Consider the following 90,407-nt stretch of genomic DNA (forward strand, 5'->3'; position numbering starts at 1 on the left):
CGATGCCACGCCACGAAGGTTACCTACGAGCAGGTTCTTAGTGACCCTTTCACCCCACCGCGAACGGCATACCGCCAGGTCAGCGCGCTACCGATACGAAAATCTCCCACCCTTGGGTGAACTCAGGCGCATCGATGGTACTGCTCTTCCACCACAGCCGGGTTGTACGTGGCCAACAGCTCCCGACCCAACCGGGCGATGTGGGAGGTCGACATCGCCGGCTCCTTAGCCTTAGCGGCCACGATCCCGGCCTCCATCATCCGCCGAAACTCCCCGGCATCGGGGTGGCGGCCGGTGTTGCGTGCCTTGACCGCCCTCTCAGCGGCCCGGCACACCGCCACCGCCTCCCCAATCGACAACAACCCCTCATCCAACCCCTGGCGGGTGGCAGGCAGCTCCTGAGCGAACAGCCGGCGGGCCAGCTCGGCGCGCCCGTTGGCCTCACCGGGGACCATCCCCACCGAGTGGATCAGCCAGTTCTGCACCGACCTCTGCCCACCCGCCTCCAACAGGGTCCCAGCCGCTTCCAACTGGGCCAGACGCAGCAGCATCGCGAGCTGGGCCTGCTCCATGTCCTCGCACACCTGCGAGCTCACATCCAGCACCTCACCAGCCGCACCGGTCGGAGGCACCTCGCCCATTTCCGAAGCGATGTTCTTCCGGGCAGCATCCATGGCGGAAACGGCGGGCGTATTGCCCGCCGTGTTCCCGCACTGCCCGAAAGAAGAAGTCATACCACTAAGGATATCAATAAGGGCGCAGAAAGGACCTATCCTGGGGGTGATAAAACCCTTACCCGGCCACCCCGACCCGCCTTTCTGTTTCCCAAGGAGAAGCCTTCCAGGGAAAAGGGGGCCGACCCCCTGTGCGCATTCTTGGGCAAAGCAGACATATGTACACCAGAATGGTGGTGATTTGCCCCTGTCTCCACTCTCGACGGCCGAGGGTGGAGACAGAGGCAAGATCATCGGGGTTTTCGCCTCCCGCATTGACCGGCCGCGACACCGCCAAGCGTCAACGCTCCGGCGCAGTGGCAGGCATCGGCCGCCAGGCCGACAGAATGAGTTTTTCGGGCGAAGCCCGAAATGGCTCGGACCTCAACCACCCGGCCCCTCTTTCCCATAGACGCCAACCCGCCGTCGCAGCGAAGCGTGTCAAGGTGGAGCGCCGTTGACGCGCGAAGCGCTCGATGGCGACGACCTTGACGCGCGTAGCGGAGACGGCCACAATCGAGCGGCGGGAAAGGAGGGCACCGTCAGCCAACAGAGAAAACCCAGGCAACAGAGAAATCATTTCCACCGAAAGGTGGCCGGACAATAGGGGATCCAGCCAAAAAGACACCCCACCCCCGGCCGCCTGCGGGGGCATCGTCATAGGGGACCTTCGCGCATCTGCGTACACCGGCCAAAGACCCGGGCCGACTCAACGTTCTAGCCTCGGTACATGACCCACGTACTGCACCTGACCGAACTCTCCCGCTGGCGGGGCGGCGGCGACGTCGAGGCCGAATCCCTGCGCACCCAGGGGTTCCTCCACGCCTCACCCGACGAACACACCATGCTGGCCGTCGCCAACGCGCTCTACGCCGAGACGTCCGAACCCCTGGTCGTGCTGGTGGTGGACACCGCAGCCGTCAGCACCGAGGTGCTCTGGGAGGCCGCCGACCCCGCTCCCCCACCCGGGGTCTCGGACGACGTGCTCTTCCCGCACGTGTACGGACCGGTCCCCCGCCAGGCGGTGGTGGGGGTACGCCATCCGCGCCGGGACCCGGCGGGCCGCTACACCGCCTTCGAGGAACGCCCCCGGACAGCTGAGTCCCTGGACCTCCTGCCCCACCCCGAGGGCGGCTGGTACCGGCAGACCTGGCGCTCCGGGGTGGAGGTCCAGCCTGACGGCTACGCGGGGCCGAGGCCGAGCGCCACCGGTATCCACTTCCTACTGTGCCCCGGCGAGGAGTCGCGCTGGCACCGGGTGCGCTCGGACGAGGTGTGGGTCTTCAACCGGGGCGGCCCGCTGCGGCTGGAGTTTGGCGGCACAGGCGGCAAACCGGAATCCGGCGACGGCCTGGTGCTGGGTCCGGGGATCGAGGACGGCGAACAGCTCCAGGTCCTGGTTCCGGCCAACACCTGGCAGCACGCCCGGCCGCTCGGCGGGGAATCCCTGGTCAGCTGCTTCGTCTCACCCGGCTTCGACTTCGCCGACTTCGAGGCCGCCCCGGGCTGACCGGGTGGAGCGGTGCGGAGCCGTACACCCGTCCACAGCCTGTGGAAAAGTCCGCATCCCGCACAACGGCGGGCCCCGGCTGGAGCGGTTCATCCGGCTCCAACCGGGGCCCATGCGCCGGAACTACCCGGGCAACGCTCAGGCGTGCCCGAGGCCGTCCTGGTCGGGTGCGGCGTCGCTGTGCTGGCCGACGCTGGTCGGGACCGTGTGCCGGGCCCGCCCCTTGTCGATCCCGAGGAAGCGGTTGAGGTGGCCCTTCTTGCCGACCACGAACCAGGCGACCGCCCCGAAGAGCGGGAACCAGAGGATGAAGAGGACCCACAGGAGCTTCCCGCCGCCCGACGTATCGCTGTTGACCAGCGCGGAGACCACTGCGGCGATCACCAGGACCAAGACAGCGAGGAGCACGAGCAGGAACAGCACACCGGTGATACCGCTCATCCACGCGAGGGCACGGTCGGCGCCGTCCGCCAGCGCCGCCAGCTTCGCCGACTCCGTCAGCTCCGACAGGTTGGTGATCATGACTCCCCCAAGCAATACGCGGTTGCCCTGACACACAGAGTAATAATCTGTGGTGCACGGGCACGTCCATTCCGTCGGTTTCGGGCGTTTCCCCGCACCCGTCAGCGCACTTCCGATTCCGTGGCTGGTACCGGGCAAGTACTGACTACTTTCGGGTAGCGCCCCCCACCAGGCTTTTCCACTGCTTTACTGGAACCATGGGCGAGCTTCGGCGATCTGGCAGGTTCACTCCCTCCCTCCGGCCCGGCATCGGCACCGGAAACGGTGGTGACACGGGCACCCGGGACCACCGGCTCGTGCGTCCCGCCAGAGCAACCACCCCGGCGACCAAGGACCTGAGCACAGAGGTCGGGTGAGCAGTGGTCAGGCAACCCCGATACCTCTGGCTCGCCGAGCAACTGCGCGAGCCGATCCTCAACGGTGAAATGACCCCCGGCACCCGGCTCCCGTCCCGCACCCGGTTGGCCCGCGCCTACCGAGTGAGCGAGCAGATCTCCCGGACCGCGCTCCGACTCCTGGTCACCGAAGGCCTCGTCGAGGCCAGGCCCGGCTCCGGGTACTTCGTGCGCCCCGTCCCCGAGGTCTTCCGGCTGGCCCGGACCGACGCGACCTCCGGATCCGGCCTGGGCAGGCTCTCCCGAGAGCGAGTCAGCACCGAACAGGAACGGAGCACGGCCCGGCTGAGCTCCCGGCTCCGCCTCCGTGACGGCGACCCCGTGTACCGGACCACCTATCGAGGACTGTCCACCGACCAGCCGGTCACCCTGCACCGGTCCTGGGAGCCAGCGGTCCTCACCGCAGGAACCCTGCGCACTCCCTTCGACGCGGTCGACACCGGCCCGCTGGACCGGCTCAGCTCTGCCGGCTTCCCGGTGGACCGGGTCGTGGAAGAGGTCGGGGTCCGTCCGCTGCGCGACGCCGAGGCCGCCCTCCTCGACTCCGCCCCCGGGGTCCCCGTCCTCGTCGTCGAACGCACCCACTACTGCGGCGACCGACCCGTCGAGACCTCCGACCTGATCGGCTCGGCGGAACAGTGTCGACTCCTCTACAAACTGACTCTGGCCCGACCTCGCGGACGGCACTGATCCGCCATCCCCTGGATCGCTCTGATCCGCAGGACACGACAAGGGGCGGCGGCCGGACCTCGTACTGGTCCGGCCGCCGCCCCCGAAGCTCCCGGCTCGGGGCCGGGCCCAGGCGTTCTACTGGGTGAACTCCTTGGCGACGACCTCGGCGATCTGCGCGGTGTTCAGCGCGGCGCCCTTGCGCAGGTTGTCCCCGCACAGGAAGAGGTCGAGCGACTTCGGGTCGTCGATGGACTGGCGGATGCGGCCGACCCAGGTCGGGTCGGTGCCCACGACGTCGTTCGGGGTCGGGAACTCGCCCTTGGCGGGGTCGTCCAGGACCTCGACGCCCTCGGCGGCGCCCAGCAGCTTGCGGGCGTCGTCGGCGGCGACCTCACTGTCGAAGGTCGCGTGCACGACCAGCGAGTGCGTGGTGATGACCGGGACGCGGACGCAGGTCGCGGAGACCTTCAGGTCCGGCAGGTCCAGAATCTTGCGGGACTCGTTGCGGACCTTCAGCTCTTCGGAGGACCAGCCGTCGTCCTTGAGCGAACCCGCCCACGGCACGACGTTGTAGGCCAGCGGCGCCGGGAACGGGCCGAGCTCGTCGACGGCCGCGCGCATGTCGCCCTCGTTGTCGCCGAGGGTGCGGTCCGCGGCGCCCTTGGCCATCTGGTCGCGCAAGACGTCGATGCCCTCCTGGCCGGCACCGGAAGCGGCCTGGTAGGAGGAGACGACCAGGTCCTTGACGCCGTAGGTCCGGTGCAGGGCACCGATCGCCACGATCATCGACAGGGTCGTGCAGTTCGGGTTGGCGATGATGCCGCGCGGACGGTTGCGCACCTGGTCCGCGTTGACCTCGGGAACCACGAGCGGGACGTCCGAGTCCAGGCGGAAGGCACCGGAGTTGTCGACGGCGACCGCGCCGCGGGCGGCGGCGACCGGCGCCCACTCCTTGGATACCTCGTCCGGAACGTCGAACATGGCGACGTCGACGCCGTCGAAGACCTCAGGGGCCAGAGCCTGGACGACGACGTCCTCGCCGCGCACGCTCAGAACCTTGCCGGCGCTGCGCGCCGAGGCGATCAGGCGGATCTCGCCCCACACGTTCTCACGCTGGGTGAGGATGTCGCGCATGACGGTGCCGACGGCGCCGGTAGCGCCGACGATGGCCAGGGTGGGAAGACGGTTGCTCATCGGCCGGTACCTCCGTAGACGACAGCCTCGACCTGGTCGGCGTCGAGCTGGAACTCACTGTGTGCGGCCTGCACGGCCGCGTCGACCTGGTCCTCCTCGACGATCACCGAGATGCGGATCTCCGAGGTGGAGATCATCTCGACGTTGGTGCCGGAGGTGGCGATCGCGTCGAAGAAGCGCGCGGTGACGCCCGGGTAGGAGCGCATGCCGGCGCCGATCAGCGAGACCTTGCCGATCTTGTCGTCGTAGCGCAGGGAGTCGTAGCCGACCTTCTCCTGGACCTTCTTCAGAGCCGACACGGCTTCCTTGCCGAAGTCCTTCGGGACGGTGAACGAGATGTCCGTGCGCGAGGTCGAGACCGCCGACACGTTCTGCACGATCATGTCGATGTTGATCTCTGCGTCCGCGAGCGCCTTGAAGATCGTCGCGGCTTCACCGACCTTGTCAGGGACGCCGACAACGGTGATCTTGGCTTCGCTCCGGTCGTGGGAGACCCCGGAGATGATCGGCTGTTCCATGCCTTCGCTTTCCTCGACTTCCGAAACGATCCACGTCCCGGGCTTCTGGCTGAACGACGAGCGGACGTGCAGGGGGATGTTGTACTGACGCGCGTATTCGACGCACCGCAGGTGCAGGATCTTCGTCCCGCTGGCGGCCATCTCCAGCATCTCCTCGTAGGAGACCTGGGGGATCCGCTGAGCGGAGGGAACGACGCGCGGGTCGGCGGTGAAAACGCCGTCGACGTCGCTGTAGATCTCGCAGGCGTCAGCGTTCAACGCACCGGCGAGAGCGACCGCGGTGGTGTCGGAACCGCCACGACCCAAGGACGTGATGTCCTTCGTGTCCTGGGAGACGCCCTGGAACCCGGCCACGATACAGATCGCGCCCTCGCCCACGGCCTCCTGGATACGTCCGGGAGTCACGTCGATGATCTTGGCGTTGCCGTGCAACGACGTGGTGATGACGCCGGCCTGGGAACCGGTGAAGGAGCGGGCCTCGTAGCCGAGGTTCTCGATGGCCATCGCCACGAGGGCCATCGACATACGCTCACCCGCGGTGACGAGCATGTCGAGCTCGCGCGCCGGCGGCATCGGGGTGACCTGTTCGGCCAGGTCCAGCAGTTCGTCGGTCGTGTCGCCCATAGCGGAGACGACGACCACGACGTCATGTCCCGCCTTTTTCTGAGCCACGATCCTTTGGGCTACTCGCTTGATGGCTTCCGCGTCAGCCACGGAAGACCCACCGTACTTCTGCACGATTAGGGCCACGATCGATGCTCCTGAGGAGTTGGGATCAAGACAATTAACAATGGAGTGTAGCCAGAGACACCGGCCGCACCCGCTCCGACCTGCGGAGGGAGGGCGTGGCGTCTTGACACACCAGCGCTCGGGCCTACCCGTTCGAACGGAGGTTACTCATGTTTCGCCCCGATTACGGCGAAGTGTGAGCTAGAACTCCAAGCTGCGGCGGCCCTCGAAAGCGCGGCCGAGAGTGACCTCGTCGGCGTACTCGAGGTCGCCGCCAACGGGCAGCCCGCTGGCCAGCCGGGTGACTTTCAGGCCCATGGGTTTGACCAGCCGCGCCAGGTAGGTCGCGGTGGCCTCCCCTTCCAAGTTGGGGTCGGTCGCCAGAATGAGCTCGGACACCTGGCCGTCCGCCAGGCGCGTCATGAGTTCCTTGACCCGCAGGTCGTCGGGGCCCACACCCTCGATGGGGCTGATGGCGCCGCCGAGCACGTGGTAGCGGCCCCGGAACTCACGGGTTCTTTCGATGGCGATGACGTCCTTGGACTCCTCGACCACGCAGATGACCGCGAGGTCTCGGCGGGTGTCACGGCAGATTCGGCACTCGGTCTCCTCGGCGACGTTGCCGCAGACGGAGCAGAACTGAACCCGCTCCTTGACCTCGACGAGTGCGTTGACCAGGCGTTTGACGTCCGCGTGTTCCGCGGACAGCAGGTGGAAGGCGATGCGTTGAGCGCTTTTCGGACCGACGCCGGGCAGCCGCCCGAGCTCGTCGATCAGATTCTGTACCGCGCCTTCGTACATGCCTACCCAAGTGGTCGGAACCGGGCTGAAGGCCCGGCGGGGCACTCCTGTCCCCGCACTCCACCGTATCGGTGGGTGGCGACCTCTTTCGACCGCGCCCCGGCGGCCGTCCTCAGTCGCGGAGTCTGCGCAGGTCACAAGGGACGGCATGTGCGGCGCGCGGCCCAGGCCGGTCACACGGGGTGCCCGTGCGGCACCGCTCCGGTGCCGCACGGGCACCGGAGCGGCGATACCGCGAACAGTGGCTGTCTGTCGCCGGACCCCGGAGCCTACGGACCGGACCGGAAACTAGAAACCGGGGAGGCCGGGGATCCCGCCACCGGGCATGCCACCGCCGAGTCCCTCGGCCAGCGGCCCCATCTTCTCTTGCTGCAAGCTCTCGACCTGGGCTTCGGCGTCACGAATGGCCGCCAGGACCAGGTCCGCGACGGTCTGGGCGGTCTCGTCGGCGTCGGTCACGTCAACGGCCTTCGGGTCGACGGTGATGTCCTCGACCTGGCCGCGCCCGCTCAGCTTGACCTTGACCAGGCCACCGCCGGAGCTGCCCTCGACCTCGGCCTCCTCCAGGGCCTTCTGAGCGTCGGCAAGCTGCTGCTGCATCTGCTGGGCCTGCTGGAGCAGGGCCTGCATGTCCATTCCGCCAGGGTTCACGGCCGTCTCCTCGCCGCACACTTGGTGCTGTTCATCGCTACGTGTCACTTGTCTGTGAGGGTAACCGGTAGGGCCAAGGCGGGCTGGCCGTGTCACACGTGCCGGACCGGCTCCGCGCCGCCCCCGCCCAGGTCCGCGCCTCCCGGTGCGGACGCCCCGTCCCTGAGTGCGGGCGCCCCGTCCGCGTTCTCGATGACCCGGTCGAGGGATTCCCTGGTGCGCTCCAGTTCGCAGATCGCCTCGGTCACCCGAGAGCGTTCGAGGCGTAGCCAGTCGACCAGGTCGGGTGCCGGATCACCGCGTTCCTGTGCGTACATGCAGGGCAGCAGTTCGCGGATGGCCGCGGTACCGAGGCCCGCGTCGAGAAGACAACGGATGCGGTCCACCCGTTCCACCGCGTCCTCGCCGTACTCCCGGTGCCCGCCAGCGGTACGGCCGGAGGTCAGCAGCCCCTGTGCCTCGTAGTAGCGGAGGGAGCGCGCACTCGCACCGCTCCGGGCGGACAGTTCACCGACCCGCACGACATCCACCTCCTGTGCTTCTCGTCACCAACTGTTGAAACTGACATTGATGTCAAATTCTACGCTTCCTCCATGAACACGACAGAGAACTCCTCGAACCCGCTCCTCGACAGTTACGACCTAGGCACACTGCACCTGCCGAACCGTGTCGTCATGGCCCCGATGACCCGTCTGCGCGCCGATCGGAACGGGGCACCCGGTGCTCTCATGGCCTCCTACTACTCCCAGCGGGCCGGGGCGGGACTCATCGTCTCCGAGGGGATCTCGCCCAGCGTTCCCGGCCAGCAGTACCGCACCGAGCCGGGCCTGTACTCGGCGGAACAGGTCGCGGGGTGGCGCCTCGTCACCGACGCCGTACACGCCTCGGGCGGCCGGATCTTCGCGCAGATCATGCACGCGGGGCGCGGCGGGCACCCGGACAACCGCCCCGACGGCGGCACCCCCGTCGCGCCGTCCGCCGTACCTCGGACCGACCCGGTGCACACCCTGGACGGCAAGGTCACACCGGTCGTGCCGCGCGCCCTGTCCACGCGGGAGATCACCGAGACCGTCGCCGACTACGCGGCCGCGGCCCGCGCCGCGGTACGGGCCGGGTTCGACGGGGTCGAGATCCACGGGGCCAACGGCTACCTTCCACACCAGTTCCTGGCGGACAACACCAACCTGCGCACCGACGCCTACGGAGGCGGTGTGACGGGGCGGGTCCGGTTCGCCGTCGAGGTGACCGAAGCGGTGGCGGACGCGGTGGGCGCCGAACGCGTGGGGCTGCGCATCTCACCAGGCAACCGCCAGTTCGAGATGGTCGAGCACGACCCTGTGCCCGTCTACCGGGAACTGCTGCGCCAGATCTCTCCGCTCGGCCTCTCCTACTTGCACGTCACCGAGGACCCCGTCCACCCCGCCCTCGCCGAAGCGCGCCGGGCCTGGGAGGGCACGCTCGTGGGCAATACCGGTGAGCACGCGGCGACCACACCGGAGAACGCCACCGCCCTCGTCGCCCAGGGCCGTGCCGACCTGGTGTCGGTGGGCCGCCCCTACATCGCCAATCCGGACGTGGTCGAACGGCTGGCCGCCGGGGTTCCGTGGGCCCCGATTCGGGAGAAGGACTTCCACTACACGTCCGGACCGCGCGGCTACGTGGACTACCCACCGCACAACGAGGACTTGGTGACCCCGTTGACCTGATTTCACCAGCAAAAAGTGCGAAGGGTAGCGCGAAAATCACCGTCGGTTGAAAGGATGTCCCGCGGGGCCACCGGCCCCGCGGTGTCCTTCGACACCGGTCTTGAACCGCGAGAACAACCAGGGGACTGAGGACGTGTTGACCGCCAGGGAGCGCAACTCGGCTCTGATCGAGGCGATAATCGCGGACGGCACGCTGACCGACGCCGCACTCGTCGACGCCTTCCGCTCCGTGCCCCGCCACCTGTTCATCCCGGAGAACGGGGCACAGACCGCACACGGCGCCGCCTTGAACGCCGCGGGCAACCCCGACCGGTGGCTGGCCGCCGTCTACGCGGACAACGCCATCGTCACCAGGGTCGAAGGGACCGAGGTACCGAGGCCGCGGCAGACCGAAGCCGCGACTTCGTGCAGTTCGGCGCCGACCGTGGTCGCGAGAATGCTGGAGCTGGCCGACCTCGCCGCAGGGCAGCGGGTTCTGGAGGTCGGCACCGGGACGGGGTGGAACACCGCACTGCTCACACAACTCCTGGGCGACGCGGCGGTGACCTCCGTCGAGGTCGACGGACGCCTGCTGGACTCGGCCCGAGATGCCCTCGACGCCGTCGGCCTGTCGCCCAGCCTCCACCTGGCCGACGGATACTGCGGCTACCCGGCCTCGGCCCCCTACGATCGGATCACCAGTGCGTGCGGGGTGCGCCGGGTGCCCGAGGCCTGGCTCGACCAACTCGCTGAGGGCGGGGTCGTGGTGTGCCCGTGGGGGCTGTTGGAGAGCTCCGGGGTACTGATGCGGCTCGAACTGGACCAAGAGGGTTCGGCACTCGGCCGGTTCCACGGTGGCGTGGGCTTCGTCCCCCTGCGCACCCCCGGTTCGACACCGCCGCCCGTGCGGGACGCGGGCCAGCAGCCGGACGAGTACCGGCTCACCCAGACCGACCCCGTCGCCCCGGTTCTCACCTTCGTCTCGGCCTTCGCACTGTCAGTTATGGTCCCGGACTGGCGGATGCGGCGGAGGTGGATCGGCACGGGTTCCGGGCTGTGGCTGTGCGACCACCGGACTGATTCTTGGGTGCGGATCTACCCCTACGGCACCTCGTGGATGATCGAGCAGGGCGGCCCCAGGAGCATCTGGGACGAGATCGAGGACGCCTTGGCGGAGTGGTCGGCACTCGGTGAGCCCGAGCCGGACCGGTTCGGCTTCGCCCTGGGCCCCGACGGCGGCCAGCGGGTGTGGCTGGACTCACCAGGCGGGCGGGCCTGGCCCGTCGGGCCCTCGGACTGAACCGGGCCCGCGCCCGGGCGCACCGGGGATCAAGACGAGACGTCTCGTCATCTTTCCCCGGATATCGTGGGGCCATGGCCGACAACACCGATGATCACGACCGGCGGACCCCCGACCCCCGTCGGCGCAGCCAACGCGCGCGCAACGCCATTCTCGACGCCGCCATCGAACTGCTGGGTGAGGTCGGGTACTCGAAACTGACTGTGGAGGCCATCGCCGCCCGTGCCAAGGTCGGCAAACAGACCATCTACCGCTGGTGGCCCTCCAAGGCCGCCGTGGTCTTCGACGTCTTCCACCGCCTCACCGGCGCCGAGGCCGGAACCCCGCTGCCCGACACCGGTGACCTGGCAGCCGACCTCAAAACCGTGTACCGCGCGACCGCCGACGAGTTCGCCGACCCCGCGATGGACCGGATCACCCGGGCCTTCACCGCGGAGATCCAGAACGACGAGGAGTTCGCCCAAGCCGTTGCGGAACAGCTCACCGAGCCCAACAACCAGGCGGTCCGCGCCCGGCTGCGCTCGGGCCAGGACGCCGGACAGATCGCCGAAGACGCCGACCTCGACCTCGCCGTGGACCTGATCAACGGCCCGATCAACCACCGCTGGCTCCTGCGCACCGGTCCGCTGACCCACGCATACGTGGACCAGCTCATCGACACGGTACTGCGAGCACTGCGCCCCTGACCCCGAGCCACGCGAAGGGGCACCCGGTCAGGACCCGGCAGCCTAGAGCTCCGAGGCGGTGCCGTGCTCGATCTCCTCGATGACCTTTCCGCCGAGCTCCGTCTCGATGAGCGAGGAACCACCCGTGGCCCTCGGGTTCGCACCTCCGGCGGAACCGCCGGACGGCGTGTGGCCACTGGGCGGGTTCCCGGCGGAGGGGGCAGTGCCTCCCTGGTCTGGAGCGCTGTGGGCCGGACCGCCCTGGCTCGGTCGGCCCTGCCCCGAACCGTTCTGGGCCGGTTGGCTCCGGGCGGCTCGGCCGAAGCCGCCGTCGTCGGGCGGCGGGGCTGACGCGCCGTCCTCGTAGGGGTCTGGCGGTGGTTCCTCGAGGCCGGCGACGATCCGGTCCGCCGGCGGTCCCGAGGGCTGAGCGGCCTGCGGGGGCCGTTCCGGTGCGTTCGGCTCGGGCGCGGCCCGGGGTGCCGGTTCCGCCTGCGGTGCGGGCGCGGCCTGCGGCGCGGGAGGCGGAGCGTCCCATCCCGCGGGCGCCCGCTCGGCCGGTCGCGCAGCGGGTTCGGACCGGCGCGGAGGGACCGGGGTGTTGCCGCCGGCGGGCGCCACCCGGACCTCCACACCGAGGACCTGCTGGATCGCCCCGGCGACCACCTGGTCACTGCCGCTGTTGGTGAAGCCCTTCGCCTCGTTGGGCTTGTTGAAGCGGAGCAGAACGCTGTTGCCCTCGACCCCGACCGGCTGAACGTCACTACCGGTCAGCACCATCCACGTGAACCGGCGCCGCCCCTTGACCGCCTCCAGGATCTGGTGCCAGGCACCCTGGATCCGGCCCAGGTCCAGACCTCCGCCATCCGCGGCGGCCGGAGCTGGCTCGGCGGACGGGGCAGCGGGCTCGGGTGTGCTCCCCGACGGCCCGTCCCAACCCGCGGGCCCGTCCCGCTGAGCTGTGGGGCGCGGAGCGGGTTCCGGTGCGCTGGGCCGCGCCGGAGCCGGAGAGGGCTGTGCCGCCGGTTCCGGTTGCGGAGCGGAAGGTGCAGCCGACACCGCCGGGGCGGGGTTCTGCTGCGGAGCCTGTGGTGCCACTGGCGCTGCCGGGGCGGCGGGGGGCGGGGATGCGGCCGGAGCCGGTGCCACGGCACCCGAGGCCAGCCTGCGCTCCATCTGCTCCAGGCGCGCCAGCAGCGCGGTGCCCTGGTCGCCGTCGGTGGCGGGCAGCAGGATCCGCGAACACATGAGTTCCAGCAGAAGCCGCGGCGCGGTCGCACCGCGCATCTCGGTCAGCCCCTGGTTCAAGATCTCCGCGGCGCGGGACAGTTCGGCCGGACCCAGCCGGGCGGCCTGGTCCTTCATCTGCTCGACGGATTCCGGTGAGACGTTCACCAGACCCTTGTCCAGGGCGTCCGGAACAGCGGCGAGCACGACGAGGTCGCGGAAGCGCTCGAGCAGGTCCGTGGTGAAGCGGCGCGGATCGTGCCCGCCCTCGACGATCCGGTCGACGAGGCCGAAGGCTGCGGCACCGTCGCGTGCGCCCATGGCGTCGACCATCTCGCCGAGCAGGCTCGAGTCGGTGTAGCCGAGCAGCGAGACGGCGCCCTCGCGGCTGATCCCGCCCTCGTCCGAACCAGCGATGAGCTGGTCCAGGACCGACAAGGTGTCACGGGCCGAACCCGCGCCGGCGCGCACGACCAGCGGCAGCACGGCGGGATCGTAGGTGACCCCCTCCTCCTTGAGGAGGTCCTCCATGAGCTCCTTGAGGGTGCTCGGCGGAATGAGCCGGAAGGGGTAGTGGTGGGTCCGCGAGCGGATCGTGCCGATGACCTTCTCGGGCTCGGTGGTCGCGAACACGAACTTCAGGTGCGGCGGGGGTTCCTCCACCAGTTTGAGGAGCGCGTTGAAACCCTCGCGGGTCACCATGTGCGCCTCGTCGATGACGTAGATCTTGTACCGCGAGTTGACCGGTGAGAAGAACGCGCGCTCGCGCAGGTCCCGGGCGTCGTCGACACCGCCGTGGGAGGCGGCGTCGATCTCGATCACGTCGATGCTGCCGCCGCCGTCGGGCGCGAGCGCCACACAGGAGTCGCATGCGCCGCAGGGATCCGGCGTGGGCCCCTCGGCACAGTTCAGGGAACGCGCGAGGATGCGCGCGCTGGTGGTCTTGCCACAGCCGCGCGGGCCGCTGAAGAGATAGGCGTGGTTGATGCGTCCGCTGCGCAACGCCTGGCGCAGCGGGTCGGTCACGTGTTCCTGACCGCGCACCTCACCGAACGTCGCGGGACGGTACTTGCGGTACAGCGCGATGCTCACGGTGTGATCACTCCCCTGGTCCCTGCCACGGTCCCATTGAACCCGTTGGCGGTGACAACTCGCGCCGGGATCGGGAAACCGGGAGGGGGCGGATCCGGGGCGAGGTACCCCCAGAAACAAGAAAGGACCCCCCGCGCACCCGCCAGAGCCCACTTATCCTTGCTGCCTTCCGGCCCTGGGGAGGTTCATAGGGTGACGCCGCACGAGGGGTCTGCCCCTGAGTGTATCCGAACCAGAGAGCCCCGCAACCTGTCTCCCCGGAACGGAAAGAAGCTGACCGGACCACGTCGCGACCCGTTCAAACCACTCCCCCAAAGCCTGTAGAGTTGCTCTCGGAGGATTCGCCTAGTGGCCTAGGGCGCACGCTTGGAAAGCGTGTTGGGGGCAACCCCTCAAGGGTTCGAATCCCTTATCCTCCGCGATGGCTCACCAGCCAGAACGAAGGCCCCGACCGGACACCGGTCGGGGTCTTCGTCGTTGGTGGCCTCTGCTCTGGTCTCGTTCGGTCGTTTCCGCGCTGCTTCATCCGACTGAACCCGTTGACGGGGTGGGGCGTCTACTGGATGTCCGGCCCCCACGTGAAAGACCACCCCCATGCCACCCAAGGAGAAACAGCGGATCCGCTACTGGTGGCTCGTCGCGCTCGGTCTCACGCCCGTCCTCCTCTTCGCCTGGTTCCGGGAGGACCTCCTCGTCGAAGAGGACACAGCCCCTTCCTTCGACGGGTGGATGGAGGATGTCGAGGATGCCTGGCCCACACCGCCCCTCCCCGACGGCATGGGCGACTTCGTCACCGAGGCGATGGGACTTTCCTGCGCCAGTGAAGACGCGTGCCACCTGTTGTGGGCGGACAAAGCGGAGCCGGAGTGGGCGGGACAGCCCTACACGGAGAAGGTCGCGCTGGTCGCCCACGTCGACGACGATGGCGGGTTCGCGCAGACGTGGGCCGAGTGGAGCGACCGGGACGGCCCCGGCGAGACCGCGGTCGGCGAGACCTTCCCGCTGGATCCGGACGCGGCGGTGCTGCCGGTCTCTCCGATCGGTTCCGCCTCTGACAAGGTCTGGCTCTTCCCTGAGGGCGCCGAGGAGATCGGGGAGATCCGGCACTCGGAGGCGGACGGCCTGGTCGAGGAGGACCTCGAGCGCATCGAGGGCGACCACTTCGATCGTGTCCGCACCGTCCCCGGCGATCAGTGGTGGGCGCGCGCGATGCCCGCGGGGGTAACACCCCTGATCAGGTACCGGCTCGGCTCGGAGACCGTGTACTCGGTCGGCGGGGAGGCGCGGGTGTGTGTGGACGAGCCGCGCCGCTCCTGCCACACGACGTTCCCGTCGGAGGAGGCCCTGGTCTCCCTGCGGACCATGTGGGACCACCAGAACGATTTCTCCTGGGGAGGGGACGACCGGTTCGAACTGGACGAATCCGTGGACATCGGCCCCGACCTCCACGGAGTTCTCGACGCACCGGTCGGCGAGGGGGCCGGGCACGCCGCACGGATCCGGTGGGAGGGTCCGCACACCGAGGACGAAGCTCCGCAGACCCTGTTGGAAACGTACGCCGTCTACTTCGACGACGGCACTCCGGCGCTCCTCAGCGCCTTGCGCAGGCCGGAGGCGGAAAGCCTGCCCGCCCCAGAGGAGGCCGAGGTTCCGGAGGGGATTACCGGGATAGCCCTCTTCCCCCACCCCGATGAGTCCGGGACCGCTGGGTCCGGGTCCACGGCATGGATACCGATCGCCCTCCACCCCTCGGGGGAGCAACACCTGGTCGCCCCCGCGTTGGCGGAGGCGGGCGGCGACTCAGGGCACACCGTGTACGACCCCTTGGACGACGACCTCCCCGTGGCGTACACCTCCCTGAACGAGGAGGGCCGCCCCCTGGAGTCGGGTTGGCTGAGCGACGGCGAGGTCCGGCCGTGACCGACGGGTCAGAGTGGTGTTCAGGGTCAGTGGCCGCCTTTTGAGTACTCTTCGCTGACACCCAGGAAAGGTGCGGTCTGATGAAGCTGGACGGAAACCTGCGCTACGTCGCCCTCGGGGACAGTCAGACCGAAGGCGTCGGCGATACTGACGGGGTCGGCGGGTACCGCGGGTGGGCGGACCGCTTCGCCGAGCGGCTGGCCGCCACGGGGGCCCGGGTCGACTATGCGAATCTGGCGGTACGCGGCCGCTTGGCCGGCCAGGTCCGCGAGCAGCAGCTCAAGCCGGCCCTGGAGCTGCGCCCGAACGTGGCGACGGTCTTCGCCGGGGTCAACGACCTCATCCGGCCCAAGTACGACGCCGACGCGGTGGTCGGAGAGCTGGAGACGATGTTCGCCGAGCTCACCGGGATCGGTGCGCGGGTGGCCACCCTGACCTTCCCGGACATCGCGCGGATCGCCCCGCTGGCCAAGCCGCTGGCACCGCGCGTGCTGGACTTCAACGAGCGGGTGCGCGAAGCGGCGGAGCGGCACGGAGTCGCGGTGGCCGACACCGCCGCGTACGAGATCGCCACCGACCCGCGCCTGTGGGGAACAGACCGGTTGCACTGCTCACCGGTGGGGCACGACCGGATCTCCGGCTCGGTGGCACACGCGCTCGGCATCCCCGGCAGCGACGAGTCCTGGGCCGCCCCGCTGCCACCTCTGCCCAGGCGGGGTGTGCTGCGGGCCACGGCTGAGGAGGTCCGGTGGCTGGGATCCTTCCTCGGCCCCTGGGTGGTCCGCCGGATCCGGGGCCGCTCCTCCGGTGACGGACGGACCGCCAAGCGGCCCGAATTGCGTCCCGTGGAGCTCTGACACCGGGCGGCCCGCCCCCCGGTCTCTCACCAGGGGCTCCCCTCAACCCATTATGCAACTTGTTGCATAATGGGGAGCGGTCGGCAGGACACCGGCCCAGAGGCACCCCGCGAGGAGACGTCATGAGCGAGTACCCCCACCTTCTTGAACCCTTGGACCTGGGCTTCACCACCCTGAAGAACCGCGTGATCATGGGCTCCATGCACGTCGGCCTGGAGGAGGCTCCACAAGGCTTCGAGAGGATGGCCGCCTTCTACGCCGAGCGCGCCCGCGGCGACGTCGGCCTCATTGTCACCGGCGGCATCGCCCCCAACCCCGAAGGCGCCACGTTCACCGGCAGCGCCAAGCTCACGGACGACGACGAGGTCGCCGAACACCGCCTCATCACCGAAGCCGTACACCGTGAGGGCGGCCGGATCGCCATGCAGATCCTGCACACCGGCCGTTACGCCTTCAGCGAGGAGTCCGTCTCCGCGAGCGCCATCCAAGCGCCGATCAGCCCCTTCGTCCCGCACGAGCTCACCGACGAGCAGATCGAGCGGACCATCGAGGACTTCGCGCGCTGCGCCGAACTCGCCCAGAAGGCCGGGTACGACGGCGTAGAGATCATGGGCTCCGAGGGCTACCTCATCAACCAGTTCATCGCCCCCGCCACCAACAAGCGCGAGGACCGCTGGGGCGGCCCGTTCGACAACCGCGTCCGGCTCCCCTTGGAGATCGTCCACCGCGTCCGCGAGCGCGTCGGCACCGACTTCATCCTCATCTACCGGCTCTCCATGCTCGACCTGGTACCGGACGGCTCCACCTACGACGAGGTCGTCGAGCTCGGTCAGCGGATCGAGACCGCCGGCGCCGACATCATCAACACCGGCATCGGCTGGCACGAGGCCCGCGTGCCCACCATCGCCACCTCCGTCCCGCGCGGCGCCTACACCTGGATCACCCAGCGCCTCAAGAAGGAGCTGACGGTCCCGCTGGTGGCGGTCAACCGGATCAACACCCCCGAGATCGCCGAACAGATCCTCGCCGAGGGCAAGGCCGACATGGTCTCGCTGGCCCGCCCCATGCTCGCCGACGCCGACTTCGTCGCCAAGGCCAAGGCGGGCAAGGCCGAGGAGATCAACACCTGCATCGGCTGCAACCAGGCCTGCCTGGACCACACGTTCAGCCTCAAGATCACGTCCTGCCTGGTCAACCCGCGCGCATGCCACGAGACCGAGCTGGTCCTCTCACCCACCCGCGTCCGCAAGAACGTGGCCGTGGTCGGCGCGGGCCCCGCCGGGCTCGCCTTCTCCGTCTCCGCGGCGGAGGTCGGCCACAACGTCACCCTGTTCGACTCCGCGGCCGAGGTCGGCGGCCAGCTCAACATGGCCCGCCGCGTCCCCGGCAAGGAGGAGTTCAACGAGACCCTCCGCTACTACCGCGTCCAGCTCGCCAAGCACGGCGTCGACGTGCGCCTGAACACCACCGTCGCCGCCACCGATCTCGCCGGCTTCGACGAGGTCGTCATCGCCACCGGCGTCAGCCCGCGCACCCCCGACATCCCGGGTGTCGGCCACCCGAGCGTGGTCAGCTACGTGGACGTGCTGCGCGGCGGCGCCGCGGTCGGTGAGAAGGTCGCGATCATCGGTGCGGGCGGCATCGGCTTCGACGTCGCCGAGTTCCTCACCGACGGCGGTGACGACGCCAGCCAGGACGCCGACACGTTCTTCCGGCTGTGGGGCGTGGACACCGACTACAACGAGCGCGGCGGCCTCGGCGCACCCGACCGCCCCGCCCCGCCGCGGGCGGTTCACCTGCTCCAGCGCAAGACCACCAAGGTCGGCAAGGGCCTGGGCAAGACCACCGGGTGGATCCACCGCCTCGAGCTGCGCCACCGCGGAGTCGACATGGTCGCGGGCGCCGACTACCGACGGATCGACGACGAGGGCCTGCACCTGACCGTGGACGGCGAGGAGCGCGTGCTCGACGTGGACACGGTGGTGGTGTGCGCCGGCCAGGACCCGCGCCGCGACCTGGCCGACGAGCTCACCGGCGCCGGGCGTACTGTGCACTTGATCGGCGGCGCCGACGTGGCCGCCGAGTTGGACGCCAAGCGCGCCATCAAGCAGGGTACGGAGCTCGCCGCCGCCCTGTAGCCCCGCACACTCTTTAGAATGCGCTCATGTCCCTGCCCCACGCGATCCTGACCGCCCTGCTGGAGAAGCCGTCCTCCGGGCTGGAGCTGACCCGGCGGTTCGACCGATCCATCGGGTACTTCTGGTCCGCCACCCACCAGCAGATCTATCGCGAACTGGGCAAGCTGGAGAAGGCGGGGCTCATCCGTGCGCTGCCGACCGGCTCCCCCACCCGGGGCCAGAAGAAGGAGTACGAGGTGCTGGCCTCGGGCCGGGAGGAGCTGGAGCGCTGGGTGGGCGACCCCGAGGACCCGCGCGACATCCGCGACCCCCTGCTGCTGCGCCTGCGCGCGACGGGCGTCGTAGGTGTCGGTGACGGCCTGGTCGACGAACTGCGCCGCCACCGCGAACTGCACGCCGCCCGGTTGGCCGAGTACCGCGAGTTCCAGCGGCGCGATGCGGCACGCGGATACGGGACCGAACGGGACCGGGTCCAGGGCCTGGTCCTCCAGGGCGGCATCGACATGGAGCTCTTCTGGGTGAACTGGCTGGACAAGGCGGTCGACGGCCTCACCGGGCCGGAGGGGTCCGAACCCGCTCGCTGAGTCCGCGCACGCGGGTTCCGCACGCGGTCGCACCCAGACCTCCGGGGTTCCGCGGCTCGGAACTCCAGGGGTCCGAGCGCACAAAAAACCGCCCCCGGCGACTGCCGGGGGCGGCTGGTGGCGGTGGAGGAGGGATTCGAACCCTCGAAGGGTTGCCCCTTACCCGCTTTCGAGGCGGGCGCCATCGGCCACTAGGCGACTCCACCGAGAGGAACTCTACCGGATACGGCGCAGTGCAAAAAACCGGATCAGTAGATCCGAGCACATTTCCGCGATGCCCTCACCGATCAGGTCGGGTGGAACAACTTCGGGACGGTGGTTCTGCCGGGGGTCCCTGACGAGGTCCCACATCGAACCCGCCGCTCCGGCCTTGGCATCGCGCGCCCCGTACACGAGGCGGTCCACTCGAGAGAGGACCGTGGCGCCCGCACACATCACGCAGGGCTCCAGCGTGACCACGAGGGTGCAGCCGGACAGGCGCCACTCCCCGTAGGCCTCAGCCGCCGCACGCAGGGCCAGCACCTCAGCGTGCCCGGTCGGGTCGCCGGCGGCCTCGCGCTCGTTGTGCCCGCGGCCGAGGACGGCGCCGTCCGGCCCGAGAACAACGGCGCCCACGGGTACGTCGCCGGCCTCCAGGGCGAGTTCCGCCTCGGCCAGGGCGGCACTCATCGCTTCGTCGACAGCCCTCCGGTCGAACTCGGGCAGGTCCGCCACCCGGTCACAGCCTCATGGCATCGAGGATGTCGGCGAAGCCGGAGCGTTCGGCCACCACCGCGAGGACGTCACTGGGCAGGACACCGCCGCCCGCCGACAGCGAGCGCAGTTCGTCCTCGGCCACCCCGAGGTCGGCCAAGAGGACACCGTCACCGTCCGGTCTGGGGTCGGGGCGGGATCCGGCGCTTTCGGTCGGCATAGGGGCACCGAGCCCGCCGGCCTCGGACAGCACGCCGGCCAACGGGTGGTCGTGTACGACCCGGCCGTCGGAGAGGTAGACGCGGGGATCCGAGTCGTACGTGTCCACCCGGACAAAGGCGAACCACTCGTCATCAGCCTCGACGAGCAGCAGGGTCAGGTCGCTGTCCCAGTCCGCCGAGAAGTCCAGCATGAGGTCGGTGATGTCGTCGATGACCTCCACGTCACCGAGATCGACCTCTGTTCCCCGCCACGTCTTCCCGTTGGGAGCGAAGACAGCTGCGAAGGTCGACACCGCTTGCCCTCCTGTTTCTCCTGGTGGTTTTCCAGGCGATCCCTACCCCATCGCGTCAAGTACACGCTGGAAGGACTGGGCGAATCCCAGCCGTTCGGACACACTCGCGAGCACCTCGTCCGGATAGAGGTCGAGGTCGCCCGCCAGAGCTCCCAGTTCCATCTCGTCCAGACCCAAGTCGGAGACGACCGACAGGTCACCCGCGGGCAGGACCTGGTCGAGATCGTCGTCGTCCGGCAGGTCGATATCCAGGTAGTCCAGAACGTCTCGAGCGACCTGCCAGTCGACGGAGGCGGTCACATCGGACAGGAAGAGGGTGACCTCCTCGCCGTATACCCGGACGATGATGAAGAAATCGTCGCCGACCGATACCAGGCCGAGGGAACCGCTGATGCTCGGCTGCTGGCGGAGGGCGTGGATCAGCCCCTTGAGGTCGTGTGTCAGCGCCACGGGGAGGAGGTCGACATCCCAGTACTCCTCTTCCCTGTACGCGACGGCAGCGAAGTCACCCGAGTCGTCGTCACCATGATCGAGCACTGTCATCGTCACCCCAACCCGGACGGTGTGTCGGTGCGGCCGAGTGGAGCCCGGCCCGCCCGTGCGAGTGCCATGGTAGCGATCACTCTCACCCTGCCTTCGCCGCTCGTCCGCCGTAGATCGGACCTAACGTTCTCATGAGAGGCCGGTCTCCCGCTCCCCCGTGGGCGATCCCGTGCCGCACAGTTCCGCACCCCGCGGCGCCGCGCCGCAGAAAGTGCCGGTGGAGCGACGCGGGAGGGCCCTGGTACGGGTGATACGCGCGGTTAGACTCGGGCAGGCCCTTCCCCTCATCAACAGTCCCGTTATCCCAGCTCACCCGGAGAACGTTTTGGAAACCCTGGTCGTCGACCACCCCTTGGTCGCGCACAAACTGACCACCCTGCGCGACGTGGGGACCGACTCACCGACCTTCCGACGGCTGACCGACGAGCTGGTCACCCTGCTCGCCTATGAGGCGACACGGGACGTTCGCGTGACAGAGGTCACTATCGAGACCCCGCTCGTAGAGACCACCGGAAGCCAGCTCACGCGTCCGACCCCGCTCGTCGTACCGATCCTGCGCGCCGGCCTCGGCATGCTCGACGGTATGACCCGCCTCCTCCCCACGGCCGAGGTCGGATTCCTCGGCATGGCACGCGACGAGACGACCCTCCAGCCCGCCACCTACGCGGACCGCCTCCCCCAGGACCTCTCCGGCCGCCAGTGCTACGTGCTGGACCCGATGCTGGCCACCGGCGGCACCCTGGCCGCGGCGCTGAAGCTGCTCGTCGAGCGCGGCGCCGACCACATCACCGCGATCTGCCTCCTTGCCGCGCCCGAAGGACTGACCGCCGTGGAGCGGATCCTGGCCGATTCCCTGCCCACCGACCACGGGGCCACGCTGAGCGTCGTCACCGCCGCGGTGGACGAACGCCTGAACGAGAGCGGCTTCATCCTCCCGGGGCTGGGTGACGCGGGCGACCGTCTGTACGGCTGCTCCTAGCCCACGCACCGCCCTCACACCGAGAGGTTGAGCGCCCACCCGGATCACCGGTTGGGCGCTTTTTCGGTTCTTTTGGGGACGGAGTGAATGAACGCCCGAAAATCGGGCATTGGTCCCCTAGCGACCACAGCTACCCGCCCGTAACCCCAGGTCGAGCCCGCTTGACCGACCTCCGAGGCGACACGGCATTGCATTAGCCGAATTCATTTCGAGATTGGAACGTAACAGATTAGAGTGATCATGGTTCCTGACCACCCGTAACCGGGCAGACCCGCCAGACCGAAACCACCCCACAAGGGGCTCAGCCCAGTGATAGCCGTACGTCGCCGCCGGTTTCCGGCGGGGCACTCCGGCAACCCTCGAGTAGCTACACAAAGCCCCCGGACGCACACAGAACGTACTGTTCCGCCCTCCGCTGCCCTAAGGAGTGAAATGCCCGAGAACCCCTCCCCCTCGACGACCCAGGCCCCCCGCGAGGCCCATTTCAGCCCAGTCGTGAATCGCCTGGCTTCGGAGTTCTCCGGCGTACACCACTCCTCCACCGTCTCCCGGTGCGTGGACGCCGCCAAGCACGGCGCCCAGGACGTGACGGGGCGGGCCACCCCGGAACTCGTGGAGCGCATCGCCCGCCAACACCTCCAAGTCCTGGCCCTGGCCTTCGCGGAACAGCGCTGACCCCACCAGCCCCCGTTTCGGACACGCACTTCCGCGCACTTCGGAAGGTGAAGAACCGGGAGTCCCGCCCCCACACTCGGGAAAGCCCGGATCTCCTCTGCAGGACCCAGCGGCCGGATCCCGCGCGGGTGCACCGCCTCGAAGCGGCACCCTCACCCTCCCGCACCACCCTGACCTGCACCTGAGCGGAAACACTTTCCGGACTACCATTCACGGGGTTAGCAACACCGCCGGAACCGGACACAGTCCGCAAGCGTCGAACGTCCGACATACCGCCACGCCGAGGGTGTGCCCCTGGCTTTACGGGCATGATGGTCGATGGAACAATCACTGCTGGGTTGGTGGGTCAGGTGGATTCCAAGGGGAGCCAGTCGTGGCGAAGTTGAAGAAATGGGTCGGCTACGCACTCATCGCTTTTGTGGCGTTTTATCTGCTCACGCAGCCGGAAAGCGCCGCCGGGGTCATCCAGAGCATCCTGGATCTGCTGGTGGATGGTGCGGAGTCGATGTCCCGATTCGTCAACGCGCTGCTGCCATAGGCGGATAGGTCGGGTGTCATGAGGCTCGTAGCTTCGAGTAACGCGGCTCCAGCGTCAGTCAACCGGTACCTCCTGCCGCACGAGCAGGACGTCGTGACCATCCGTCGGCATCCCGCGGTCCTCATCGGCCCGGTCGCCGCGGTGCTGGCCGCACTGGTCGTCGCCGGAATCCTGAGCAGGACGATCGGTACCGGCGCCAACGGCAACGCGACGCTGGCCGTCATCTGGTGGCTCTGGCTGCTCGTGCTGGTGTGGTTCGTCTGGCGGGTCGCGGAGTGGTCCGTCGACTATTTCGTGATCACCTCGGCACGGTTGTTGTTGACCACGGGATTGATCACCCGCCAGGTGAACATGATGCCGCTGGGCAAGGTCACCGACATGCGGTTCGAGCGCACTCTGCTCGGCCGCTTCCTCGGCTACGGGACCTTCGTCATGGAGTCCGCGGGTCAGGACCAAGCACTCAGCAAGATCAACTTCATTCCCTACCCCGAGCAGCTCTACCTCGAGGTCGTGGGACTGATCTTCAAGGAGTAGGCGTGCTGGCCGACCGGTCGACGCCGTTCCCAGAGCACCCGTCCAAGTGACGGGTGCTCCTTCGTTTTCCAGGGCCTGTGGTCGGCCGGGCTCCTTGATCTCCCAGGCCCACGGCGCACGGGTCGGACCCTCCGTGACCTGGACCGACCCTGGTTCCCACTCTGTTCACCTTCCGTTCACCTTGAAAGCGCGCCAGCCCCCGCAGCCCGGCAGAACACGGCCGACACGGCGAAAGTGAATTGACTCCAAGGTGAACGTGGGGTTAACTTAGTCCATCTGCTAAGAGAACGAGGAGGGCTCCATGGCACGAAGGACCGACCGCGCGCCGCACCTCACTCGCTCCACGACCACCCCTCGGCGCACTCGATCCGCTGCCGCGAGCCGCCGCCTGTCCGGCCTGGCTCCGGAGCCCACGCAGGTCCCCCTGCCTCGCGAGGACGCCGACGCGACACCCTCGGAGCACCCGATCATGCACTGGGTCCTGGTCACCGACGAGATGGGCCGCACCCGGCCCGAGGCGCGCTGGCTCTAGACAGCCCCGCCCAACACAGCCCCGAAGGGCCGTTCGCACCGTGCGGGCGGCCCTTCGCCGTGTCGACCCCCCGGCCCGCGAAAGTGGCCGCGGTGGTGGCGACCCAGAGCCCCGTCATCGCTATGTCGACAAATCGGCAAGGCAATAAATGTCAATCCGGCTGTCCTTATATGGGAAGCAATGCCGCGACTGAGAGTGATGCCGGTCTCATTCGGGCACCATTGACGTGGAAAACAACGAGACGTATCGTCTTGCCTATGAGGCTCTACTTTTTCCTGTAGTCCGCACCGGACGCCCACGTTCCGAGCACGCGCACGTGCTGCCCAGCCTAAACTCCGGCAGAGGCGCGCTACTCCGTCGGCGTCACCACACCGCGGTCTCATCAGGACAGCCTCGAGCACTCCCCTCGATTTCGGACACTGGCACGTCTCTGTGCGCACGCCCGAATCCTGCCCGGCTCTCCTGCGTCGGCCTGCGGCCCCGAACGAACACCCCGCAGACCAGGAGGCCGCCTTGCTCAGAGCACGACTTCGCCAACACTCCCAACTCGTCCTCACCGAGGTCAGCAAGCGGTGCGACGACCACACGGTCCTCGACCGCGTCGATCTCACCATCAGCCCCGGCGAACGGGTGGGCGTCATCGGGGACAACGGATCCGGTAAGAGCACACTCCTGCGCCTCTTCGCCGGGGAGGAGGTACCCGACAACGGCGATCTCACCGTCCGTACCCGTGACGGGGTCGGCTACCTGCCGCAGACCCTGGAACAGGTGTCCGGCGGAGTGCTGGCCAGCACGGTCGGCGACAGGTCGTGATGTCGACGTATCTCTTTGTCGACTTTTCGGATGGCCCATAAGTCGACTTATGTATTGACCGATATGATCGATGGTGCCTCTCACTGCCACACCCCGTATTCAAGACCCCGCGGCACGGGGAAAGGGGGCTGGTGGCTACCCGGGCGCCATGTCGACGAATCGACTGTAGTGGCCCTGGAAGGCGACGGTCACGTCGGCGGTCGGGCCGTTGCGGTGCTTGGCCACGATGATGTCCGCCTCGCCGGCGCGCGGCGACTCCTTGTCGTGGACGTCCTCCCGGTAGAGCAGGATGACCATATCCGCATCTTGTTCGATAGAGCCCGATTCGCGAAGATCCGACACTTGTGGGCGTTTATCGGTGCGCTGTTCGGGACCACGGTTCAGCTGGGACAGCGCCACCACGGGCACCTCCAGCTCCTTGGCGAGGAGCTTGAGCGAACGCGACATTTCGGAGACCTCCTGCTGACGGCTCTCCACCCGGCTGGGCGAGCTCATCAGCTGGAGGTAGTCGACGATCACGAGCTTGAGGTCGTGCTGCTGCTTGAGGCGGCGGCACTTGGCCCGGATCTCCATCATCGACATGTTCGGTGAGTCGTCGATGAACAACGGTGCACTGGCCACCTCGCCCATCCGTCTGGCCAGCCGCGCCCAGTCCTCGTCGGTCATCAGGCCGGAGCGCATGGTGTGCAGCGGAACGCGCGCCTCGGCCGAGAGCAGGCGCATGACGATCTCGTTGCGCCCCATCTCCAGGCTGAAGAAGACGGACGTCATCTCGTTCTTGATGGACGCCGCACGCGCGAAATCCAGGGCCAGCGTCGAGTTGTGGGTGGGCACCATCGATCGCGTGGCGAGGAAGAGGTGGTCCGGGTGATCGACCTGGACACATCGCACGGGCACACTGTCGATCAGGCGCGCATCGGTGATGAACCTCGACCCGATACGCGAGTGGGAGCGGCCCGCAGACCGTTCACGGTGCGCGGCCTTCTTGCGTTCGATTCCGAAGACCTCACAGTCGGAGCTGAAGGTCAGGGTGTAACAGACAGAGCTTGCCTCAGTCCGCCCTTTGACCCTCTTGGTCGACAGGCCGGTGCGGTACCCCAGGCTGTACGCGAGTTCCCGGAAGTCCATCGCCAAGCGCTCACTGGTCACGGCGAACTGCACCGAACCGCTCGCGCTGACGGTGCCGTCACTGTCCAAAAGTCCAGCGAGGAGAGCCTTTCGCTGCGCGATCGAAGAGCGCAGGTACTCGGCGGGGATGTGCTTGTTCCCCAGTACTCCCAGGGTCCGTAGCCGCGCCTGGGCGCTCCCGTGGTCAGCGGTGCACTGGCGGCACCGGGAGCTGGAGAAGCAGGGGCGGCCGCAGTCGGGGCAGCTGGTGTGCGGAACCGGCGCGGACATGAAGCGGGCTTTGCCTCCGCAGGATTGCCCGCAAGTACGCACATGCGGCAGTTTCGGGATGAAACCGGCCCCGCAGACGACACAGGTCTTCTCTACGGTCTCGACCTGCTCGGTCGGAAGGAAGACCCCGTGGGTCATCGTCGCCCGGCCGATCGGTTTGGTCACCAGCCCTTCCATCTCGATGTTGATGAGGACTTCCTGGTCGTCCGTGGTGATACGTGCTGCTTGCGAGGCACCGTCGCCCAGCCAAATGCCCAGGAAATAGGGCGGGAGGTGCAGGTCCCGCTCGGGGAGGTCCAGAGGTTCTGTGTTGTTCACCGAGTGGTTCAGCCTACGGTCAGCGGTCTCCAGGCGCACGGTACGAGCGATCTCCGCCGTGGTCCGAACGGCTGGCAGGACTTTGGGGGCTGTTCCCTTGGCCCGCGCCTCCTGCACCGCTCGACGAGAGGCCCGGGTGTGGGTCAACCACTGGTGTTGGGCGTCCGCCACCACCACGGTGCCGTCGTCGAAAGTGATCTCGTAGCAGGGACGATCGTGCATCACGTCCGTCGTGGCTACCACCCGGGCAGGGCTGCCGTCGGCTGCGACGAGTTCGTCGCCGACCTGTACCCCACCCATGGTGGTCCAGCCGTCCGGGGTTGGCAGGGGCGTGTCCAATGCCAGTGCCTTACCCACGGCCGGCCTAGCGGCGATGATCACCATCTGGCCGGGGTGGAGGCCGTTGGTCAGCGCGTCGAAATCGGCGAAGCCCGTCGGCACACCGGTCATGCTGCCGTCGTTGGCGCCGATGGCCTCGATCTCGTCCAGGGCACCGGGCATGATGTCACCGAGGACCACGTAGTCCTCGCCTGTGCGCTTCTCCGCGACCTTGTAGATCTCCGCCTGCGCGTGGTCGACGAGGTCGTCCACCTCGCCATCGCCCACGTAACCGACCTGGGCGATGCGGGTACCGACCTCGACCAGGCGGCGCAGGACGGCTCGGTCCGAGACGATCTTGGCGTAGTAGCCCGCGTTGGCCGCGGTGGGGATCGCCTCGGTGAGGGTGTGCAGGTACGGTGCCCCGCCGACCCGGGTGGCCTCGCCCCGCTTGGTCAGCTCCGCGTTGACGGAGATGGCGTCGACGGGCTCGCCCCTGGAGAAGAGGTCGACGACGCTCTCATAGATGATCTGGTGCGCCGGGCGGTAGAAGTCCGCGGAGCGGATGATCTCGACGACCTGGGTGATGGCGTCCTTGGAAAGCAGCATGCCGCCGAGGACGCTCTGTTCGGCCTGGATGTCATGGGGTGGGGTGCGCTCGTATCCGCCTTGTTCAGGTGGTTGCTCAGCGACACTCACGTATTACTCCCCACACCGGCCGCGTGTGCGACCCGGGCCGGGCCGCCCTCCCAGGATGCCCCATCCCGGACGCGGAGGGCGCCGTCCGACAGACCTGTGGACAAGTCCGTACCATCGCATCCGGGACCCCGCAGGGCATTGCACGCGCAGGTTGTGCACATCACCTGTGGATAACTTTCCCGACAGGTGACAATAACCCTCTTGAGCTGCGAAAACACCGGTGCATACCGGGGTGTGCAAGATGTCTCACAGAGAGGCTTTCCACAGGTTATCCACAGGCTTCTCAGCCCTTGTGGATAACCTCACTCCTCCCCTCGAACGCCTGTCCGGTAATGTGGCTCCGTCATGCCCACACTCCTCTCGGCGGCCCCCTTCCGGCACCGCCACGACCGCGAGATCTTCGCCCTCGCGATCCCCACGTTCTTCGCGCTGATCGCCGAACCGCTCTTCCTGCTCACCGACTCCGCGATCGTCGGCAGCCTCGGCACACAGGCACTCGGCGGGCTCGGGGTCGCCGGTCAGGTCCTCCTGACCCTGGCCGCGGTGTGCATCTTCCTCGCCTACGGGACCACCGCCGCCGTGGCCCGCAAGTTCGGCGCGGGCGACCTTCCCGGCGGCATGCGGGACGGTGTACACGGCCTCTGGCTCGCCCTCCTGCTCGGAGTGGCCGCGATCGGGATCGGCTGGCCGCTGGGCCCGTGGATGATCGACCTCCTGGGCGCCTCCCCCGAGGTCGCGCCCTACGCCCTCACCTACCTGCGGATCAGCCTGCTGAGCACACCGTTCCTCCTGGTCATCATGGCCGGGACCGGGGTGCTCCGCGGGCTCCAGGACGCCCGGACCCCGCTCGTGGTCGCGGTCGCTTCCTACATCGGCAACGCCGTGCTGTGCGCGGCCTTCGTGTTCGTCTTCGACTGGGGCATCGCCGGTTCGGCCTGGTCGACGGTGCTCGCCCAGGGCGCGGGGGCGTTCTGGTACCTGGCGACCATCGCCCGGTCGGCTCGGCGCGAAGGTGTGTCCCTCCTGCCGACCGCCGCCGGCCTCCGGACCTCCGCGTCGGCCGGGTTCGCCCTGTTCCTGCGCAGCGTGTCGATGCGGGTGGTCGCGCTGGTGACGACGGCGGTCGCGGCCAGGCTCGGCGATGACTCGATCGCCGCGCACCAGGTCAGTTACAACATCTGGGCACTGATGGTGTTCGCGATGGACGCCATCGCCATCGCCGGGCAGTCGATCGTCGGGCGCTACCTGGGCTCTGGCGACGTGCGCGGCACGAAGGACGCCACGCGGCGCATGGTCGAGTGGGGCGTGATGTCGGGGGTCGTGTTCACGGTCCTGGTTCTGCTCGTACTGCCCTGGGCGCACGTCCCGTTCACGTCCGACCCCCGCGTGGCCGCACTCATCATGGCCTCCCTCGTCGTGGTGGCGCTCATGCAGCCGCTCAGCGGGGTCACGATGGTGCTCGACGGCGTCCTCATGGGTGCCGGGGACCAGCGTTACCTCGCCTGGGCCTCGCTGTGGACGATGCTCGTCTTCCTGCCCTGCGCCCTCGTCATCCCCCAGCTGGCGTCCTCCGATCTGTGGGGGCTCGTGGGGCTGTGGATCGCCTTCTCCGTCTGGATCCTGGCCCGCGCCGTCACTCTCGGGCTGCGGGCGCGGGGCGATGCCTGGCTGGTCACTGGAGCGACCCGGCCCTAGGGCATACCGGGGCTGACGCACCGAAAGCCGCCCCTGCGGCGGGCAGCAGGGGCGGTTGTGCTCGCGGCTGTCAGGGGGACGTGTCGAGGTCCCCGACGGTGGGGCCGTGGTAGAAGGTCGCGACCCGCTCCGCCTCCGGGACGTCCGGGAAGTTCGGCAGCTGGTCCAAGCTCAGGTCCTCCCCCACGACCCGGCTGAGGTGGCTGAGCTGCTCCCGGAGCCGGCTCCCGACGTCGTCGCGCAGCTTCGGCAGCATCGCGTAGAGCTCGTCACCCGGGCATGCGGTGGCGTTGTAGTCGCGGTGGCCCACGATCGCGTCCTGCGGGTCCAGCTGGTAGACGAGGCACAGCCAGCTGCAGGTGTCCACCAGTGCCGAAACCAGGCTTCCGGGCGGGGCCGCCGACGAGTAGGTGCCCTCGTTCTCGATCCCGATGGTGTGCGAGTTGTGGTTCGCGGTGTGCGCTCCGAGCGCATGCCGGCCGTCCTGGATCGCCTTGAGGGACTGGTCACGCCCCTCCATGATGTGCCCGCCGCGGCTGATAGTCAGCTGCTGTCCGGTATCGTCCCACCCGTTGCTGTCCATGTGATAGCTCTGAATGGATCTCGACAGGCTGGCGGCGTGACTGGTCGACGTGTCGGACACGTTCCCGGTCGCGGTGTGATGGATGACGATGTGGGTCGGCGCTTCGGCCAGCACCTCGATCGATCCCCGGGGCGAGCGCGCACCCCAGTCCGACCGGGTGTAGACCTTGGGCATCGCGGCCGCGGAAGCCGGTCCCACCGCCGAAACCCCCATCGTGCTACCGAGAAGCACTCCCCCGGCGGCCAAGGCCGCTCCTCGCAGCATGGTCCTGCGGTCCACCGCCAGCGGGTGGTTGGTTTCGGGTCGTCTCTCAACGGCCATCGGTATGCTGTCCTCTCCGTGCGGAGCATCGCGGGACGCGACGCAACACAGAGAACACGATAGGTTACATAGAGTGTTCAACCGGTGCTTTTCACATTTTCTGCGTGTTCGGACCCGCGTTGCCCGGAACGCGGAGAACCCCGCCCCTGGCGAAGAGGGACGGGGTCCGAGACCGGAACGGTCAGGTCAAGGGATGATCCCTAGACGCCGACGATGTCCAACTTGATCGTCGCGGCGACCTCAGGGTGCAGGCGGACCTGGACCTTGTGGTCACCGACGGACTTGATCGGGTTCTTGATCTCGATCCGGCGCTTGTCCAGCTCGGGACCGCCGGTGGCCTTGACGGCCTCGACGATGTCCGCGGGCGTGACCGAACCGAACAGACGACCACCCTGACCAGCGCGCTGCTTGAGGCGCACGTTCAGCGCACTGACCCGGCCGGCGACCTGCTGGGCCTCGTCCAGGCTGCGGATGTCACGCGCCTTGCGGGCACGCTGGATCAGGTCGATCTGCTTCTGACCGCCACGGGTCCACCGGATGGCGAACCCACGCGGCAGCAGGTAGTTGCGGCCGTAACCGTTCTTCACCTCGACGACGTCGCCGGGGGCTCCGAGACCGTTGACCTCGTGGGTCAAAATCAGCTTCACGACAAAAACCTCCCTCGGATATCGACGCTAGCGAGCGGTGCTGGTGTAGGGCAGCAGGGCCACCTCGCGCGCGTTCTTGATCGCGGTCGCGACGTCGCGCTGGTGCTGGGTGCAGTTGCCGGTCACCCGACGGGCGCGGATCTTGCCGCGCTCGGAGATGAACTTACGGAGAAGCGTGGTGTCCTTGTAGTCGATGTAGGACTGCTTCTCCTGGCAGAAGAGGCAAACCTTCTTCTTGGGCTTGCGCGCTGCCGGCTTAGCCATCGTGGTGCTCCTTCGCAAGAGCCCCGGGGTCTTCCCGGGGATGGGCTGGGACATGTGAGTACTGGCTCGGCGCCCCTGGACGCCGGGCCGGGTGTTACGCGGGGTGGACGCCGGTTAGAACGGCGGCTCGTCGGAGAAGCCTCCGCCGCCGCCACCGAAACCGCCGCCACCGCCGTTGGTCGACCACGGGTCGTCGGCCGGGGGACCGCTGCGGCCGCCCTGGCCGCCCTGGCCGCCCTGGCCGCCCTGCGGGCCGCCGAAGCCGCCACCCTGGTTCCCGTAGCCGCCGCCCTGGGGCTGGCCGCCACCGAAACCGCCGCCCTGCTGACCGCCGAAGCCGCCACCCTGGCGCTGCGTCTTCGTCACCTTGGCGGTGGCGCTGCGCAGAGCCGGGCCGACCTCTTCGGCGTCGATCTCGTAGACGGTCCGCTTCTCACCCTCACGGGTCTCGAAGGACCGCTGCTTCAGGCGGCCTTGCACGATGACGCGCATGCCGCGCTGGAGGCTCTCGGCCACGTTCTCCGCGTACTGCCGCCAGACGGTGCAGGTGAGGAACATGGACTCGCCGTCCTTCCACTCACCTGCCTGGCGGTCGAAGGTGCGGGGCGTCGAGGCCACACGGAAGTTGGCGACCGCGGCTCCACTGGGCGTGAAGCGCAGCTCAGGGTCGTCGACGAGGTTGCCGACGAGCGTGATCTGGGTTTCGCCTGCCATGGATCGGCTCCGGTTCGAGATAGTTCGGATCAGGCGGTTTCGCCTGCTCCCCGCATCATCCACGCCCCTAGAGACAGAACAGTCCTGGGGCCGAAAACGGAAGGTGCGGGGTCAGGGGGTCAGGGCACCGGGGTGCCTAGTGAACCTCGGGACGCAGAACCTTGGTGCGGAGCACGGCCTCGGCGATGCCGAGCTGCCGGTCGAGCTCCTTGACCGTCTCGGGCTTGGCGGTCAGGTCGATGACCGCGTAGATGCCCTCGGAGTTCTTCTCGATGTCGTAGGCAAGACGACGCTTGCCCCAGATCTCCGTCTTCTCGACCGAGCCGCCGTCGTTGCGGACGACACCGAGGAAGTTCTCCAGCGACGGGGCGACCGTGCGCTCGTCGAGGTTCGGGTCGAGGATGACCATGATTTCGTAACGACGCATAGGCGTACGTTCCTCCTCTGGACTGTTGCGGCCATGGAATCTCCATGGCAGGAGGGCAGGAGCCCGGGGTTTCGCCGCCCCGGCCGGGCTGGGGCGCACCGCTCGGGCTCTGAGCCATACGGGAGCCAAGGTTACCAGCAGCGGAACACCGCCGAGGCGGTTTGTGGAGTACCCGACCAGCGTTCCCGCACAACGGAGCACGTCGCCCGGGAACGGGAACGCGTCGCCCGGGAACGGCGGAGGGCCGGCGCCGGAGGGTTCACCTCCGCGCACCGGCCCCCGCCACAGCTACCGACCGATCATTCCCTCGGCCTGATCAGACTGTTGTTGCGCTCGTTGTCCGGGCCCGGGAGCCAGGGCCCCTCGTCGTCTTCGTCATCGTCCTCTTCGCACTCCGGATGCCCGGGATCGATCTCACAGTCCACCTCTTCCTGACCGTCGTCCTCCTCACAGGTCGGGTCAAGCGGGTGACACTCTTCCGGGTCCGGCTCCAGCTCGCAGTCGGGTTCACGCGGGTCGCAGTCCGGCTGGGTCGGCTCCTCGCTGGGCTCCTCGGTCGGAACCTCCTCAGGCTCCTCGGTCGGGGTCGCCGTCGGCGTCGGCATGAAGCTCTCGTCCTGGCCCACCCACGCGGGTTCCGGGAACGACTGCGGATCCTCGCCCTCCATGGCGATCTCCATGAACTCCTTCCACACCTTGGCCGACGTGGTGCCACCGAAGATCTCGCCCGCGTTGGCGTCGAACTCCAGTGGATCACCGCTACGGCGGCTGATCCCCACTGAGGTGGACAGCTGTGGTGTGTATCCGACGAACCATGCCGAAACAGCGTCGGAGGAGGTACCGGTCTTACCGGCCACGTCCCGGCCGTCGTTGAGGGCCGCTTCGCTCGCTCCGCCCTCGACGACCGCCTGCTGCATGGCGTAGGTGGAGTCCGCGGCGACGTCGTTGGGGACGACCTCGGTACCGCTTTCCAGCTCGTCCTGGTCGTTCGGCGTACGGACGTTGCCCTCGCCGTCGACGACCTCGGTCACCATGTGCGCGGGGAAGTGGCGCCCCTCTGCGGCGAAGGTGGCGTAACTGCTGGCCATGTCCAGGGCGTTGACCTGGTGGGTGCCCAACGCGACAAGCGGCCCCAGAGTGGAGGTCTCCTGGCGGGCCGGGTCGACACCCATATCCACCGCGAGCTCGTCCACTCGGGACTCCCCGACCCGGATGGCCAGGTCCACGAAGCTCGTGTTCACCGAGTCCGCAGTGGAGTCGATCAGGTCGACCTCGCCGTAGTCGACGTCACCGGAGTTGTTCACCGGGCTCTGCAGCCCGGGGAACTCGCGCCCGTTGTCACCGTCGAGCACGGTGCGCAGCCCGATCTCGTCCATGAGCGCGCGGGCGAGGACGTAGGGCTTATAGGCCGAACCCGCCTGGGTCTGGTGGACCAGAGAGTTGTTCTCCACCTCGGCGACGTTCGGGCCTCCGTTGAACGCGACGATCTGGCCCGTGTCCGGGTCCACCGCAGTCAGGCCCTTCATCGTGTCCTCGGCCTCACCCGGGGGCAGGATGTCGAAGGCGTCGGTCGCGGCGTTCATCAGGTCCTCGTCGAGCGAGGTCTTGATGACGTACCCCTCGGTGGCCAGTGCGCCACCGTCGATCTCGTAGCGCTCAGTGACCTCTTCGAGCACGGCCTGCCGCACGTAGCCCAGCCTCGGGTCGCCCTCGGTCTCCTCGGGGTTGTACTCGACGGTCTCGGGGATCTCCAGCGCGTCGGCCTCGGCTTGGGGCAGGCCCCGTTCCCCGTCGGTCTCCTCGTGCATCTGCGCGAGCTGGCCCTGGAGGTAGGGCCAGCGCTCCTCGTTGAGGTACGTCTCGGTCCAGGAGCCTTCGGCGGGGTTCTCGAAGTTGCTGGGCATCTGGATGACCAGGCCGAGGTAGGCGCCCTCCGCGTGGTCCAGCTCGCTCACGCTCTTGTCGAAGTACTCCTGCGCCGCCATCTCGATACCCGAGGCACCGCGGCCGAAGTAGATCGTGTTGAGGTACATCGTGAGGATCTCGTCGTGGTCGAGCTGCTGGTCCAGCTTGATCGCGATGAAGATCTCGCGGATCTTGCGGGTCAGCGGCTCCTCGCCCTCGAGGTCGCTGTAGTAGTTGCGGGCCATCTGCTGGGTGATGGTGGAACCGCCGCCGGCGTCACCCCGGGAGAGGATCGCCCGGCCGATACCCATGAGGTTGATGCCGCGGTCCTCGTAGAAGGTGCGCTGCTCCGCACCGAGGACGCCGTCGACGACCTCCTCGGGGATGTCCTCCCGCTCGACAGAGACCCGCTGGACCTCACCGGTGGTGATCGCGAGGTCTTCCTCGCCCTCTTCGCCGGCCCACATGATCTGGGTCGCCGAAGCGGTCTGCTCCGCGTTCGTCGTCAGGTCGCCCTGGTCGGGCGCCATGGCGTACAGCACCGCGAAGGCGGCCACGCCGCCGATGAACATCAGCCCGCAGAACGCCAGTGCGGGCTTCCAGGCCTTGGACAGGAAGCGCTTGAACCAGGGGCGGTCGTCGGGCTCGTCCGCGCGGGGACGGCGGCGGCCACCGCCGCGGCCGCCGGAACCCCGGCCTCCGGCCCCGTGGGCGGCCGCACGACGGCCCTCGGCGCGGGCTCCGTGCTCTCGGTCGCGGGGGTCACGGGGGCCCGCCGCACGACGGCGTCCACCGGCGCGCGGGTCGTCCGGACGGCGCCGGGGGCGGTCACCGTCCTCCGGACGGCGCGGACGCTGCCCGTCTGGACGGGGTCGGGGTCGTCCCCCCTCCCCTGGCCGACGGCGCGGACGCTCCCCGTCTTCGGGGCGCCGCCGCTGCCCGCCCTCGGCGCGACGGCGTCCGCCCTCGGGGCGCGGACGCCCTTCGGAGCGCGCCGCCTCACCTTCGGGACGGGCTCTGCGGGATCGCGGAGGAGGCTGGTCATCGCCCCAGAAACCGCCCTCGGAATCAGGTCGGCGCCGTCCGCCCGCACGCTCTTCCCGGGGAGGGCCAGAGGCCCTACGCCCTCCGCCGTCGCCGCGCGGACCGTCGTCCGGGCCCTCAGCCCGGCGACGGCCGCCTTCGGCACTCCGTCGTCGTTCGGTACTCACGTGGTCCTCGATTGCCTCTCACGGCCGGTCGGCCTGACGATTCCTTGGTGGAAACGGGGGACGGTCCCCCTGGGGGATCGGTGATTCGCGACCTGTGGCGGGGGCACCGGCTCGATGCCGGGCCGGGCTGGCGTGTTTCCACCGCTGTTGCCTGTCGTTCAAGGCTTGATAAAGGGACGCCCAGCTGCGGGGGAAGGTTTTCAACAGGTCGCGAAGACGTTAGCCGCTACTTCCTCCTGATCGTTGGCCTGCGGGAGCACTGCCCCGTGCCGTCGGTGCTCTGTTCCGACGTGAACGCCGCCGCGGCGGTGGCTTCGTTCGGGGTCTCTACCGGCTGCGCACGCAAATCAAGGGTCACGTTAGAGCGAGCAAACAGTATAGCACAACCCACGCGCGAGGGTATCGCGCACTTCCGAACTTCTCGTCACCCTGTGCCAGGAGCTGCTTGTCCGCGCAGTCCAGGACACCCGTGTCCGGCGATTCGCGACTGTGTGAGCACGGTCACCGGCAAGGGGCCGGGGGCGTTTGCCCAGTTGGTGGACGCCCATGTGACATTGCGCGCCAGCGGGCCCGCGGAAGCCGCCGCATCACCCTCACACGCGGTCACTCTGCCCTCCCGCCTGACACCTGTGACATGCAGCCCCACGGCAGAGCAAGGATAGAGTCATAGCCGAACAAACCAGCCAGACATGCACAGTTCTCCCTCGTAGTCGACGGCCGTGAAGGGGAACAGAACCGTCGTGCGCGCTGCTGACCACATACGGGATACGAACGCAGGATGACGAGCCCCGGACCGCCGTCGGCGCGGGCCCGTCGCCGTGCGCTGTGGAATCCATGTTCGCGAAAAAGAAGGAGCAAGGACCAATGGGTTCGGTACGTGTAGCCGTCGTGGGTGTCGGCAACTGTGCGGCGTCGCTCGTCCAGGGTGTGCACTACTACAAGGACGCCAACCCGGAGTCCCGGGTCCCCGGCCTGATGCATGTCCAGTTCGGCCCGTACCACGTGAGCGACATCGAGTTCGTCGCCGCCTTCGACGTGGACGACAAGAAGGTCGGTCACGACCTGGCCGAGGCCATCGTCGCGAGTGAGAACAACACCGTCAAGATCTGCGACGTCCCGCCGACCGGCGTGACCGTCATGCGCGGCCCGACCTACGACGGCCTCGGCATGTACTACCGCGAGATGATCCAGGAGTCCCCCGAGGACGCGGTGGACGTCGTGGCGGCGCTGAAGGCCAGCAAGGCCGACGTCCTCGTCTCCTATCTCCCGGTGGGCTCCGAGGAGGCCGACAAGTTCTACGCGCAGTGCGCGATCGACGCGGGTGTGGCCTTCGTCAACGCCCTCCCCGTGTTCATCGCCTCCGACCCCGAGTGGGCCGAGAAGTTCACCAAGGCGGGCGTGCCGATCATCGGCGACGACATCAAGTCTCAGATCGGCGCCACCATCACCCACCGGGTGATGTCCAAGCTGTTCGAGGACCGGGGTGTGGTCGTGGACCGCACCTACCAGCTGAACTTCGGCGGCAACATGGACTTCAAGAACATGTTGGAGCGCGAACGCCTGGAGTCCAAGAAGGTCTCCAAGACCCAGTCGGTCACCTCGCAGATCCCGCACGAGCTCAACGCCGGTGCGGTGCACATCGGCCCCTCGGACCACGTGCCGTGGTTGGACGACCGCAAGTGGGCCTACATCCGACTCGAGGGCCGTGCCTTCGGCGACGTCCCGCTGAACCTGGAGTACAAGCTCGAGGTCTGGGACTCCCCGAACTCCGCGGGCATCATCATCGACGCGGTCCGCGCCGCGAAGATCGCCAAGGACCGCGGCATCGGCGGCCCGATCCTGGAGCCCTCCTCCTACTTCATGAAGTCGCCGCCCGAGCAGTACAGCGACGTCGACGCGCACGAGCGGGTCGAGCAGTTCATTACTGGCTAGCACAGGATTACCGGCTAGCACAGGATCTGCGGCCGACGCGACAGCCGCGTCGGCCCACCGGGTCACTCCGGGTCGCCCGGGGCCCTCGCGGCCCCGGGCACGTTCTACTCTGAGGGCGTGTCCTTCTTCGGTGATCTGCGCGTGGTCCTCAAGGGACCCCGGTTCCGTCGGCTGTTCGGCACCCGGTTGGTCTCGCAGTTCTCCGATGGGATCTACCAGGCCGGGCTGGCCGGTTTCGTCTTCTTCAACCCCGAACAGCACACGGGTGCCGGGGAGGTGGCCGCGGCCTTCGCGGTCCTGCTCCTCCCCTTCTCCCTGGTCGCTCCGTTCGCGGGTGTGCTCATCGACCGCTGGCCCCGTCGCCAGGTGCTCCTGCTGTCATCGCTGTTCAAGGCGGCACTCGCCACGGTGACGGCCCTCCTCGTCGCCAACGGCGAAGGGCCCGCGTTCTTCGTCGCTGCACTCCTCGTGCTGAGCGTCAACCGCTTCTTCCTGTCCGGGCTCTCCGCAGGCCTGCCCTACGTGGTGCCCAGGGACAAGCTGATGATGGCAAACGCGGTCACCCCGACCTGTGGAACGGTCGCGAGCTCGCTCGGGACCGGTGTGGGGCTCGGGATCGGCATGGTCGGCGGTGAGGAGGCTCTGGGCACCGGCATGATCCTCTTCGTGGCCGCGCTCGGTTTCGCGGGCGCCGCCCTGGTCTCCCTCACCCTGAGGTACCGCGAGCTCGGTCCGCACCTGGAGCAGGAGCCGGAGGAGGTTCGGGCGGCACTGCGCAACGTCGTCTGGGGCATGGTCACCGGGGTCCGGCACATCTGGGAGCGGGTGCCCGCGCGGGACGGGCTGCTGACCATCGGGGGCCACCGTGTCCTCTTCGGCATCTCCACGCTCCTGACGCTCTTGCTGTACAACAACACGTTCACGGGCGGCGGGGTCGCCGGGATCGCCGGCTTCTCGGTGGCGGCGGGGCTGCTCGCCCTCGGGTTCTTCCTCGGGGCCGTGGCCACCCCGTGGGCCACCGCCCGGATGAGTGCGAGCGCGTGGATCGCGGGCCTGCTCGCCGGCGCCGCCGTCGCCCTGGTGCTGTTCGGCCTGCCCTTCTCACCCGCGCTCTTCCCGGTGGCCGCCTTCGTCCTGGGCTTCGTGTCCCAGGCGGTGAAGGTCACTGTCGACACGTTGGTTCAGCGACATGTCGACGACGCGTTCCGGGGTCGGGTGTTCTCGGTCTACGACGTGCTCTTCAACGCCACGTTCGTGTTGGGCGCCGCGCTTACCGCAGGCCTGGTTCCGCAGTCCGGAGTGAGCGTGCCGGTGGTCTCCGCGATGGTTCTCGCCTTCTTGCTGATGAGCGCGGCCTGGACGATCCGCGCCCGGCGCCTCGCCCGCGAGGGTGTGGCGCACGAGACGGTCTGAGCGGCGGATCATCCGGGGTGTCGACATGTCGCTCCATCAATCAGTAACTAAAGCGTCACTTAATGTAGTCTCCCGGAAAGGATTCGTCACGAGCAGGGGATGGTGCCATGAGCGGCGGTTTCGGACTCGGTAACCCTTCGAGTGCCGTCAAGGCGACCGGGGTGGCAAGGCGGGTCGGGGCGGTGCGCCGCCAGCTTCCGACCCGCGGCGACCGGCTACTCGACCTCGGGTGCGGCGACGGCAGCCACACCGTCGAGCTGGCCGAAGGATACGTACGGGTGGACGCGGTCGACGTCGAACCCGCGCCGCTCGAGGCCCTGAGCGAGCGCGTCGCCGGGACCGCCTTGGAGAACCGCATCAGTGTGCACAAGATGGCCGCGGACTCGCTTGCCTTCGAAGGCAACACCTTCGACAGGGTCACCGCATTCGGGGTGGTCGAACACCTCGACGACCTGGAGGGTTCCCTCTCCGAGGTCCACCGGGTACTCAAGCCAGGCGGCGCGGTCTCGCTGACCACGTCCAACCGCTGGTTCCCCCTCGAGCCGCACGGTGTGCTCTGGGGGGAACGGCGCCGCTCAGCGCTGACCGCTCCGTTCCTGCCGTGGGTGCGGCCCCTGCACGACAGGCTCTCGGACGCCCGGTCCTTCACCAGCCAGGAGATGGGGCGGCTGCTCCGCGGATCCGGGCTGCGGGTGCGCGCGATCGACTACCTCATGCCCGCCTTCGGCGGGTGTCCATCGGCGCTGCGGGACGCCTCGGAGAGCCTGGAGGGCACACCCCTGCGGGTGTTCGGTGCGGCGATGGCCGTGACCGCGGTCAAACCGGGGCTCTGAGGCCCCGTGTCCGACTGGCTCCGGTAGCTCCCGCCCGCCCCGGCCAACTCCTGCCCTAGGCCTGCCTGCCGTCCTGTTCCAGGTGGTCGGCGGCCCAGGACTTCAGTTCCTCCGTGACCGCGTCCCTTTCCATGGGCCCGTTCTCCAGGCGCAGCTCCAGCAGGTACCGGTAGGCCTTGCCCACCAAGGGGCCGGGCTTGACACCCAGGATCTCCTGGATCTCGTTGCCGTTCAGGTCCGGGCGGATCCGGTCCAGTTCCTCCTGCTCGGCGAGCTTGCCGATGCGGCGCTCGATGTCGTCGTAGGAACGCGCGAGAGCGGCGGCCTTCCGCCGGTTCCGGGTGGTGCAGTCGGCCCTGGTCAGAATGTGCAGGCGCTCCAGCTGGTCCCCTGCGTCACGGGCGTACCGGCGCACCGCCGAGTCCGTCCACTCACCCTTGCCGTAGCCGTGGAAGCGCAGGTGCAGCGCGACCAAGAGGCTGACGTCGGAGATGACGTCCTTGGGGAAGCGCAGCGCGGTGAGCCTCTTACGGCTCATAGAGGCACCGACGACCTCGTGGTGGTGGAACGTCACCCGGTTGCCGCCCTCGAAGGCACGGGTCTTGGGTTTGCCGACGTCGTGCAGCAGTGCGGACAGGCGCAACACCAGATCGGGCTCGTGACCGCGTTCGCGCTCCAGGTCCATGGCCTGGTCGAGGACGGTGAGCGAGTGCTCGTAGACGTCCTTGTGCCGGTGGTGCTCGTCGATCTCCAACTGCATCTTGGGGATCTCGGGCAGGACGTGCTGGGCGATCCCCAGGTCCACCATCAGCTCGACGCCCCGGCGCGGGTCCGGGCTGAGCATGAGCTTGGTCAGCTCGTCGCGGACGCGCTCGGCGGAGACGATGGTGAGCCGGTCGGCCATGTCCCGGGCGGCCTCGGCCACCTCAGGGGCCAGGTCGAAGCCGAGTTGGGCGGCGAAGCGAACCGCGCGCATGATGCGCAGCGGGTCGTCGCTGAAGGAATCCTCGGGACGGCCCGGGGTCCGCAGCACTTTGTCCCGCAGGTCGGCAAGACCGCCGAAGGGGTCCACGAACTCCTGGCTGGGCAGGCGTACCGCCATCGCGTTGACGGTGAAGTCCCGGCGCAGCAGGTCGTCGTGGATGTCGGTGCCGTAGGCGACCTCGGGTTTACGCGACTTGGGCGAGTAGGCCTCGCTCCGGTAGGTGGTGATCTCCAGCTGCAGGCCGCGCTTGCGCAGGCCCACGGTGCCGAACTCGATACCGACGGTCCACACAGAGTCCGCCCAGCCGTCGACCAGCTCGAGGATCCGCTGGGGAACCGCGTCGGTCGTGAGGTCCACGTCGTTGGAAACGCGCCCGAGGAGCGCGTCGCGGACCGGTCCGCCCACGAGGGCGAGCTGCTGGTCGTGCGCGGAGAACCGGTCACCGAGCTCACCGGAAACCAGCTGGACGGTATCGAGCAACGCGGTGATCGCCGCCCGCTGCTCACCGGTCAGCGTGCCCTCGCGCGGGCCCGCCTCGGCGGACCGGGCCTGGGCGGTGTCGTTCTGACTCGGAAACTCTGTGTTCGGCACACCACGCAGGTTAGGCGGACGCACGGGGTAACCGCGAATCGTTTGTGCCCGCGGAGCACCTGTGGCGGCTCTGGCGCGCAGCCCCCGGCGGATGAAAGGCTGGGACCGCCACGCCGCCGAACTACGGTCCGCTCCATAACCGGGATTCGGGAAACGCGGTATCTTCGGGTTGAGTGGTGGCCTGCAACGGTCGAACCGGGGCCGCCAACCCCGCTTCCGCCGAACGCCGTGCGGGCATCCCGACCGTTCCCGCCCCACCTTCCACATCGCTGGCGGGACGGACACCTGGACCCGAATCAGGAAACCAAGCGTTGCGTCGAACTGCTTCCGCGGCCGCGGTCATGGCCATGACCGCCGCGCTGCTCCCGATACCGGCCACGCTCTCGCCCGCGTCGGCGGAACCCGAGAACGATGAGTCGGTGGAGCCGATCATCGTGGATCGGATCACTCCGGACTCCGCAGACGAGGACAGTACTCTGCGGGTCTCCGGCGAAGTGACCAACACCACCGAGTCCGCCGTCGAGGACGTGACCGTCCAGCTGCGGTACTCACGGCACCCGTTCACCTCGCGCGAGGAGCTCGACGAGTTCTCGTCCGGTGACGGCTGGCAGCCGGACGCTTCGGGGCCGGACGAGGAGTTCGAGGGCGAGCTGGATCCGGAAGGCACCCTCGAATACTCCTTGAGCACCCCGGTCGACGACCTGGGGCTGGACTCCCCCGGCGTGTACCCCATGGTTGTCGAGGCGCTCCACGGTGACGGCAACAGCCTCGGTGCGCAGTACACCTTCCTTCCCTACACGGAAGACGACGACATTCCCTCCCTGGACGTCGCCTGGGTGTGGCCGCTGATGGACGACCCCCAGCGCGCGGACGACGACACCTTCCTCAGCGACGAGCTGCACGACTCCGTCGGCGCCGAGGGCCGCCTGGGCCGCCTCCTCCAGGCCGGCGCGCAGGTCCCTCTTTCCTTCGAGGCGGGCGACGACGACCTCGTCGAACTGCTGGGACTGGAGGACGAAGAGGAAGCGGACCCGTTGTCGCCGACCGCCGGCGAGGACGTCACCGCGGAGGACACCGCCGACACGCTTCCCGCGGACGAGACCGCCGAAGCGGAGGACGAGGACGCCGATTCGGAGAGCGGCTCCGACGATCCTGAGGCCGATGACGAGGCCGACGAGGAGGCCGACGAGGAGGCCGAGGCGGAGGACGAGGACGTGGAGCTCCCGGTGCGCACCGAGGGCATCCCCGTGACCTGGTCCGTCGATCCCGGAACCCTCGACGATGTCCTCCGGATCGCCGCCACCGACCACGAGATCCTCGAGGAGGTGCTGGCTGACCCGGCCGAGAACCCGGTCCGGCACGACCGCGCCGCGGACGAGGCGGCCCAGGTCTGGCTGCGTGAGGCCCGGGAGGTCCTGGCCGCCGACAACGTGGTGGCCTCCCCCTACGCCAACTCCGACCTGGTCTCGCTGCTCCGCAACGGCATGGACGCGGACGCCGAGGCTTCCCTGCGGATCGGCGAGGAGGCGGTGCTGGAGTCCCTCGACCTCGAGGCCGACGAGACCTTCGCGGTGCCGCCCGAAGGCCTGATGGAGGAGAACGTCCAGGAACTGTTCGCCGAGCAGGGCGCCCACCGCTTCCTCCTCGACGAGGAGGCCGTACCGCCCGCCTCCTGGATCTCCACGACACCCACGGCCCAGGCCCCGCTCGCCCCCGGCGACGCGGAGGGGGACGAGGAGCCGTACGCGTTGGTCGCCGACTCCGGTCTGGCCGACGTGTTGTCGATGCCTTCCCACGGCCCCGGGGAGTCCGCCCTCGCCCTGCAGCGCTTCGCCGCGGAGACGGCCATGATCGCCGGGGAGAACGTCGGCGGTGACCGGACGGTCGTCGCTTACCCCGAGCCGGGGTGGGATCCGAGCCCCGAGTTCGCCGAGGGGGTTCTGGAAGCCACCGACGAGCTTCCCTGGCTGTCCGCCGAGCGCCTGGAGTCGGTGGAGCTGTCCGACTCCGACGAGCGGGAGGACACCCGCCAGGACCTGAACTACCCGGACCACGCCTACGGCGAGGAGCTCAGTTCCATCTACCTCGGCCAGATCGAGGACGTGAGCCGCGACGTGCGCCTCTTCAACAGCATCCTGGTCGGGGACAGCGACCCCTTCCGGCCCTCGATGGTGCGCCTCGAGTCCGTGTACTGGCGAGAGCGCGAGGCCATGGCCGGCGCCACCAGGGTCCTCGTGGGGCAGGCGGTCCAGGACCGCATGGAGGACGTGCGCGTCATCCCCGGCGAGCCGGTCACCATGGCGAGCAGCACGGGTATCACGGGTGTGCTCGTCGCCAACGACCTGGAGGACGAGGCGGTCTTCGTCCACCTGTCGGTGTTCTCCGAGAACGCCGAGCGGCTGGCCATCGGCAACTACACCTCCTCCTTCGAGATCGCCCCCGGCGCGAGGACCACGGTGTACGTACCGCTCTCCGCCCGGATCAACGGAAGCACCACCGTCCACGTCAGCCTGCAGAACGCCGACGGTGAGCCGATCAGCGCCCAAGACACCCGGATCCAAGTGAACGCCACAGGCCTGGGCACCCAGGCGCTGCTCATCAGCGGTATCGGACTGCTCATCCTCATCGCCGCGCTCGCGCCCCGCGCCTTCCGCAAGTGGGTCCGGCGCCAGTCCGCCAAGGCCAACGCCGCGGCGGCGGGCAAGGGGCCCGGGAAGCCCGGAACCGAGGAGGGCGAAGGCGGGGCGCCCCAGGAGTCGGAAGGGACCGAGAACCGGTCCGAGGCCGAAGAGCCCGCCGAAGCCGGAAAGTCCGAGACCGGGCCGACCGAAACCGGTGAGCCCGTCGAGACCGAAGAGCCCGCCCCAGGCGGATCGGCTGAGGCTGAGGCCGAAGTATCCGCTGAGGCCGGGGGCTCAGCCGAGCACGACGCCTCCGCCGGGGACGAAGCTCCCGCCGAGGACGGTGCGGCCTCCGAGGTCGACACGCAGGACACCCCCGACACCGACCTTCCGGACGGCGAGAGCCGCCCCGGCGACGGCGGCACCGGGAAGTGACCCCCACCGCTTGATCCGGGCGCCGTCCTGCGGCGCCCGGCACGAACCTCCCAGTCGGACGAAAGGAACCCTGATCCACGGTGGTCACCGACTCCCCGAACGGCGATGAGCGCTCCCCCCGCCACACGCCCAGGCACCGCAAGCAGTCACCCGAGGGGCCGCTGCCAGGTGAGGGCACGAGCCGCCCCTACGGTGGCCCGACCCCTTCCTTCGAGGAAGGCGAACTGCCCGACACCGGGGCAGCCCCCGGAGGCCCCGGCCTCGGCGGGATCGACGGCCCCGGGCACTCGGGAGGCTCACCCGACCTAGGAGGCGGGGAAGCCGATCCGGAACCCGCGAAGGAGGGTTCGGAAGGCATGTCGGGCGGCATGATGCGGTCCAGCATGGTCATGGCCGTAGGCACCATGGCCTCCCGCATCACCGGTTTCGCCCGCACCATGGTGCTGGCCGCCGCCATCGGCACCCACCTGCTCGGTGACGCCTATCACACGGCGCACACGATCCCCTTCATCCTGAACGACCTGCTGATCGGCGGCCTCATGGCCTCCGTGGTCATTCCGTTCTTGGTCAAGCGGCGCAAGCGAGACGCGGACGGCGGCAAGGCCACCGAGGACCGCCTGTTCACCTCTATGGTGCTGGCGCTGCTGCTGGTGACCGCGGCCGCGATCGCGGCCGCGGAAGTCCTGATCTGGCTGTACGGATCACGGTTCACACCGATCCAGTTCGAGACGTCGGTCTACCTGGCGCGCTTCCTGCTGTCGCAGATCTTCTTCGTCGGCCTGAGCGGACTGCTCAGCGCCATGCTCAACACGCGCGGCAAGTTCGGCGCCGCCGTCTGGGCCCCGGTGCTCAACAACTTCGTCATCATGGGCGTGGCCGCGATGTTCCTGGTCGTGGCGGGCCCGGGTCGCACCCCGGAGAACGTCACCACCTCCGAACTCACGCTCCTCGGCGCGGGCACCGCCGCGGGTATGGCGCTTCAGGCGTTCGTTCTGTTCATCGCCCTGACCCGGACCGGCTACCGCTGGCGGCCCCGCCTGGACCTGCGCGGGTCCGGCCTCGGCGTGGCCCTGCGCTCCGCGGGGTGGATGATGCTCTACACCCTGCTCACGCAGGCGGGCCTGTGGATCACCACCAACATCGCCAACGCCGCGAACGTCGCCAGTATCGAGCAGGGTCTGGATATCGGCGCCGGGATCAGCGCCTACAACCTGGCGTACCAGCTCTTCCAGCTTCCCTACGCGATCATCGCGGTCTCCCTGATCACCGTGCTGCTCCCGCGCATGAGCGCCCATGCGGAAGACCGCAACTGGGAGGCGGTCCGCTCCGACTTCTCCCGCACCATGCGCATCTCCGCGTTCGTGCTGGTCCCGACGGCCTTCGCGGTGGCGCTGTTCGCCGAGCCGCTGTCGATCCTGGCCTTCGCACGCGGATCGGTCTCCGTCGCCGACGCGGCCGCCATCGGCCAGATTCTCGCCGTGATGTCCCTCGGCCTGGTGCCGTTCACCGTGTTCCAGCTGATGCTGCGCGTGTTCTTCGCCCTCGGGGACACCAAGACCCCCGCGCTGATCGGCGTGGCCAACCTCGCTGTACACAGCGCTCTGGCCCTTGCCGCCTACCTGGTCCTGCCCCCGAACGTGGTGGTCGTCGGCGTCGCCGCCGGCTTCATGGTCTCTTTCCTCTCGGGTCTGACCATCGCCGGCCAGGTGCTCAGCCGACGAATCGGTGGACTTGACGGAAAGCACATCATTGGCACATTGTTGCGCCTGCACCTCGCGGCTGTTCCCAGCATCGCGGCCGGCTTCGGGGTGCTCTGGTTCTTCGACACCCAGGTCGGCCCCGGTCTGATGACCTATGTCGGTGCCCCCGTCGTCGGCTGCACCGTCGGCGCGCTGCTCTTCTTGGTGTCCGCCCGTGTTCTGCGCGTACCCGAGCTGACCGCGGCCGTGGAACTCATCCGCGGCCGTCTGCGTCGGTAGACGCAGTGAACCACTCCGGCCCAGCCCCGCCGGTGCCCAGTAGTCGTCCGACCGAGAAAAGGACCACCCGACGGTGTCCAGCGATCACCCCCGTCAACACACCGACGGTCCAGAACCGGGACCGCGGGACCCCCACGAGAGCAGGTCCGGTCGCCACTTGGTGACGCCGGAGGACGTGCTCGACACCTACGAGCTCTCCGAGCCCAAGGCCGAGCCCGAGACCGGGCTCAAGACGGACCGGGACCCCAGCGACATCGGTGACCTGGGCACCGCGGACCGCGCCGGTCTGGAGGACGGCGACGAGATCGGCGGTAGCTCGCACACCACGACGGGCAACCTCGCCAAGTCGACCGCGATCATGGCGGCCGGAACGATCGCCTCCCGAGTGACGGGCTTCGTCCGCACCATCGTGCTGGCGGCGGCGATCGGTACCCAGCTGCTGGGTGACGCCTACCAGACCGCCGGCATGGTGCCGTACATGATCTACGACCTGCTCATCGGCGGGTTGTTGGCCAGTGTGTTCGTGCCGTTCCTGGTCAAGAGGCGTAAGCTCGACCCCGACGGCGGGAACCGCACGGAGCAGCGGCTGGTCACGCTCCTGCTGCTGGCGCTGTTCGCCCTCACCGCGGTGTCCTGGCTGATCGCCGAGTGGTTCATCCGGATCTACGCGGGCGGGTTCACCGGGGCGCAGTACGACGTGTCGGTCACCCTGGCGCGCTACCTGGTACTGCAGATCTTCTTCATCGGCGCCAGTGGTCTGGCCGGCGCCATGCTGAACGCGCGCGGTAAGTTCGGTGCTCCGATGTGGGCACCGGTGCTGAACAACGTCGTCATCATCGGGATCTGCCTGTGGTTCCTGTCCATCGCCGGACCGGGCCGCACACCCGATACCGTGACTGAGGGCGAACTGGCCCTGCTGGGCCTGGGTACCGCGCTCGGCCAGGTCGTGCAGGCCGCCGTACTGGTCTGGGCCCTCGCCGCGGCGGGCTTCCGCTGGCGGCCCCGCTTGGACCTGCGCGGGTCCGGGCTGGGCGAGGCGGCCGGAGCGGCCTCGTGGATGATGCTCTACATCGTCGTCGCGCAGGTGGGCGCGCTCGTCTCCACCAACGTCGCCACCCGTGCCGGTGCGATGTCGGCGGAACTGGGATACGAGACCGGTTCGGGTATCGCGGCGTACAAGTTCGCCTCGATGCTCTTCCAGTTGCCGTACGCGATCATCGCGGTGTCGGTGATCACGGCCCTGCTGCCCCGGATGAGCGAGCACGTCGCGGCCGGGCGCAAGGACCAGGTACGGAGCGACTTCTCACGCGGCTTCCGGCTCTCCTCGGTGCTGATCGTGCCGATCTCGGTGGCGATGATCGTCTTCGCGATCCCCTTCTGCGTGATGATCTACGCGCAGGGCAGCACCAGTACCGAGGACGCCGCGGCCATCGGCCGCATCCTCATGGTCTTCTGCGTGATGTTGATCCCCTTCACGCTGTTCCAGTTGCAGATGCGGGTGTTCTACGCGCTCGGCGACACCCGGACCCCCGCGCTGGTGGCCATCCCCTCCGAGACCGCCCACGCGGTCACCGCGTTCAGCCTTCTGTACTTCATGGCGGACACGCCGCAGCACATCGTTCTGTGGCTGCCCGCTCCGTACGGCCTCTACTACATCGTCGGTTCCATCATCATGTGGTACCTCCTGAACAAGAGGCTCAACGGTCTGGACGGCCGCAGAACAGCGTCCACCCTCTTCAAGCTGCATGTGGCGACCATCCCTGCCGCGCTGTTCGGGCTACTGATGACCTTCGCCTTCAGCGGCCTTCCGGGTGAGCTGTGGCCTGGTGTTGCGTCGATGGTGGCCGGAGGACTGGTTGGTGCCGTACTGTTCGTGGTTGCCGCCAAGTTCCTCAATGTGACTGAAGTCACAGCATTCCTCGATTTGGTGAAATCCCGGTTGCGACGCCGCTGATCACCTGGAATGGATGACGTTGGGTAGTCACACGTGGATACGTCCCGGAAGGTCGATGAGTATCCGATGTCCTCCAAAGAGGCTGTTCACGCGTCCTAGCATGGACCGACACAGCTTTACCGCCAGAGCATCGTTTATCCGAGCTGCCCGAAGGGAGGCTGGGGACAGCAGACAGGGCCGACCCCCTCGCATGTGCACACAGCGGCACCACGCGACCCAGCGGCACTGGCGTCCGTCACTCCCATCATGAGCACCTTCCTGATCGAACCCGGGGCGAAGCTGGCCAACCGCTACCGACTCGACCACGCAGTGAGCGAGACCGGTGGCGCCACCCGGTGGAAGGCCACTGACGAGACGCTGGCGCGTCCCGTCGCGGTGTGGACCTTCGCCGAAGGCTTCCCGCGCACGTCCGAGGTCGTCCGGGCCGCACGGGCCACGAGCCGCATCCCGGACGCCCGAGTCACCCAGGTCTTCGACGCCGACGACAACTCACCGGTCCCGTACGTGGTCGAGGAGTGGGTGATCGGCTCCTCGCTCGCGGAACTCCTCGCTCAGGGCCCCATGGAGCCCGAGCGGGCGGCGGGCCTGGTCGCCGAAGCGGCCGAGGCCTTGACCGCCGCTCATGCGGGCGGCCTGTACCACCTGTGCCTGACCCCCGGAAAGCTCATGTGGAGCAGCGGCGGGGCGGTCAAGGTCGCCGGCATCGGCGTAGACGCGGCACTGCTGGGGAACAACGTCCCCCAGCCCGGCGCCGTCGACGCCCAAGGCCTGGGCAACCTGCTCTACGCGGCCCTCACCGGGTACTGGCCCGGCGGCCCGCAGAGCGGCCTGCCCGGTGCCCCGCAGGGCCCCATGGGCCCCTACCCGCCCGGTCAGATCCGCCAAGGGGTGAACGAACCCCTGGCCGCCATCACCACCCGCTCGGCCCTGCCGCAGCTGGTCGGCCAGATGGTGCCCGGACCGCCCATCACCAGTCCGGCCGAGTTCTGCGCCGCCATGGCCGAGGTCCCCAGGCTCATCCCGCTGCCGGTCTCACCCGCCGAGGCGCCGCCGCCCGAGCCCGGCACCTCCCGGCGCACGGGAGAGTTCGACGCCGCGGGCGACCCGCGGCGCTCCAGCCGGAACGGTGCGGCCCAGGCACGGAGCGGTGGCCGACCGGCACCCTCCCGCATGGACCAGCGGGCGGCCCGGAACAAGGGCGGTTCGGCCAAGCGGCTGCTGGTCGGTGTGCTCGCGGTGGCCCTGTTCTCCGCGGTTGTGGCCGGTGCGTGGATGTTCGGCTCCATGATGCGCCCCGGAGGGGACGAGGCCGCCGACCCGACGTCCAACGAGACCGAGGACGTCACGGATAGTGCCGATCCCGAGGTCCTGGCGATCACCGACTCCGACGGGTTCGACCCCCTCGGCGACCACTCCGAGCACGGACAGAACGCACCTCTGGCCCACGACGGCGATGTCGAGACCCGCTGGAACACCGAGGGCTACAAGGACCCGATGGGCACCGAGAAGTCCGGCGTCGGCCTGATCCTGGACCTCGGCGAGGCCCAGGAAGTGCACGAGGTCGACCTGGTCGTGCCTCAAAGGGACTACGGGATCCAGATCCGGGTCGGTGACAGCGACCAGGTCACCGACGACGCGAGTCTGGACGCCAACCTTCCCACTGCTTGGGAAGGCCAGGTCAACGGTACGGAGTCCATCTCCCTCGACGATGCGGCGACCGGCCAGTACGTCCTGGTCTGGTTCACCGACCTGCCCACGGACGACGGACGCTTTCGTGGGAGCATTAACGAGGTCGAGGTACGCGGGACCTAGTTCTAGTTGTGGGGTATGTGATCAGCGCTGATGGACACGGCCCAGGAGCTTCCTGACAAGGAGCTGTTGTCAAGGCACTCTCAGGGTGACGAACAGGCGTTCGCGGTACTGGTGCGCCGACACCGTGAGCGTATGTGGGCTGTCTCCATCCGGATGATGGGTGATCGCGAGGAGGCCTCCGACGCGCTCCAGGACGCCTTCATGTCCGCGTTCCGGGCGGCCGACCGGTTCCGCGGCGACTCCCAGGTGACCACCTGGCTGCACCGCATCGTCGTGAACGCCTGCCATGACCGACTGAGACGTCGCAAGGTGCGCCCGGCCACCCCCACCGAGGACGAGACCCTCGACGTCATGTCCAACGAGCGCATGAGCCGCTCCGGCGGCGGGCCGGACCACGCCTCCCAGACCGCTGCCCGGCTGGACGTGCGGTCCGCGATGGAGACGCTGCCCCTGGACCAGCGGATGGCCCTGACCCTGGTGGACATGCTCGGTTACCGGGTGGAAGAGGCAGCTGAGATCCTCGATGTCGCCTCCGGCACGGTCAAGAGCAGATGCGCACGGGGACGCGCGAAACTTCTCCCCTCTCTGGCTCATCTAAGGAACCCTCAGCCTCCCCGGGACGTCACATCTGGGAGAGGAGGTGCCAACCCATCGTGACGTCCCATCCAGACGTGGAGGCACTCGCCTTCTTCGCCGAGGATCTTCTCGAGCCCGACGAGGAACGCTCAATCGCCGACCACATCGACACCTGCGCGACCTGCGCCGCCACCATCGACGAGCTCTCCGGTGTGACCCGTGTGCTCGCCGAGGCACCGGCCCCCGCGCTGCCGCAGGACGTCGCCGACCTCCTCGACGGCCACATCAGCGAGGCCGCGCGAGAGCGTTCCGCCGCTTCCGGGCCTACCGGTGCCGAAAAAGCCGATACCGGGAACGCGGCCTATGGCGTACAGGAGGACGCACCCGCGGACGCCGACCCCGTCGGCACCCCCGCCACCGTCACCCCCATCACCGCCAAGAGGCGGGGCTTCGGTCTTCCCAAACTGATGGTTGCCGCCGCCGCGGCCGTCTTCGTGGTCGGCGGCGGTGCCGCCGTGTTCAACGGTCTGATGGCCGAGGAGGAGGAGGACACCGGGGCCGCCTCGCCCATGATCGAGGAGAACAGCGGTCCGGAGTCCGAACCGGACACCGCCCAGTCCTACACGGCCGAAGCGGTGGAGAGCGAGACGGTCTACACCGCCGACCAGCTCGGTGAGCAGGCCTCGGCCGTGCAGACCGAGGCAGAGGCCGAGGGCGCCGAGGGGTCCGACCCTAGCGTCGAACTCCAGGCGCAGGACCAGCTCCCGGACGGAGCTCAGGAATGCGTCACCCAATTCGAGGAGGCCAACGGCACCCGGGTCACCCTGGTCGACGACGCGCTCTTCGACGACGGAACCGGCCCCGAACGTGCGTGGATCCTCTTCACCCAGGACACCAACGGAACCAGCGTGGCCGTGGTCGACCCCGGCTGCGCGCAGGGTGGCGACACCGATGACAACGTCATCGCTGAGGGCACGCTCTAGGCACGGCCTTCCGGCTCGGTCCGTGCCTACCGTTCCGCTGTGGGGCAGATCAACAGTCGAGCGGGGCCACTGCCAGGCGGGTCAGCCTTGGCCGGGGCGGACCAGTCCGCTCTCGTAGGCGACCACCACGAGCCCCACGCGGTCCCGCACGCCCAGCTTGGTGAGCAGGCGGTGCACGTGTGTACGGGCCGTGGCGGGGCTCAGGTGCAATCGTGCCCCGACCTCCTGGTTGGACATTCCCCGCCCCACGAGTTCGAGGACCTCACGTTCCCTAGGGGTGAGTCCTTCCAAGCGCTCCGCGGCCTCCGGTGCGAGGTCGGTGCGGGCCAGCCGCTCGATCACGCGGCGGGTCACCCCGGGCGACAGCAGGGCCTCGCCCGCCGCGACGGTGCGGACCGCCTCCCGGAGTTCACCGGGTGCGGCGTCCTTGAGCAGGAAGCCCGCGGCACCCAACCGCAGCGCGGTGAACACGTTGTCGTCCTCTCCGAAGGTGGTGAGGACCACAACCCGGGTGTCGACATGTCGTCGCCCCGACGTGTCGACACGTCGACGTTCCAGTTCCCGCAACACGCCGAGCCCGTCCATGGTCGGCATCTGCAGGTCCAGCAGGACCACGTCCGGGCGGAAGCGGTCGGTTTCGACGAGTGCCCGGCGACCGTCGGCTGCCTCGGCCACCACCTCGATATCGCCGTCGCGTTCCAGGAGCGACCGCACCCCCGCACGCACCAGTGGTTGGTCGTCCACGAGCAGGACCCTCACCACGCGGTGCCCCCGATCGGCAGCCGTGCGCACACACGGAACCCGCCGCCCTCGGCCGAGCCCACCTCCAGTGTCCCCTCCAGCATCCGCGCCCTCTCCCGCATACCCGAGACCCCGCTCCCCTCTTCCCCGTCCGGCGCGGCACCCCGGCCGTCATCGGTGACCGTCACGTCGAGTCCACCGTCTCCGCGTTCCAGAACGACCATCGCTCCCCGGGCCCGCGCGTGGCGCAGCGTGTTCGTGAGCGCTTCCTGGACCACACGGAAGGCGGCCGCGTCGACCATCCCGGGAAGGTCTTCCCCGCCGTCGCCCACAACGTCGACCCGCAGTCCCGCTGCTCGGACGGAGGCAACCAGGTCCGCCAAGTGGGCGAGCCCGGCGACCCGGTCGACCTCAGGCCCGGGCTCGCGCAGCGCACGCACCGTGGACCGCAGATCCCGCAGGCCCTCCTTGGAGGCCAGGGTCACGTGTTCCAGCTCCGACCGGGCCGCCGTGAGATCCACCGACCCTTCTTCCAAGGCCTCAGCCGCCACCGCGGCGTGCAGCGACACCACGGACAGGTGGTGCCCGACGGCGTCGTGCAGATCGCGGGAAATCCTCCCCCGTTCCCGGGCCACGCGCTCAGCGGCCTCCGCCTCCCGCGCCTGGGCGTCCAGCGCGGCGATGCGCTCGCGCTGCCGGGCAGCTTCCCGGCGCTGGCGCGTACCGTCCCCGAGAGCGATCGCTGCCCCCATGATCGCCCCCGTGGACGCCAGCTCGTATCCCAAGAGGAAACCCAAGTCCTGCCCTTCGAGGGCTCGCGCAACGGTGGAGACCACCAGCAGCACCACCGCTGTCCCGGCAGCCCAGCCAGTGCGGCCCCGTTCGGCCGACGAGTACAGGGCGGCGGCGACGGGGACCGCCAGCCCGATGACGGGCAGATCCGCGGCGTGGTAAACGACAACGAGGACGCCGCTGGCCAGCAGCACTGCCAAGGGCCACCGGCGCCGGGCCAGCATAAGTAGGCCGAGGGCGGCCGCGAACCCGTAGGCCACGGCAGAGGGCAGGTCCCCTCCCCCGCCGAGATCCGCCGCGATCGCGATGGCGACCACGGCGAAGACCGCGAACCCCAACAGGGCGTCGACAATGACCGCTTGGCGGGCGGAGTGATCCGGCATACGGCGATTCTACGGAGCGCGGCCTCGGGGGACCCCGTACCGAAGGAGCGCTCCACTACGCGTTTCGCCGTACACGGAAGGAACCCGGTACGGACGCCCTGGAAGCACCGGCGTCCGTACCGTCCGGAGGATCCGAGCGGCGACCGCCGTACCGAGCCAACGGAGCAGACTCATGGACCAGAACCACTCAGAGCGTCCGGGACGCCCCGGTGACCCGGCCTCCACACCTACGTCCTCCGGTGCCCTGACAGGCGTCCCCTGGACGCTGGTACTGGGGCTCGGCGCCCTGGCCCTGATCCGGCCGCTGATGAGTGCCACCGGCATCTCAGCGGCGATCGGGGCACCTTGGGCACAGCTGGGAGTGACCCTGACCGTCTCGGTCGTCTGGATCGCGTCCGTCGTCGCCACGAGGGCTCCGCGGCCGGTCCTCACGCTCGTCCTCACAGGTGTGGCCTACGGGGTATTCGTGATCGTGTTGAGCGCCGTGCTGTCTCCGTTCGTCACCGGAGAGCTCCAGGGCCCGGTCGCCAACCCCTTCGGCCTGGTGTCCGTTCTCGCCACCAACGCCCTCTGGGGTGTCGTCGCCGGGGGTGTGGCCCTAGCGATCAGCGCCGGTCGCCGCGGGGGGACGTCCTCGAACTGAGGGCTATACCCCTCCCCCGTACGCTGGGGGGATGTCAGAGCGGGAATGCCTGGCGCCTACCATCGGTTGTGCTAACCATCTTTCCCTCAGGTCACACACCGTGGCCAGGGCAGCGACTGTGTGAAGGGCCTTGAGCGTGAGTGACGTCCGCAATGTCATCATCATCGGTTCCGGACCGGCGGGTTACACCGCTGCCGTGTACGCCGCGCGTGCGGAACTGCGCCCGCTCGTGTTCGAGGGGTCCATCACCGCGGGTGGTGCCCTCATGAACACCACCGACGTGGAGAACTTCCCGGGCTTCCCCGACGGCATCATGGGTCCGGACCTCATGGACCACATGCGCAAGCAGGCCGAGCGCTTCGGCGCAGAGCTGGTCCCCGAGGACGTCACCGACGTGGACCTGACCAAGCCAGTCAAGGAAGTCACCGCCGGCGGTGAGACCTTCCTCGCGCACACCATCATCCTGGCGACCGGCTCCGGCTACCGCGAGCTCGGCATCCCCGGTGAGAAGGAACTGTCGGGCCGCGGCACCTCCTGGTGCGCCACGTGCGACGGGTTCTTCTTCCGAGACCAGGACATCGCCGTGGCCGGCGGGGGCGACACCGCGATGGAGGAAGCCTTGTTCCTCACGCGCTTCGCCAAGTCCGTGACGGTCATCCACCGCAGGGACCAGCTTCGTGCGAGCCGCATCATGGCCGACCGCGCCCTGGCCAACGACAAGATCAAGTTCCTCTGGGACAGCGAGATCACCGAGGTTCTGGGCGAGGACCGGGTCAGCGGCCTCAAGCTGATCAACAACAAGACCAACGAGACCAGCACCCTGGACGTGACGGGCCTGTTCGTCGCGATCGGCCACGACCCGCGCGTGGAGCTGTTCCAGAAGCAGATCGAGCTCGACGAGGAGGGTTACGTGAAGGTGGACGCCCCGTCCACGCGGACCAACCTCGAGGGTGTCTTCGCCTCCGGTGACGTGGTGGACCACCAGTACCGTCAGGCGGTCACCGCCGCGGGCACCGGTTGCGCCGCCGCCCTGGACGCGGAGCGCCACCTGGCCGAACTCGGCCACTGAGCCTTCCCCCGCTGTCCCACCCGGTTTCGTCGAACCAAGGAGAACCAAGCAGTGTCCACCGTGAAGACCGCCACCGACGCCTCCTTCAAGGAGACCGTCCTCGCCAGTGACAAGCCCGTCCTGGTGGACTTCTGGGCCGACTGGTGCGGCCCCTGCAAGCAGATGGCCCCGGTCCTGGACAAGCTGGCCGAGGAGTACGGCGACAAGATCGATGTCGTCAAGCTCAACACCGACCAGAACCCCGAGACTCCCCGCGCCTACAACGTCATGTCGCTGCCGACGATGAACGTCTACAAGGACGGCGAGGTCGTCAAGCAGATCATCGGCGCCAAGCCGAAGCGTGTCCTCGAGAAGGACCTCGCCGAGTTCCTCTAACCAGGAGCGCACCGGAAACATCCAGAGGCCCTCAGGCGCAGCCTGGGGGCCTTTCTGTACCTCCGTGGACTCGGGCAAGCCTAGACCCCGCCGCGCGCCTCCAGGGGCACTGTGTCGCCACGGAAGCGCAAGGACGCGACGCGGCGGCCAGGCCGATGCTGACACAGATCCCCGCGGCCCGCATCGGACTGTTTCACGTGAAACAGGACCGAACCGATCGGAAGGGCGCCCCCGTACCAACTGGCAGCTGACATGACGATGGCGGTGTTTCACGTGAAACACCGCCATCATGCGCGAGGGATCAGTTCTCCTGGTCCATCTGACTGATGATCCGCTCCAGGTCCTCCATCGTCGCGAACTCCACGACGATCTTGCCCTTCTTCCGGCCGATGTCCACCTTCACCGTGGTGTCGAGCCGGTCCCCCATGCGGGTAGCCCACTCCTCGACCTGAGGGGGGTTGCTGATCCGTCCCGCCGATGAGCGACGGGGTTTCTCCTCCTCCGGGATCTCCTTGAGGGCGACGATCTCCTCCAGAGAGCGCACCGACAACCCTTCGTCATTGACCCGTTTGGCGAGGCGCTCCTGCGCCTCCTGGTCGTCGATCGCCAGGAGCGCACGCGCGTGACCCGCGCTCAGCACACCGGCCGCCACGCGGGTCTGCACCCGCCCGGGGAGGTTGAGCAGACGCAGGGTGTTGGCGATGTGCGAACGCGACTTGCCGACCTGCTGGGCGAGCTCGGCCTGAGTCGTACCGAAGTCGTCCAGCATCTGCTGGTACGCCGCCGCCTCTTCCAGCGGGTTGAGCTCCTGACGGTGCAGGTTCTCCAGAAGGGCTTCCCGGAGCAGCTCGTCGTCACTCGTCTTGCGGACGATCGCCGGGATGCGGTCGAGCCCCGCGAGCTTGCTCGCCCGGAAACGCCGCTCACCCATGATCAGCTCGTACCGCGGGGCTCCCCCCGCCTCGAGCTTGCGGACCACGACCGGCTGGAGCAGGCCGACCTCGACGATCGACTCCCTCAGCTCTTCCAGGGCCTCGTCGTCGAAATGCGTCCTGGGCTGACGGGGGTTGGGGGTGATCGAGGAGAGCTCGACCTCCTCCATATAGGTCCCGTCCGGCAGCTCCGTCGACTCCTGAACCTCGGGGGGCTCAGGGGCGGGCACCGCGGATTCCCGAACACTCTCCGACGGCGCGGGGGCCGTCGGCCCCTGCGGGATGAGCGCCCCCAGCCCCTTGCCCAGTCCGCGCCGCTGCTGGCTCACCGGCAACTCCCTCCACACTCTTTGCCTACTTCCGCCCGACCGCACCGGCCGGGCGGAGTGTTTCACGTGAAACAACTGCCGTTAACCGGCGTTGAGCCCTTCGGCCCGGAAGGCGATCTCCCGGGCGGCCTCCAAGTACGCCACCGCACCGGTGGACGCCGGGTCGTACGTCATGACGGACTGCCCATAGCTCGGCGCCTCGGAGACACGAACACTCCGCGGCACCAGTGACTCCAGGACGATCTCGCCGAAGTGCGAACGGACTTCGTCCGCCACCTGCTGGGCGAGCCTGGTCCTGCCGTCGTACATCGTCAGCACGATCGTGCTGATCGACAGTCCGGTGTTGAGGTGGGACTTGACCAGATCCACGTTGCGCAGCAACTGGCCAAGCCCTTCCAGCGCGTAGTACTCACACTGGATCGGAATCATGACCTCGTCACACGCCACCATCGCGTTGACCGTCAACAGGCCTAGCGAGGGAGGGCAGTCGATGAGGATGTAGTCGAGGTCCGACGTGTCGTAGGCATCGAAGGCCCGCTTGAGCCGTGCCTCCCGGGCGACCAAGGAAACCAGTTCGATTTCGGCGCCGGCCAGGTCGATGGTGGCCGGTGCGCACCACAGGTTCGGGATGTCCGGCACCGGCTGGGCCAGCTTCCGGATCTCCTCGTCCTCAACCAAGCAGTGGTAGATGGAACGGGTCTGCGTGTCTCGCTCCATACCGAGCGCGGTGGATGCGTTCCCCTGGGGGTCGAGATCGACCACGAGGACACGTTGTCCGTTCATGGCCAGGGCGGCGGCGATGTTCACCGTCGTGGTGGTCTTGCCGACCCCGCCCTTCTGGTTGGCCACACTGATCACCCGGCAGGACTTGGGGCGAGGCCAGGGGTCCTCGTGCCCACGAACCGCCATCGCGGCATGGGCCGCCCGGGCGATGGGGGTGTCTGGGGGGCCGTCGTGGGCCGCATCGCCGCCCCCTGCTTCTGGGGGATGGCCCACTGTGGATTCCTCTGCTGTTTCACGTGAAACATCGAGCAGGTCTCCGTAGCCACCCATCGGTGTTTCACGTGAAACACCGAAGTTGTCGTCTGGATTCTGGGGCACGAATGAGTTCACCTCTTCCGTCCGCGCTTCTTTTTGCCGCCGCGCGCCTTCTTCTGGGAACCACCGGACGCGAGCGGACCACCGTCGGATGTCACCGTGACGCGAACGACCGTGGTAGCGGGATCGACTTTACCGCGCCCAACCCTGATCAGATCGCAGACGCTAGGCCGCAGTTTCGAAACGTCTCTCTCGGCCTCCGCCAACTCGCTCTCAGCCTGCTCGCCCTTGAGCGCAAGCAAACTCCCGTTCTTGCGTAGGAGCGGCAAGGACCAGCCCGCGAGCCGGGACAGTGGAGCGACCGCGCGAGCGGTGACGAAATCAGTCTGCAGTTCGCCGTGCACCTCCTCGGCGCGCCCACGCCGCACTTCCACGTTGGGCAGACCGAGCTTCTCCACGGCCTCCTCGAGAAAGACCGTCCTCCTCAGCAGCGGCTCCAGGAGGGTCATCTTGATGTCGGGGCGCAGCAGGCCGAGCACCAAGCCGGGCAGTCCAGCACCCGACCCGACGTCGACCACATCGGCGCCTTCGGGGATCAATTCCTCGACGACAGCACAGTTGATGAGGTGCCGCTCCCACAGGCGGGGCACCTCACGCGGGCCGATCAGCCCCCGGCGCACCCCGTCATCCGCGAGGAGTTCAGCGTAGCGCTGCGCCCCGGGAAGAGCCTCGCCGAACACCGCCTCCGCCGGTGGGGGCGGGCTGGAGAGCGTAGCGGCGGGTTCCTCAGCGCCCGAGGTCATCGGTCACCACCTGTCGGAACTGGTCCATCGTCACTTCCATCAACCGTTGGGTCGCCATGTCGACCTGTCCACATTGCGGGGGCCGACCGACGCGGAAAGCGCGCGGCGGCTGACGGCCACCCGCGCGCACGAAGCAACCCCGCTCCCGCGCCCATGCTCGACGCGGGATTCCACACTCGCCCACCCGGAAGCACCGGGGCGGAACGATACGTGGACAGGGAAACACTCAGAGACGATCCTATGTGGGAGCCGCACCCGAGTTTCACGTGAAACACCTTCGAAAGCCACTCGCGCAGGCCGCTCCAGACGGGTACGCAAGCAACCGGCATCCCAGGGAGCCCCGACGAAGCCCTCAGGCACAGCGAAGGGGCGGTGTTTCACGTGAAACACCGCCCCCGTGGCTTCCGGTCTTCCGCTAGTCGGCCGGGTGGACCACCACGTACCGGTTGGGCTCCTCGCCCTCGGACTCGCTCCGGAGTCCGGCCGCGGCGACCGCGTCGTGCACGACCTTGCGCTCGAAGGGGGTCATCGGCTCCAGCGGATGGATCTCCCCCGACTTCTTGACCTTGTCGGCAGCCTCGGTGCCAGCCTGGAAAAGCACCTTCCGACGGCCCTCGCGGTATCCGCCGATGTCCAACATCAGTCGGCTGCGCTCTCCCGTGGCCCGGTGCACAGCCAGACGGGTCAGCTCCTGAAGGGCCTCCAGGACCTCGCCGTCCTCACCGATCAGCTCGTCGAGGGTAGCGCCGACGACGGAGACCATCGCGCGGTCACCTTCGACATCCATGTCGATGTCGCCGTCGAAGTCCGCGATGTCGAGGAGTCCCTCAACGTAGTCCGCGGCGATATCGCCCTCGTTCTCCAGGGCACCAATGTCGATTCCGGCTTCAGGCGACTCAGCCACAGCCACGCCACCGCTCTCTTCCTCGCTACTTCCCACGGCGATCCCGTCTCCTCAATCCGTCAGGCCCTGGTCGTCGTACGCCTCAGGGGCATTGTCGCCTGCGTACTCGAAAGTCGTGGCCGCCGACACGAAACAGGGAGTCCCTACTTGGACCCACCGGTGCGCTTGGAGCGCGACTGCTTCTTCGGCTGCTTGCGTTCGATCTTAGGCTCTTCCTTCGGCTCCGGAGAGGGTTCCGGGGCCTTCTTCCGGCCGAGCATTCCCTTGGCTGAACCCTTGGACGCGGTGCCCTTGCCCGACTCGTCCTCCTGACCGGGCAGCGGCTGGTTCTTGTACAGGAAGTGCTGCTGCACCATCGTCCACACGTTGGACGTGACCCAGTAGACGAGCACACCGATGGGCATCATGAGACCGAAGAGCCCGAAAGCGGGCGCCATGTACATCATGATCTTCTGAGTCTGCATCATCGGGTTGTCAGGCTGCTGCGCGATGCTGCGCTTGATGCTCTGACGCATGGTCAGGAAGGTCGTCAGACCCATGACCACACAGGCGATGGCAATGACGACCTTCGCCATGGTGGGGTTGGTGGAACCCAGAGCCTGCAGGTCCTCGGGGGACGTGTTGAACTGCGCGGCGATGGGGGCGGCGAAGATCAGCGCCTCGCGCGCGCTGTTGACCAGCTCTTCCGTGAAGCCGAACCGGACGTTGCCCTCGGCCACGTTGCGCAGCACGTTGAACAGGGCGAAGAAGACCGGCATCTGGAGCAGGAGCGGGAGGCAGCCCATGATGGGGTTGGTGCCGCTCTCCTGGTACAGCTTCATCGACTCCTTCTGGAGCCGCTCCTTGTCGTGCTTGTAGCGCTCCCGAAGCTTCGCGATCTTCGGTTGCACCTCCTGCATCTTGCGCTGCGTGTTCATCTGCTTGACGAACAGCGGCACCATCAGGAGGCGCATCACACAGGTAAGCAGCACGATGGACAGGCCCCAGGCCCACCCGCTGTCAGGGTTCAGGCCGATGAAGGTCAGACCCGAGTGGATCCAGACCAACACGTGGCCGATGATGTTGTAAAGCCAGTCCAGCACCGGCCAACTCCTCGTTCAGTGAAACTACTGGTCCCCGGTGGCGGTGCCGGTATCCCCGGTTCCGCCCCTGGATTCCTCGGACTCCTCGCTCCGGTCCCCCTTGGGCGACGGAACCGGATCAAGACCCCCTGGGTTGAAGGGGTGACAGCGGGCGATGCGCCTAACGGCCAACCACAACCCGCGCAGCCCCCCGTGAACGCGGAGCGCCTCGACGGCGTACGCACTGCACGACGGGTAGAAACGACAGACCGGGGGGAAGAGCGGGCTGATGAAACGCTGGTAACCGCGAATGGGCAGGATCAACAACCGCGCTAACGACGTCGGTCTGTGCTCGATCATGGCTTCGCCCACCGTTCTCCGCCCTCAGGGGGGCGACGGTCATCGTCCGCTTCGCTCTTCGCCGCCTCGACCGCTTCCGGGCGTGGTCCCCCACGGCCTCGTCGGCGTCGCGAAGCGCCGCGCGGTCGCTGTGCCGCGGCGATCGCACTGTCGAGTTGCACCGCCAAGTCCTCCTGCCGTTTGGTGGCGGCGGAGGGCTTGGCTCGTACTACCAGAAGGCTACCGTTTGGCAGTCCTGGCAACCGAGCCCGTACGGCGTGCCTCAGCCTGCGCTGCACGCGCTTGCGCACCACCGCTCCCCCGACCGCCTTACTCACGACAAAACCGACGCGCGGCGGTACCGTCGCGTCGGTGTCGGATGATGTTCCGGGAGCAAGGTAGACGACGCCCAGGGCGTCGCGCGAGGCGCGCCGTCCCGAACGCATGACCGTTCCGAACTCGGCGCTGCGGCGCATCCGGTTCTCCGGCGACAACATCGGCGTTCCTCCGGGAGAGGGGTGCGGCACGACCCTCGGCTACCGGATCCGTGCCCCACGACAAAGGGACCGGCCGGCGAGAAGGCCGGACCGGTCCCAGTGAAGACTTGAGGCTTGACGCAGCCTAGTGGCTCACGGTCAGCGCGGCGCGTCCCTTACGACGACGCGAGGCGATGGTGGCGCGACCGGCGCGCGTACGCATGCGCAGCCGGAAGCCGTGGACCTTCGCGCGACGCCGGTTGTTCGGCTGAAACGTACGCTTGCTCACTACTGGCTCCAGGGGCGTGTCAGGAAAGTACTACGACAGACCCCCAGGATATGCGGGGTCTCACTGTGCTGGTGCCGCGACCGCGCTGTCGTGCGAACACGAGCGCAGGCAGAATCCACGGCATAAGCATATAGAAGATACGACCTGACCCTGTCGGGGTCAAATCAGACCTGCTTACGGTTGCCCCGGCCGCGTGCTCGGGAGCCTGCGGATCCGGTGGCGACCGCCACTGCGCATAGTCTACCCCCGCCCCTGTGGAAAACGGGTTGTCCACAGGGGGTGGAGCCTCCACAGGACACACAGCCTGTGGATAACCTCGACCTGTGGATAACTTTCACCCGGCGCCCTCCATCGCCGCACCGAAGCCGGATCCAGGCGCTTTACACATGTGATGACCTGCAAATTGTGGATAACCCTGCACAACGCACAGCCAGCTGCCATCCTGTGGATAAACCTGTGTACAACGTGTGGACAACCTCCCCAAGCTGTGGATACCCAGGGGTAGTCAGAACTTTGGTCACTCTCCGGCCGTCGGGTTGTCCACAGGGCCCGGACGACCGAACCGACCGATCACGCCGCCACCCTCCTGCCCCGGCACACCGTAGAGGGGAGGACAATGGGATGGGTGGGCCCAGGGGTGCCCACGCGCACGAGTGACTCCGTACCCACCTCCCCGTCCCCTCACCGCCTCCAATCCGCACCGAACAGATCCGCACTGAAGGGACAGCAACCATGGCAGGTCACCTTGGCTGAAGCACAGGTCAACCTCGCAATGGTCTGGTCGAGCGTGTTGGACGGGATCGACAACGACTCCCTGCCCGCGCACCAGCGCGCCTGGCTACCGCAGACCCGTCCGCTGGGCCTGATCGAGGACACCGCGCTGATCGCGGCACCCAACGAGTTCACCAAGAAGGTCCTGGAGACGCGCCTCTACCCGGCGATCAGCAAGGCCCTCTCCATGCACCTCGGGCGGGACATCCGGGTCGCGGTGACCGTGGACCCCACCGCGGTACCGACACCGCCCCCGACCCCTGCTTCCTACAGCGCGGGCAGGGACCACAGCCCCCAAGGTGCACCCAGCCCCCTCAACCCGCCCCAGGAGCAGGCGCCGGGTCCGCAGCGTCCCGAACAGCCTTCTCCCGCCGAACCGGCCCTGCCGGAGTCCCCGGCGCAGGAGCCGCGCGGCCAGCACGCCCGCCCGGCCGCACCGCATCCCGCGGAAGCACTGGGCGCCCACCCGGGCGGGGCAGAGCCCCAGTCACAGCACCCTCAGCAGCAAGACCCATCGCGGCTACAGCAAGCACCGGTGCAGCCTGCGCAGGCACAGCAGCCTCCGGTGCAGCAGCAGGCCGACCTGCTCGATTCCACACCCCCTGCTGAAGGGCCACAGCCCGCGGAAGCGCAGCCTCCCCGCGCTCACCAGCCGCAGCGGCCCGATCAGCCGCACGCGGACCCGGACCCGAGTGGTTGGGCGCCGGCACCCGCACCGGCCCCGGCACCCCAGGGCGGCCCCGAAGGCCCCGCCCAGGCACCGGAGCAGGAAGCACCTTCCCCGTGGTCGAGTCCGGTCGGCTGGGAGCAGCCGGCCCAGGAACAGCTGTGGCAGCAGCAGAGCTGGGGCGAGGCCGCGTGGGACGAGCCCAACCGCTGGGAGACCCCGGCGGCCACTCCCCCGCCACCGCCCGCGCCCCAGCCGGCCGCCCCCTCGGTGCCGGACAGCGTCGACGTGTCCGAACGGCTGCCCGTCGAGCCGATCGACGAGCCCGGACCCCCTGAGCCCGGACCCCCTGAGCCCAGCTCCCCTGGGCCCGGGCTTCCCGCGCCCGGCGCCCCCGGACCCGCTCCCTCCGAACCAGAGGTGGAGAGGAGGAGAGCCTCGGTCTCGCCGACATCTCCTCCCGGCCGTTCACCGGAGATTCCGCCGGGTGAGCACGCAAGGCTGAACCCGAAGTACACCTTCGACACCTTCGTCATCGGTTCCAGCAACCGGTTCGCGCACGCCGCCTCGGTCGCCGCCGCCGAAGCTCCGGCCAAGGCGTACAACCCGCTGTTCATCCACGGCGGTTCCGGGCTCGGAAAGACCCACCTCCTGCACGCCATCGGCCACTACACGCACCGGCTCTACGAAGGCTCCCGGGTGCGGTACGTGAGCTCGGAGGAGTTCACCAACGAGTTCATCAACTCGATCCGGGACGGGAAGGCGGACGGATTCCGCCGCCGCTACCGCGACATCGACGTGCTCCTCGTGGACGACATCCAGTTCCTGGAGAACAAGGAGCAGACGCAGGAGGAGTTCTTCCACACCTTCAACACCCTCCACAACTCCGACAAGCAGATCGTCATCTCCAGTGACCGGCCGCCCAAGCAGCTGACCACACTGGAGGACAGGATGCGGAGCCGCTTCGAGTGGGGTCTGCTCACCGATGTGCAGCCACCCGAGTTGGAGACCCGGATCGCCATCCTGCGCAAGAAGGCGGCTCAGGAGGGGCTGGCAGCCCCACCGGAGGTGCTGGAGTTCATCGCCAGCAAGATCTCGACCAACATCCGGGAGCTCGAGGGCGCGCTCATCCGCGTGACCGCCTTCGCCAGCCTCAACCGGCAGTCGGTGGACCTGGACCTGACGGGACAGGTGCTCCGCGACCTCGTGCCGAGCACTGAGGTGCCGGAAATCACCGCCGGGGCGATCATGTCCCAGACCGCGGCGTACTTCGGGCTGACCGTGGAGGACCTCTGCGGAACCTCCCGTTCTCGTGTGCTGGTGACGGCCAGACAGATCGCCATGTACCTGTGCCGGGAGCTCACCGAGCTCTCCCTGCCGAAGATCGGCCAGCAGTTCGGCGGCCGCGACCACACCACGGTCATGCACGCCGACCGCAAGGTGCGCGCCCTGATGGCGGAGCGACGCTCCATCTACAACCAGGTCCACGAACTCACCAGCCGGATCAAGGACCAGCCCTCGCTGACCTGACCCCGTCGGCCTGAGCGGAATAGGCCACAGGAAGGGGGACCGGTCCGATGGAACCGGTCCCCCTTCCTTGTGCGCGGTACCCGGGCTTCGGACGAGGTACCGGTTCCTGAGCACGGTGTCGGCTTCCTGTGCACGGCGTCGGCCCGCCGGTCGGCCCGTCCTCCGCGTTCGCCCCGAGCCAGAACCGCCGAGAGTGAGTTATCCACAGGCGTGTGTGGCCGTTGCTCCCATGGAGCGAGGTACGCCCGTGTCATGGCTCAACGGCACCGTCTGTGCCGGACACACACGATTTCCCCTACCTCCCAGGGCTTCCAACCCCTGTTGTCCGTCACACACCCACCGGCGAGCAGGCTGTCGGGGCACGATGACAACGGTCGATGCGCACAACTCGCGGGAGGCCTGTGGAAAACCCTGTGCACAGACTGTTTGTCCAGGTTCGAGAGGTATGCATTGAGGCCCGGAAAAAAATTTTGAGCTTTCTCGAGAAAGTTATCCACAGGAGAGGCCTCAAAACTGTGGACAACCCTGTGGATAATCTGTGGACAACTGCGCTTGGGCTGTGGGTAACCGGGGGTACTCCTGTGGACGCCCTCACCCGTCATCGGATCACCAAACCACAGGCCACTGTGGACAACCTGGGGAAAACCTGTGGATGGACCTGTGGACGCGGTGTGGACAACATGTGGGCCTCTCTTTCCGTCCACAGGACGATCGAGTTACCCACAGGCTCATCCACAAAGCCTGTGGACAAAAATTCGCAGTCTGACCTGCGGATACAATGGTTATCCACACTATCCACAGGCCCTACTACTACTGCGCACCTTGAGTAACCCAGATGTGGCTTCAAAACCGCTCCGCGCAAAATCTGTGGACAAAGCCCCGAGATCGGAGTGACGGCGGTCAGGTTCTGAGCTGGCAGCAGCAACCAGTGAATCCGGGTAACGTGTGGTCTCGCCCCTGTCCACCGCCGCCGCCCAGATCTGAGCGGTGACCCCTACGGGTACCGAGGCGGCTCCCAGTGGCTGGACCCCGTTCGCCGCGGTCCTGTCCACACCCTGTTGACGGAGCCCTCGGCAGGCCCACGAGACACCCACGACCTGCAACGTTGAGGCTGCGACCGGTCCACCGGTCGTGCGGAAAGTGAGTCGGAAAGTGAAGTTCCGGGTCGAACGCGACGTACTGGCTGACGCTGTCGCCTGGACAGCGCGCACACTGCCGACGCGCCCCTCTGTGCCGGTGCTAGCCGGAATCCTGTTGGACGCCGGCGAGGCCGACGACCGCCAGCGGCTGCGCCTGTCCGGCTTCGACTACGAGGTCTCCGCCCAGGTCTCGGTGGACGTCGAGATCGAAGAGGCCGGCAAGACCCTGGTCTCCGGCCGCCTCCTCGCCGAGATCACCCGTAACCTTCCTCCACAGACCGTGGAAATCTCCACGGACGGCCCCAAGGTCGTCGTCACCTGTGGAAGCGCGAAGTTCACCCTGAACACCATGCCGGTCGAGGACTATCCGTCGCTCCCGGAGATGCCCGGGGTGAGCGGGACCATCGGCAGCGACGTGTTCGCCTCCGCGGTCAGCCAGGTCGCCGTGGCTGCCGGCCGGGACGACACGCTCCCCATGCTCACCGGTATCCGGGTCGAGATCGAGGGCGAGACCATCACCCTCGCCTCCACCGACCGCTACCGCCTCGCCGTCCGCGAGCTGAAGTGGAAGCCGGAGAACCCCGAGCTCTCCGCCGTCGCACTCGTCCCCGCCAAGACCCTCCACGACACCGCCAAATCGCTGACTTCCGGAGCCGAGGTCTCGGTCGCCCTCTCGGGCAGCGACACCGGCGAGGGCATGATCGGCTTCGAGGGCGGCGGACGCCGGACCACCACCCGCCTGCTGGACGGCGAGTTCCCCAAGTACCGGGCCCTACTCCCGGACAGCTTCAACACCGTGGCCGAGATCAGCCGCTCCGATTTCGTCGAGGCGGTCAAGCGCGTCTCTCTGGTCGCCGAGCGCAACACCCCGCTGCGGCTCGCCTTCTCGCAGGGTTCGCTGGTCCTCGAGGCCGGCACCGGTGAGGACGCACAGGCTGTGGAGACCCTTGAGGCCGACCTCGACGGCGACGACATCCAGATCGCCTTCAACTCCGGGTTCCTGCTGGACGGCCTCGGCGCCATCGGCACCGACGTGGCCCGCCTGCACTTCACCACTTCGACCAAGCCCGCGATCCTCACCGGCAAGCCGGCCGAGGAGGGCTCGTCCCCCGAGTACCGCTACCTGATCATGCCGGTGCGCCTGTCCGGCTGACCGGAAGGCCCGCTCACAGATCCGGCGTCCGCCTTCCGGCCCAGGGACTTCCTCCCGGGCCGGTCGGCTTCCACGTGTCCCCAGGTGCCTTAGGGAGAGCCCAAGCATGCAACTCGGAATGATCGGCCTCGGCAAGATGGGCGGCAACATGGCCGCCCGCCTCCGCGAGAAGGGCCACGAGATCGTCGGTTTCGACGTCTCCCCCGGCGAACGCGACGTCGAGACGCTCTCCGAGCTCGTCGACCGCCTCGAGGCGCCTCGGGTCGTGTGGGTGATGGTCCCGGCCGGTGACCCGACCGCGGCGATCATCCGCGAGCTGGGCGACCTCCTTGCCGAGGGCGACGTCATCGTCGAGGGCGGCAACTCCCACTACGCCGACGACCGGACCCGCGCTGAAACGCTCACCGCCAAGGGGATCGGCTACCTCGACGCCGGGGTCAGCGGCGGTGTCTGGGGCCGCCAGAACGGCTACGGGATCATGGTCGGCGGCGGCGCCGAGGACGTGGAACGCCTGCGCCCCGTTTTCGACTCCCTGACCCCCGACGACGGTGGCGGCTTCGTGCACGCGGGGGCGGTCGGTGCCGGACACTTCGTCAAGATGGTCCACAACGGCATCGAGTACGGCATGATGCAGTCCTTCGCGGAGGGCTACGAGCTCATGGTCGCCTCCGGCATCGTGGACGACGTCCCCGGCACCTTCGAGAGCTGGCGTGAGGGCACCGTCGTGCGCTCCTGGCTGCTGGACCTGCTCTCCCGGGCACTGGAGGAGGACCCGGGCCTGTCCGGCCTGCGGGGCTACGCCCAGGACTCCGGCGAGGGCCGGTGGACGGTACAGGCCGCAGTGGACCTCGCGGTCCCGGCCCCGGCGATCACCGCCTCGCTGTTCGCGCGCTTCGCCTCCCGCCAGGACGACAGCCAGGCAATGAAGGTCGTCGCGGCCCTGCGCAACCAGTTCGGGGGACACGCCGTCACCAAGGCCGCTGACAAGAACCAGGACGGCAAAGACTAGTCGGCCCCTCTTCTCTGGGGCGGCTCGGTGTAGGCCGGGCCGCCCCAGATCCGTTTCCCCACCCGTTCCACCACTCCCCCGTCTGTCCACTCCCCGATTCCGCTCCCCCCGCTCCAGGAGGAAGGCCGGATGTACGTTTCCCACCTGCAACTGGCCGACTTCCGGTCCTATGAGTCGGCCCTGCTGGAACTCCAACCGGGTGTGAGCGTGTTCGTCGGCGCCAACGGCCAAGGCAAGACCAACTTGGTTGAGGCGATCGGCTACGTCGCCACACTCGGCAGCCACCGCGTTTCGTCCGACACCCCGCTGGTCCGGCAGGGCGCGCCTCGCGCGATCGTCAGCGCAAAGGTCGTCCGCGACGGACGGGACATGATGGTGGACCTCGAGATCAACCCGGGGCGGGCCAACCGCGCGCGGGTCAACCGGGGGGCCGCCGGGCGCCCCCGCGAGGTACTCGGCATCCTCCGGAACGTGCTCTTCGCCCCCGAGGACCTGGCCCTGGTCAAGGGCGATCCGGGCGAGCGGCGCCGGTTCCTCGACGACCTCCTGGTAGCGCGGGCCCCCCGGATGGCGGGGGTGCGCTCCGACTACGACCGGGTGCTCAAGCAGCGCAACGCCCTACTGAAGTCGGCATCGGCCCGACTGCGCCAGCGCGCCGCCCCGGATTTGAGCACGCTGGAGGTGTGGGACGCCCACCTCGCCGAGATCGGTGCGGAGCTGCTGGCCGCCCGGTTGGGCCTGGTGGAGGAGCTCCGTCCGCTCGTCGCCACTTCCTACTCAGGGCTGACGGATTCCGGGGGGCCGGCGGTACCCACCTACCGGAGCTCCGCTGTTCCGGAAGGGCGGGAGATTCCGCGCGACCGTCCACAGCTTGTGGACATCCTGCGCGAGGCGATGACCGAGGCGCGGGACCGTGAACTCCAGCGCGGGGTCAGCCTGGTCGGACCCCACCGGGACGACCTCCACCTCCAACTCGGTGACTTGCCCGCCAAGGGGTACGCCAGCCAAGGCGAGTCGTGGTCGTTCGCGCTGTCCTTCAAATTGGCTGCATTCGAGCTGTTGCGGGCCGAGGGGGACGACCCGGTCCTGATCCTGGACGACGTGTTCGCCGAACTGGACGCGGAACGGCGCCGCAGGCTGGCCGAGCGGGTGCGCGGAGCCGAACAGGTCCTGGTGACCGCCGCGGTGAGCGACGACATCCCCAAGGAGCTGGACGGTGCCCGGTTCGGGGTGCACGAGGGGGTGGTCGAGGGTGAGTGAGGACCGCCCACAACCTGTGGATCCCCGGGGTGGCCACGGAAACCCGGGAGGTCCGTCCGGCCAGGGTCGTCCACAGCCTGTGGATCGCCCCCTCGCCTCCGCCGAAGCCTCCCCGGGCACACCGGTGGCGCCCTCTGCCACGGGCGCGGACCTGGCCCGCCAAGCGCTGGCCCGAGCCAAGGCGGAGGCCCGTGAGCGCGGAGCCGTCCCCCGAGGCCCCCACCGGGCTAAGAGGCGTGGCCGGTTGCGGTCACGGAACGAGCCCCAACTCTTCGGCGACGCGGTGCGGACCTGGCTGATCGAACACGGTTGGCAGGAGCAGGTGGCTATCGGCGGGGTTTTCGGTCGATGGGCGGACATCGTGGGCGAATTCAACGCGGAACACCTGCGACCTGAGAGTTATTCGGAGGGTGAACTCGTAGTGGTGGCTGATTCTCCGACCATGGCGGCCCACGCGCGAGCGATGGTGCGGGATTTGATGCGCCGCCTGAACGAGGAGTTGGGTGACGGCACCGTCGTTGCCATCAAGGTCAAGGGGCCCGGTTTCCGGCGCCGCTGACCCGGCCGGGGAGCCGGCACCGGGGCGGCCACAATCCCGCTGATACCTAGTTTGACCTGCGATTTTCGAGTTTCTTCCGAGGGGCAGGGGTGGGAGTGTGGTGCGGGGACGCTCCTGTGGCCTGAGGCGAATGGCCCTTGGTGACGGGAAGGTGAACCCCCTTCCAGGGCACTGAACCGCGCCGGGACTTGCGCAAGGGGGTGCCCGCGTGTAGGGGCTCGGGTCCCTCCCTAAGCGTTCGTTCTGATGCGGCACAGGGCCGCCAATGCCACTTTGTCGCCCCGCGCGGGGTATCATGGAGGCGGTTCTTAAGACGCCTGTAGCCGGTACCACGCCCCCGTGTAGAGGGTGGGCGGACGGCCCATACGGCGAACGGTGATCCCCAGGTGTCGCGGTACGTCGGCCCTCCGATCACTCTGCCGTGGGTTGACCGTCGTCCGTTCGGCCGCCGCCGGCAGGCGTCCCCAGCAGGAGGGTGTTCCCACTTGGCCTACGACGACTACGACGCAGGATCAATCACGGTTCTCGAGGGGCTTGAAGCAGTACGCAAGCGCCCGGGAATGTATATCGGTTCCACCGGGGAGCGAGGGCTGCACCACCTGGTCTCAGAGGTGGTCGACAACTCGGTCGACGAAGCGATGGCGGGGTACGCGGACGCCATCGAGGTGACGCTCCTCGCCGACGGCGGGGTCAGGGTGGCCGACAACGGCCGAGGTATCCCGATCGGCCTCCACCCAGTGGAGAAGCGTCCGGCGGTCGAGGTCGTGCTCACCACGCTGCACGCGGGCGGCAAGTTCGACAGCAAGTCGTACGCGGTCTCCGGTGGTCTGCACGGTGTCGGCGTCTCCGTCGTCAACGCGCTCTCCACGGCACTGGACGTGGAGATCCGGCGGGACGGCCATGTGTGGCGGCAGCACTACGAGATGACCGCCCCGACCGGCGACCTCATCGAGGGTGAGGCGACCGACGAGACCGGTACCCAGATCACCTTCTGGGCCGACGGCGGCATCTTCGAGACGACCACGTACTCGTTCGAGACGCTCGCCCGCAGGATGCAGGAGATGGCCTTCCTCAACAAGGGGCTGTCCATCACCATCCGCGACGAGCGGCCCGAGCACACCGACGGCGGGCCGACTGTCAACACCTTCCACTACGAGGAGGGCCTGTCGGACTACGTCCGGCACATCAACACCAAGAAGGAGCCGGCGCACGCGTCGATCGTGTCCTTCGAGGAAGAGGGCGACGGCATCGCCGTCGAGGTCGCCATGCAGTGGAACCAGTCGTACACCTCCTCGGTCCACACCTTCGCCAACACGATCAACACGGCGGAGGGCGGCACCCACGAGGAGGGCTTCCGCTCGGCGCTCACCACCTTGGTCAACCGGTACGCCCGGGACCAGCGGCTGCTGCGCGACAAGGAGGACAACCTCACCGGTGACGACATCCGCGAGGGCCTCACCGCCATCATCTCGGTCAAGCTCGCGGACCCGCAGTTCGAGGGGCAGACCAAGACGAAGCTCGGCAACACCGAGGCCAAGTCCTACGTCCAGAAGGTCACCAACGAACACCTGCGCGACTGGTTCGAGCGCAACCCCGGCGAGGCCAAGGACATCGTGTCCAAGGCCAGCCAGGCCGCCCGAGCCCGTGTCGCCGCCCGCCAGGCCCGCGACCTGACCCGTCGCAAGACCCTTCTCGAGACCACCTCCCTCCCGGGCAAGCTGTCGGACTGCCAGTCCACGGACCCGGAGGAGAGCGAGGTCTACATCGTCGAGGGTGACTCGGCCGGCGGTTCCGCCAAGGGCGGCCGCAACCCGCACAACCAGGCCATCCTGCCCATCCGCGGCAAGATCCTGAACGTGGAGAAGTCCAGGATCGACCGGATCCTCAAGAACAACGAGGTCCAGGCCATCATCACCGCCCTGGGCACCGGTATCCACGAGGACTTCGACGCCGACAAGCTGCGGTACCACAAGATCATCCTGATGGCCGACGCCGACGTCGACGGCCAGCACATCCGGACGCTGCTGCTCACGCTGCTGTTCCGCTTCATGAAGCCGCTGGTCGAGGCCGGACGCGTGTACCTGGCCGCGCCGCCGCTGTACAAGATCAAGTGGGACCAGAAGGGCAGCGACGCGAGCTACGCCTTCTCCGACGCCCAGCGGGACCAGATCATCGAGGAGGGGGTCGCCCGAGGGAAGAGGGACCCGCGCCCCCGAGACATGGTGCAGCGCTTCAAGGGTCTGGGCGAGATGAACGCCAACGAGCTGTGGGACACCACGATGGACCCGGACAACCGCGTCCTGCACCAGGTCAACCTGGAGGACGCGGCCCAGGCCGACGAGATGTTCAGCGTGCTCATGGGTGAGGACGTCGAGTCGCGGCGCGCCTTCATCCAGCGCAACGCGAAGGACGTCCGCTTCCTGGACATCTAGGCGTGTTCCCACCCCTGCTCAAGCAAGCTTCGTAGAAGGGACCGACATCCGTGACGGATGCGAACAACCCCGGCACCCCTGAGGGAGGGGACCTCCCCGTCGAGTCAGCGGAGCGCGTGACCGACCGGATCGAGCCCGTCGACATCCAGGTCGAGATGCAGCGCAGCTATCTCGACTACGCGATGTCGGTCATCGTGGGCCGCGCCCTCCCCGATGTCCGGGACGGCCTCAAACCGGTCCACCAGCGCGTGCTCTACGCGATGTACGACGGCGGTTACCGCCCCGACCGCGGGTACTTCAAGTGCGCCCGCGTGGTCGGCGACGTGATGGGTAACTACCACCCGCACGGTGACAGCGCCATCTACGACACCCTGGTCCGCTTGGCCCAGTGGTGGTCGATGCGGATGCCGCTGGTCGACCCGAACGGCAACTTCGGCTCGCCGGGCAACGACCCGGCCGCCGCCATGCGCTACACCGAGTCCAAGCTCGCGCCGCTGGCCATGGAGATGCTCCGGGATATCGACAAGGAGACCGTCGACTTCCGGCCGAACTACGACGGCCGGTCCTCCGAGCCCGTCGTACTGCCCGCGCGCTTCCCGAACCTGCTGGTCAACGGTTCCTCAGGTATCGCGGTCGGGATGGCGACCAACATCCCGCCGCACAACCTGCGCGAGGTCGCCGACGGCGTCAACTGGTACCTCGACAACCCCGACACCGAGGACGAGGAGCTGCTCGACCAGCTCATCGCCCGCATCAAGGGCCCCGACTTCCCGACCCGCGGACTCATCGTGGGCAGGCGCGGGATCGAGGAGGCCTACCGGACCGGGCGCGGCTCCATCACCATGCGCGCCGTGGTCGAGGTCGAGGAGGACAGCAGGGGTCGCCAGACGCTGGTCATCACCGAGCTGCCCTACCAGGTCAACCCGGACAACCTCGCGCTGAAGATCGCCGATCTTGTCAAGGAAGGCAAGATGACCGGCATCGCGGACGTGCGCGACGAGAGCAGCGGTCGAACCGGTCAGCGCCTGGTCATCGTGCTCAAGCGCGACGCGGTGGCCAAGATCGTGCTGAACAACCTGTACAAGCACACCCAGCTGCAGGACACCTTCGGCGCGAACATGCTGGCACTGGTCGACGGGGTGCCGCGCACCCTGCGCTTGGACCAGATGATCCGCCACTGGGTCAAGCACCAGATCGAGGTCATCGTCCGCCGGACGCAGTACCTGCTGCGCAAGGCGGAGGAGCGGGCGCACATCCTGCGTGCCCTCTTGCGCGCCATGGACCGCATCGACGAGGTCATCAACCTCATCCGGGGCAGCGCTTCCGCGGACGCGGCGCGCACCGGCCTGATGGACCTGCTGGAGATCGACGACCTCCAGGCCCGCGCCATCCTGGACATGCAGCTGCGCAAGCTCGCCGCGTTGGAGCGCAACGCCCTGACCGCCGAGTACGACGAGCTCATGGCGCTCATCGAGGACTACAACGACATCCTTTCCTCGGATGTCCGCCAGCGGAGCATCATCCGCGAAGAGCTGAGCGAGATCGTCGCGAAGTACGCCGACGAGCGGCGCACGCACATCATCCCGTTCGAGGGTGACATGCGCATGGAGGACTTCATCGCCGAGGAGGACGTGGTCGTCACGATCTCCCGCGGTGGGTACGCCAAGCGCACCCGGATCGACAGCTACCGGGCGCAGAAGCGCGGTGGCAAGGGCGTGCGGGGCGCCCAGCTCAAGCAGGACGACATCGTCCAGCACTTCTTCGTCACCACCACCCACCACTGGATCCTGTGCTTCACGAACCAGGGCCGGGTGTACCGGACGAAGGCCTACGAGCTGCCGGAGGCCGCGCGTGACGCGCGCGGCCAGCACGTCGCCAACCTGCTGCCCTTCCAGCCGGGTGAGGAGATCGCGCAGATCATGGCGCTGCGCGACTACGAGGCCGCGCCGTACCTGGTGCTGGCCACCCGCGAAGGACTGGTCAAGAAGTCGCGCCTGGAGGACTTCGACTCCGCGCGCGCGGCGGGCATCATCGCGATCAATCTCCGCGAGGAGGACGAGCTGATCGCCGCTCGTCTGGTCTTCCCCGGCGACGACCTGCTGTTGATCTCCAGTGACGCCCAGGCGATCCGCTTCCCGGCCTCCGACGAGTCGCTGCGTCCCATGGGCCGGGCGACCAGCGGCGTGATCGGTATGCGCTTCCTGGAGGACGACTACCTGCTCTCCATGGACGTCATCCGCCCGGACGACGGTTCCACCGACGTGCTGGTCACCACCGAGAACGGGTACGCCAAGCGGACCCCCTCGGAGCAGTACCCGGTGCAGAACCGCGGCGGCAAGGGTGTGCTGACGGCCAAGGTCGTGGAGGCCCGCGGCAAGCTCGTCGGCGCCATGATGGTGGACCCGGAGGTCGACGAGGTCTTCGCGATCACCTCGTCCGGCGGGGTCATCCGTACCGGTGCCGCTGAGGTGAAGCAGTCCGGCCGCACCACCATGGGTGTTCGGCTGATGAACCTCGACAAGGGGAACAAGATCGTGGCCGTCGCCGCCAACGCCGAGGCTGCTGAGGCCGAGGAGGTCGAAGAGGTCGCCGACGCGGTCGAGGAGGTCGCCGACACGGGCGACGACTCGGTCGCCGACGATGGCAACCCTGAGGCCTAGACTGCGCGTTAAGCCCAGTACGTCCCGTGGGGTTCCTTTCTGGGGCCCCGCGGGACACACGCACCGACCCGTCTCAACGAAAGTCCAGCGGTAGCGCTTCTATGTCTGAGAACCAGCGGAACACCACCAGCAACGATTCCGACGCGGCTTCGGCCGCCGGTGACACGGACGTGGAAACGGCGGGGTCGGCGGAGTCGGATGCCCAGGACTCCTCGGGATCGACCGAGGAGGAAGCGGGGGGAACGACAGTGACGACCGAGAAGAAGCCCGAGCCCGAAGAGGGTCCCGAGTCCGGCGGGCCTTCCTCCGCTGAGGAGGGGACCAAGCCCGCCGCCCCCAGCGCCGTCAAAGCGACGCTGACGAGCCGCAAGGCGCACCTGACCGTCTCCCGGGTGGAGCCCTGGTCGGTCATGAAGTTCAGCTTCGTGGTCTCGCTGGTCTGCTTCATCATCCTGTTCGTCGCGGTCGCGGTCATCTACGCGGTCCTGTCGATGCTGGGTGTCTTCGACGAGCTGACCAGCATGATCAACGCCCTCCTGGAAGGTGACGGCGGAGAGGACGAGCTGGGTCTGAATCCGGCCGCGTGGTTCTCCCCCGGCCGTGTGCTGGGCTACACGGGTGTCATCGGCGCGCTGAACATCGTGCTGCTCACCGCGCTCTCCACGGTGGGCGCGATGCTGTACAACCTGGTCGCAGACCTGGTCGGCGGAGTAGATGTGACCCTCTCCGAGGCCGAGTAGGATCCGCGTGCCCGACGGGCCCGGCTCACTCTGTGGGCCGGGCCCGACGCTTGTCCAGGGCTGTCCCGAGCACTCTCGAAACCCGCTAAAATGGGAGGTGAAGAGGGGCCCGGTTGGCCGGTCCTCTCTCCCCGTGCCCCAGGGCAACCGGTTCGCCCCGGACCCGGGGATACGGTAGAGTTCCTGTCGGAACGAGGGCGTATAGCTCAGTCGGTTAGAGCGCATCCCTGATAAGGATGAGGCCCCAGGTTCAAGTCCTGGTACGCCCACCCAGTTTCATCTGGTCAGAGCCTTGCTTCTCCGCTCGGAGAGCAGGGCTCTTCTTATTGTGGCCGTCGTCTGACCGTGGCACCCCACGGCATCCCCTGCCCGAGCTCGCGCTCCCCCGGCACTGGGCGGTACCGACAGGACGCCAAGTCGACAACGGTTCGAATCGCTATGTCGACTCGACTCCAGCCGGTGCTCCCCTAACCGGTAGCGGCACGCCCAACAGCTCCAGGAGCTCCGCGGCCAGGGTTTTCGACGTGAGAGCAGACGTGAAAGCAGACGTGAAAGCACGGGTCCGGGGCGGGGTCCGTGCAGGATGTACTGGGACAGCCGGAGGAGCGCCGCCCACTCAGCTGGGGATGCTATTTTTCCGTGGATATCTATGTGAGCGGAGAATTCCATTGCTCCTGGGTCCTTGTGTGGGCTGGGGTTCCCTCCTTTCCCGCCGCCCGATTGTGGCCGTCTCCGCTACGCGCGTCAAGGTCGTCGCCATCGAGCGCTTCGCGCATCAACGGCGCTCCACCTTGACACGCTTCGCTACGACGGCGGGTTGGCGGCTATGGGAAAGAGGGGGCGCGTGGTTGGGGTCCGAGCCATTTCGGGCTTCGCCCGAAAACTGAACTCCTCGGCCTGGCGGCCGATGCCTGCCCCTGCGCCGGAGCGTTGACGCCTGGCGGTGTCGCGGCCGGTCAAGGCGCGCGGCGAACCCCGAACAGCACGGCCTGGCGGCCGGGTGGGCCACTCCTCCGGAGCGTTGACGGGTCGGGTGTCGCGGCCGGTCAATGCGGGAGGCGAACTGCCCGGCCTTCGGCCGGGTGGGCCTTTCCCCGATGATCTTGCTACCAGAAGAAATTTCGGCGCCGAGATTGCTACTAGTAGCAAGATCATTCCCACGAGGGTTCTGATTTGTCCGCTTTGCCCAAGAATGCGCACGGGGGCGGGGCCCTTTTTCTGGAAGGCTTCTCTTTGGGGAGCGGAAAGGCGGGGTCTGGGTGGCCGGGTAAGGGTTTTATATCCTCCGGGTTAGTTCTTTTCCGGAGCGTTGTTGATATCCTTGAGCTATGGCTTTTTCTTTCGGGCAGTGCGGGAATGCGGCGGGCAATACGCCCGCCGTGGCCGCCATGGGTGCTGCCCGGGGAAAGATCGCTTCGGAAATGGGCGCGGTGCCTCCGGCGGGTGCGGCTGGTGAGGTGCTGGATGTGATCTCGCAGGTGTGCGAGGACATGGAGCAGGCCCAGCTTGCGATGCTGCTGCGTCTGGCCCAGTTGGAGGCGGCTGGGACGTTGTTGGAGGCGGGTGGGCAGCGGTCGGTGCAGAACTGGCTGATCCACTCGGTGGGGATGGTCCCGGGTGAGGCCAACGGGCGCGCCGAGCTGGCCCGCCGGCTCTTCGCCCTGGAGCTGCCCGCCACCCGCCAGGGGTTGGACTCTGGGTTGTTGTCGATTGGGGAGGCGGTGGCGGTGTGCCGGGCCGCTGAGCGGGCGGTCAAGGCGCGCAACACCGGCCGCCACCCCGATGCCGGGGAGTTTCGGCGGATGATGGAGGCCGGGATCGTGGCCGCTAAGGCTAAGGAGCCGGCGATGTCGACCTCCCACATCGCTCGGCTGGGCCGGGAGCTGTTGGCCCAGTACAACCCGGCTGTGGTGGAAGAGCAGTACCAGGCTGCTTTCGATGCCCGTGGTGCGCGCCTGGTGCGTACCTTTGATGCGAGCTTCATGGTCGAGCTGTGGGGTCCGAGTGAGCACGCCGAGGAGCTCCAGCGTGAGCTCAAGGCCCACGAGGTGGACTATGACCCCGAGAGGCTGCACGTGTCTGCTTCGGAGCGGATGTATGACGCGTTCATGAACCTGGTCCGCTCCGCCTCCCAGCCCACCGACCCCACCAACCCCGGCGAGGGCGCTGAGGGTGCCGAAGGTGCCCAGGGCGGGGACGGTCAGGACAGCAAGGGCGGCAAGGGCGGCACGGGGCGGAAGCGTGCTGCGGTGGCGATGATCAACATCATGGTGCCCCTGCCCACCTTCCTGGGCCTCCAAGGTGAGGACGGGGGTGCGGGTCCGGCCACCACCCAGGACGGGCAGGTGGTCTCCATGGCCGCGATCCGTGCCCTGGCCCCCAACAGCCAGCTGCGCCGGATGATCACCTCCCCCGAAGGGGACCGAGTGCTGGACGTGGGCCGCACCCAGCGCAACGCCACGGGCGCTCTGCGGGATGCGGGGATGTTCGGTCACACCACCTGCGCCTGGTACCAGGGGTGCAACACCCCGGCCAGCGGCTCGGAGGCCGACCACAAGAGGAGCTTCTCGGCCGGCGGGTCCACGAGCGCGGACAACATTCAGCCACTGTGCTCAGACCACAACCGGTTGAAGTACCGCAGGGAGACCAACCCCGACCAGCCCGTCTGGCAGGGCCGCCCCTCCCACCGCAACCGGGGAAGCAACAACAAGGGTAAGGACTCGGACGGGGACCCCGACCCAGCCCGGACCCCTACCTAGAAGCATCCTCACCCCCGATAGTGCTTCCAATCGGAGGGTTCACCGCCCCGCCACAGGGCGCGCCCCGGTGCTGCGCGCTGCTCAGAATGACCGGCCGCGACACCCTTAATCGGTGTGCTCCGGCGTAGTGGCCCACCCGGCCGCAGGCCGCGCTGTTCATGGTTTGGGGTTCGGCTTTCGCAGCAGAGTATGACCGGCCGTGACACCCGACTCGTCAACGCTCCGGTGGAGTGGCAGGCATCGGCCCCCAGGCCGAGGGGTCCGCAGTTCAGATTGACCAGCCGTGACACCCGACCCGTCAACGCTCCGGCGCAGGGGCAGGTATCGGCCGTCAGGCCGACCGGGGTTGCCCGGCCGCCAGGCCGGGGCCGTTCGGACCTCAACCACCCGTCCCCCTTTCCCGATAGCCGCCAACCTGCCGTCGTAGCGGAGCGGGTCAAGGTGGAGCGCCAATGACGCGCGAAGCGCTCGATGGCGACGACCTTGAGGCGCGTAGCGGAGACGGCCACAATCGGGCGGCGGGAAAGGAGGGAACCCCAGCCAACAAGGCAACCCCCAAGCCACCAGAGCAGGCCAACTCCACCGAAGCACCCCCACCCTCGGGGCAGCCCCCACCCTCGGGGCAACCCCCGATCTCTCCGGTATGGACAAGGGCACGGGCCGTTGGTGGGACGTGGCCAGGCCCTCCAGAGACTTCACTTCGCCAATGCCCCTCAACTGCCTCGCGCTCTCCTGAATCGTGTGGACAGCGGGCCTGCAGTCTCCGGACGGGTGGCCCCGGAACGGCCCGCTCCGCTTCCCAGCCGAGGGGATCCGGAGACTTCTCGAGAGTTCGATCCCAGATGCCGACAGGCCGATCTGTCGCACTACTGTCTCCGGTCTTCCGGTCTTCCGCCGTCGTACCGCTGTGTCTCGGAGTGTGGACTCCTCTGGCTCTTTCTTCTTTCCCGTGGACGAAGGGCGCAGGGGGCCAGAAGTCCCCCGTCAGCAGGGCTTTCTCACCGACCGTTCGGTCAGTACATGTGTTCCTAACTGCGAAAATCAGAATTCGCTATGGAAAGTTGCTTGAGTCACATGGCATGGTGTCCTGGGGCTCATGATCTGCCCGGCTTTCCACCGCTCTGTCCCGTGGCGATGGTGCCGTCCGGCGTGGGCCCTTCAGCGAACTCGGCCCCCTCAAGCCGGTAGAGAACCTACGGAGCAGTAATGGCGACTTCCGACGCCGCGGTCTCAGGCCCTGGTGGAACCCTCGACCCCAAAGAGAAGCGAAAGGTCCTCGCGGGGACCATGGTCGGCACCACCATCGAGTGGTACGACTTCTTCATCTACGCCCAGGCAGCGGGTCTGGTGCTGGCGCCGCTCTTCCTGGCGCCGCTGTCCGACTCCAACCCGGTCGTGGCACAGGTCCTCTCGTTCGCGACCATCGGCATCTCCTTCCTCTTCCGGCCGTTGGGCGCGATCGTCGCCGGCCACCTCGGCGACCGGTTCGGGCGTAAGCGGATCCTGGTGTTCACCCTCGTCCTGATGGGTGTCGCGACCTGTGCGATCGGTCTGCTGCCCACCTACGCCCAGATCGGCATGGCGGCACCGATCATGCTGATCTTCCTGCGCATCCTCCAGGGATTCTCCGCCGGCGGGGAGTGGGGCGGCGCCGCCCTGATGGCGGTCGAGCACGCCCCGGTCAAGAAGCGCGGGTACTTCGGCTCCTACCCGCAGATCGGCGTGCCCTGCGGCATGATCCTGGCGACCCTCGTTCTGTGGGGGATCACCGCGGCCATCGGAACCGAGGCCTTCATGGACTGGGGCTGGCGCATCCCGTTCCTGCTGTCCTTCGTGCTGATCATCGTCGGTCACCTGATCCGCAAGACCGTGGAGGAGTCCCCGGTCTTCAAGCACATGCAGAACCGCCGGGCCAAGTCGTCGGCCCCGCTGGGCAAGCTGTTCCGCAACCACACCAGGGCGGTCGTGCTCTCCGCGCTGATCTTCGTCGCCAACAACGCCGCCGGATACCTGGTCATCGCCTTCCTGGCGACGTACGCCTCGCGCCCGGTGGAGGAGTTCGGGCTCGGTATGGAGCGGAGCCCAGTGCTGCTGGCGACCGCGCTGGCCTCGTTCGGCTGGCTGATCTCCACGCTTTACGGCGGCTGGATCAGCGACAAGCTCGGCAGGGTCCGCACCTTCCAGCTCGGCTACGTCCTGCTGGCCGTCTGGGCGGTCCCGCTGTGGTTCATGGTCGACACCGGCAACATCTACATGTACTTCCTGGGTGTCTTCATCTTCACCCTGACCTTCGGGCTGAGCTACGGTCCGCAGTCGGCGCTGTACGCGGAGATGTTCCCGGCCGAGGTCCGGTATTCGGGTGTGTCCATCGGCTACGCTCTCGGCGCGATCCTGGGCGGTGCCTTCGCGGCGATGATCGCGGAGATGATCCTGACGTCCTTCGGCGTCTCGTGGATGATCGGCGTCTACATCATCGGCCTCTCAGTGCTCTCCTTCATCGCGGTCTCGCTGGTGAGCAAGCGCATCCAGGGCGTGGACCTGCACGCGGACGAGAGCGAGCCCACCAGCGCTGCCTGACCAGGCGATCCCGGGAGCTCCTCGGAGGGGTCGGCGGGCCACCGCTACGGCGGCCGCCGACCCCGTCTGTCGTCTCCTACTGCCCCTCCCGCCGGCCGCCTCCCGGCCGTCTCCCGACGGGGAGGCCTGTCGAGAACACGCTTTGTCGCCCGGCCGCTTTGTCGACACGGGGCGGGGCCGGCCCGTTGATAGACTCCCGGACTTCGGTACGCGGGAGCCCGGCGCAACGGACTCCGGCGCACTGGATACCGGCATTCGAGGCCAATGGAAGGGCGGGCCATGCTTCCCGACATGCGATGGGTCAACGAGCCTCCGGAATGGGCGGTGGACGGGGGCGTCCTGACCGCAACCACCGGGGACCGGACCGACTTCTGGCGGGAGACCTACTACGGGTTCGTCCGTGACGACGGGCACTTCCGTGCGGCGGAGGTCGAAGGTGACTTCACCGCACAGGTGACCTTCTCCGGCGACTACGAGGAGCTGTACGACCAACTCGGACTGATGGTCCGGGTGGACGAGCGCAACTGGGTGAAGACCGGGGTCGAGTACACCGACGGGGTCCCGCACCTGAGCGCCGTGGTCACGAGGGACGTCTCCGACTGGTCGGTGGTGGTGCCCGCGGACCCGGGCCCTGAGTTCACCCTGAGGCTGACCCGGCGACGGGATTCGGTGCAGGTCCAGTACTTGGAGAACGGCAAATGGCGGATGCTTCGGCTGGGGTACCTGGTCCCGGCGGAGCGGTGCCTCGTGGGCGTCATGTGCTGTTCCCCGCAGCGGGCCGGGTTCCGCGCGCGCTTCCGGGACCTCGCGGTCACCGGTTCGGTCCCCGAGGGCATCCACTGAGGTAGGGCCCTCGGGGACCGTCCGGGGCGGCCCGTCGCTCTGCCGGCCCGTCGATCTGTCGGTCTGCCGATCTGTCGGTTTGTCGAGCTGTCGACAGGTCGCCCTGGGGGTCTCCTCGGCTGTAAGCGGGTCAGCCGACGATATCCCGTACGTGGTCGATGACCCCGCCGTTCCACATCATGGAGATGTGCTCGACGCATCCGGTCGCGATGTTGTCCGCCCCGGGAAGGGAGGTGCTGTCCGTCGGTGAGATGACGGCGTCACAGGAGGACCGAATGGTGGTGTACCCGACCGGCCCCGGCGTGGGGTCGTCGTCGTTGAGACCGTCCAGGAAGTCCGATCCGTGCCGCATCTCCTCGCAGGGGGTGATCGGCGAGGGGCACAGGTTGGCGATATTGGTCCCGTTGTTGGGGCCGCCGATGGAGACCCACTGGTCGACGGTCTCCGTGCCGCCGAGGTTCTGGATGTAGTAGCGCGAGGACAGGCCGCCCATGGAGTGGGTCACCAGGTGCACCCGGTCGGCGTCGTGCTGGCCCCGGACGTCGTCGACGTGGTCGGCGAGCTCTCCGGCGATGGTGGTGTTCGAACGGGCCCAGTCGTAGGAGAAGACGTGCAGCCGGTCATCGGGGTAGCCGTCGTCGGCCAGGGCGTCGCGCATGTCGTCCCACTGGCCGCCCTTGCCCATGAAGCCGTGGACGAAGACGACGGGGGTGTGCGAGTCGGCGGAAGCGGGTGCGGCGTGCAGGGCCGTGCTCAGGACGAGCACGAAACCGCACAGGAGGGGGATCAGGCGTCTCATGCGAGCTCCGTCGGTGGGGGAACTCGATTGTGTGCCCGGCATCACACTGAGCGCATCGGCTGAATCGCCGGTCCCTTTACTCGTATTTAACTGACGGGTAACTTAAGGGAGTGTGAACCCGCTCACACACCCAGCGCCTCTGTACGGGCGTGACCACGAACTCTCATCCGTCCGCCACCTGCTCGAGGCCGCACGCTCCGGAGAGAGCTGCGGCCTGCTCGTGACGGGCGCCCCCGGTACGGGCAGGACGGCCCTGCTGGATCGGGCCGGCGAGGAAGCCCGCGACTTCACCGTGCTCCGGGCACGTGCTGCACCGGGCGAGGGCCGGATCCCCATGGCCGGACTGCACCAGCTCCTCAGGCCCGCGCTCCCCTACCTCCCCCGCCTGCCGACGGAGCAGCGTACGGTGCTCACCCGGGCCTTGGGCACCGGGGAACCCGCGGAACCCTTCCCGCTGGCCAACGCGGCCCTGGGCCTGATCTCCGAGGTCGCGGCCGAGAGTCCCCTGCTCCTCTGCGTGGACGACTTCCACCTCCTCGACCAACCGTCCCGGGAAGCCGTGGCCTTCGCCGCGCGCAGACTCACCCATGAAGGGGCGGCGGTCCTGCTCAGCGCACCGGACGGCGACGCGGACCGCCTCGCCGGTATTCCTGTGCTGCGGCTGCGCCCGCTGGCGCGGGAGGCCCTCCTGCTCATTCTGGGCGGGGGCGAAACGACGGCGCCGCCGGTGGCCCGGGAGCTCGCTGATGCGTCGGAGGGCAACCCTCGCGCCGCACTCGAGCTGCTGGACGCGGCCAGTCCCGAACAGCGGTCCGGGGCGGTCGCCCTCGAACAGCCGCCGCGCTCCTTCGGCGGCCTCACCGACGCCTTCGCCGCCGCCCTCTCCGAGCTGCCCGAGACCACCCGCCTCGAACTGGCCAGAGCCGCCGCCGAACCCGGCCACGGCGCCACCGCCGGTTCTCCAAGGGGCTCCCCCGGCCTCCTTGCGGAAGCACGGGTGGCCGGGCTGGTCACCGAGAAGGGCGGCCACGTGGTCTTCACCCACCCGCTGGCCCGCTCCGCCGCTTACCACCGAGCCTCCTCCTCAGGGCGGCGTTCCGTCCATCTGGCGCTCGCCCAGGACTACGACGAAGCACAGGACACCGACAGCGCGGCATGGCACCGGGCTCTGGCCGGGAGCGCCCCCGACGAACAGGTCGCCGCGGCGCTTCACCGAGCGGCCTTCCGCGAGGCCGACCGGCGCGGCCACGCCTGCGCCTCCCGCTTCCACGAGCACGCCGCCCGTTTGACCCCCGACCCCGTGACCAAGGGGCGGCGCTTGGCCGACGCCGCCCGATCGGCCTGGTTGTCCGGAAACGCGGTCCGGGCCCGCGGCATCCTCGAACGCGTGCGCTCCGCCCAGGACCAGGTCGACCTGCTCCGTGCCGAAATGGACCTGCGCTCGGGCGTGGCCATCGACGCCTTCCAGCGGCTGGGGGCCACAGCGGACCGGCTAGCCGGAAACGACCCCGGGACCGCGTTGCGCGTGCTGCTCCAAGCGGGGGAAGCCAGTTGCCTGTCCGGCGACCACGAACGCTTCTACGCCACCGCGGAGCGAGCCCGCACCCTCATGGCCGGGCCCGAGACCGACGCGGGGTCCAGCGGAGACCAGCACTGGAACCGGCTCGTCCTCGACTACATGACCGGCAAGGCAGCCATGTTCCAAGGCCGCCACACGGAGGGCGCCGCGCTCCTGGCACGGGCCGAGGACACGGCGGACCGGATCGGTGACCCGCAGGCCCTCGTGCTGGGGAGTATCGCTGGCCTGCTCCGCGGTGACCACGTGCGCACGCGGGCCCTGGCCGGACGCGCCGCGGCGGTGTCCCGCCGGACCGGTGCGCTCACCGTCGTGCCCCAGGCCCTGGAGTTCCTCACCTACGCCGAGATGTGGTTCGGCCGACTCGCGCTGGCGGAGGAGAGCGCCACCGAGGGGATGCGCCGGGCGTACGAGTCCGGCCAGGGCAACTGCGCGAGCCACCACCGGGGCGCGCTCGCCTTCGTCGCCGCGATCAGGGGCGAGGAGTCCGAGTGCCGTGAACACGCCGGGGCCGCCCTCGCGCTGGCTGGGGAACACGACGTCGGCCTGCCCGCGGGCCTCGCGGCCTGGGCACTGGCCCTGCTCGACCTCGGCGCCGGACGCACCGCGGAGGCAGCCGTGCGGTTGCGCGTCCTGGCGCGTTCCGGTCCGGGGAGCGGTCACGCGGCGGTACGCCTGTTGCTCACCCCGCACCTGGTGGAGGCGTCCGTGCGCGGCGGGGTCGAGGTGCGGGTCGACCCCGGTGTGGCGACCTTCGCCAGCTGGGCCGAGGCGACCGGCAACGACACCGCCATGGCCCTGGTGAAGCGCTGCCGCGGACTTCTCAGCGGCGGCGAGGAAGCGAGCGCGTACTTCCAGAGCGCGCTCGACCTGCACGCCTCCGGATACTGCGATTTCGAGGAGGCCCGCACCAGGCTGCTGTACGGCGGCCACCTGCGCCGGTCCAGGCATCCGGGCCGGGCCCGCGAGCACCTGCACACCGCCTTGGAGGCCTTCGAGCTGTTGGGCGCCAGGCCGTGGGCGCGCCAGGCCGAGGAGGAGCTGCGGGCGGCGCGCGGGAGCACGGCGGTGCGCGAGGAGGCCGGCGTGGACCGGCTCAGCCCGCAACAGCTGCGGATTGCCCGGTACGTCGCGGTCGGGGCCACCAACAGGGAGGTCGCGGCACGCCTCTACCTCAGCACCCGAACGGTCGACCACCACCTGCGCAATATCTACAGCAAGCTCGGGATCCGATCGCGCGTCGAACTGTCCCGCCTAGTGGACGGATAGCTGGGTCGCCCCGTCGACAAGTCGCCTCCGGGAGAGTTTCCGGCACCCGCGACCAAGGTTGACGGCTGCGGGCGCCGCGGGAGTCCGGGGCATTTCCGGGGAACAGGCCTGAGGGTTCAGCGGTGGATCTGTCGACACATCGCTTCGTCGGTATGTAGCCTCAGCGACGGGTCGACTGATCCCTTCGTCGACCTGTTGTTTCACGTGAAACAGCGGACGGATCCCTCCCCACGCCTCTGGCGGTTGCGCCGCCACCGATGGCACCTGTGCCGGCAGCACCGATGCACGGAGCGGCCCACTGGTTCGGGCCGTTTGCGGACGCGGTTCATGAGTACGGATACTCATTCCGGAACGCGCGTACCGGGCGAGCATGGTCGGCATGACGAAGAAGACGCCTTTCACCCAGCAGACCCCCGCCCCTGCTACCCCCGCTACCCCCGCGCCCTCCGGGCTCTCCAAGGCCCACTCCCCCGCGGGCTCGCTGCGCGTGCACGCTGTCCGCTGGGGCCTGGGGCTCGGCGCCCTGGCCCTGGCCGTGGGGACCACCGCCTGCATTCCCTACCAGGACGGCGGCCCCGAAGCGCACCAGGGAGGTGGCGGGCAGGCGTCCTCATCCGAAGCCGGGAACGAGGGCGCAGAGGAGAACGGCAACGGGGACAGCGACAGCGATCAGTACGTCGCGGAGGCCCCCGAAGACCTCTCCGACGTCGGCCCTCCGCTCTGGGACGTGTCCGACGCCATAACCGACGGCTGGGACCCGAAGCTGCAGGACGGGATCTACACCTACACACACCAGACGAGTACTTGTGTGACGACTCTGCACAGCAACGCCGGGGAGGACAACACGTCGGGTCAGGAGGGTGACCCGCAGAGCAGCATCGACAGCTGGGCCCAGTCGTTGGAGGGCGAGGTCGGTCCGGTGGAGGTCACCCCGCGTCCGGTCGTCGAAGTGGAGAACCACGGCGGGCCCGCCCAGTTCCAGGTCGCGGACCTGGAGTACACCGATAGCGACGGTGTCGACTACACCGTCCGTATGTTCGCGCAGTGGTTCGAGCTGTCCGAACTGGTCATGGCCTTCAGCTGTGAGCCCGGGGACTTCGACGCGCAGAGCTCCGAGATGGAGGGGTTCCTCGACCGGCTCGCCGTCCACCGGAACGTCTGATCGGGGGACATGCTCCCGTGTCGTCCGATCGGAGGACACCGGGGGCGTCGCACCGGCCCCACCGGAGGACACCGCGTGACTGTACGCCTCGGTAATGTCGTGGCCACAACCGCGAATACACGAGCTCTGAGGTGCACATGACCCCCCATCCGCACGCTTTCGAGCTGTACGACCTCTGCAAGAGATTCGGCGCGAAACAGGCAGTCGACCACGTCAGCCTCGCCGTTCCCAGCGGATCCTTCTACGGACTCGTCGGCCCCAACGGCGCGGGGAAGACCACTTCGTTGACCATGGCGGTCGGCCTGCTCCGACCGGACAGCGGCGGGGCCCGGGTCTTCGGCGCCGACGTGTGGTCCGACCCGGTCCGGGCCAAGTCGATGATCGGTGTCCTGCCGGACGGCATGGCCATGCCCGAACGCCTCACCGGCCGGGAGCTGCTCACGTACCTCGCCCAGCTCCGCGGACTGGACCGGGAACAGACCCGGGAGCGGGTCGACGACCTGCTGGCCGGCCTGGGCCTGGACGAGGCCGAGAACACCCTCATCATCGAGTACTCGGCGGGTATGCGGAAGAAGATCGGGCTGGCCGGGGCGATGGTCCACGCGCCGCGGCTGCTGGTCCTGGACGAACCCTTCGAGGCGGTCGACCCCATCTCCGCGACGGTGATCAAGGGGATCCTGCGCTCCTTCACCGACGCGGGCGGTTCGGTGATCATCTCCAGTCACGTCATGGCGCTCGTCGAGCAGGTCTGCGACCACGTCGGGGTCATCGCCCGCGGCCAGGTGCTCGCCTCGGGCACGACGGAGGACGTGCGGGGAGACCGCGAGAGCCTCGAAGGGGCCTTCGTGGACCTCGTCGGTGCCCCCGAGCCGGTGAAGGGGTTCTCATGGTTGGCGTGATGCTCCGCATGAAGCTGGCGATCCTGCGCAACGGGTCCAGTACGCGCCGGATGGTCGGTGGCGCGGTCGGCCTGGCCTTGGCGGTCGCCACCGTGATGGTCTCCGTTTTCGCCCCGCTGGAAGCTGTGGTCAGCCTCCTCGCGACCGTCCTTGGTGTGTGGCTGGTGTGCTGGGTGGCGGGACCTTCGGGCGGCAGCGGCGGTGACGAGTCGCTGCGGCCGGAGTACTTCGCCCTGGAGCCCGTGCCGCTCCGGACGGTCATGCTGGGTCTGCTGGCCTCGTCCTTCGTGGGTGTCACGGTCCCCGTCACGACGGTGGCGGCCCTCTCACTGTTCACCCTGGCCATCCGCTTCGGCCCGGTCGCCGCGCTGGTGTCCTTGGCCGCGATCCCGCTCACGGTGGTCGTGATCGTCCTCTGCTCCCGCGTGTTCACCGCGATGGTCAGCGCCGCCCTGCGCACCCGCGTCGGGGTCGAGATCAGCGCGATCCAGAGCGCGGCGGTCCTGGCCACCGGGTTCTCGGTCTTCATGATCTACCAGGCGGTCTCCCAGTACACCGACGTCTTCGCGCTGTTGTGGAACGAAGGTGTGGCCGCCCCGTACTCGACCATCGCGCTCGCTCTGCCGTCGGGCTGGGGCGTATTCGCCGTCCAAGCGGCGGGGGAGGGTTCCCTTCTGGCCGCCCTCGGCGCGGTGCTCGGACTGCTCGCGCTCGCCGTGGGCCTGCTCGCCGTGTGGGGTGTGCTGGTCCGCAAGCGGGTGAGCAGCCCGACCACCAGCCCGGCGCGGAGCGGCCGCGGCGTCACCAGCGCGCTCCAGCGCTTTTTGCCGTCCGGTCCGCTGGGCGCGGTGATGGCCCGTGAACTGCGCACGTGGGGCAAGGACCCGAGGCGAGCCCTCGAGCTGCGCGTGGCCCTGTGGACGGGTGTGCTGGTCTGCGCGATGGGACTGCTGGTGGGGATGGCCTTCATGATCCCGCTGGCCGGTCTGATCATGGTCGCCCTGGCCGCTCTGATGTCGCTGAACGTCTACGCCTTGGACGGCAGTGCACTGTGGCAGACCCTGCTCACCCCGGGCGCTGAGCGGCGGGACGTACGGGGCCGCCAGCTCACGTGGTTGCTGGTCTTCGTGCCGATCTCGCTCGTGGTGTCGGTGGGCGGCATCGTGTTCACCGGACAGGACTGGGCGTGGCCCTGGGTGGCGGCGGTACTCCCGGCACTGACCGGCGCGGGTGTCGGTCTGAGCGTGCTGTTCGCGGTCTTGTGGCCCGCGCCCGGACCGGAACCGCACCGGCACGGTGGAAGCCCGCTGGCCTCCGGCGATCCGTCGGGGCAGTTCACGGTGCTGTTCCCGCTGCTGTTGGTGTGTGCTGCCCCGCCCGCTGCCCTGGTCGGCCTCGGTGTGTTCACCGACAACCCGAACTTCGTCTGGGCCGCGATCGCCTTCGGTGCCGTCGAAGGGCTGTTGCTGGGCTGGGGCCTGGGACGGGTGGCCTACCGCAGGCTGGAGACCCGGGGGCCCGAACTGCTGAACACCCTGCGGTGGGGGTGGGACGCCACGGCGGGGAAGTGCGTGGAGCCGTCCGCCGCAGAGCGCGCCGAAGCCGGTCCGGGCCAGGACGGGTCGGGCGAGGTCCGGGACGCTGAGGAAGAGTGGGCATTCCTCACCCGGCTCGAGCGCAGTGTCGACAACATGTCGAGCGGTGCCGGGGCCGCGCTGGCGGTACTGGGACTCACCTTCTGGCTGCCGTTCTACCAGGGGGTGGCCTCGCTGATCGGAACCCTCGCGGGGACGGAGCACCCCTCCTGGCATCTGCCGCTCTACCTGCCGCAGGCCCTGCAGGTCCCCGCGGCGCTCGGCATGCTCCTGTTGGGCGCGGTGATGCTGGGCGCCATGGCGCGGATCCTGTTCCGCCCGGTCCCCGTCAGGGACGGTTCCGAGTCCCGTGCCTCGGAACCGGACGGAGAGCGGGCGGCCGACGACTGAGCCGGGCGGGCCGCTTTCGGCCCGGTCCGCGCCGGAGTCCGGGTCGCGGGGATCAGGCGTCGCGCACCTGGTCCTCGCGGTGGACGACGGGGGGCTCCACTGACCAGGGGAAGTTGATCCAGCGGTCGGTGTGCTTCCACACGTACTCGCACTTGACCAGGGACTGCGGCTTCTCGTAGATGACCGCGCTACGCACCTCCGCGGTGTGCTCGGCGCAGAAGTCGTGCACGAGTTTGAGCGTCTTCCCGGTGTCCGCGACGTCGTCGGCGACCAGCACCTTCTTCTTGCCGAAGTCGACCACGTTGGGCACCGGCGGCAGCATGACCGGCATGTCCAGCGTCGTGCCGACCCCCGTGTAGAACTCCACGTTCATGACGTGGAGGTTCTTGACGTCCAGGGCGTAGCCCAGCCCGCCGGCGACGAAGAGCCCGCCCCGGGCGATGGACAGGATGATGTCGGGCTCGTACCCGTCGTCGGCGATGGCCTGGGCCATCTCGCGCATCGCCGTACCGAAGAGCTCGTAGGTCAGGTTCTCGCGCTCGTCGCTCACGGTCGGTTCCCCTCGGTGTTCCGCTGGTTGTCGGTGTGCGCGGAGCCTCGCAGGTCAGCCCGTTCGCGGCACCGGTACATGCTAATGCCGCGTCGGTCGGGGTTTGCCCGTTACGGAGCGGCGTTCAGGATGGTGCATCGCAAGGCGGCGGAGAGTCCTCCTAGATGAGTGAGTCCGATGTGTAAGCAGGTAGCGGACACAGCGAAGGGTGCCGCAGAGTCTTGGTGTGAAACGAGACCTGGACACCCTTCTGACCGCACTCTACGTCTTCTGCGACGACCACGTC

At 68.3% G+C, this 90,407-nt stretch carries 73 protein-coding genes, 3 tRNA genes, 1 other RNA gene and 1 pseudogene; 45 read left to right on the forward strand and 33 right to left on the reverse strand.

The genetic code is table 11. The features are described from left to right. Window positions 1-122 precede the first annotated feature (122 nt). Window positions 123-734, reverse strand: a complete 612-nt coding sequence (locus tag ACYVDG_RS22530) for a hypothetical protein (protein WP_460757215.1) — start codon at window positions 732-734, stop codon at window positions 123-125. 709 nt (window positions 735-1,443) lie between these two features. On the opposite strand from ACYVDG_RS22530, the gene ACYVDG_RS22535 reads away from it, so the two are divergent. Next, window positions 1,444-2,223 (forward strand): cupin domain-containing protein, encoded by a 780-nt coding sequence (locus ACYVDG_RS22535; RefSeq protein ID WP_460757220.1) that lies wholly within the window; start codon window positions 1,444-1,446, stop codon window positions 2,221-2,223. A 138-nt stretch (window positions 2,224-2,361) separates the two neighbouring features. Here the strand turns inward: ACYVDG_RS22535 and ACYVDG_RS22540 are convergent, their stop codons facing one another. Beyond that, window positions 2,362-2,745: a PLD nuclease N-terminal domain-containing protein gene (locus ACYVDG_RS22540; protein WP_460757224.1), complete on the reverse strand. Its 384-nt coding sequence runs from the start codon at window positions 2,743-2,745 to the stop codon at window positions 2,362-2,364. A gap of 359 nt (window positions 2,746-3,104) precedes the next feature. Here ACYVDG_RS22540 and ACYVDG_RS22545 point away from each other — a divergent pair, with 359 nt between their 5' ends. Beyond that, a complete protein-coding gene (locus tag ACYVDG_RS22545) occupies window positions 3,105-3,830 on the forward strand; it encodes a GntR family transcriptional regulator (protein WP_460757228.1) in 726 nt (241 codons plus the stop codon). Between the two features lie 117 nt (window positions 3,831-3,947). On the opposite strand, the gene ACYVDG_RS22550 is transcribed toward ACYVDG_RS22545, so the two are convergent. The 5 genes from ACYVDG_RS22550 to ACYVDG_RS22570 all read right to left on the reverse strand — a co-directional run bounded on the left by ACYVDG_RS22550 (window position 3,948) and on the right by ACYVDG_RS22570 (window position 8,226). Beyond that, on the reverse strand, window positions 3,948-5,006 hold the full coding sequence (locus ACYVDG_RS22550; RefSeq protein ID WP_460757231.1) for an aspartate-semialdehyde dehydrogenase: 1,059 nt from the start codon (window positions 5,004-5,006) through the stop codon (window positions 3,948-3,950). Continuing rightward, window positions 5,003-6,274, reverse strand: a complete 1,272-nt coding sequence (locus ACYVDG_RS22555) for an aspartate kinase (RefSeq protein WP_460757234.1) — start codon at window positions 6,272-6,274, stop codon at window positions 5,003-5,005. Before ACYVDG_RS22555 ends, ACYVDG_RS22550 begins: the two co-directional genes overlap by 4 nt. A 180-nt stretch (window positions 6,275-6,454) precedes the next feature. Further along, window positions 6,455-7,054, reverse strand: a complete 600-nt coding sequence (gene recR, locus ACYVDG_RS22560) for a recombination mediator RecR (protein WP_460757237.1) — start codon at window positions 7,052-7,054, stop codon at window positions 6,455-6,457. Between the two features lie 288 nt (window positions 7,055-7,342). Further along, entirely contained in the window at window positions 7,343-7,690 is a 348-nt protein-coding gene (locus tag ACYVDG_RS22565) for a YbaB/EbfC family nucleoid-associated protein (protein ID WP_460757471.1), read from the reverse strand. A gap of 107 nt (window positions 7,691-7,797) precedes the next feature. Then, complete coding sequence (locus ACYVDG_RS22570) at window positions 7,798-8,226, reverse strand: MerR family transcriptional regulator (RefSeq protein ID WP_460757241.1); 429 nt, start codon at window positions 8,224-8,226, stop codon at window positions 7,798-7,800. Between the two features lie 72 nt (window positions 8,227-8,298). Between ACYVDG_RS22570 and ACYVDG_RS22575 the strand changes: the two genes are divergently transcribed. From ACYVDG_RS22575 to ACYVDG_RS22585, 3 genes are all read left to right on the forward strand, one after another. Next, complete coding sequence (locus ACYVDG_RS22575) at window positions 8,299-9,411, forward strand: alkene reductase (RefSeq protein WP_460757245.1); 1,113 nt, start codon at window positions 8,299-8,301, stop codon at window positions 9,409-9,411. A gap of 136 nt (window positions 9,412-9,547) precedes the next feature. Next, window positions 9,548-10,690, forward strand: coding sequence for a methyltransferase domain-containing protein (locus ACYVDG_RS22580; RefSeq protein ID WP_460757474.1), 1,143 nt, complete (start codon window positions 9,548-9,550; stop codon window positions 10,688-10,690). 74 nt (window positions 10,691-10,764) lie between these two features. Then, window positions 10,765-11,376 carry a TetR/AcrR family transcriptional regulator gene (locus ACYVDG_RS22585; protein ID WP_460757248.1) on the forward strand — a complete coding sequence of 204 codons (612 nt, stop codon included), beginning with the start codon at window positions 10,765-10,767 and terminating at the stop codon, window positions 11,374-11,376. Between the two features lie 42 nt (window positions 11,377-11,418). Here the strand turns inward: ACYVDG_RS22585 and ACYVDG_RS22590 are convergent, their stop codons facing one another. Next, on the reverse strand, window positions 11,419-13,674 hold the full coding sequence (locus ACYVDG_RS22590) for a DNA polymerase III subunit gamma and tau (protein ID WP_460757251.1): 2,256 nt from the start codon (window positions 13,672-13,674) through the stop codon (window positions 11,419-11,421). A gap of 119 nt (window positions 13,675-13,793) precedes the next feature. Further along, an RNA gene (gene ffs / locus ACYVDG_RS22595) (signal recognition particle sRNA small type) lies at window positions 13,794-13,889 on the reverse strand. A gap of 119 nt (window positions 13,890-14,008) precedes the next feature. Here ffs and ACYVDG_RS22600 point away from each other — a divergent pair. The 5 genes from ACYVDG_RS22600 (at window position 14,009) to ACYVDG_RS22620 (ending at window position 19,173) form a co-directional block, all read left to right on the forward strand. Further along, window positions 14,009-14,093 (forward strand) — tRNA-Ser (locus ACYVDG_RS22600). A 175-nt stretch (window positions 14,094-14,268) separates the two neighbouring features. Beyond that, on the forward strand, window positions 14,269-15,594 hold the full coding sequence (locus tag ACYVDG_RS22605; protein ID WP_460757254.1) for a hypothetical protein: 1,326 nt from the start codon (window positions 14,269-14,271) through the stop codon (window positions 15,592-15,594). An 80-nt stretch (window positions 15,595-15,674) separates the two neighbouring features. Further along, on the forward strand, window positions 15,675-16,451 hold the full coding sequence (locus ACYVDG_RS22610) for an SGNH/GDSL hydrolase family protein (RefSeq protein ID WP_460757257.1): 777 nt from the start codon (window positions 15,675-15,677) through the stop codon (window positions 16,449-16,451). Window positions 16,452-16,573: 122 nt separating this feature from the next. After that, window positions 16,574-18,589: an oxidoreductase gene (locus ACYVDG_RS22615; protein WP_460757260.1), complete on the forward strand. Its 2,016-nt coding sequence runs from the start codon at window positions 16,574-16,576 to the stop codon at window positions 18,587-18,589. 26 nt (window positions 18,590-18,615) lie between these two features. After that, window positions 18,616-19,173, forward strand: coding sequence for a PadR family transcriptional regulator (locus ACYVDG_RS22620; protein WP_460757264.1), 558 nt, complete (start codon window positions 18,616-18,618; stop codon window positions 19,171-19,173). Between the two features lie 118 nt (window positions 19,174-19,291). On the opposite strand, the gene ACYVDG_RS22625 is transcribed toward ACYVDG_RS22620, so the two are convergent. The 4 genes from ACYVDG_RS22625 to ACYVDG_RS22640 all read right to left on the reverse strand — a co-directional run bounded on the left by ACYVDG_RS22625 (window position 19,292) and on the right by ACYVDG_RS22640 (window position 20,923). Further along, window positions 19,292-19,379 (reverse strand) — tRNA-Ser (locus ACYVDG_RS22625). A gap of 10 nt (window positions 19,380-19,389) precedes the next feature. After that, window positions 19,390-19,842 (reverse strand): nucleoside deaminase, encoded by a 453-nt coding sequence (locus ACYVDG_RS22630; RefSeq protein WP_460757478.1) that lies wholly within the window; start codon window positions 19,840-19,842, stop codon window positions 19,390-19,392. Window positions 19,843-19,891: 49 nt separating this feature from the next. Beyond that, entirely contained in the window at window positions 19,892-20,380 is a 489-nt protein-coding gene (locus ACYVDG_RS22635; protein WP_460757269.1) for a tRNA adenosine deaminase-associated protein, read from the reverse strand. Window positions 20,381-20,422: 42 nt separating this feature from the next. Further along, window positions 20,423-20,923: a tRNA adenosine deaminase-associated protein gene (locus tag ACYVDG_RS22640; RefSeq protein WP_460757274.1), complete on the reverse strand. Its 501-nt coding sequence runs from the start codon at window positions 20,921-20,923 to the stop codon at window positions 20,423-20,425. Between the two features lie 325 nt (window positions 20,924-21,248). Between ACYVDG_RS22640 and upp the strand changes: the two genes are divergently transcribed. From upp to ACYVDG_RS22670, 6 genes and pseudogenes are all read left to right on the forward strand, one after another. Further along, window positions 21,249-21,902 (forward strand): uracil phosphoribosyltransferase, encoded by a 654-nt coding sequence (gene upp / locus ACYVDG_RS22645; RefSeq protein WP_460757276.1) that lies wholly within the window; start codon window positions 21,249-21,251, stop codon window positions 21,900-21,902. A gap of 432 nt (window positions 21,903-22,334) precedes the next feature. After that, complete coding sequence (locus ACYVDG_RS22650) at window positions 22,335-22,577, forward strand: hypothetical protein (RefSeq protein WP_460757280.1); 243 nt, start codon at window positions 22,335-22,337, stop codon at window positions 22,575-22,577. 373 nt (window positions 22,578-22,950) lie between these two features. Next, window positions 22,951-23,115, forward strand: a complete 165-nt coding sequence (locus ACYVDG_RS22655; protein WP_460757285.1) for a hypothetical protein — start codon at window positions 22,951-22,953, stop codon at window positions 23,113-23,115. Between the two features lie 18 nt (window positions 23,116-23,133). Next, window positions 23,134-23,649, forward strand: a complete 516-nt coding sequence (locus ACYVDG_RS22660; RefSeq protein ID WP_460757289.1) for a PH domain-containing protein — start codon at window positions 23,134-23,136, stop codon at window positions 23,647-23,649. Window positions 23,650-23,950: 301 nt separating this feature from the next. Next, a complete protein-coding gene (locus tag ACYVDG_RS22665) occupies window positions 23,951-24,181 on the forward strand; it encodes a hypothetical protein (protein ID WP_460757294.1) in 231 nt (76 codons plus the stop codon). 513 nt (window positions 24,182-24,694) lie between these two features. After that, a pseudogene (locus ACYVDG_RS22670) lies at window positions 24,695-24,946 on the forward strand (ATP-binding cassette domain-containing protein); the annotation flags it as partial. Between the two features lie 183 nt (window positions 24,947-25,129). On the opposite strand, the gene dnaB reads toward ACYVDG_RS22670, so the two are convergent. Then, window positions 25,130-27,727: a replicative DNA helicase gene (gene dnaB / locus ACYVDG_RS22675; protein WP_460757299.1), complete on the reverse strand. Its 2,598-nt coding sequence runs from the start codon at window positions 27,725-27,727 to the stop codon at window positions 25,130-25,132. 345 nt (window positions 27,728-28,072) lie between these two features. On the opposite strand from dnaB, the gene ACYVDG_RS22680 reads away from it, so the two are divergent. After that, complete coding sequence (locus ACYVDG_RS22680) at window positions 28,073-29,422, forward strand: MATE family efflux transporter (RefSeq protein WP_460757304.1); 1,350 nt, start codon at window positions 28,073-28,075, stop codon at window positions 29,420-29,422. 70 nt (window positions 29,423-29,492) lie between these two features. On the opposite strand, the gene ACYVDG_RS22685 is transcribed toward ACYVDG_RS22680, so the two are convergent. The 6 genes from ACYVDG_RS22685 to ACYVDG_RS22710 form a co-directional block, all read right to left on the reverse strand. Next, complete coding sequence (locus ACYVDG_RS22685; protein ID WP_460757307.1) at window positions 29,493-30,326, reverse strand: N-acetylmuramoyl-L-alanine amidase; 834 nt, start codon at window positions 30,324-30,326, stop codon at window positions 29,493-29,495. 200 nt (window positions 30,327-30,526) lie between these two features. Then, window positions 30,527-30,973 (reverse strand): 50S ribosomal protein L9, encoded by a 447-nt coding sequence (gene rplI, locus ACYVDG_RS22690; RefSeq protein WP_460757310.1) that lies wholly within the window; start codon window positions 30,971-30,973, stop codon window positions 30,527-30,529. A 27-nt stretch (window positions 30,974-31,000) separates the two neighbouring features. Further along, window positions 31,001-31,237, reverse strand: a complete 237-nt coding sequence (rpsR, locus tag ACYVDG_RS22695) for a 30S ribosomal protein S18 (RefSeq protein WP_013155832.1) — start codon at window positions 31,235-31,237, stop codon at window positions 31,001-31,003. Window positions 31,238-31,351: 114 nt separating this feature from the next. Further along, window positions 31,352-31,951 carry a single-stranded DNA-binding protein gene (locus ACYVDG_RS22700; protein ID WP_460757313.1) on the reverse strand — a complete coding sequence of 200 codons (600 nt, stop codon included), beginning with the start codon at window positions 31,949-31,951 and terminating at the stop codon, window positions 31,352-31,354. 136 nt (window positions 31,952-32,087) lie between these two features. Continuing rightward, window positions 32,088-32,378 carry a 30S ribosomal protein S6 gene (rpsF, locus tag ACYVDG_RS22705; RefSeq protein ID WP_460757317.1) on the reverse strand — a complete coding sequence of 97 codons (291 nt, stop codon included), beginning with the start codon at window positions 32,376-32,378 and terminating at the stop codon, window positions 32,088-32,090. Window positions 32,379-32,677: 299 nt separating this feature from the next. Continuing rightward, a complete protein-coding gene (locus ACYVDG_RS22710) occupies window positions 32,678-35,494 on the reverse strand; it encodes a transglycosylase domain-containing protein (RefSeq protein WP_460757322.1) in 2,817 nt (938 codons plus the stop codon). 864 nt (window positions 35,495-36,358) lie between these two features. On the opposite strand from ACYVDG_RS22710, the gene ACYVDG_RS22715 reads away from it, so the two are divergent. The 3 genes from ACYVDG_RS22715 (at window position 36,359) to ACYVDG_RS22725 (ending at window position 39,672) form a co-directional block, all read left to right on the forward strand. Continuing rightward, window positions 36,359-37,426, forward strand: coding sequence for an inositol-3-phosphate synthase (locus tag ACYVDG_RS22715; protein WP_460757328.1), 1,068 nt, complete (start codon window positions 36,359-36,361; stop codon window positions 37,424-37,426). A 117-nt stretch (window positions 37,427-37,543) separates the two neighbouring features. Then, window positions 37,544-38,839 carry an MFS transporter gene (locus ACYVDG_RS22720; protein ID WP_460757332.1) on the forward strand — a complete coding sequence of 432 codons (1,296 nt, stop codon included), beginning with the start codon at window positions 37,544-37,546 and terminating at the stop codon, window positions 38,837-38,839. A gap of 107 nt (window positions 38,840-38,946) precedes the next feature. Further along, window positions 38,947-39,672 (forward strand): class I SAM-dependent methyltransferase, encoded by a 726-nt coding sequence (locus tag ACYVDG_RS22725; protein WP_460757337.1) that lies wholly within the window; start codon window positions 38,947-38,949, stop codon window positions 39,670-39,672. Window positions 39,673-39,727: 55 nt separating this feature from the next. Here the strand turns inward: ACYVDG_RS22725 and ACYVDG_RS22730 are convergent, their stop codons facing one another. Next, window positions 39,728-41,248, reverse strand: coding sequence for a CCA tRNA nucleotidyltransferase (locus ACYVDG_RS22730; RefSeq protein WP_460757342.1), 1,521 nt, complete (start codon window positions 41,246-41,248; stop codon window positions 39,728-39,730). A 341-nt stretch (window positions 41,249-41,589) separates the two neighbouring features. Here ACYVDG_RS22730 and ACYVDG_RS22735 point away from each other — a divergent pair, with 341 nt between their 5' ends. The 6 genes from ACYVDG_RS22735 to ACYVDG_RS22760 all read left to right on the forward strand — a co-directional run bounded on the left by ACYVDG_RS22735 (window position 41,590) and on the right by ACYVDG_RS22760 (window position 51,608). After that, window positions 41,590-44,304, forward strand: a complete 2,715-nt coding sequence (locus tag ACYVDG_RS22735) for a DUF6049 family protein (RefSeq protein ID WP_460757480.1) — start codon at window positions 41,590-41,592, stop codon at window positions 44,302-44,304. An 80-nt stretch (window positions 44,305-44,384) separates the two neighbouring features. Further along, entirely contained in the window at window positions 44,385-46,283 is a 1,899-nt protein-coding gene (murJ, locus tag ACYVDG_RS22740) for a murein biosynthesis integral membrane protein MurJ (RefSeq protein ID WP_460757346.1), read from the forward strand. Window positions 46,284-46,440: 157 nt separating this feature from the next. Next, a complete protein-coding gene (murJ, locus tag ACYVDG_RS22745; RefSeq protein WP_460757350.1) occupies window positions 46,441-48,237 on the forward strand; it encodes a murein biosynthesis integral membrane protein MurJ in 1,797 nt (598 codons plus the stop codon). A gap of 246 nt (window positions 48,238-48,483) precedes the next feature. Continuing rightward, window positions 48,484-50,049: a protein kinase family protein gene (locus tag ACYVDG_RS22750; protein ID WP_460757353.1), complete on the forward strand. Its 1,566-nt coding sequence runs from the start codon at window positions 48,484-48,486 to the stop codon at window positions 50,047-50,049. 30 nt (window positions 50,050-50,079) lie between these two features. After that, window positions 50,080-50,706, forward strand: coding sequence for an RNA polymerase sigma factor SigM (gene sigM, locus ACYVDG_RS22755; protein WP_460757358.1), 627 nt, complete (start codon window positions 50,080-50,082; stop codon window positions 50,704-50,706). Further along, entirely contained in the window at window positions 50,703-51,608 is a 906-nt protein-coding gene (locus ACYVDG_RS22760; RefSeq protein ID WP_460757363.1) for an anti-sigma factor family protein, read from the forward strand. The genes sigM and ACYVDG_RS22760 overlap by 4 nt, the downstream gene beginning before the upstream one ends. Window positions 51,609-51,689: 81 nt before the next feature. On the opposite strand, the gene ACYVDG_RS22765 is transcribed toward ACYVDG_RS22760, so the two are convergent. Together ACYVDG_RS22765 and ACYVDG_RS22770 are read right to left on the reverse strand one after the other, a co-directional pair. Continuing rightward, window positions 51,690-52,370 (reverse strand): response regulator, encoded by a 681-nt coding sequence (locus ACYVDG_RS22765; RefSeq protein ID WP_460757366.1) that lies wholly within the window; start codon window positions 52,368-52,370, stop codon window positions 51,690-51,692. Beyond that, entirely contained in the window at window positions 52,364-53,524 is a 1,161-nt protein-coding gene (locus ACYVDG_RS22770; RefSeq protein ID WP_460757371.1) for a sensor histidine kinase, read from the reverse strand. Before ACYVDG_RS22770 ends, ACYVDG_RS22765 begins: the two co-directional genes overlap by 7 nt. Window positions 53,525-53,696: 172 nt before the next feature. Between ACYVDG_RS22770 and ACYVDG_RS22775 the strand changes: the two genes are divergently transcribed. The 3 genes from ACYVDG_RS22775 to trxA all read left to right on the forward strand — a co-directional run bounded on the left by ACYVDG_RS22775 (window position 53,697) and on the right by trxA (window position 55,611). After that, window positions 53,697-54,167 carry a hypothetical protein gene (locus ACYVDG_RS22775; RefSeq protein ID WP_460757374.1) on the forward strand — a complete coding sequence of 157 codons (471 nt, stop codon included), beginning with the start codon at window positions 53,697-53,699 and terminating at the stop codon, window positions 54,165-54,167. A gap of 136 nt (window positions 54,168-54,303) precedes the next feature. Next, entirely contained in the window at window positions 54,304-55,236 is a 933-nt protein-coding gene (gene trxB, locus ACYVDG_RS22780) for a thioredoxin-disulfide reductase (RefSeq protein ID WP_460757378.1), read from the forward strand. Window positions 55,237-55,287: 51 nt separating this feature from the next. Next, a complete protein-coding gene (gene trxA / locus ACYVDG_RS22785) occupies window positions 55,288-55,611 on the forward strand; it encodes a thioredoxin (protein ID WP_460757381.1) in 324 nt (107 codons plus the stop codon). 301 nt (window positions 55,612-55,912) lie between these two features. Here trxA and ACYVDG_RS22790 read toward each other — a convergent pair whose 3' ends face one another. From ACYVDG_RS22790 to rpmH, 8 genes are all read right to left on the reverse strand, one after another. Continuing rightward, a complete protein-coding gene (locus ACYVDG_RS22790) occupies window positions 55,913-56,872 on the reverse strand; it encodes a ParB/RepB/Spo0J family partition protein (protein ID WP_460757384.1) in 960 nt (319 codons plus the stop codon). Between the two features lie 81 nt (window positions 56,873-56,953). Next, window positions 56,954-57,781 carry a ParA family protein gene (locus tag ACYVDG_RS22795; RefSeq protein ID WP_460757483.1) on the reverse strand — a complete coding sequence of 276 codons (828 nt, stop codon included), beginning with the start codon at window positions 57,779-57,781 and terminating at the stop codon, window positions 56,954-56,956. Window positions 57,782-57,981: 200 nt separating this feature from the next. Next, entirely contained in the window at window positions 57,982-58,713 is a 732-nt protein-coding gene (gene rsmG / locus ACYVDG_RS22800) for a 16S rRNA (guanine(527)-N(7))-methyltransferase RsmG (protein WP_460757387.1), read from the reverse strand. A 415-nt stretch (window positions 58,714-59,128) separates the two neighbouring features. After that, the gene (locus tag ACYVDG_RS22805; protein WP_460757486.1) at window positions 59,129-59,617 is read right to left on the reverse strand and encodes a Jag family protein; all 489 of its coding nucleotides are present in this window, start codon (window positions 59,615-59,617) and stop codon (window positions 59,129-59,131) included. 143 nt (window positions 59,618-59,760) lie between these two features. After that, on the reverse strand, window positions 59,761-60,699 hold the full coding sequence (gene yidC, locus ACYVDG_RS22810) for a membrane protein insertase YidC (protein ID WP_460757390.1): 939 nt from the start codon (window positions 60,697-60,699) through the stop codon (window positions 59,761-59,763). 24 nt (window positions 60,700-60,723) lie between these two features. Next, on the reverse strand, window positions 60,724-61,038 hold the full coding sequence (gene yidD / locus ACYVDG_RS22815; RefSeq protein ID WP_460757489.1) for a membrane protein insertion efficiency factor YidD: 315 nt from the start codon (window positions 61,036-61,038) through the stop codon (window positions 60,724-60,726). Beyond that, window positions 61,035-61,514, reverse strand: a complete 480-nt coding sequence (gene rnpA, locus ACYVDG_RS22820) for a ribonuclease P protein component (protein WP_460757395.1) — start codon at window positions 61,512-61,514, stop codon at window positions 61,035-61,037. Before rnpA ends, yidD begins: the two co-directional genes overlap by 4 nt. A gap of 124 nt (window positions 61,515-61,638) precedes the next feature. Then, window positions 61,639-61,782 (reverse strand): 50S ribosomal protein L34, encoded by a 144-nt coding sequence (gene rpmH, locus ACYVDG_RS22825; RefSeq protein WP_460757399.1) that lies wholly within the window; start codon window positions 61,780-61,782, stop codon window positions 61,639-61,641. A 772-nt stretch (window positions 61,783-62,554) separates the two neighbouring features. Between rpmH and dnaA the strand changes: the two genes are divergently transcribed. From dnaA to ACYVDG_RS22885, 12 genes are all read left to right on the forward strand, one after another. Next, the gene (gene dnaA / locus ACYVDG_RS22830) at window positions 62,555-64,750 is read left to right on the forward strand and encodes a chromosomal replication initiator protein DnaA (RefSeq protein ID WP_460757492.1); all 2,196 of its coding nucleotides are present in this window, start codon (window positions 62,555-62,557) and stop codon (window positions 64,748-64,750) included. A gap of 1,152 nt (window positions 64,751-65,902) precedes the next feature. After that, window positions 65,903-67,042 (forward strand): DNA polymerase III subunit beta, encoded by a 1,140-nt coding sequence (gene dnaN, locus ACYVDG_RS22835; RefSeq protein ID WP_460757404.1) that lies wholly within the window; start codon window positions 65,903-65,905, stop codon window positions 67,040-67,042. A gap of 106 nt (window positions 67,043-67,148) precedes the next feature. After that, the gene (gene gnd, locus ACYVDG_RS22840; RefSeq protein ID WP_460757407.1) at window positions 67,149-68,051 is read left to right on the forward strand and encodes a phosphogluconate dehydrogenase (NAD(+)-dependent, decarboxylating); all 903 of its coding nucleotides are present in this window, start codon (window positions 67,149-67,151) and stop codon (window positions 68,049-68,051) included. Window positions 68,052-68,180: 129 nt separating this feature from the next. Then, window positions 68,181-69,311 carry a DNA replication/repair protein RecF gene (gene recF, locus ACYVDG_RS22845; protein WP_460757412.1) on the forward strand — a complete coding sequence of 377 codons (1,131 nt, stop codon included), beginning with the start codon at window positions 68,181-68,183 and terminating at the stop codon, window positions 69,309-69,311. 79 nt (window positions 69,312-69,390) lie between these two features. After that, complete coding sequence (locus ACYVDG_RS22850; protein WP_460757417.1) at window positions 69,391-69,870, forward strand: DciA family protein; 480 nt, start codon at window positions 69,391-69,393, stop codon at window positions 69,868-69,870. Between the two features lie 485 nt (window positions 69,871-70,355). Next, entirely contained in the window at window positions 70,356-72,302 is a 1,947-nt protein-coding gene (gyrB, locus tag ACYVDG_RS22855; RefSeq protein ID WP_460757422.1) for a DNA topoisomerase (ATP-hydrolyzing) subunit B, read from the forward strand. Between the two features lie 50 nt (window positions 72,303-72,352). Then, window positions 72,353-74,962, forward strand: coding sequence for a DNA gyrase subunit A (gene gyrA / locus ACYVDG_RS22860; protein ID WP_460757427.1), 2,610 nt, complete (start codon window positions 72,353-72,355; stop codon window positions 74,960-74,962). 101 nt (window positions 74,963-75,063) lie between these two features. Next, window positions 75,064-75,702: a DUF3566 domain-containing protein gene (locus ACYVDG_RS22865; protein WP_460757430.1), complete on the forward strand. Its 639-nt coding sequence runs from the start codon at window positions 75,064-75,066 to the stop codon at window positions 75,700-75,702. A gap of 195 nt (window positions 75,703-75,897) precedes the next feature. Then, a tRNA-Ile gene (locus ACYVDG_RS22870) sits at window positions 75,898-75,971 on the forward strand. A 1,059-nt stretch (window positions 75,972-77,030) separates the two neighbouring features. Further along, window positions 77,031-78,461, forward strand: a complete 1,431-nt coding sequence (locus tag ACYVDG_RS22875; RefSeq protein WP_460757435.1) for an HNH endonuclease signature motif containing protein — start codon at window positions 77,031-77,033, stop codon at window positions 78,459-78,461. A 1,206-nt stretch (window positions 78,462-79,667) separates the two neighbouring features. After that, entirely contained in the window at window positions 79,668-81,038 is a 1,371-nt protein-coding gene (locus ACYVDG_RS22880; RefSeq protein ID WP_460757440.1) for an MFS transporter, read from the forward strand. 291 nt (window positions 81,039-81,329) lie between these two features. Further along, window positions 81,330-81,881: a DUF1349 domain-containing protein gene (locus ACYVDG_RS22885; protein WP_460757444.1), complete on the forward strand. Its 552-nt coding sequence runs from the start codon at window positions 81,330-81,332 to the stop codon at window positions 81,879-81,881. A 130-nt stretch (window positions 81,882-82,011) separates the two neighbouring features. On the opposite strand, the gene ACYVDG_RS22890 is transcribed toward ACYVDG_RS22885, so the two are convergent. After that, window positions 82,012-82,680: an esterase/lipase family protein gene (locus ACYVDG_RS22890; protein WP_460757447.1), complete on the reverse strand. Its 669-nt coding sequence runs from the start codon at window positions 82,678-82,680 to the stop codon at window positions 82,012-82,014. A 112-nt stretch (window positions 82,681-82,792) separates the two neighbouring features. Between ACYVDG_RS22890 and ACYVDG_RS22895 the strand changes: the two genes are divergently transcribed. From ACYVDG_RS22895 to ACYVDG_RS22910, 4 genes are all read left to right on the forward strand, one after another. Beyond that, window positions 82,793-85,525 (forward strand): AAA family ATPase, encoded by a 2,733-nt coding sequence (locus ACYVDG_RS22895; protein WP_460757453.1) that lies wholly within the window; start codon window positions 82,793-82,795, stop codon window positions 85,523-85,525. 379 nt (window positions 85,526-85,904) lie between these two features. Then, window positions 85,905-86,687, forward strand: coding sequence for a hypothetical protein (locus tag ACYVDG_RS22900; RefSeq protein ID WP_460757456.1), 783 nt, complete (start codon window positions 85,905-85,907; stop codon window positions 86,685-86,687). Between the two features lie 137 nt (window positions 86,688-86,824). Beyond that, window positions 86,825-87,586 carry an ABC transporter ATP-binding protein gene (locus ACYVDG_RS22905; RefSeq protein ID WP_460757462.1) on the forward strand — a complete coding sequence of 254 codons (762 nt, stop codon included), beginning with the start codon at window positions 86,825-86,827 and terminating at the stop codon, window positions 87,584-87,586. Further along, window positions 87,574-89,571: a hypothetical protein gene (locus tag ACYVDG_RS22910; protein WP_460757465.1), complete on the forward strand. Its 1,998-nt coding sequence runs from the start codon at window positions 87,574-87,576 to the stop codon at window positions 89,569-89,571. Before ACYVDG_RS22905 ends, ACYVDG_RS22910 begins: the two co-directional genes overlap by 13 nt. A 52-nt stretch (window positions 89,572-89,623) precedes the next feature. On the opposite strand, the gene ACYVDG_RS22915 is transcribed toward ACYVDG_RS22910, so the two are convergent. Further along, entirely contained in the window at window positions 89,624-90,121 is a 498-nt protein-coding gene (locus ACYVDG_RS22915) for a phosphoribosyltransferase (protein ID WP_460757468.1), read from the reverse strand. Between the last annotated feature and the right edge of the window lie 286 nt (window positions 90,122-90,407).

This window comes from Nocardiopsis oceani, from assembly GCF_054777395.1.

What these genes read in the sequence shown, in the direction of transcription:
- ACYVDG_RS22530 (WP_460757215.1), bottom strand. Translation starts at nt 734, where the DNA reads ATGACTTCTTCTTTCGGGCAGTGCGGGAACACGGCGGGCAATACGCCC.
- ACYVDG_RS22535 (WP_460757220.1), top strand. Translation starts at nt 1,444, where the DNA reads ATGACCCACGTACTGCACCTGACCGAACTCTCCCGCTGGCGGGGCGGC.
- ACYVDG_RS22540 (WP_460757224.1), bottom strand. Translation starts at nt 2,745, where the DNA reads ATGATCACCAACCTGTCGGAGCTGACGGAGTCGGCGAAGCTGGCGGCG.
- ACYVDG_RS22550 (WP_460757231.1), bottom strand. Translation starts at nt 5,006, where the DNA reads ATGAGCAACCGTCTTCCCACCCTGGCCATCGTCGGCGCTACCGGCGCC.
- recR (WP_460757237.1), bottom strand. Translation starts at nt 7,054, where the DNA reads ATGTACGAAGGCGCGGTACAGAATCTGATCGACGAGCTCGGGCGGCTG.
- ACYVDG_RS22565 (WP_460757471.1), bottom strand. Translation starts at nt 7,690, where the DNA reads ATGGACATGCAGGCCCTGCTCCAGCAGGCCCAGCAGATGCAGCAGCAG.
- ACYVDG_RS22575 (WP_460757245.1), top strand. Translation starts at nt 8,299, where the DNA reads ATGAACACGACAGAGAACTCCTCGAACCCGCTCCTCGACAGTTACGAC.
- ACYVDG_RS22585 (WP_460757248.1), top strand. Translation starts at nt 10,765, where the DNA reads ATGGCCGACAACACCGATGATCACGACCGGCGGACCCCCGACCCCCGT.
- ACYVDG_RS22605 (WP_460757254.1), top strand. Translation starts at nt 14,269, where the DNA reads ATGCCACCCAAGGAGAAACAGCGGATCCGCTACTGGTGGCTCGTCGCG.
- ACYVDG_RS22610 (WP_460757257.1), top strand. Translation starts at nt 15,675, where the DNA reads ATGAAGCTGGACGGAAACCTGCGCTACGTCGCCCTCGGGGACAGTCAG.
- ACYVDG_RS22615 (WP_460757260.1), top strand. Translation starts at nt 16,574, where the DNA reads ATGAGCGAGTACCCCCACCTTCTTGAACCCTTGGACCTGGGCTTCACC.
- ACYVDG_RS22620 (WP_460757264.1), top strand. Translation starts at nt 18,616, where the DNA reads ATGTCCCTGCCCCACGCGATCCTGACCGCCCTGCTGGAGAAGCCGTCC.
- ACYVDG_RS22630 (WP_460757478.1), bottom strand. Translation starts at nt 19,842, where the DNA reads ATGAGTGCCGCCCTGGCCGAGGCGGAACTCGCCCTGGAGGCCGGCGAC.
- ACYVDG_RS22640 (WP_460757274.1), bottom strand. Translation starts at nt 20,923, where the DNA reads ATGACAGTGCTCGATCATGGTGACGACGACTCGGGTGACTTCGCTGCC.
- ACYVDG_RS22650 (WP_460757280.1), top strand. Translation starts at nt 22,335, where the DNA reads ATGCCCGAGAACCCCTCCCCCTCGACGACCCAGGCCCCCCGCGAGGCC.
- ACYVDG_RS22660 (WP_460757289.1), top strand. Translation starts at nt 23,134, where the DNA reads ATGAGGCTCGTAGCTTCGAGTAACGCGGCTCCAGCGTCAGTCAACCGG.
- ACYVDG_RS22665 (WP_460757294.1), top strand. Translation starts at nt 23,951, where the DNA reads ATGGCACGAAGGACCGACCGCGCGCCGCACCTCACTCGCTCCACGACC.
- ACYVDG_RS22680 (WP_460757304.1), top strand. Translation starts at nt 28,073, where the DNA reads ATGCCCACACTCCTCTCGGCGGCCCCCTTCCGGCACCGCCACGACCGC.
- ACYVDG_RS22685 (WP_460757307.1), bottom strand. Translation starts at nt 30,326, where the DNA reads ATGGCCGTTGAGAGACGACCCGAAACCAACCACCCGCTGGCGGTGGAC.
- rpsR (WP_013155832.1), bottom strand. Translation starts at nt 31,237, where the DNA reads ATGGCTAAGCCGGCAGCGCGCAAGCCCAAGAAGAAGGTTTGCCTCTTC.
- ACYVDG_RS22700 (WP_460757313.1), bottom strand. Translation starts at nt 31,951, where the DNA reads ATGGCAGGCGAAACCCAGATCACGCTCGTCGGCAACCTCGTCGACGAC.
- rpsF (WP_460757317.1), bottom strand. Translation starts at nt 32,378, where the DNA reads ATGCGTCGTTACGAAATCATGGTCATCCTCGACCCGAACCTCGACGAG.
- ACYVDG_RS22715 (WP_460757328.1), top strand. Translation starts at nt 36,359, where the DNA reads ATGGGTTCGGTACGTGTAGCCGTCGTGGGTGTCGGCAACTGTGCGGCG.
- ACYVDG_RS22725 (WP_460757337.1), top strand. Translation starts at nt 38,947, where the DNA reads ATGAGCGGCGGTTTCGGACTCGGTAACCCTTCGAGTGCCGTCAAGGCG.
- ACYVDG_RS22735 (WP_460757480.1), top strand. Translation starts at nt 41,590, where the DNA reads ATGGCCATGACCGCCGCGCTGCTCCCGATACCGGCCACGCTCTCGCCC.
- ACYVDG_RS22750 (WP_460757353.1), top strand. Translation starts at nt 48,484, where the DNA reads ATGAGCACCTTCCTGATCGAACCCGGGGCGAAGCTGGCCAACCGCTAC.
- sigM (WP_460757358.1), top strand. Translation starts at nt 50,080, where the DNA reads ATGGACACGGCCCAGGAGCTTCCTGACAAGGAGCTGTTGTCAAGGCAC.
- ACYVDG_RS22770 (WP_460757371.1), bottom strand. Translation starts at nt 53,524, where the DNA reads ATGCCGGATCACTCCGCCCGCCAAGCGGTCATTGTCGACGCCCTGTTG.
- ACYVDG_RS22775 (WP_460757374.1), top strand. Translation starts at nt 53,697, where the DNA reads ATGGACCAGAACCACTCAGAGCGTCCGGGACGCCCCGGTGACCCGGCC.
- ACYVDG_RS22795 (WP_460757483.1), bottom strand. Translation starts at nt 57,781, where the DNA reads ATGGCGGTTCGTGGGCACGAGGACCCCTGGCCTCGCCCCAAGTCCTGC.
- rsmG (WP_460757387.1), bottom strand. Translation starts at nt 58,713, where the DNA reads ATGACCTCGGGCGCTGAGGAACCCGCCGCTACGCTCTCCAGCCCGCCC.
- yidD (WP_460757489.1), bottom strand. Translation starts at nt 61,038, where the DNA reads ATGATCGAGCACAGACCGACGTCGTTAGCGCGGTTGTTGATCCTGCCC.
- rnpA (WP_460757395.1), bottom strand. Translation starts at nt 61,514, where the DNA reads ATGTTGTCGCCGGAGAACCGGATGCGCCGCAGCGCCGAGTTCGGAACG.
- dnaA (WP_460757492.1), top strand. Translation starts at nt 62,555, where the DNA reads ATGGTCTGGTCGAGCGTGTTGGACGGGATCGACAACGACTCCCTGCCC.
- gnd (WP_460757407.1), top strand. Translation starts at nt 67,149, where the DNA reads ATGCAACTCGGAATGATCGGCCTCGGCAAGATGGGCGGCAACATGGCC.
- recF (WP_460757412.1), top strand. Translation starts at nt 68,181, where the DNA reads ATGTACGTTTCCCACCTGCAACTGGCCGACTTCCGGTCCTATGAGTCG.
- ACYVDG_RS22865 (WP_460757430.1), top strand. Translation starts at nt 75,064, where the DNA reads ATGTCTGAGAACCAGCGGAACACCACCAGCAACGATTCCGACGCGGCT.
- ACYVDG_RS22875 (WP_460757435.1), top strand. Translation starts at nt 77,031, where the DNA reads ATGGCTTTTTCTTTCGGGCAGTGCGGGAATGCGGCGGGCAATACGCCC.
- ACYVDG_RS22880 (WP_460757440.1), top strand. Translation starts at nt 79,668, where the DNA reads ATGGCGACTTCCGACGCCGCGGTCTCAGGCCCTGGTGGAACCCTCGAC.
- ACYVDG_RS22885 (WP_460757444.1), top strand. Translation starts at nt 81,330, where the DNA reads ATGCGATGGGTCAACGAGCCTCCGGAATGGGCGGTGGACGGGGGCGTC.
- ACYVDG_RS22890 (WP_460757447.1), bottom strand. Translation starts at nt 82,680, where the DNA reads ATGAGACGCCTGATCCCCCTCCTGTGCGGTTTCGTGCTCGTCCTGAGC.
- ACYVDG_RS22900 (WP_460757456.1), top strand. Translation starts at nt 85,905, where the DNA reads ATGACGAAGAAGACGCCTTTCACCCAGCAGACCCCCGCCCCTGCTACC.
- ACYVDG_RS22905 (WP_460757462.1), top strand. Translation starts at nt 86,825, where the DNA reads ATGACCCCCCATCCGCACGCTTTCGAGCTGTACGACCTCTGCAAGAGA.
- ACYVDG_RS22910 (WP_460757465.1), top strand. Translation starts at nt 87,574, where the DNA reads ATGGTTGGCGTGATGCTCCGCATGAAGCTGGCGATCCTGCGCAACGGG.